We start from the raw sequence: 89,785 nt of genomic DNA on the forward strand, positions 1-89,785 counted from the left end.
GGGGGGGGGGGGGGGGGGGGGGGGGGGGGGGGGGGGGGGTGGGGGGGGGGGGGGCGGGGGGGGGGGGGGGGGGGGGGGGGGCCGTTGGGGGGGGGGGGGGGGGGGGGGAACGCAGGTCAGCCGTCAGCGGATCCGCTGACGGCTGATCGTCTACGGGAACCGGGCCGGGTCCGCCGGTGCCGGGGACGCCGGCCGGCAGCCCTCCATCCCGCCGGTGGCGGTGGCCGGTCCGCCCGGGGGTTACGCCTGGGCGGCGTACTCGGCGAGGAAGAGGGCCTCGGCCACGGACATCCGCTCCAGCTCCTCGGGCGACACGCTCTCGTTCACCGCGTGGATCTGCGCCTCCGGTTCGCTCAGCCCGATGAGCAGGATCTCCGCCTGGGGGTAGAGGGCGGCGAGGGTGTTGCAGAGCGGGATGGAGCCGCCCATGCCGGCCACCTGCATCTCCTGGCCGGGGTAGGCCTGGGCGAGGGCCGCGGCCATCGAGGTGTACGCGGGGCTGGTGGTGTCCGCCTGGAAGGGCTGGCCCTGCCCGACCGGCTCCACGGACACCCGCGCGCCCCAGGGGGTGTGCGCCTCCAGGTGCGCGGTCAGCAGCCTGGTCGCCTCGGCGGTGTCCTGGCCGGGCGGCACCCGCAGGCTGACCTGGGCCCGGGCCGAGGACTGCACCGAGGGGGTCGCCCCGACCACCGGCGGGCAGTCGATGCCGACCACCGTGACGGCCGGGCGGGCCCACAGCCGGTCGCCGACCACCCCGTCACCGATCAGGCCGACCCCGTCCAGCACCCGGGCGTCCTTGCGGAAGTCGTCCTCCGGGTAGCGCAGACCGGTCCACTCGCCGTCCGCCGCCAGCCCGTCCACCCGGGTCGAGCCGTCCTCGGCCCGCAGCGAGTCCAGTACGCGGATCAGCGCGGCCAGCGCGTCCGGCGCGGCCCCGCCGAACAGCCCGGAGTGCAGGTTGCCCTCCAGGGTGTCCACCCGCACCCGTACGGTGGTCATCCCGCGCAGGCAGGAGGTGACCGTGGGCAGGCCCACCCGGAAGTTCCCGGCGTCGCCGATCACGATGGTGTCCGCCGCCAGCAGTTCGGGGTGCGCCTCCGCGTACCGCTCCAGACCGCCGGTGCCCTGCTCCTCGGAGCCCTCCACGATCACCTTCACGCCCACCGGCACGCCGCCGTTGGCCTTGAGGGCGCGCAGCGCGAGCAGGTGCATGATGAACCCGCCCTTGCAGTCGGCGGCGCCGCGCCCGTACCAGCGGCCGTCCCGCTCGGTCAGCTCGAACGGCGGAGTGTGCCACCCGGCCGGGTCCAACGGCGGCTGCACGTCGTAGTGCGCGTACAGCAGCACCGTCGGCGCGCCCTCGGGGCCGGGCAGGTAGCCGTACACCGACTGGCTTCCGTCGGGAGTGTCGAGCACGGCGACGTCCTGGAAGTCCTCCGCGCGCAGCGCGTCCGCGACCCAGGCCGCCGCCGCCTCGCAGGCGCTGGGCGGGTACTGAGCCGGATCGGCCACGGACGGGAACGCCACCAGCTCGGCCAGCTCCGCCTTGGCGCGGGGCATCAGGGAGGCGACGGTCTCGGCGATCGGCCGGGTGGCACGGGCGGTCATGGGCACGCTCCTGGTGGGTGCGACGTTGAGACGGGTGCCACCGTGATCGGTACGGCGAACACGAGTCCGATACTCCCACAGGGGGTGGAGCGGGCCCGCGCCGTAGGATGCGGTCCAGAGCAAGGGCCAAAGGTCGGGATCAGGAGCGGAAACAGATCGTGAGCAGCGAGAACGCAGACGCCGGTAACACCCACCCGGATGACGCCCCCTCCGGTGACGGTCCCTCCGCGCCGGTCTGGGACGTCGTGGTGGTGGGCGCCGGGCCCGCCGGAGCGTCCGCGGCCTATGCCGCGGCCGTCACCGGGCGCCGGGTGCTGCTGCTGGAGAAGGCGGAGCTGCCCCGGTACAAGACCTGCGGCGGCGGCATCATCGGCCCGTCCCGGGACGCCCTGCCGCCCGGTTTCGAACTGCCGCTCCAGGACCGGGTGCACGCCGTGACGTTCTCGCTGAACGGCCGCTTCGCCCGCACCCGCCGCGCCAAGCGCATGATGTTCGGCCTGGTCAACCGGCCCGAGTTCGACGCGGGCCTGGTGGAGCAGGCGCAGAAGGCGGGCGCCGAGCTGCGCACCGGGGTCACCGTGTCCCGGGTGGAGCAGCACGGGACGACGGTGCCGGACCGGCGCACCGCGGCGGTGGTGCTGGCCGACGGCGAGGTGGTGCTCGCCCGCGCGGTCGTCGGCGCCGACGGCAGCGCCGGGCGGATAGGGGCGCATGTCGGCGTCAAGCTCGACCAGGTCGATCTGGGCCTGGAGGCGGAGATCCCGGTGCCGGAGACGGTCGCCGAGGACTGGGCGGGCCGGGTGCTCATCGACTGGGGCCCGATGCCGGGCAGTTACGGCTGGGTCTTCCCCAAGGGCGACACCCTCACCGTGGGCGTGATCTCGGCGCGCGGCGAGGGCGCCGCCACCAAGCGCTATCTGGAGGACTTCATCGCCCGGCTGGGTCTGGCCGGCTTCGAACCCGCCGTCTCCTCCGGCCACCTGACCCGCTGCCGCACCGACGACTCCCCGCTGTCCCGGGGGCGGGTGCTGGTCTGCGGCGACGCGGCCGGGCTGCTGGAACCCTGGACCCGGGAGGGCATCTCCTTCGCGCTGCGCTCGGGCCGGCTGGCGGGGGAGTGGGCGGTGCGGATCGCCGAGGCGGGCGACGCGGTGGACGCCCGCCGCCAGGCGCTGAACTACGCCTTCGCCATCAAGGCGGGCCTCGGGGTGGAGATGGCGGTCGGCAAGCGGATGCTGACGTTGTTCGCCAAGCGCCCCGGGCTGCTGCACGCCACCCTGACCGGCTTCCGTCCGGCGTGGCAGGCGTTCGTGGACATCACCCGGGGCAAGACCACCCTGGGCGGCCTGGTACGCGGCTCCTCGGTCGCCCGGCGCGCCCTGGACGCCCTGGACCGGCGCGGCCGGTAGGCCGACGGGGGCGGGAGGGGCGGCGGAGTCCGGGCCCGGGGGCGCGCTGGGTCAGTGCTCCGGGCCGCCGGGGTCCGGACGGCCCGGGGTGGCGGCGTCGAACCGCCACAGCACCCGGGCGGTCCGGAAGGCGAAGCCGAGGCCCGCGACCGCGCCGGCCGCGATGAGCGTCCCGCGTGCCGCCGAGCCCTCCAGGTCGAAGACCGGCACCGGGGCGGCGGCCAGGCAGAACAGCACCCCGGCGAGGAAGACGGCGGTGACCAGCGCGTAGCCGATCTCCACGGTGATCGCGTCCCGCCGCGCCTGGCTCCTGGTCCCCATGACGGACAGTCTGGCCCGGTGCGCGGCCGGGAGACAAGGTGATCGTCTCCGGCCGCGCCCCGGGCCTTCCCGGTCGTGGCGCGGGGCCGCGGGGCAGGGCGCCGCACCCCCGTGGCGGTGCCCTGCCCGCGGCCGGTGCCGGCCGCGACCCGTCCCGGCTGGGACGGATTCCCGCGGCGATGCGTATGAGTGGCGGCCCGGATCAGTCGCGGGCGGCGACCGGTGCCGCCGCGCCCACCGGCTCCGCGCCCACCGGCTCGGCGGTCTCCGGCCGGGCGGTCTCCGGCAGAGCGGAGGCCGGGGACGCGGAGGGCGGGAAGGGGACGGGGGCGGTGGTCTCGGTGGTCAGCGGGGTGCTCTCGGAGGAGGCCACCACCAGGGACGGGGCGGAGCGGCGGGCGCGGACGCCGGTGAGGGTGATCAGCAGTCCGACGACGGCTATCGCGGTCACCACCGCGAGACCCGGGCGGAAGCTGTCCAGCACCGCCTGCGGCGACCCGCCCTCGCCGCCGGCGGTGATGACCGCGGTGACCACCGCGAGGAAGACGGCGCCGCCGACCTGCACCGAGGTGTTGAGCAGCCCGGAGACCATGCCCTGCTCGTCGTCGTCCACGCCGTTGGTGGCCTGGATGTTGAGCGAGGGGAAGGTCAGCGCGCAGGCCGCGCCCAGCAGCAGCATCGCCGGCAGGATCACGGCGGCGTACCGGGGCGTCAGGTCGACCTGGAGGAAGATCGCGTACGAGGCCACCAGCAGGGTGAAGCCCAGGGCGATCACCCGCGGGGTGCCGAAGCGGTCGACCACATCGCCGATCTTGGTGGAGGAGACGGCCACCAGCGCGCCGGCCGGCAGGAAGGCGAGGGCGGTCTGCAGCGCGGACCAGCCCAGCAGGGACTGCATGTACTGGGTGGCGATGAACTGGAAGGCCACATAGGAACCGAAGAAGGCGGCCGCGCCGAGCTGGGCCCGGACCTGCGAACCGGAGCGGAGCACGCCCAGCCGGAGCAGCGGGCCGGCGCTGCGGCGCTCGATCGCCACGAAGAGGGCGAGCAGCGCGGCCGCCGCGGCGAAGGAGAGCAGCGTACGGGCGGAGGCCCAGCCGGCCTCGGGGGCCTGCACCACGGTGAAGACCAGCAGCAGCATGGCGGCGGTGCCGGTGACGGCGCCGGGCACGTCGTAACCGCCGCGGGTGTTCTCCCGGGGGCTGTGCGGGATCAGCCGGGCGCCGACCACCAGGGCGATCAGGGCGATGGGCGCGGGCAGCAGCATGGTCAGCCGCCAGCTCACCTCGGTGAGCAGCCCGGACAGCACCAGGCCCATGGAGAAGCCGGTGGCCGCGCAGGTGGTGTAGATCGACAGGGCGCGGTTGCGCTGCGGGCCCTCCCTGAAGGTGGTGGTGATGATGGACAGCCCGGCGGGCGCGGTGAACGCGGCGCTCAGCCCCTTGATGAAGCGGCTGGCGATCAGCAGCGGCCCGGAGTCCACCAGCCCGCCGAGCAGCGAGGCGAGGGCGAAGACGGCGAGCGCCACCAGGAACACCCGGCGCCGGCCCAGCAGGTCGGCGGCCCGGCCGCCGAGCAGCAGCAGTCCGCCGTAACCGAGGATGTAGCCGCTCACGATCCACTGGAGCGTGGCGGTGGACAGGCCGAGGTCGCCGGCGATCGACGGGAGGGCGACACCGACCATCGACACGTCGAGCGCGTCGAGGAACATCGCGGCGCAGAGCACGAGCAGGGTGCCCCACAACCGGGGGCTCCAGCGGTCCCCCGCCGGTGGGGCCCCGGCGGGGGAGAGGACATTGAGCGCAGAAGTCATGGTCAGCACAGTACATGCACGTACATCGAATGCAAGCGCATTTAATTCCGGTGCAACGAACGGCCGGAGTGGGGTAATGTGACTCCATGGCAGTGACGAAGATCGAACGTGCGCTCGTGGAGCAGTGGCGTGACGTCCTCTCGCTGCATGCGCGCACCACCTGCGAGCTCGACCGCGCCCTCCATCCGTACGGGATCGGCGCCAGCGACTTCGAGGTGCTGGACGTCCTCGTCGAGGCGGCCGCGCACGACCCCTGCGACACCTACCGGGTGCAGGAGCTGTCCTCCCGGGTGCACCTCAGCCAGAGCGCGCTGTCCCGGCTGGTCGCCCGGCTGGAGAAGGACGGACTGGTCACGCGCGGGATGTGCAGCGAGGACCGGCGCGGAGTGCGCGTGGTGCTCACCGAGAAGGGGCGCGCCCGGCATGCCGAGGCGCAGCCCGTCCAGCGCTCCGTGCTCGGCCGGATGCTCAACGGGGAGGCGGCGCCGGAGCGGCCGAAGACCGCCGGCGAGCCGGGCGCGGCACAGAAGTAGGCGGCGGCCGGCGGTCAGTCGGTACGAGGGGCGGCGGAGGCGTTCCGTACCGCGTAGCCGGTGAGCGCGGCCGCACCCGCCAGCAGGGCCACCGTGGTCAGGGCCAGCGGCAGCGAGAGCCACTCGGCCAGGAAGCCGATGGCGGGCGGCCCGAGCAGCATCCCGCCGTAGCCCAGGGTGGAGGCGGCCGCCACCCCGTCGGGTCCGGCCAGCGCCCCGGCCCGGTCGATGGCGACGGGGAAGAGGTTGGCCAGTCCCAGGCCGGTGACCGCGAAGCCCAGCAGCGCGAGGCCGACCGACGGGGCCAGTGCGCCGAGCAGCATCCCGGCCGCCGCGGTGGCGCCGCCGGCCACCAGGGTCCGGGTCTGGCCCAGCCGTTCGAGCATGGCGGTACCGCTGAGCCGCCCCACGGTCATCGCCAGGGCGAACGCCGAGTATCCGGCCGCCGCGATCCCCGGATGGGCGTGCAGGTCCTGCTCCAGGTGGAGCGCTCCCCAGTCCGCCAGCGCCCCCTCCCCGTACGCGGTGCACAGGGCGATCAGCCCGAAGACGGTGACCAGCCGCCGGGACCGCCGGTCCATCCGCCCGGGCTTCCGGGACGGCGGGGACTCCGGGGCGGGGGAGGGGTCCGGGGGTACGGGGGCGGGGTGGCGCAGCAGGGTGGGGGCGGCCGCCGCGGTGAGCAGCAGGCCCACCCCGGTCAGCGCCGCCAGATGGGCCATCGGGGAGAGCCCGCCCGCGACCAGCCCGCCGAGCCCGGCCCCGAGCATCCCGCCCAGGCTGAACGCGGCGTGGAAACCGGGCATCACCGGGCGGCGCAGGGCCGCGACCAGGTCGACCGCGGCGCTGTTCATCGCCACGTTGATCCCGCCGTAGCCGACGCCGAAGACCAGCAGCACCAGGCCGAGCGCCGAGGCGGAGTGGGTGAGCGGGGGCAGGGCGATGCTCAGGCTGAGCAGTACGGCGGCGGCGACCGTCACCCGGTGGCTGCCGTACCGCCGGCACAGCCTGCCGGTCAGGGTCATGGTCACCACCGCCCCGGCCGAGACCCCGAGCAGGGCCAGCCCCAAGCTGCCGGCCGAGGCTCCGGTCTGCGCCTTGATGGCGGGGATGCGGACGACCCAGCCGGCGAAGAGGAAGCCGTCCAGGGCGAAGAACACGGTCAGGGCGGTACGGAGGCGGGACAGGGAGGAGAGCGCGGCGGGGTGCCGTCCGGTGCTCCCCCGGGTGGCGCTCCGGAGTTTGTTCAAGTTCGGCACAAAAGGAGGATAGGGGTGACGGGGGAGAGTCTTCAAGCTCGGGAGGGGCGGGGTGGCGCGGGCGCCGGGGCCGACGGACCGCCGGTGCGGAATGCGAGGGAGCCGCCGGGTGTTCGAGCACTGCGGACAGGTCCGGCGGGCCCCGCCCGGCCAGGGCGGCGGTCGCACGCTGAGGAGCGCCGCCGGACCCCACCACCCGACGAACCCGGCACGACCCTGGAGTGATCAGCAACATGCGTGTGGAGATCTGGAGCGATGTGGCCTGCCCCTGGTGCTACATCGGCAAGGCCCGCTTCGAACAGGGCCTCGCCGCCTTCGCCCACGCCGACGAGGTGGAGGTCGTACACCGCTCCTTCGAGCTCGACCCGGACCGGGCGCCCGGGGACACCCTCCCCGTGCTCGACCTGCTGGCCCGGCGGTACGGCCGCACCCAGGACGAGGCCAGGGGCATGGAGGAGCACGTCGCGGCCAACGCCCGCGCCGAAGGGCTCGGCTACCGCACCGAGGGCCGCGACCACGGCAGCACCTTCGACATCCACCGGGTGCTGCACCTCGCCAGGGCGCGGGGCCGCCAGTCCGAACTGCTCGACCTCGCCTACCGGGCCAACTTCGCCGAGGAGCGCTCGGTGTTCGACGCGGAGGTGCTGGCCGCCCTCGGTGTCGAGGCCGGGCTGGACGAGGGGGAGGTGCGCGAGGTGATCGCGGACCGTACGCGCTACGCGGAGGAGGTCCGGGCCGACGAGGCGGAGGCCGCCGCGCTGGGCGCGACCGGGGTGCCCTTCTTCGTACTGGACCGGCGCTACGGGGTCTCCGGCGGCCAGCCCGCCGAGGTCTTCACCCAGGCCCTCGAACAGGCCTGGCAGGGCCGGGCCGCGACCACCCCCACCACCGGCGAGGCCGCCGCCTGCGGTCCGGAGGGCGCCTGCGAGGTCGGGGCGTAAGCCCGGGCCGGGTACTGAGGGGGCGCGGACCACGACGGGTCCGCGCCCCCTCCAGACGTCCGGGACTCCTCGGGAGAGCGGGGCGGCGCCGGGTGTCAGCCGCCCTCCTCGTCGATCTGGTGCTTCCGGGCGGCGAGGACCTGCACGACCATCGCGCGGTCCCCGTGGGTGTGCTCGTAGTGCAGCAGCTTCTCGACGTCGGCGGCGCCGAGCCCCCGGATACGGTGCTCCAGCGTGCCGACGGTCAGCTCGTCGTAGTCGGGCAGCGGAAGCCCGGCACGGTCTGCGGTGGTCATCGGGAACCTCCTTGAGGCTCGTCGGCTGTCTCCTCGTGGTCGTGCACCGCGTCGGCGACATCGCGGTCGAGCGCCGCCCTGACCAGGGCGGCGGCGAGGGCCGGCAGCTCCTCCGCGCGGACCAGCCCGACCAGCTCGCCGGGGTCCGTGGGCAGTCCCAGCCGCTCGGCCCCGTCCAGCGCCTTGCGGTCCAGACAGGGGGCGAACTCCGGCCACACCCCCTGGGCCTCCCGCAGGAAGATGTCCGACCCGGCGGGCCCGATGCCCGGCATCTCCTGGAGCAGGGAACGCGCCTGGTCCACGTCGCCCCCGGCCTTCTCGCGCAGCTTGCGCAGATCGCCGCCGTAGCGCTCCAGAACCAGTCCGGCGGCGTCGCCCAGCTGGGTGGCGGTCCGCTCGTCGTAGCGCCGGTAGCCGCCCTCGCCCAGCGCGTCCACCCGCTGCTGCCAGTCCGCGTCCCGCATCCGGCGGGCGTCCCGCAGCCCCGCGTCGAACAGGGCGCGCGCCGCCGCGACCGCCACCCCGGCCCTGATCCGGGCGCTCAGCAGATGGGCCAGGACCAGCAGCTCGTACAGGGGCTGCGGAGTGTCCTTCAGCCGGATGCCCGCCTCCTCGGCGTAGGTGCGGCCCTGCTCGTCCAGCAGCGCCCGCACCGTCGCCCCGTCTCCGTGGTGTGCCATGGAAACCGCACCTCCGGTTGGCTTGTGCGTCCGTCCTCCGCCGTCCCGCCTCCCTCCGCGGCCCGCACCGGGCCCGCGTACCGCCGTGCCGCCCGCAGTACCCGTCCACGGGCGGACGAAACGGCGCCGGACGGGCGCGGGGCGGGCACCGCGGTTCCCTGGAGGGCGGGCCGGGGTACGGCCGCCACGAGGAAAGGGCGAGGAGCGGATCATGGGAGACTCGCGGTCATGAACGGCAAGGCGACGACGACCCGATCACGGCTGGACCGAGGGCGCGGCGCGCTCGGGCCCGCGCTGGAGCTGGTGCACACCGGCCGCGCCCCGACCCGGGCCGTCCTCACCGCCGAGCTGGGCGTCACCCGGGCCACCGCGGGCGCGGTCGCCGCCGAACTGGAGGCGCTCGGGCTGATCCGGGTGGACTCACGCCCCGCCGCCGCGGCCGGCTCCCAGGGCCGCCCCTCGCACCGCCTGCTCGTCGCCGAGGACGGTCCGGTGGCCCTCGCCGCCCAGGTGCACGCCGACGGGTTTAGGGCCGCCCTGGTCGGCCTCGGCGGGCGCATCGTGGCGACCGCGCCCGGCTGTGTGACGGTGGACGAGGACCCGGCCCAGGTGCTGGCCGCCGTCGTGGACGCCGGTGCGGCGCTGCTGGCGGCCGGCGGACGGCGCTGTGTCGGCGCCGGGCTCGCGGTGCCGTCCGCCGTCGCCGAACCCGAGGGCACCGCGCTCAACCCGCTGCACCTCGCCTGGCCCGCCGGCGCGCCGGTACGGGACATCTTCGCCGCCCTGGTCCGGCAGGCCGGCATCGACGGCCCCGCCTTCACCGGCAACGACGTCAACCTGGCCGCCCTCGCCGAGCACCGCCACGGCGCGGGCCGGGGGGCGCGGGACCTGCTCTGCGTCGCCACCGGCCACCGCGGCGTGGGCGGGGCCCTGGTGCTCGACGGCCGGCTGCACACCGGCAGTTCGGGCCTGGCCCTGGAGGTCGGCCATCTCACCGTCAACCCGGCCGGCCGCCCCTGCTACTGCGGCAGCCGGGGCTGCCTGGACGTCGAGGCCGACCCGCTGGCCTTCCTCACCGCGGCGGGCCGCGAACCCGGGCCCGAGGTCTCCCTGCTCCAGCAGTGCCGCGACCTGCTGCGCACCGAGGCCGACGACCCCGGGGTACGGGCCGCGACCGCCGAGCTGATCGACCGGCTGGGGCTCGGGCTCGCCGGGCTGGTGAACATCCTCAACCCGGACCGGATCATCCTCGGCGGCCTCCACGGCGAACTCCTGGCCGCCGACCCCGAGCGGCTGCGTGCGGTGGTGGCCGACCGCAGCCTCTGGGGCCGCAGCGGCTCCATGCCCATCGTCGGCTGCGCCCTGAGCCACAACAGCCTCGCGGGCGCGGCCGAGTTGGCCTGGCAGCCGGTCCTGGACGACCCGCTGGCCGCGCTGGGCCACCTGGTCGGCTGACCGGTCGGTCTCGGTCCCGGGGCGGCACCGGTCGGCGGGGTTCGGCCGCCCGGCGGGGGCGCGCGCTCGTGCGGCCCGTGCGATCCCTGCGGTGCGTGCGGTGCGCTGCCGGGGCCGTGCCGCCGCTCAGCGCAGCCGCCCCTGGGGCAGCCGGGACCGTTCGGGCTCCGACAGATGGAGCACTCGGTACACCTCGCCCTCGTCCTCGGGCGCCTCGCCCGCCCAGAGCGCGAGACGCAGCACCTCCCAGCGGCTCGCGTCCACGGCCGCGACGGCCGCCACCACGCCCTCCCGCCGGGCCAGCCGCTCGTGCTCCTCCTCCGCGGCCTCGACCGCCCGGGCCGGGGAGGCGTCCTGGTCGATCCGGAGCAGCCGCCGGGTGGCCCACTGCGGGGCCGCCGCGGCCGCCGCCCCCTCCCGGTAGGCCAGCCCCGGCCACTGCCGCACCGGCGGCCGGCCGAAGTCGTCCACGATGCCCTGGAAGCCAGCACCCCAGAGGAAGGCGTTCATCCCCTCGGGCGCCCGCCAGAGATAGAACGGGGCGTACGCGTTGACCGGGGCGCCGTCGGCCCGGTCCCGGATCAGATACGCCTTGAAGCCGAGCCCGGGGAAGTCGTCGAGCAGCCGGCCCCGGGTGGCGACCCGGTGGCGGATGACGTCCATGTCGTAGTCGGCGGGCAGGCCGATCTCGTACTGCATGGCGAGCATGGGTGCTCAGCTCCTTCAGGGGGCGGGACGGGCTGCTTCAGCGCGCGGTCTCCGGGGCGGCGGGGCCGAGCAGGGCCAGGGCGCCCCGTACCGCGGTCTCGAAGGCCGCGGGCGAAGCCGAGGCGCGGGCCAGCACATAGCCGCCCTGCACCACCGCGACCAGTGCCGCCGCGGTGGCCTCCGGGTCCAGCCCCCGGTCGAACTCGCCGTCCGCCACGCCCTGCCCGATCACCCCGGCCAGCCGGTCGCACAGCCAGCCGAGAGTCTCCTCGACCGGGGCGCGCAGGGCGTCGTCCGCGACGATCTCGGGGTCCATGGCCAGCCGCCCGACCGGGCAGCCGCGCAGCACGTCCCGCTCCCGCAGCAGATAGCCCCGCACCTGCTGGTACGCCGTGCCCGGCCCGCCCAGCACCGCCTCCGCGGCCTCCCGCAGCTCCTCGGCGGAGCGCCCGACGGCCGCGAGGGCGAGCCCGTGCTTGCCCGCGAAGTGGTGGTACATGCTGCCCTGGCCTGCCCCGGCGCGGGCTTGGATGGCGCGTGGGCTGGTGCCCACATAGCCGCGCTCCCAGAGCAGTTCGCGGGTGGCGGCGACCAGGCGTTCGGAGGTGTTCACGAGCCGACTGTACATACCAGTAGGTACAGCGGCAACGGTCGGGACCCGCGTGGCAGACACGTCGGCCGCCCCCGCCGCGTGGTAGCGGCGGGGGCGGAGGCGGGGGGCATGGTCGCGCTGACTCGGGGGTCTTCCCGCCGGGGAAGGCCCCCGGGTCAGCGCGTGCCCCGGCTGCGGCTCAGGGCAGCCGTGGGGCGGCCGGTGCCAACGGGGGCGCGGGGGAGGCGGGCACCACCGGAGCGGCCGGTGCCACCGGGGTCACCGATGTGACCGGGAGCGGGCCCGGAGTGGCGGCGGGCCGGACGGGCCGGTCGGGCCGGCCGGTGGGCGGAGCACCCGCCGGGTGCTTCGGCCGCAGACGGGGTACGGACTCCCGCGACCCGGGCGGCACCGGGCCCGGCGTATCCGACCCGGGCGGTACGAGGGCGGGCGGGTCCGACCCGGGCGGTACGAGGGCGGGCGGGTCCGACCCGGGCGGTACGGCGGCGGGTTGGCCCGACCCCACCGGCACCGGAACGGAGGGGTCCGAGCCCACCGGTACCGGAACGGACGGGTCCCACCCCACCGGCACTGGAACGGACGGGTCCGACCCCACCGGCACCGGCACCGACGGGTCCGGCCCCACCGGCGCCGACCCCGACGGGTCCGCGTGTGCGGCGGCGACCACTGCCAGGGCGCCCGCGCCGTCGCCGGCCCGGGCGGCCAGGGTGGTGTCGCCGAACGGTACGGCCGCGGTGAACGGGCCGGTGGTGGCCGCCCCGTAGACCGGGAGCGGCGGGACGGGCGGCGTGGACGGCGGGGGCGCCGGGAGGGTGAACCAGACCACCTTGCCCGACTCGCCGTCCGGTCTGGCCCCCCAGCTCTCGCTGAACGCCTCGATCAGGGCCAGCCCGCGCCCCGAAGTGGACAGCGGGTCGGAGGAGTTGGCCGACGGCAGGCGCGGATCGTGGTCATGGACCGAGACCGTCAGCCGGCCGAGCAGCACCTCCATCCCGACGGTGCACACCTTGTCGGGCCTGGCGTGCTGGTGGACGTTGGTCAGCAACTCGGTGACACCGAGCGCCGCCTTCTCGATGAGGCAATCGAGGTTCCAGTAGCGCAACTGCGCAGAAACGATTCTGCGGACCTGTCCGATCCGCGACGGCAGGGCTTGGAGCTCTACCGTGCACTGCCTGCTTACCTGGCTGATCACGGCTGCGACTCCCCGAAATGAGGTCCGGAAGAAGACGGAGAAGACGGAGATCGGGTCCAGTGGGTGGCCGGCTGCGGGCTCCGGGCGTTCACGGCGGTTCGCGCCGCAGTGTGACCGTCAATGCACCCTGGGTAGTGATGTCCGTCCAGCCTGACCCAGCGGACCGTCCGGCGCAACTCACACGCCCCACGCCCCGCCGGACGGCACCGGTGCCGTACGCGGCACCACCGGCCCCGCCCGCACCGGGCGCCGCGTACGGCGCCCCGCGCGGGTGTACCGGGTGGTGTCCGGGCCCGGGTCTAGTCGGTACCGCCGCCACCGCGGCGGACGGCGTCCCGCAGCCGGCCGGTCAGCGCCCGGGCCGCGGCCGTCCCGCGCGCGGGGTCGCGCTGGCCCAGGGTGAGGCGGTAGCGATGGCCGTTGAGCGTCGCCACCATGGCGTCGCCCCGGTCGGAGAACCAGGGTTTGGCCGTCCGCACCGCCCGCACCGGGGCGCTGTCGATCACCCGCCCGTAACTCGTCAGCAGCGCCAGCCGGCCGTCCTGGACCAGCACCTCGCCGGCCCGGGTCAGCGACCGCGGCCACCGTTCGATCCGTACGCCTGTCGCGCTGAAATCAGCCTCGGCCATGCGTACCCAGCCCCCTTCGTCCAGTTCTGGCGGTCAGTCTGCCCAAGGAGCGGCCTCGGCACCAGGGTGCGGGACGGAAGACTCCACGCGCCCCCCTGTGACCCCGTACGCCCGGTCCTCGCGCCCCTCACTCCTTCGCGCCCCACCGCCACGGCGCCACCGCGGCGCCTTCCACAAGTGTTCCCTATGGAACGTCCAAGTCATCATTTGCGCAGGTGGGGCAGGTATGTTCAAGGCCGCGGACGGCGGCGGGACACCGGCGGAAGACGCAGAGAAGATCAACACGAAGACCAGTAGGCAGATCAGCGCGAAGACCGGCGCGAAGACAGGTACGAGGAGTGGCGCGTGAGCACCGTTGAGCAGCCCGAGGGGCACCAGGGACCCGGGACCGCGCCGACCGCCGCGGCCGGGGCGCCCCTGGCGACCGTGGACGTGGACCGCAGCGACGCGTCCTACCGGACCTGGCTGAAGGAGGCCGTGCGCAAGGTGCAGGCGGACGCCAACCGGTCCGCCGACACCCATCTGCTGCGCTTCCCGCTGCCCGAGTCCTGGGGCATCGACCTCTATCTGAAGGACGAGTCGACCCACCCCACCGGCAGCCTCAAGCACCGGCTGGCCCGCTCGCTCTTCCTCTACGGCCTGTGCAACGGCTGGATCCGCCCCGGCCGCCCGGTCATCGAGGCGTCCAGCGGCTCGACCGCGGTCTCCGAGGCGTACTTCGCGAGCCTGGTCGGCGTCCCCTTCGTGGCCGTGATGCCGCGCACCACCAGCCCGGAGAAGATCCGCCTGATCGAGTTCCAGGGCGGCCGCTGCCACTTCGTGGACGATCCGCGCACCATGTACGACGAGGCCGCCGCGCTCGCCCGGACCACCGGCGGGCACTATCTGGACCAGTTCACCTACGCCGAACGGGCCACCGACTGGCGGGGCAACAACAACATCGCCGAGTCGATCTACCAGCAGCTGAGGCTGGAGCGCTACCCCGAGCCGGCCTGGATCGTCGCCACCGCCGGCACCGGCGGCACCTCGGCCACCATCGCGCGCTATGTGCACTACATGCAGTACGACACCATGATCTGCGTCCCCGACCCGGAGAACTCCTGCTTCTTCGAGGGCTGGACCACCGGCGACCCGGGGGCCTCCAGCGACTGCGGCTCCCGGATCGAGGGCATCGGCCGCCCCCGGATGGAGCCGAGCTTCGTGCCCGGTGCCGTCGACCGGATGATGAAGGTGCCCGACGCGGCGAGCATCGCGGCGGTCCGCGCGCTGGAGGACGCCATCGGGCGCAAGGCGGGCGGCTCCACCGGCACGGGGCTGTGGAGCGCGCTGCGGATCGTCGCCGAGATGGTGGCCGCCGGGCGGACCGGCAGCGTGGTCACCCTGCTCTGCGACCCGGGCGACCGCTATCTGGACCGCTACTACTCCGACGCCTGGCTGGCGGAGCAGGGCCTGGACATCGCCCCGTACCGCGCGACCATCGACACCTTCCTCGGCGGGGGCGGCTGGCCGCACTGAGGCCGGGGCCGGGTCACCGGGGACGGTGCGCCAGCAGCTTGTCCAGGGCCCGCCCGAAGACCAGCTTCCCCGCCCCGCCGAGCAGCGGGCCGGCCACCCGGGGCACTCCCCGTACGCCGATCCGCTCGGTCCACCACACCCGGGTGGAGCCGTCCGGCTCGGCGCGGAGCTCGAACTCCGCCCAGCCGGTGACCACCCGGCCGCGCTTCTCCAGCCGGCAGATCCCGGACGCCCCGGGCCCCTCGCCGGGCGGCTCCCAGCGCACCACCTCCATCGGATCGTCGATGCCCACCGGGCCGATACCGGTACGGGCGGTGAAGCGGGTGCCCGGGCCGGACGGCCCCGGCGTCAGCACTCGGGTCCGGGTCAGCGGCACCTGCGCCCCGTGCGCGGGCCAGTCGGTCAGCCGCCGCCAGACCTCGGCGGGCGGCAGCGGGGTCGTACGGGAGATACGGAAGAGGCTCACCCGGCGATCGTAGGCAGGCGACCGGGCCCGTGCCGGAGGACCGGATCCGTCAGAGCGGCTCCGGGCCGCCCGCCACCACCAGGCCCGGCAGGTGCTCGGCCATCTGGGCGCGGGCCGCCGCCGAGAGGCCGCCGTCGGTCACCAGGGTGTCCACCTCGTCCAGCCGGGCGAAGGAACTCAGGCCCACCGTGCCCCACTTGGTGTGGTCGGCGACCACCACCACCCGGCGGGCGGCGCTCACCAGCCGGCGGTTGGTCTCCGCCTCGGCGAGGTTCGGCGTGGACAGCCCCGCCTCCACCGAGACCCCGTGCACCCCGAGGAACAGCACGTCGAAGTGGAGCGAGCGGATCGCCTGGTCGGCGACCGGGCCGACCAGCGAGTCCGACGGGGTGCGCACCCCGCCGGTCAGGACGACGGTCGCCGCGCCCGGGCGGGCCGGTCCGCCGCCACCGGCGCGCTGGGCGGTGTGGAACACCTCCGCCACCCGCACCGAGTTGGTCACCACCGTCAGCTCCGGCACCTCCAGCAGCCGGTGGGCCAGCGCGTAGGTGGTGGTCCCGCCGGACAGGGCGACGGCACTGCCCGGCACCGCCAGCTCCGCGGCCGCCCGGGCGATGTCCTCCTTGGCGTCCCGCTCCAGCGAGGACTTGGCCTCGAACCCCGGCTCGTGGCTGCTCGCCTCGGCGGCCGGCACCGCCCCGCCGTGCACCTTCTCCACCGCGCCCTGCCGGGCCAGCGCGTCCAGATCGCGGCGGACCGTCATGTCCGAGACGCCCAGCCGGCGGGTGAGCTCGTTCACCCGCACCCCGCCGCGCCGCCGCACCTCCTCCAGGATCAGGGCGCGCCGCTGCTCCGCCAGCAGGTTCTGGTTGTCGCTCACCGCCGGGGCCGGTCCTTCCACGTCGTCCGCCTCGCCCGCCACGGGTCCCACCCGTGCCCCGCCACCACGGTGACGGGGCCCTCATCCTGCCACGGGCCCGCGGGGCACCGACCTCGCGCCGACCGGACACCGACCGGTCACCGGCAGGGGTGAAGTTGGGTAAGACCCCTACGGGCGGACCCGTGACCGGTGATGCTGGGGTCCCCGCCGCCCCCATCTCCCCGCCCCACCCCCCGGGTTCCGACCGCCGCCGCGTCCCGCGTCGGGTCCCGCCCCCTCGAAAGCGAGGCCCGCAGTGCCCCCTGCCCCCTCGGAGCCCGCCCGCCGCGGCGCCGCCCTGGAACTGCTCGTCCACGGCGTCGGCGGCACCACCCCGGAAGCCATGCTGGACGACCCGCGGACCGTGCGGGTCACCGGGGACGAGACCGCCGCGATCTACCGCCGGGCCGCGGACCGCGACGCCGAGCGCGAGCCCGAGCGGTTCGCCGACGGCCCCGTCCCGGAGGCGTACTGCTGGTCCGGCCTCACCTCCGGCAACGGCTCGCGCGCCCTGTGGCTGCTGCTGCTCCCCTTCATGGTGGTCAACCTCGCCCACTGGATGCGCCCGCCCACCCAGCGGCAGGCCACCGCCGTCCGGCTGTACGGCGTGCTGGTGCGGCTGGTGGCGCTCAGCCTCACCGTGCTGCTCACCGCCGCCGCCTGCGAGGTCGCCCTGGACCTGGTCGCCTGGCAGTGCGCCGGGTCGGCCGCCTGCGCCGGGAGCCGGGCCTGGCTGGGCTTCCTGGCGGCCGACGGCGGTGGCTGGTGGTCCCAGCCGGGGCGCCGGCTGGCGCTCGCCGCCGTACCGCCCGCCGCGCTGGTGGTGCTGCTCTGGTACCTGTCGAACCGCACCTGGAGCGCCTACGAGGCCCAGCGCCCGCCGCGCGGCGGCCCGGAGGCGCACGGCATGCGGCCGGACGGCACCGGCGCGGTGCCCGGGGAGATCCGGCCGCCGCTGGGGCGCCCCGGGTTCTGGTACGGGCGCCGGCTGGTCGCCCGGCTGCGCGCCGCGCACACCGCGGCCGGGCTGCTCACCGTGGCCGCCGCGCTCACCGGCGCCGCCGCCCGGGAGGACCGCGCCGAAGGCGGCGGACTCGCCACCGCGCTCGGCTGGGCGCTGGAGGCGGGCATCGGGCTGACCGGGGCGCTCGCCGTGTGGGCGGTCTGCCGCCGGGGCCGCAGCGAACGCCGCCTGGACCACCGGCTCGACCGCGCCCAGGTGACCTGGCTGCCGACCGCCGCCGGCACCCTGCTGCTGCTCTCCGCCGGCTACGCGGCCTGGTCCCGCCCCGGCTGGCGCTCCTTCGGCACCCTGCCCGGAGACGTCACCTTCAGTGTGCTCACCACCGCCCAGGGCGCCCTGGTGCTGGCGATGGCCGCCGTGGCGCTGCGGCTGCACCGCCGCAGCCCCGGGGGCCGCACGGTGCTGTACGGGCTGGGCGGCCCCGCCGTCGCCATGCTGGCCTGCGCCCTGGGCGGCGTGATGACCGGCGGGGTGTCCCAGCGGGTCGCCGACTGGCTCGACGGACCCGCCACCCCCGGTACCGGCCAGGGCCCCATCGCCGGTCCGCCGGTGCTGCTCAGCTGGCAGGCCTCCGTCATCCCGGTGCTGCTGGTCCTCCTCCTGGTGCCGACGCTGTGGCTGGCGGCCCGTACCGCCGTCCGGGCCCGCCGGCTCGGCCCGGTGGTGGAGGCCGAGTACGAGGGCGAGCGGCCCGACCCGGTCCGTACCCGCAGGATCGCCGCCACCCGCGCCCGGGCCCGGCTCACCGACGCCGCGCCCGCCCTGCTCGGCACCGTCTCCGGCGCCACCCTGCTGCTGGGCACCGGGGCGGTCGCCGGGGCGTGGGCCGAAGGAGCCGTACCGGGGCAGGCGTTCGCCGGGGCGCACCCCTTCGTCCGGGCCGCCGCCGAGACCGCGCAGGCGCTCGGCTCCTGGCTGGTCGGCCTCGGCTTCCTCGTGCTGGTCACCTGGGGCCGCCGCGCCTACAAGGACGCCTCCGCCCGGCGCACCATCGGCATCCTGTGGGACGTCGGCACCTTCTGGCCGCGCGCCGCGCATCCGTTCGCCCCGCCGTGCTACGCCGAGCGGGCCGTCCCCGACCTGGCCTGGCGGATGTCCTCGTGGACCGGGCGCACCGGCGGCCGGCTGGTCATCTCCGGCCACTCCCAGGGCAGTGTGCTGGCCGCCGCCGCGGTCTGGCAGCTGCCGGCCGGCACCCGCCGCCGGGTCGCCCTGCTCACCTACGGCTCACCGCTGGAGCGGCTGTACGGGCGGTGGTTCCCGGCCTACTTCGGGCCGGCGCCGCTGGGCGCGCTCCACCGGGAGCTGCACTGCTGGCGCAATCTGTGGCGGCGCACCGACCCGATCGGCGGCCCGGTGAACCTGCCGGCCGAGGGCGGCAAGCCGGAGGTGGACCACCGGGCGCTGCGCGACCCCGTGGTCTACGGCCGCACCCCCGAGCACCCGCTGCCGGAGCCGATCCTGGGCCACGGCGACTACCAGGCGGACCCGGTCTTCGCCAAGGAGCGCACCGTCCTGCTCGACCGGCTGCCGCCCGCCCTGCCGCTGCCCGCCCCGCGCACTCCGGAGGGCTACGAGGACGAGGCTCCGGACAGCGGAGAGGGCGGCGGCTCCGGGACGGCGCCGGGGAGCGCGGGCAGGTCCTCCGGGTAGAGCAGCGTCAGGTCGTCGGTGCTCATCTCGGTGAGCCCGGCGACCCGGCCCGCGTGCCGCTCCACCATCGACTCGAAGGTCTGGCGGGCGGTGCGGCCGTTGCCGAAGGCCGGGCCCTTGGGCAGCTCGGTGAAATACTTGGCCAGTGCCTCGCCCGCGCCGTCGGCGAGCGCGTACTCGTGCTCCTCGGCCTGCTGCTCCACGATCCGCACCAGCTCCTCCGGGAGGTAGTCGGTGAAGGTGATGGTGCGGGAGAAGCGGGACGCCACCCCGGGGTTGACGGTGAGGAACCGCTCCATCTCGGCGGTGTACCCGGCGACGATCACCACCACCGCCTCCCGGTGGTCCTCCATCAGCTTCACCAGGGTGTCGATGGCCTCCCGGCCGAAGTCCCGGCCCGAGTCCTCCGGGGAGAGCGCGTAGGCCTCGTCGATGAACAGCACCCCGCCGCGCGCCTGGTCGAAGGCCTGCTGGGTGCGGATCGCGGTGGAGCCGATGTGCTCGCCGACCAGGTCGACCCGGGACACCTCCACCAGATGGCCCCGCTCCAGCACCCCGAGCGCGGCCAGGATCTCCCCGTACAGCCGGGCCACCGTGGTCTTGCCGGTGCCGGGGGAGCCGGTGAAGACCAGATGGCGGCGGACCGAGGCGGCCTTCAGCCCGGCCTCCTGCCGCAGCCGGCCCACCTCGATCATGTTGGTGAGGGTGCGCACCTCGCGCTTGACGCTGTCCAGGCCCACCAGGGCGTCCAGTTCGGCCAGCACGTCCTGGGCGGCGCGGACCTCGGCCGGGTCCGGCTCCGGCTCCGCGGCCGTGGTGGAGGCCGCGCTGGCGGCCGGCTGGGCGGGGACGCGGGCCGGGGCCACCTCGCCGAGCACTCCGCCCTGGGACGGTACGGCGGAGGGGACCGGCTGCGGGGCGCGGGCGGCGCGGGTGCCGCTCTCGTCCCCGGTGCACTCCTCGGCCATCGGCCCGTCCGCCCCCAGCTCGTAGCCGCCGCGTGCGCAGCGCTCGGTGCGGCAGCGGCGCAGCACCGTGCGGCAGCCGTCCATCACATGGAAGCCGTAGCCGCCGCTGCCGGTGACCCGGCAGCCGGTGAAGGTGCCGCGCCCCTCGGCCGAGACGTAGAAACCGGCCTCGGCGGGGGAGCTGACGGTGCACCGCTCGATCGACGGGTCGGCGCCCTTGGTGACGATCACCCCGGTCTGCACCCCGTCGAAGGAGCAGCCGGCCAGGGTGCCGCCGCTGCCGTGGTCGCGGAACCAGGCCCCGGTGGAGGCCTCCCGCACCCGGCAGTCGTCCAGCTCGGCGGTGGCCCCGTCGCTGACCGACACGGCCGTGTTGCGGACCTGGAAGAGGTCGCTGTCCACCACGTCCACGCGGGAGCCTCGGTCCAGCACGAACAGCGCGTCCGGCACGTCGTGCACCCGGCAGGACTCCAGCACCGCGGTCGCCCCGTCGCTCACCCAGACCGCCGGGTAGTCGCCGGAACTGTCGTGGATCTCGCACCGGTTGGCGTCCACCCGGGTCCCCGGGTCCCAGACCGACAGCCCGTTGCGGCCGAAGCGGCGGACCGTGGAGCGGGTCAGCGTCAGCACCGAGCGGGAGCGCAGGTCCACCGCGTTCTCCGGCACGTCGTGGATGTCGCAGTCGGAGAGGGTGAGCACCGCGTCGGTGTCCAGCACCACCCCGTCGCCGGTGGTGCGGTGCACCTGGCAGTCGGTCAGATGGGCGGTGGCCCGGGCGGCGATCCGCACCCCGCCGCCCTGGATCTCGTAGATCTCGCAGCCGACCGCCTCCAGCCCGCTGCCCTCACCGGTCACCGCCAGACCGGCGCCGGAGGCGTGGTGGATCCGGCAGCGCTCCAGCCGGGGATGCGCCCCGCCGCCCACCACCACCCCGGACTGCCCGGCCGCGACCACCTCGCACTCCTCGAACACCCCGCCCGCACCGTCCAGTACGCCGATGCCGACGCCCGCCGGGTTGTCCACGGTGCACCGCCGCAGGGTGGGCCGGGCGGCGCCGCGCACCTCCACCCCGGCCGCCGAGCGGGTGGTGATCCGCAGGCCCGTCAGCTCCGGGGTGCCGTCCTCCACCAGCACCGCGGGCGCCGAGCTGTCCTGCCCCTCCACCTGGAGGTCCAGTACGGCGGCGGAGGCGCGGACGGTCAGCGGCACCCCGTCGGCCGGGGCGAGCCGCACCGAGCCGGCCGAGCCGTCGGCGCCCCGCACGGTGACCGCCCGGTCCAGGACCAGGTTCTCCCGGTAGGTGCCGGGGGAGAGGGTGAGCACATCGCCGTCGCCGGCCGCCTCCAGGGCCGCGGCGAGGGAGGCGTACTCGCCCGTGCGGCGCCGCCACCGCGATGCTCCGGTGTGCGTCACCTGGACCGTGCCCTGTGCCATGGTGCTGCTCTGCCCCCACCTCGTCGTGCGTGCGGCCGAAGGGCCGCCTGTGGAACGGTCGCCCCACCGTAGCGTGCGGGGCGGTCCGGGCGGGCCCGGTCAGCCGTGCGGGCCCCCGCACCGGGGACGGACGGGACCGGGGACGGGCGGGACCGGCGGGCGGGGGCCGGTCAACTGCCCGCGCCGGCCCGGCCCCAGTCCGGGCCGGTACCGGCCCACTCGCGGTCCAGCCAGGCGTACCGCCGCCGGACCATCCGCCGGACGACCAGCCGGCGCGCGCCCTCGACCAGTCCGGCCGCCACCAGGGCGGTGCCGATCCCGGCCAGCACGGCATGCTCCCGTACCCCGTCGGGGCCCAGGGCCCGCGCCACCGGGCGCCCCTGGCGGTCGGTCCACAGCGGGAAGGTGTCGCCCTCGTCGCGGGCGTCCGGGCGCGGGACGGGCAGGGTGCCGGTGATCCGGTCCCCGTCCGGGGCCTTCCAGTACGCCTTCACCGACGGCCGCGGCTGCGTGGAGAGCGGTGCGTCGGGGTCTCCGGCCCAGGCCTCGCCCGGGTCGGGGCCCAGGACATGGGCGGTGGTGAGGTGGTGGCGCTGGTGCTGGAGCCGCGCCGCCTCGGTGAGCGAGGCGCCGGTGAGCCTCCCGGCCGCCCACCCGGCGGCGGGAGCGGCGAAGACGATCAGCAGCAGGGCGGCCAGCGCCACCCAGGCCTCGGCGAGATCCGTTGGCCGGCGCAGGGGGTTGTGCCGCCAGCGCCGTAGTCCGACCATCGCACGCACAGGCCCGCACCCCCTTCCCTGGTACGACGCGCCCGCGGGCTGGGCCCGGGTTCCCGGGAGGGGCCGGACCATGCGGCCGTCCCGGCGGCCGGGCCGCCGAAGCGATGATCGTATCCCGGAGCGGCCGGAGCCGTCGGGCCGGTACGGGACCGGGGAGCCGAGACGGTGAGGGGGACGGGGCCGGGACGCACGGCGGCGGCGCGGTGCGGACCCGCTGCCGGGCCGTACCGCGCCGCCGGTGCCTCGCGCTCCGTGTCCGGTCAGTACCCGCCGGCCTGCTGCGGCCGCTGGTACGGGTCGTAGTAGCCGCCCTGCGCCGGTGCCGCCATCGGGCGGGCGGTCGCCGCCGGGCGCATCGCCTCGTACCCGGTCGGCGCCGGCCGGGACTGCTGGGGCGCCTGCGGATGGCCGTAGCCGCGCGGGGCGGTGTGCTGCTGCGGGATGTACGGCGCCGGCATCTGGCTCAGCGGCGCGGGCTGCGGGGCGGACATCGGCTGGGGGTAGCCGTACGCACCGCCGTAGGAGCCCTGCCCGGAGTAGCCGGCCGCCGAGGGGAGGGCGGGCAGCGCGGAGGGCAGTACCGGCAGAGGGGACGCCGCGGTGTCATAGGCGGCGGGCACTCGGATCGGGGCGATCTGAGGCGTGCCCCGCTCCGCGACCAGGGAGTCGTAGATCGGGGTGTCCGGGAACGGCGGCGCGCTGTAGTACGCGCCACCGTAGGAGGCACGGGGGGAGGTCATGGCTCATAAGGTAAGCCCACCGCGCGCCGGTTGGGGAGGCCGGTTTGCGGGTTCTTTTCGGCGGATCCGGTGAGGGCGGTCCGCCAATGCGAGCGAACACGGGAAAAACGGTCACCGTCCGTGTAAAGACCAGGCAGCGCGGGGGTTACCGGCGGGTCCTCCGCGCGGAACGGGCCCGTACCGGATCCTTCGGTGGAGCACCGGAAACGGAAATGCCGGCCCGTCCGTGCACGTCGGCGAGCGACGTAAGCGCACGATAAGGAACCGGCGCGGAACCGCGAAGATCGGAAACAGCGCCGATGATCTTCTCGGGTTCGGGTCGGGAAGTCATGGCGGGAATTGGCGTGTACTCAGCGCACCGCCGTCCGCCCCGGTCGGGTGGCGGCGCGGAATTGGTCGCGCGTTGGTGCCGACTTCCCTTTTCCGCCGCCGGGATGACCATCCGTCAGGTCGGCGGCGGGTGTCCGGAACGACGCCCTCCGCCTCTTATCGTACCGCCGCGGCGGTGCCCCCCTGCCGGCGGTGGTCGTCAGGCGGCGCGGGTGGGATCCGGCCGGGGGTAGGTGCGGCCCTTCCACTGCGCGCCCCGGCCCCGGTAGTGGCGCACCGCCGAGTCCACCGTCATGGCGAGGTAGAGCGCCGCGGTGAGCGGCAGCGCCGGGGCCTGCCAGAGCGACTGCCGGTAGTAGCGCAGCATCGGTACGTACGAGCCCGCCATCGCCGCCCAGGCCGCCGCGCCCAGCGCCCCGGCCGCCGCATCCCCGGTGAGCAGCCCCGCGCAGACCGCGGCCGGCGGCGCCAGGAACACCACCCCCAGGCCCGCCACCGCCACGGCCAGCACCAGCGGGTTGTGCCACAGCTGGGCGTACGCGCAGCGCGCCACCATCAGCCAGAGCTCCGCCGGCCCCGGGTACGGCCGGACGCTGTCCACCCGGTCCGCCAGTCCCAGCCAGAGCCGCCCCCCGCTCCGGCGCACCGCCCGGGCCAGCGACACGTCGTCGATCACCGCCTGCCGGTAGGAGTCCGGCACCCCGGCCCGCACCGCCGTCTCGGTCCGCAGCAGTACGCAGCCGCCGGCCGCCGCGGCCGTCCGCGCCCCGGGCCGGTTGACCCGGCGGAACGGGTAGAGCATCGCGAAGAAGTAGACGAACGCCGGCACGATGTGCCGCTCCCAGCCGTTCGCCGTCCGCAGCCGGGCCATCTGCGAGACCAGGTCCAGCCGACCGCCGACCGCGGCCGCCACCAGGTGCCGCACCCCGTCCGGCTCATGGGCGATGTCCGCGTCCGTCAGCAGCAGGAACTCCGCCGGGCCCGCGCCGCCCTCGTGGTCGCCGCCGTGCCCGGCGCGGGCCAGCGCGATGCCGTGCCGCACCGCCCACAGCTTGCCGGTCCAGCCCGGCGCGGGCGGGCCGGGGGAGGAGACGGTGACCGGCCGACCGCCGTGCCGGGCGGCCAGCTCCCGGGCCAGCTCGCCGGTGCCGTCCGTGCTGCCGTCGTCCACCAGGAACACCTCCAGCGGACCGGAGTAGTCCTGGGTCAGCAGCGAGGGCAGGCTGCGCGGCAGCACGTCCGCCTCGTCCCGGGCCGGCACCACCACCGCCACCGACGGCCAGCGGTCCGGCTCGACCGGCTTCTCCGCGGGGGCCGGCAGCCGCTGGTCGGTGCGCCAGAAGAAGCCGTGCCCCAGCAGCAGGTAGGCCCAGGCCGCCGCCGAAGCCAGGGCGATCCACGCAATGGTGCTCATTCGCCGCAGTCTGCCCCACAACGGAGGGAACACCAGGCCTGTCGGCTAGGGTGACCGGGTGAAGATCGCGCTCATCGACTCCGGACTCGGCCTGCTCCCGGCGGCGGCCGCGGTACGCCGGCTGCGGCCGGACGCCGAGCTGGTCCTCTCCTCCGACCCCGACGGGGTGCCCTGGGGGCCGCGTACGCCCGAGGACATCACCGCGCACGCCCTCGCCACCGCCCGAGCCGCCGCGGCCCACCGCCCCGACGCCCTGGTGGTCGCCTGCAACACCGCCTCGGTGCACGCCCTGACCGCGCTGCGCGCCGGACTGGAGCCCGCGCTCCCGGTGATCGGCACCGTCCCCGCCATCAAGCCGGCCGCTGCGGCCGGCGGCGCGGTCGCCATCTGGGCCACCCCGGCCACCACCGGCAGCCCCTACCAGCGCCGGCTGATCGCCGACTTCGCCGGCACCGCCCGGGTCACCGAGGTGCCCTGCCCCGGTCTCGCCGACGCCGTCCAGTGGGCCAACGAGGATGCCATCGACCGGGCGATCGCCGCGGCCGCCGCGCTCACCCCGGACGACGTCTCGGCGGTCGTCCTCGGCTGCACCCACTACGAGCTGGTCGCCGAGCGCATCCGGGCCGCCGTCCAGACCCCGGCCCGCCCCGCCGGGCTGCCGCCGGTCCGGCTGCACGGCTCCGCCGGGGCCGTCGCCGCCCAGACCCTGCGCCGCCTCGGCGCCGACCCGGCCCCCTCCGCCGCGCCGGCCGGCGCCCTCGCGGTACTCCTCAGCGGCCGCCCCGGCACGCTGCCCCCGGCCGCCCTGGCCTACGCCGAGGGCCGCCTGCTCGCCGCCACCGCGCCGGCGGCCTGACCCCGGGCTCGCACAGGGCCCCTGTCGCCGTCACTCCCGTCCGCCCGTGGCCGCCCCGCCCACCTGGCACGACGGCCGCGCAGGGCGCCGCCGTACACTCCGGACCGTGAGCGCCACCATGACCGTCCCCGACGCCCAGCCCCCCGCCCCCGCCTCCGGCGGTGAACGGCGGGTTCGGCTGCTGCGGCGGCTGGGCAGGCCCGCGGCGGCCGTCCTCGCCGGGGTCCTGCTCTTCCTCAGCTTCCCGCCGCGGCCGCTGTGGTGGCTCGCGATCCCCGCCTTCGCGCTGCTCGGCTGGGTGCTGCGCGGCCGTCGGCTGCGCGCAGGGTTCGGGCTCGGGTATCTGGCCGGGCTGGGGTTCCTGGCGCCGCTGCTGGTGTGGACCGGCGAGGAGGTCGGGCCGGTGCCGTGGCTGGCGCTGGTCGCCGCCGAGGCGGTGTTCGTCGGCGCCACCGGGCTGCTCACCGCCGCCGTCTCCCGGCTGCCCGCCTGGCCGGTGTTCGCCGCGGCGGTCTGGGTTGCGGGCGAGGCGGCCCGCGCCCGGGTGCCGTTCGGCGGCTTCCCCTGGGGAAAGATCGCCTTCGGCCAGGCCGACGGCTTCCTGCTTCCCCTCGCCGCGGTGGGGGGCACGCCGGTGCTGGGCTTCGCGGTCGCGCTGTGCGGCTACGGGCTGTACGAGGCGGTCCGCCTGGGGCTGACCGCCCGCCGTACCGGCACCCTGCCGCGCGGACCGCTCGCCGCCGCGGCCCTCGCGCTGCTCGCCCCGTTCGCCGGCGCGGCGGCCGCGCTGCCGCTGGTCTCGGACGCCCCCGAGGAGGGCACCGCCACCGTCGCCGCCATCCAGGGCAACGTGCCCCGGCTCGGCCTGGACTTCAACGCGCAGCGCCGCGCGGTGCTGGACAACCACGCCGACCGCACCCGGCAGCTCGCCGCCGACGTGGCCGCCGGCAAGGAGAAGAAGCCCGACTTCGTGCTGTGGCCGGAGAACTCCTCCGACCTCGACCCCTACCGCAACCCCGACGCCCGCGAGGTCATCGACGGCGCGGTCCGGGCGATCGGGGTGCCCACGGTGATCGGCGCCGTCCTCACCCCGGACACCGGCAGGCTGCGCAACACCCTCATCCAGTGGGACCCCGGGCGCGGCCCGGTCGCCACCTACGACAAGCGCCATGTGCAGCCGTTCGGCGAGTACATCCCGATGCGCTCCCTGGTGCGGGTCTTCAACAAGGACGTGGACCGGGTCAGCCGGGACTTCGGGCCGGGCAGCGCGGTCGGCGTCTTCGACCTGGCCGGCACCCGGGTCGGGCTGGTCACCTGCTACGAGGCGGCCTTCGACTGGGCCGCCCGGGACACCGTCACCGACGGCGCCCGGCTGATCTCGGTGCCCAGCAACAACGCCACCTTCGGGCGCAGCGAGATGACCTACCAGCAGCTCGCCATGTCCCGGGTGCGGGCGGTCGAGCACAGCCGCGCCGTGGTCGTCCCGGTGACCAGCGGGGTCAGCGCGATCATCCGCCCGGACGGCACCGTGGTGGAGCAGACCCGGATGTTCACCCCCGACGCCCTGGTGGACGAGGTCCCGCTGCGCTCCTCGCTCACCCCGGCCACCCGGCTGGGCGTGCTGCCGGAGTGCCTGCTGCTGGGCGGAGGCGCGGCGGGGATCGTCTGGGCCGGGGTGCTCGGCGCCCGGCGCCGGCGGGGCCGCACGGCAGCCCCGTAGACCGCCCGCCGCCGTTTCCGTCGCCCGACGCCGGGCCCCTAGGGTGGCCGGTATGGCGATTCCCGACTTCCTCCGCGAGATCCGGGCCACCCTCGGCCACCAGCTGCTCTTCCTGCCCGGTGTCTCGGCCGTCGTGCTGGACGACGGGGGCCGGGTGCTGCTGGGGCGGCGGTCGGACACCGGCCGCTGGTCGATCATCGGCGGCATCCCGGAGCCGGGGGAGCAGCCCGCCGAGGCGATCGTGCGCGAGGTGCACGAGGAGACCGCCGTCGACTGCGTGGCCGAGCGGGTCGTGCTGGTGCAGACCCTGGACCCGGTCACCTACCCGGGCGGCGACCGGTGCCAGTACCTGGACATCTGCTTCCGCTGCCGGGCCACCGGGGGCGAGGCCCGGGTCAACGACGACGAGTCGCTGGAGGTCGGCTGGTTCCGGCCGGACGCCCTGCCGCCGATGCGGGAGTACGAGACCTTCCGGATCAAGCAGGCGCTCGCCGACGCCCCGACCTGGTTCGAGGCTCCTTCCTGAGTCCGGCTCGCCGCCTACTCGGCGGTGCCGGCCCGGGGGCGGGCCCGCAGATGGGCGCGCTCGCCCTGGCGGCCGAACAGGCTGAGGAACTCCACCGGTCTGGCGTCCGCCGAGCCGAACCAGTGCGGCACCCGGCAGTCGAACTCGGCGGCCTCACCCGGGGCCAGCACCAGGTCGTGCTCGCCGAGGATCACCCGCAGCCGCCCGTCGAGCACGTACATCCACTCGTAGCCGTCATGGGTCTTCGGCTCGCGCTCCTCCTCCGCCGTCCGGCCGGGCAGGATCAGCTTGTACGCCTGGATCCCGCCGGGGCGCCGGGTCAGCGGGACCATGGTGCGGCCGTGCTGGGTCACCGGGCGCATATGGATCCGCGGGTCCCCGGTCGGCGGAGCGCCGACCAGCTCGTCCAGCGTCACCCCATGGGCGCGGGCCAGCGGCAGCAGCAGCTCCAGGGTGGGCCGGCGGTCCCCGGACTCCAACCGGGACAGGGTGCTCACCGAGATGCCGGTCGCCTCCGACAGGGCGGCCAGGGTGCTCTCCCGCCGCTTGCGCAGCGCGCGGAGCCGGGGCCCCACCGACTCCAGGGTCTGATCCGGTTCGACGTCCATGCCCACCAGCTTGCCACTTCGGCAAGGTGCTTTGCCAGGGGCCGGGTGGGCGCGGCACGGTCGGACCCGGAGGTGGTCATGGTGACCGGTGAGACGAACGGTGTGAGCGGCGCGTACGACGTGGTGGTGGTCGGTGGCGGTGCCGCCGGACTGAGCGGGGCGCTGACCCTGGCCCGGGCCCGGCGCTCCGTCCTGGTGGTCGACGCGGGCGAGCCGCGCAACGCCCCGGCGACCGGGGTGCACGGGCTGCTGGCGCTGGACGGGGTACCCCCGGCCGAGCTGCTGGCCCGCGGCCGCGAGGAGGTGCGCGGCTACGGCGGCCGGGTGGTGCGTGCGGAGGTGAGCGGCGCGGTACGGGACGGGGACGGGTTCGCCGTGTCGCTGGCCGGCGGCGGGAGCGTCCGGGCCCGCCGGCTGCTGGTGACCGCGGGGCTGGTGGACCGGCTGCCCCCGGTGCCGGGGCTGGGGGAGCGGTGGGGGCGGGATGTGCTGCACTGCCCGTACTGCCACGGCTGGGAGATCCGGGACCGGGCCGTCGGGGTGCTCGCCACCGGGCCGAACTCCCCGCACCAGGCGCTGCTGTTCCGGCAGTGGACCGCGGACGTGGTGTACCTCGCCCATGACACCGTGCCGCCCGCCGGCGAGGAGGCCGAGCGGCTGGCCGCCCGCGGGATCACCGTGGTCACCGGCGAGGTGGCGGCCGTGGAGAGCGCCGGGGACCGGCTGACCGGGGTGCGGCTCGCCGACGGCACGGTGGTGGCCCGCCAGGCGCTCGCGGTGGCCACCCGGATGGAGGCCCGGGCCGGGTTCCTCGCCGGTCTCGGGCTGCGGACGGTGGAGCACCCGGCCGGGTTCGGCGAGCACCTGGTGACCGATCCGACCGGCCGCACCGAGGTGCCCGGGGTGTGGGCGGCCGGCAATGTGACGGACCTGTCCGCCCAGGTCGGCGCCGCCGCCTCGGCCGCCGCCTTCGCGGCCGCCCGGATCAACGCCGACCTGGTGACCGAGGAGACGGACCGGGCCCTCGCCGCGCACCGCTCCGCGGCGCCGGTGTGAGCGGCGGGGCCGCGCCCGGCCCGAGCCGCGCCGCCGCCCCGGGCGGCTGCCCGGGGGCTTCCGGTGCTCGGGGACGACGGTCTGCGGTGGCCGGGCGAGGGGCGCCGCCCACCAGAAGCCGTCGACCCCGGCCTGGGCCATAGGGCCCCATCGGGCCTGAGCCGCGCCGCCGCGTGCGCGCTGTCCCGTACGGCCGGGTCCGGCCCTGACGCGTACGGCCGGGTGCGGCCGCTCCCCGGTGGCCCGGGTGGCCGGGTCAGGGGAGGCGGGTGCGGACCAGGCGGTGCAGGGCCCAGCGGGCCGGGAGGGCGTAGGCGGCGAGGGCCGGGGGCGGGCCGGTCAGCCGCAGCACCGTCCGCGTACCGCCGTCCGGACCCGGCCGGACCTCGTGGTGAAGGCGCAGGCGGACCGGGCCCAGCCGCACCCGCCAGCTCCAGGAGCGGTCCGCCTCGTCCACCGACTCCACGGTGAAGGCGGCCCGGATCCCGAGCCAGGACACCACCTCGCCGCGCAGCCCGGGCCGGATCCGCTCCGCGTCCGTGCGCACCGCCCTGATCTGCGGCGACCAGGAGGACCACAGCCCGGGTGCGGTGTAGCGCCGCCACACCTCGCCGGGCGGGGCCGGGCCGGTCGCGTGCAGCGTCAGCGACGCCACCGGCCGGCTCCGCACCGCCGGGCGCTCATCCGGTGCTGCCCCGGAGGAACTCGACCAGCGCCTTCCCGGGCCGGAGCGCCGCCGCGCCGTCCTCCGCGTGGAAGTCGCCGAACCCCAGCAGGGCCACCGTCTGGCCCGCCCGGATGGCCTCGGCGATCGACCCGGAGTGCTCCACGGTGCCGAACAGCGCGTCGACCACCCGCCCCACGTCCTCCGGCCCGAGGCCGCCACCGTCCTGTGCGGCCTTGCGGACCGTGGCCTCGATCAGCCCGGACCTGTCCATGGCTCACCCGTCCCTCACTGCGTCGTGCCGCCCGTCCCGTTCCCGGCCATCGTGGCACCCGGCGCCCGCGCGCGCCCGCAGCCGTACGCCGCCCGGTGGACGCCGGGCCCTCGCGGGGCGGCCGCCCGAGTTGCGGCGGCCGGGCGGCGCCTCAGGATGGGCGGCGGCGCGGTCGGGCCGGGTGAGGAAGGCCCGGGCGGCGCCCGACGGGAAGGACGGACGCTGTGCCGATCTGTACGACACGTGACGGGGTGGACCTCTTCTACCAGGACTGGGGGCAGGGGCGGCCGGTGGTCTTCATCCACGGCTGGCCGCTCAACGGCGACGCCTGGCAGGACCAGATGAAAGCGGTCGCGGACGCCGGCTACCGCGCGGTCGCCCACGACCGGCGGGGCCACGGCCGCTCCGCCCCGGTGTTCGACGGCTATGACTTCGACACCTTCGCCGACGACCTCGACGACCTGCTCACCACGCTCGACCTGCGGGACGCCACCCTGGTGGGCCACTCGATGGGCGGCGGCGAACTGGCCCGCTACATCGGCCGGCACGGCACCGGACGGGTCCGCTCCGCCGTCCTGCTGTCGGCGATCCCCCCGCTGATGCTCCAGGGCCCGGACAACCCGGAGGGCGTACCGGAGGAGGTCTTCGACGGGCTGCGCAAGGGCATCCTCGACGAGCGCTCGCAGTTCTGGCGGGAGACCGCGGTCGGCTTCCTGAGCGCGAACCGCGAGGGCACCAGGGCGACCCAGGGCAACCAGGACGCGTTCTGGTACATGGCCATGGCGCAGCGGATCGAGGGCGGGGTGCGCTGTGTGGACGCCTTCGCCTACACCGACTTCCACGCCGACCTGGCCGCGTTCGACGTGCCCACCCTGGTGGTGCACGGCGACGACGACCAGATCGTGCCGATCGACGCCACCGGCCGCAAGGCGGCCCAGCTGATCGCGGACGCGACCCTGAAGGTCTACGAGGGCGGCTCGCACGGCATCGCGATGGTGCCGGGCGACAAGGCGCGGTTCAACGCCGATCTGCTGGAGTTCCTCGGCCGGTGATCCCGCCGATCGGCGCCTGCCGGAGGCGGTCGCGGTGCGGTCCGGCGCGTCCCCCGCGCGGGTCGGACCGCACCGCGACCGGGTCAGCCGGCCGTCCCCGTACCCACCGGCCCGTCGAGCGGGGCGGCGAGGACGTCGGTGATCCGGATGAACCCGTCCGCGCCGTGGCCGAGTCCGACGGCCCGGCGCGCCATCCCCTCCGCCGCGCGCATCACCCCGCTGTCGATGCCGTGCGCCTCGGCGGCGTGGACGATGTGCGCCATGGAGGACACCGCGGAGGTCAGCGGGTTGCCCTCGCCGGCGAACCGGCCCTCGTCCAGCTCCGACGCGGTCTCCTCGAACAGCGGCGGCAGGATGGCGGCGATGCCCTGGGCGAAGGGCGCGAGTTCACGGGCGCTCACCCCCTCCGCCCGGGCCAGCGCCAGGGCGTGGGTCCACCCGGCCATGGCGGTCCAGAAGACGTCCAGCAGCGCCAGGTCGTACGCCGCCGCCCGGCCGGTGTCCTCGCCGAGGTGGGTGTGGGCGCCGCCCAGCGCCGCCAGGACCGGCCGGTGCTCCTCGTAGAGGTCCTTGGGCCCGCTGTGCAGGAAGACGGCGTGCCCGGTGCCGATGGTGGTGGTCGGCGTCATGATGGCCCCGTCCAGGTAGCGGACGCCGTGCGCGGCCGCCCAGTCGGCGGTCTCGCGCGCCCGGTCCGGGGTGTCGGCGGTGAGGTTGACCACGGTGCGCCCCTTGAGCGCCGCCGCGACCCCCTCGGGCCGCAGCACCGCGTCGGCCGCGTCGTAGTCGACCACGCAGACCACGGTGAGCGGGCTCGCGGCGACCGCCTCGGCGGCGGTCGCCGCCCCGGTGGCGCCGCGCTCCAGCAGCTCCCGGTCCCGGCCGGGCGTACGGTTCCAGACCGTGGTGCGCACCCCGGCCGCCAGGAAGGCGCCCGCCAGCGCCCGGCCCATCGGGCCGAGCCCGAGCACGGTGACGGAGGGGGAGGAGCGGGGGGTGCCGGACAGTGACATGCTGAGAGGCTCCTGACTGGACGAGAGGGCGAACGGGCGCGTGGACGCGCGTGTTCGGGGACGACGAAGGGGGCGCGTGATGACACGGAGCCGTGCCGAGGATCCGGACGTCTGCGGAGTAACGGCGGCGATCGCCGTGATCGACGGCAAGTGGAAGACGGCCCTGCTGTGGCTGCTGGAATCCGGTCCGCGCCGGCCGGGGCAACTGCGCCGGGAGCTGCCCGGGCTCAGTGAGAAGGTGCTGACCGCCACCCTCCGCGAGATGGCGGGGGACGGTCTGGTCGAGCGGGAGGTGCACGATGTGCTGCCGCTGAAGACGGTCTACTCGCTCACGCCGTTCGGCCGTGAGCTGAGCGAGGCGCTGGCTCCGCTCTCCGACTGGGGCCACCGCCGGCTGGAGGTCCTCGCCGAGGCCCGCCGGTCCTCCTGAACCCCATTCCCCGCCGCCCCCTCTCCGGTGCTCGATCCCTTGCGGGTTCCAGTCTCATACGGGCGGCGCGGGCCGCCAAGTACCCACAAAAAGGTGGGTACCCGGGCGGCCCGCGCCAAGGGAAGAGGGGGACGGCGGCGGCTCAGTGCGCGGGGGTGTGGCTGGAGACCACGCGGAACAGCCGGGGCTGCACATCGGTGGCGATCTTCGCCGCCTGGTCCATGTGGACCCGCGCCTCGGGGTTCTCCAGCATGGCGCGGTAGTGCTCCTCGGACTCCCACTGCGCGTAGTTGACGACCCGTTCGCCGTCCAGGCTGACGTGGAAGTTGGCGCGGAGGAAGCCGGGCTGGTGCCTCATGGTCTCCTCGGTGGCCCGGCCGAGGAGGTCGAGCAGTTCCTGCCGCCGGTCGGCCGGCACGGTGAAGACGTTGATCAGCGTCGCCACCGGGCGGTCGCCGACGATGTTCGCGGTAGCGGTCATGGGGAGTGAGTTCCCCTTACCGGGGGCGGGGGAGCGGTACGCGGCGGTAGTCCCCCGCGCGGCGCAACCCGGTGCGGGGGACCCTTCGGCGTACGAAGCGGTGTACCCGGTCGGCGGCCGGCGACCGGCCCCGTCAGCCGGGACCCTCGGCGTACCGCCGCTCCACCCGGTCAGCCTCCCGCGACCAGCCCCGGCAGCCGGTCCAGTGCCGCGCGCAGCTCCCCGGCCGGCAGTCCGCCGCCCTGGGCCAGCACCGGCGAACCGCCGCCGCGCCCGTGCAGCAGCTCCTTGACCAGCGCCCCGGCGTCGAGCCCGGACGCCCGCCCCGCCTCGTTCAGCGCCACCACCACCGTGCCGGAGGGGGCGCCCACGGCCGCCACCCCCGGGTGGGCGGCGGGCAGCCGGTCCCGTACCGCCTGCGCCAGGGCGCGCGGCTCCTCGCCGTCCTCGGCCACGGCGGTCACCACCCGCGTACCGGCGGCCCGCACCGCCTGACCGGCGAGTGCCGCCGCGCGCTCCAGCACGGCCCGCTGCCGCAGCCGGGCGTTCTCCCGGTCGGCCGCCTTCAGCCGGTCCAGCAGCCCCGCGATCCGCTCCGGCAACTCCGCCCGGGGCGCGCCCAGTTGCTCGGCGATCCGGGAGACCAGGTCCCGCTCCCGGGCCAGATAGCCGAACCCCTCCACCCCGACGGCCGCCTCGATCCGGCGCATCCCGGCGCCCACCGAGCCCTCCGAGGCCAGCGCCACCGTGCCGATCTGCGAGGCATGGCCGACATGCGTGCCGCCGCACAGCTCCCGCGACCAGGCCCCACCGATCTCGACCACCCGCACCCGCTCCCCGTAGGTCTCGTCGAACAGGGCCAGCGCGCCCAGCTCCTTGGCCTCCGGCAGCGTCATCCACCGCACGTCCACCGGCAGATCGCGGCGCAGCGCCCGGTTGGCGGCCTCCTCCACCGCACCGCGCACGCCCGCGGAGAGGCCGCCGCGCCAGGGGAAGTCCAGCCGCAGATAACCGGGGCGGTTGTACGAGCCGGCCTGCAGCGCCGTCGGGCCCAGCACCTCCCGCAGCGCGGCGTGCAGCACATGGGTGCCCGAGTGCGCCTGCCGGGCGCCCAGCCGCCACTCGGGGTCCACCGCCGCGTGCACGGTGTCGCCGGGCGCCAGCTCACCGCCGGTGACCCGCACCTGATGGGCGACCAGCCCGGGCAGCGGCCGCTGGACGTCCAGCACCTCCGCCTCGGCGGAGGCCGAGGAGAGCCGGCCCGCGTCGCTCTCCTGGCCGCCGGACTCCGCGTAGAACGGCGAGCGGTCCAGCACCACGGTGGCGATCCGCCCGGCCGCCGCCACCGGCAGCGGCCCCTCGGCGCCCAGCACCGCCAGCACCCGGGACTCGGTGGCCAGCGCCTCCCAGGCCACCCAGTCGGTGGGGCCGTGCGCGTCCAGCACCGCACGCAGCGCCGACGTGTCCGCCGAGCCGCCGGACTTGCGGGCCCGGGCGTCCGCCCTGGCCCGCTCACGCTGCTCCGCCATCAGCGCGGTGAAGCCCTCGCGGTCCACCTCCACGCCCTGCTCGGCCGCCATCTCCAGGGTCAGGTCCACCGGGAAGCCGTAGGTGTCGTGCAGCAGGAAGGCCTGCGCCCCGGGCAGCGAACGCCCGCCCTCCGCCTTGACCTTGGCCACCGCGGTGTCCAGTACGGCGGTGCCCTGGCGCAGGGTGGCCCGGAAGGCCTCCTCCTCGGCGTACGCCTGGTCGGAGATCCGCGCGAACTGCTCGGCCACCTCCGGGTAGCTCGGCGCCATGCGGTCCCGGGAGACCGGCAGCAGCTCGGGCAGCGCCGGGTCCTGGTAGCCCAGTTGGCGCATCGAGCGCACCGCCCGGCGCAGGATGCGGCGCAGGACGTAGCCGCGGCCCTCGTTGCCCGGGGCCGTCCCGTCGGCCAGCAGCATCAGCGCCGTGCGGACATGGTCGGCGACCACCCGCAGCCGTACGTCGGCGGCCGGGTCCGCCCCGTACCGTACGGCCGCGAGCGCGGCGGCCCGGTCCAGCACCGGCCGGGTCTCGTCGGTCTCGTAGAGGTTGTCCACGCCCTGGAGCAGGGTCGCCATCCGCTCCAGGCCCATCCCGGTGTCGATGTTGCGGCGCGGCAGCTCGCCCAGGATCGGATAACCGGACTTGCCGGGCCCCTCACCCCGCTCGAACTGCATGAAGACCAAATTCCAGAACTCCATGAACCGGTCCTCGTCCACCGCCGGGCCGCCCTCCCGGCCGAACGCCGGGCCCCGGTCGTAGTACAGCTCGGAGCACGGACCGCACGGCCCGGGCACCCCCATCGACCAGAAGTTGTCCTCATCGCCCCGGGCCACGATCCGGGCGTCCGGCAGCCCGGAGATCCGCCGCCACAGCGCCCGCGACTCCTCGTCCGCGTGGTGCACGGTCACCCAGATCCGCTCCGGGTCCAGCCCGTAGCCGCCGTCCGCCGGGGCGGCCGTCGACAGCTCCCAGGCGAAGGCGATCGCCTCCTCCTTGAAGTAGTCGCCGAGCGAGAAGTTCCCGTTCATCTGGAAGAAGGAGCCGTGCCGGGTGGTCTTGCCGACCTCCTCGATGTCCAGGGTGCGCACGCACTTCTGCACACTGGCCGCCCGCGGCCAGGGCGCGGCACTCTCCCCGGTCAGATACGGCTTGAACGGCACCATTCCGGCGTTGACGAACAGCAGCGTCGGGTCGGGTGTCGGCAGCGGCGCGCTGGGCACCACGGTGTGGCCGCGGGTGGCGAAGAAGTCCAGGAAGCGGGTGCGGATCTCGGCGGTGCGCAAGAGGTGCTCCGAAGGGTCGGAAGGGGGTGGGGGAGGGGTGGCCTCGGCAGCCGTCAGGCGGCTCCGGCGCCCGTCGTCTGACGGCTCCGGTGGCCGTCATCAGGCGGCTCCGGCGCCCGTCGTGAGGCGGTTCAGCGCCGTCGTTCAGGCGGCTCCGGCCAGGGCGGGCGGGCTCCCGGCGGCCACCGGCCGCAGCGCGGCGTACTCCAGCGGCGCGGAGGGGTCGATCGACACCTCCAGCGGCGCGGGCTCGGCGCCGGAGCGGACCAGCAGGTCGCCGACCGCCGCGATCATGGCGCCGTTGTCGGTGCACAGCCCCATCCGCGGCACCCGCAGGGTGATCCCGGCCGCCGCGCAGCGCTCCTCGGCCAGCGCCCGCACCCGGGAGTTGGCGGCCACCCCGCCGACCACCACCAGCGTCGAGACGCCGTACGCCGCACAGGCCGCCAGCGCCTTGCGGGTCAGCACATCGGCCACCGCCTCCTGGAGTGAGGCGGCGCCGTCGGCGACCGGCAGCGGGGTGTCCCCGTGCCGCTCGGCCCAGCGGGCGGCGGCCGTCTTCAGCCCGGAGAAGGAGAAGGCGTACGGGTCGTCCCGGGGCCCGGTCAGCGGCCGGGGGAACGCCACCGCCGCCGGGTCGCCGCCCCGGGCCGCCCGGTCGATGGCCGGCCCGCCCGGATAGGGCAGCCCGAAGACCCGCGCCACCTTGTCGAAGCACTCCCCGGCCGCGTCGTCCACGGTGTCCCCGAGGTGCAGGATCGGGTCCCGGACCAGGTCGCGCACCAGCAGCAGCGAGGTGTGGCCGCCCGACACGATCAGCACCACACAGGGGTCGGGCAGCGGGCCGTGCTCCAGGGTGTCCGCCGCCACATGCCCGGCCAGGTGGTGCACCCCGTACAGCGGCACCCCGAGCGCGTACGCCAGGGTCTTCGCCCCGGCCAGCCCGACCTGGAGCGCCCCGGAGAGCCCCGGGCCGGTGGTGACGGCGACCGCGTCGATGTCCGCGAGCCGCAGCCCGGCCTGGTCCAGCGCCTCACGGACCACCGGGTTCAGCGCGTGCAGATGGGCGCGGGCGGCGATCTCCGGCACCACCCCGCCGAACCGGGCGTGCTCGTCCATGCTCGACGCCACCGCGTGGGCGAGCAGCCGCCCCTCGCTGACGATCCCGGCACCGGTCTCGTCGCACGACGACTCGATGCCCAGCACGATGCGTCCCGCCGCCACGCGCCCACCCTCTTCCGCCTCTTCCGTTCGCTCTTCTGCCTGTCCATCGTAGGTGCAAGTAATGTGCAACAAGCCGCGCGGTGGTGCGGCCGCTCCGGGGGTACCCGGCGCCCGTACAGGGAAGGGAGGCCCGCCCATGAGCCGTCGGCCCGACGCGCCCGAGCGGCTGGAGGAGACCGTGCTGCGCCTGCTCGACCAGCGCGCCGAGAACGCCACGATCTGCCCCTCAGAGGCCGCCCGCGCCGCCCACTCCGGCTCCGGAGACGGCTGGCGGGCCCTGATGGACCCGGTCCGCGAGGCCGTCCGCCGTCTGGTCGCCGCCGGCCGGGTCGAGGTGGTCCAGCACGGCGAGGTGGTGGACATGGACACCGCCCGCGGGCCGATCCGGGTGCGCAAGGCGCCCGGGAAGCGGGACTAGCAGGGCTTGCGCCAGGGGTCCAGGTCCAGGCGCTTGCGCATGGAGGACAGGCCCAGCGCCCGGGCCTCGCCGCAGAAGTCGTCGTTCTTCAGGGCGTACTCGACATGGAAGACGGCCTTCCCGGCCCGGATGAACGGGGTGAGCGCGGTGCACTCGTCGTACTGGGCACACTCCTCGTTGACGGCGAAGTCGTAGAGCCCCACCAGCTGGGGGATCTGCGGCAGGTCGTTCTTGAGGCCGATGGCCAGTCCGCGGGCATGGGCGGCGTCGGCCAGCATGCGGTTGTAGGCGAGCTGGTGCCCGGCGGTCAGCGGAAAGCCGGTGTCATGCAGGTAGCCGTCCACCAGATCCGGCTCCACCGCGTCGAACCCCTTGTCGCGGCACAGGTCCAGGCGCCGTTCCATCAGGGGCTTCAGCACGTCCAGCCGGCGGATGTCCAGCCAGCGCTCGCCGGGCCAGCCGTTGCCCTCGCCGCGCAGCGACTCGGGGAAGTCCCCGGCGTCCGGGCGGAACTCCTCCCAGGCACCGGCATTGACGTAGCAGATGACCCGCCGTCCGTCGCGGTGCAGCCGGGCCACGTCCTCGGCGGTGTTGGCGAAGGCGTCGATGTCGTACACCGGCACGTCCACACTCGGGTCCACCCGCCCGTCCAGCTGCCACTGCCAGGGCGTCCCCGGCTTCGGCTGCCAGCGCGCCCGGGCCGGCTTCGACGGACCGGAGGAGGAGCGGGAGGGGGAGGGGGACGAGGCGGAGGAGGAGGGAGAAGGAGAACGGGAGGGGGACGGGCTGGCGGGCGCGGAAGTTGACGGGGAGGAGGCGGATGGGGAGGAGGCGGACGCTGAGGGGGAAGGGGACGGGGCCGGGGCGGGGGAGGAGCAGCCGGGCAGGGCGAGCAGCGCCAGTACGGTGAGCAGGGCGGCGAGCGGTGCCAGGGCCCCGGAGGTGCGGTTCACCGCACCCCGCCGGGGCCGGCGGCCAGCGGCTCGGCGGCGATCGAGGCCCAGAGGGCGGCCACCGAGTCGGCCAGGGTGTGGCGGGGCGCCCAGCCGAGGGCGGCGCGGGCGGCCGAGACGTCGGAGCACTGCCAGCCGACGGCGGCCGAGCGGGCGGAGCCGCCCGCGCTCTCCTCGACGCGCCCGGTGAAGCCGGAGGCCCGGACCAGGGCGTGCACCAACTCCCGTACCTCCACGGCCTGTCCGCCGCTGATGTTGAGCACGGCAGGGAGCGGCCCCGGGCGGGTGGCGGCCAGCGCCGCGGCCTCGGCGAGGTCGCGGACGTCCACGAAGTCCCGGTACGGGGAGAGGTCGCCGACCCGCAGCACCGCCTCCGGCCCGGGGCCCGAGCGCAGCAGGGCGCGGGCCACCGAGCCGGGCAGCCCGGCGGCCGGGGCGCCCGGGCCGACCGGGTTGCCGACCCGCAGCACCACCGCGTCCAGCCCGGAGGCGGCCACCGCCACGGTGCCGGCCAGCTTGGTGGCACCGTAGGGGGCGGCCGGGCGGGTGGGTCCGTCCTCGTGGACCCGCTCACCCGGCCGGCCCGGCCCGTACTCGGCCGCCGAGCCGAGGTGGACCAGCCGGGCGGCCGGTGCCGCCTCCCGCAGCGCGGCGCAGAGCACCGCCGGGCCGCGGGCGTTGACCTCGGCCAGCACCACCGGGTCCCCGCCGACCGCGCCGGCGCAGTTGACCACCGCGTCCGGGGCGAGCGCGGCGAGCGCCTCGGCGAGCGGGCCGGGGCGGGCCGTGGCGAGGTCCACCGGCAGGTCGGCGCCGGGTGAGCGGCCGCCGTACAGCGGCCGGACGCCCGGCAGGGCGCTCAGCCGCTCGGCGACATGACCGCCCAGATAGCCGGTGGCGCCCAGGACCAGGATGCGCATGACGTGCTCAGGCTCCCCTCAACAGCAGCGACTGGTGGGTGGTGAACTCCGCGTTGGCGCGGTCGTAGTCGTCGGGCCGCCCGATGTCGAGCCAGTAGCCGTCGAACTCGTAGGCCGCGGGCGGGTTCCCGACGCCCAGCAGATCGAGGATCAGTTCGTCGAAACCGAGCGGCAGGCCCGGTGTGTAGCGGTCCAGGGTGGCGCGGGACACCGCGTACACCCCCATGGACACCCGGCAGTCCATGCTCGGCTTCTCCCGGAAGCCGACGACCTTTCCGGCCTCGGTGGTGAGCACCCCGAAGTCGATGTGGACCTTGCGCTGGTAGGTGGCGATGGTCAGCGGCGCGCTCCCGGCGGCGTGCCGGCGCACCAGGTCGGCGTAGTCCAGGTCGGTGAGGATGTCGCCGTTCATCACCAGGAAGTTCTCCGGCAGCCGCTCCCGGATGGTCAGCAGCGGGCCGATGGTGCCGAGCGGGCTCTCCTCGGTGGAGTAGTCGATGTCCAGCCCCCACCGGGCACCGCTGCCGACATAGGCCCGGATGATCTGGCCGAGGTGGCCGATGGCCAGGGTGCAGCTGGTGAACCCGGCCGCCGCCAGCTGGCGCAGCACGATCTCCAGGATCGCGTGCTGGTCCCCGATGGGCACCAGGGGCTTGGGCAGCGCGGTGGTGTACGGACGCAGCCGGACGCCCTTGCCCCCGGCGAGTATCACTGCGTGCATGGGAAGCCTCCTTGGTCGCGAACGGGTCGTGCGGGGTTAAGTGGTACGAGGGTGGGGTGGGTGTGCGCGGGACGTCAGATGTTGTAGATGTCGGTCTTGTAGCGGGCCAGGTTGGCCGGGTCGCGGAAGAACTCCACGGTCCGGGCGAGCCCCTCCTCCAGGTCGTGCGCCGGGGCCCAGCCGGTGGCCTCGCGCAGCCGGGTGGCGTCGGCGACCAGCCGCATCACCTCGGAGGCCGCCGGCCGCAGCCGCTGCTCGTCCTCCCGGACGTCGAGGTCGGCGGACATCACCTTGCCGATCAGCCGGACCAGGTCGCCGACCGATATCTCGCCCCCGGTACCGGCGTTGAAGGTCCGGCCCACCACCTGCCCGGCGGGCGCGGTGCCCACCGCGAGGAAGGCGGCGGCGGTGTCGGCGACGAAGCAGAAGTCCCGGGTCGGCCGCAGGTCGCCCAGGGTGATGGTGCGCGAGCCGGCCGCCACCTGGCCGATCACGGTGGGGATCACCGCCCGCATGGACTGGCGCGGGCCGTAGGTGTTGAAGGGGCGCAGGGTCACCACGGGGGTGTCGAAGCTGGCGTGGTAGCTGTCCGCGAGGCGGTCCCCGCCGGCCTTGGAAGCGGCGTACGGGGACTGGGTGTTGATCGGGTGGTCCTCGGTGATCGGCACGGTCTGCGCGGTCCCGTAGGTCTCGCTGGTGGAGGTGTGCACCAGCCGCGGGGTGCCCAGCGCCCGTACCGCCTCCAGCACGTTGAGGGTGCCGGTGACATTGGTGTCCACATAGCTGTGCGGCGCCTGGTAGGAGTACGGGATCGCGATCAGCGCGGCCAGGTGGTAGACGGCGTCCGCGCCCTCGGCGAGCGCCCGCACCGAGCCGGGGTCGCGGACGTCGCCGAGCACGATCTCCACCTGGTCCAGCACGTCCTTGGGCAGCACCTCCAGCCAGCCGTAGGAGGAGAAGGAGTTGTACTGCGCCATGGCGCGCACCCGGTGCCCGGAGGCCACCAGGGCCTGGGTGAGGTGGGAGCCGATGAAGCCGTCGGCGCCGGTGACCGCGGCGAGCGGGCTGGAGGTCATGAGCGGGATCCTCTATTCCGTAAGGGAGTTCGTGGCAGGGAGCGGTCGGGCTGGTACGGCTCAGACGTGTGCGGAGGGGCGGCCCAGCAGGCGTACGGCGACGGCCGCCAGCAGCGCCGCCGCGCCGGTACACACCAGCCAGGCCCAGGGCCAGGGGGAGCCGCCCAGGGTGATGCCCTCGCCGCTGGACCAGGCCGGGCCCGCGGTGGCCGCGGCGATGGCCGCCGCGGCCGGCAGGCAGATCGCCGCCGTCGGCCAGGCGGTGCCGAACGCCTGGAGCAGCAGCGCGATCCACAGCACCGCGGCGAGCGCGACCAGCCCCACCGGGTCCGCCCCGGTGAGCAGCGCGGCCGGGATCAGCGGCACCAGGTAGAGGCCCAGGCAGAGGGCGAGCGTGCGTACGGTGCGCAGCACGAAGCCGCGCACGGTGGTGGAGGCCCGCAGCGCCGCCACCGACAGGCCCCGGAAGCGGTAGAGCAGCCATTCGGCCGGGCCCATGCTGACGGTCAGCGCCACCACGGCCAGCGGGTGCCCGGCGCCCGCGGTGAGCACCAGCACCCCGGCCGCCAGCCCGAACAGCCCGTACGGGAGGGAGGGCAGGTACGGGACGCGGGGGCCGTCCCCGGCCGGGTCGGCCCGCAGGGCGCCGGCCACCACGAAGGCCGCCACCGCCGCGGCCGCCGCCACGGTGGCCAGCACCAGCGCGATCCGCAGCAGCGGGCCCGGCTCCCACCAGGGCAGCGCCGCCGCCCCGCCGGCCAGCGGGGCCAGCACCGCCAGCAGCGATCGCTCGCGGCCCAGCACCAGCAGCACCCCGGCGGCCGCCAGGTACACCGACTGGGCCAGCGCCGCCCACAGCACCACCGGGTGGGCGCCGGCCACCGCCAGCGCCGACCCGGTGGCCAGCGCCGCGCCGAGCGGCGCCCCGGTGAGCAGCACCAGACCGGCCTCCCGGCGCCCCGCGTTCAGCCGGACGTAGGTGCGGTGGCCCAGCCCCTGCCCCCAGGCCCAGGACACCAGCCCGGCGACCACCAGGCCCGGTACCGCCCCGGTGCCCCGCAGCAGCGGCGCCACCAGCAGATACGCCAGCCCGGGCAGGGCGAACAGCACCCCGCGCAGCATGCAGCGCACATGGTCCGGCGCCCAGGCGTCGGCCCCCGCCGGCGGGTCCGGGAAGGAGCGAGGCACCCGCCGGTAGAGGTCCTCGGCCAGCGAGAACAGGTCGGGGTGGCCGTAGCGCTCGCGTATCTGCTCGCCGGTCAGCCCCTCGGACTCCAGCAGCGCCGCCACCTCGTAGGGGTGCACCGCGCTGCCCGCCCGGTCGGCCAGCTCCGCCGCCAGCTCGTCCACCGGTCCGGCGACCCGCAGGGTCACCGTGTCGCTGTCCAGGGTGTGCCCGGCGGTCCGGCGGCTCATCCGGCCACGCTCCTCGGCCCGGCCGCCGCGCCGGCGGCGGGTGTCCCGGCGTCCGGCTTCCGGTACGTCCCGGCGGCCAGCTCCAGGTAGATGGCGCGGAAGGTGTCCACGGTCTGCCGCAGGGTGAACTGCTCGATCACCCGCAGCCGGGCCGCCTCGCCCATCGCCGCCCGGCGCGGCGGGTCGGCCAGCAGGGTGAGGACGGCCTCCGCCATCGCCCGCGGATCGCGCGGCGGGACCACCAGACCGGTGTCCCCGACCGCCTCCCGGACCCCGCCCACATCGGTGGAGACCGTGGCCCGGCCGCAGGACATCGCCTCGATCAGGGTGAACGGGAAGCCCTCGCTGATGCTGGAGAGCATCACCACACTGCCCGCCGCGTAGGCGTCCCGGATGTCGTCCACCCGGCCCTCGAACGCCACCGCCTCGCCGAGCCCCAGCGAGCGGGCCAGCTCCTCGCAGTGCTCCCGGTACGCCTCGCCGCCCCGCGGGGTGCCGCCGAACATCCGCAGCCGCGCCGCCGGCACCCGCTCGCGGACCAGGGCGAACGCCCGGATCAGGGTCTGAAGGTCCTTGATCGGGTCCACCCGGCCCGCCCAGCTGAGCACCGGCCCGGCCGGCTCCGGTCCGGCGGCCGGGAAGGCCGCCGGGTCCACCCCGTTGTAGACGGTGCGGATCAGCGCCGGGTCGGCGCCGCCCTGCTCCTCCCACAGCCGGTTGTAGCGGTTGCCCGGGGTGATCAGCGCGGCCCGCCGGTAGGTCTCCCCGGCCAGCAGCCGGAAGAAGCCCAGCAGCACCGCCCTCACCGGCCAGCGGTAGGGCGAGCTGCGGTAACTCAGGTACCGCTCCCGCAGGTAGACCCCGTGCTCGGTCAGCAGCAGCGGCACCCCGTGCTCGTGCAGTCCGGTGAGGCCCGGCAGCACGGCTATCCCGCCGCTGACCGCGTGGGAGACCCCGGTGCGCGGCGGCTCGGCGGCCAGCGGGCGCAGCGCGTGCTCCAGCAGACTGGTCGCGGTCACCGCGTCGTGCAGGGTCGGCCGGGCCTCGCGTACCTCCAGGCCCGGGCGGTTCCACACCCCGGCCAGCACCCGCACCGCCCGGTCCGAGCGGAGCGCCGGGCTGAGCAGTCCGTCCCGGGCGGCCGCCGCCAGCACGTAGAGCGCGGGCCCGAACCCCTCCTCCTCGGCCGGGTCGAGCAGCGCGGCGAGGAAGTGCTCGTACGCGGTCATCAGGAGGCGCTCGCGGCGGCCGCGCGGCGGTGAACCGGGCGGCGCCGGGCCCCACATGGGTACCGAGACCACCTCGGCGACCTGCGGGGGCAGCTCCCAGGCGAGCGGTTCGCGGCCGTTGCCGGTGACCGCCATGACCTGGAAGGCCAGATCGGGCATGCCCTGGACGAGCTGGTCGCACCAGACGCTGACCCCGCCGTGGCTGTGCGGGTAGGTGCCTTCGGTGAGCAGGGTGACGTGCGCCGCGCCAGGGTGGGGCGCGCCGGACTGAACGTGCATGGTGGTGCTCCGCGGCAGCAGGGGCCGGCCTGTGGTGCCCCCGCCGGTGTGCGGCCGGCGGGGGTGGGACGGGGCCGGGCAGGGGAGGTGGGGTCAGCGCTCGGCGCCGTACGGGACGGGGCGGGCGACCCCAGCCGGCACCGGGGTCCGCGGCGGCGGACCGTGGCGCTCGGCCACCCCCGGGGCGTGGGCGGCGGGCGCCGCGGGCGGGGCCGGCAGGTCCAGGACCAGGGTGCCGTCCGCCCCGGCCGCGACCCGGCCGGAGAGAGTCCCGGCGTACGGCTCGCCGAAGGCGCCGCCCTCGCCGTCCGTGCCGATCCGGGTGCCCGCGGGCAGGGTGGCGGCCACCGGGACGCCTTCGGGCGCGCTCACCGTCACCGTGTCGCCGATCCGGTACGCGGTGACCCGGTCCGCGGCCAGCGCCGCGTCCCAGGCCGCGCGGTCGCGCAGCTCGGCGCCGATGGCGCTCATCGGCAGGTTGACCAGCGGGGTGCTGTCGGCGAACAGCCCCTGGTAGGCGTCGAGGACGCCGTCGAGGACCGGGTAGCCGATGCGGTCCTCGGCCAGGTTCGACTGGTGGACGAAGTGCGGCTTGGGGTCGCCGGAGAGCACATGGCCCAGCGCGGTCCGGGTCTCCAGCGGCACGATGTGGCCGGTGTAGCCGGTGGCGGGGTCCAGCGGGGCGTCCAGGCAGGTGGTGCCGGGGAGGTTCTCGCACAGTCCGCTGCCGCCCTGGGCGCGGCTGGTGTAGATCCAGTTGTACTCGTCGACCTGCTCGGCCACCCGGCCCGCGTTGTAGAAGATGTTGATCGGGTGGCGTGCCACGGTGAGCGCCGAGCCGACCGGACGCTGGCCCGGGTCGCGGGAGTTGTCCGCCCCCAGCCAGGAGACCACGTGGGCGGTGAGCGAGGGCGCCAGCTGCGGGTTGTCCTCCGGCTGCTGCGGCAGCAGCCTCAGCCCGGAGTGCTCGCCGGTCACCAACTCGCCCGCGCGCACGGTCAGTCCGGCCTGCTCGGCCCAGCGCTGGTTGTCGGCGATCTGGTGGTCCAGCTCGGCCCGGCTCACCCACTTGGTCGTGCCGTCCGGGCCCACCGCGCATGTCCACGGCACGGTCGACACGTCCTGCTCGCAGCCCAGGTACGGGTGGTCGTAGGTGTGGTTGATCCAGCGGTACGTCTCGCGGTCGGCTACCAGCCGGTCGGCGGTGGGGTCGGCGCCGCCGTTCTCCTCGCGGTGCTCGACGCTGCCGCCGCCGTTGAACGCCATGTCCAGGGTGAAGCCGCGGCGCCGCGACCAGTCGGTGGCGTACGCCACGTCGTCCGGGGTCATCCGGATCGGGTTCGGCGTGCCGGTGCCCGGGGCGCAGTCCACGTCCCCCGGGGTGCAGTTGAGCGTGCTGTCCCAGCGGTCGTCGGCCGCGAAGACGTCGTCCACATGGACCGCGAAGTGGTTCCGGGAGGTGCCCAGTCGCACCGACTGGGTCATCCAGTCCACGATGCCCCGGGCCAGCAGCCGGAACTGCTGCTGGTGCTGGTTGTAGGCGAAGGTCACCACCAGCTCGCGCCGCCCGTCGTGGCGGTACTCGCCGACCAGCACCCCGCGGCCGGTGCGGCCGGGGATCGGCGCCTCCACATAGGTGGTGAAGTCGGCCCCGGTGGCGGGCTTGGAGAGGAAGGCGTAACTCTCGCTGACGGTGGGTGAGTTGTCCTCGAAGGGCACGGCGCCGTCCAGATAGCCGAACGGGCCGGAGCGGCCGGCCGCGGTGACCTCGGCGCGCACCCCGTCCACGGAGCCCAGATAGCCCCCGTACACCGGGTAGTCGAGCCCGTTCTGCGGCCGGGCGTAGGTGTAGGCGTCCACCTGCGGCACGCCGTACGCCTTCTCGTAGGCGACCAGCGCCGCCATCTCGGCCGAACCGGCCGGGAACGGCTCGTCGTTGGGCAGCACCACGGCCTGGTACTTCGCCCGTGGCCGCCCGTCCACCGTGTCTGCCAGGAACGCCGCGTCGATCACCGGCCGGTTCGGCCGGGTCAGGTCCACGAGTGTGTACGGCGTGCCGGCACCGGCCAGTTCGGCGGCGATCGCCGCGGTGGCCGGTCCGCCGTCCGAGACCACCAGGACGCGCAGGTCGACCCGTACCGCCTCGGCGGCGGCCGCCGAGGCGAGCGGCGCGGCCGGCACGCCTGATCCGAGCAGCAGCACACCGGCGGTCAGCATGGCCGTGCGCAGACTCCGCTTCATGCGGTGACATCCCTCCCCATGGAGCGGTCCCGGTTTCCCCCTCCGGGCACGCCCCCATCCCCCCGGCCCGACCGGCGCCCGCTTCCGGGGCCGTCGCGCCGCTCCGACGCGTCACATAGTGCGGCCTGTGTGGATGCTTCGTGTGCATGACGTGGAACATGGCGCAAAAACGCGGCCGTAATCCGGCCGTCGCGGGGCAGGTGAACGGCCCCTCCGCCATCCTTCCGTGCTTCTCCCCGGACCACCGCCCGACCCGTGTCCTGGGCGTTCGGGACACGGGCCGAGCGGTGTCCGGCGCGGTGGCGGGGCATGGGCCCGGGGCATGTGCGCCAGGCGTCGGCGCCGCCACCGCCGAACCATCCACCCCACCGATGGTTTTCAGCCACGTGCGGACAGGTCGGGGGAGCCTGTCGCGACGCGCCCGGGCCACCGGCGGGTGCGGATGGGGCGCAGGGGGCGGGTGGTGCGGTCAGGAACCGGCCGGTGCGCAGACGATCCGGGTCTCCGGCGTGGAGACGACGCCGTCCTTGGAGGACTGGCCGCCGTTGTACTCGTAGTAGAGGTACGAGTAGAAGCCGATGTACCCGTTGCAGCCGGAGTCCGGGGCGATCGTCAGGGCGATGTCCACGCTCCGCTGCGCGCCGGGCGGCACCGGGACCGCGTAGTTGACACTTAGGCTGGTGCCGCCGGTCCCCGAACAGGTCACGCCCTGGGCGGTGCAGGAATCGAAGCTGTACTTCAGGTCCGGGCGCTGGGTGGTCGGCCAGGTCGGCTGGATGGACTGGTAGACGAACCAGACGTCGGTGTCCTGGTTGTTGGTGAACGTCATGGTGACGTTCACGGTGGAGCCCGGGGTGGCGGTGGCCTGGCTGGTGGTGAAGACCAGGTCCGGCCCGGCCGCCGCGGCCCGGGGCGCGGCCGCGGCCGGCAGGGCCGTCCCGAGCAGCAGGGCGGCGAGGGCGAGCAGCGCGGTGAGGGACGCTCTGGTGAGGTGTGTGATCCGCATGGCGCGGCACGCTAGGACACCCCGCGCCGCCCCGTCTGCCCCCGTCCCCGGCGCCCGGCGCACACCCGGCTCGAACCGCACCGGCCCGCCCGCCGCCCCGCGCGCCGCGCGGAACGGGCCCGGGCCAGGGCGTGACCCTGTGTCAATCCGCGCTCACTGCGGGGCAGGTCGGCGGCGGCCCGCACAAGAGGAATGGCGGATTTCGGGCGGCTGCGGTCCGTACCGCGGGGCGCCCGGGTCAGCGGGCACCGGTCTGCCGCTTCCCCGCCGGGCGCAGCGCGGTGTACAGGCCGGCCCCGGCCGCCAGCAGGATGACGCAGCCCGCGAACACCAGCCCCGCCGTGCGCAGCCCCAGCCGTACGGCCAGCGCGCCCACGCCCACCACCGGCAGCGAGATGCCCAGATAGGCGACGGTGAAGAACGCCGAGATGGTGCCGCCGCGGTGCTCCGCCGGGGCCGCGCCGCTGACCAGGGTGAGCGCCGCGCGGAAGGCGAGCCCCTGGCCCACCCCGCCGCAGACCGCGCCGAGCACCAGCAGCGCCAGCGACTCGGCGAGCAGCGAGGAGCCCACCAGGGCCAGGCCCACCACCAGCACCCCGCATCCGGCGGGCAGCGCCCGGGACGCCCCGAGCCGCTGGGTCAGCGACTGCCCGGCCGTCGAGGCGGCGAAGACGGAGAAGACCACCGCCCCGGCGACGGCGTGGTCGGTGACGCCCAGGGTCTTGGCCGCGAAGCTCGGTGCGACCGCGGTGAACAGCCCCAGCAGGGAGAAGCCGGCGAACGCGGCCAGCGCGGCGGTACCGAAGACGCCCTTCACCTCGGGCGGGACCCGCAGCCCCTGGGGCCGCAACGGCGCCCGCCGGCGCGGGTGTTCCACCGTCTCCGGCAGCGACCAGGCCACCGAGGCCGCCACCGCGACCAGCCCGAGGTGGATCCAGAACGGCCAGGCCAGCGGGTGGGAGGTGTACTGGGCGAGCACCCCGGAGAGCAGCGGACCGCAGCCGAGGCCGCCCATGTTGGCGGCGGTGGCCGCGAAGCTCGCGCGCCCCTTCTGCTCCGGCCCGGCCAGCTCCAGCACGGCCGCGGTGGCCGCGCCGCTCAGCAGCCCGGCCGCCCCGCCCGAGAGCACCCGCCCCGCGAAGAGCAGCGGCAGCCCGGCCTCCAGCAGGAAGCACCCGGCACTCGCCGCCGAGAGCCCCATCGCCACCAGCAGCACCGGCCGGCGCCCCACCGCGTCGGAGTAGTTGCCGGCCAGCACCAGCACGGCGATGACCGCGACCGCGTACACCGCGAAGACCACGGTCACCATCAGCTCGGAGAAGCCGATCTGCTCCTGGTACAGCCCGTACAGCGGGGTGGGCAGGGTCGTCCCCGCCATCCCGACGGCGAACACCAGCGCGGCGGCCAGGTACCCGGGATGCGACCCCGTGCGGCGAGCCCCCGCCGCGTCCTTGCGAGCGATCATCCCCGCACCCTACGGCCGCGAACCCGGTCACCGAGGATCCGGCACGGGGCCACCGGGGCGGTGGCGCGGGCGGTGTGGGGCGAGGGCCGGACCTGGGGAGGGCCGGGGCCCGGGCCGGGGCGGGGCGGTGTAGGGCCCGGGCCGGGCCTGGGGAGGGGCGGGGCCCGGGTCTGGGGTGGTGTGGGGCCCGGGCCGGGCCTGGGGAGGGGCGGGGCCCGGGTCTGGGGTGGTGTGGGGCGTGGCCGGGCCCGGGGAGGGGCGGGGCCCGGGTCTGGGGTGGGGAGGGCGCGATGTCGACCGGGGTCGGGTCGTGCGGGGCGCCACGTCGGGGGGTACGGGCGCGGGGCGCCGCCGTACGTGGAGGCTGGGCCTGGGCCTGGGCCGGGGGCGGCCTGTGTGTCGGCGCGGGCGCGTCGTGCGGCTGCCGCGCCGGGGGTGCGGGGGCAGGCGTACGCGAGGGCCAGTACGGGCACGGCCCGTACTGCCCTGGAACGGGGCGGGGCCCGGCCTCTTGGCTCCGGTCCCGGTGGGCCCTGCGGGCATGGCCCGTACCGCCTCCGGCAGGGCGCGGGTCCCCGGACCCGGCGCGGCACGGGCTCGGGCGCGTTGCCCCCTCGAAGGGCGCGGGCTCCTGGGGCTCCTGGGCCCTGGGGCCCGAAACGCAAGGCCGGGCCCTGGTGTGGCCCCTGGGCCGGGCCGCGGGAGCCGAAGCGCGAGGCGGGCGGGGACCCACCCGCCACCCACTCGGTGCACCGCGCACCACGCCTGACGCCCCGGGGGCAGATGCCGGGCCTCGGCCCGTACAGGCGCGGGCGGCGTCTGCGGGCGTGGCCCGTACCGCCCCCGGCGGAGCCCGGGGCCCGTCCTGGCGCGGCACGGGCTCGGGCGCGTCACCCCGTCCCGCCCGGGCGCGGGCCCCGGGGCCCCGGGCCTCCGGGGCCCGGGCCCTGCGCGGGTCCGCGACGCGAGGCCGGGCGGGGCTCACCCGTACCCGCTCGGCACGCCGCGTACCGCGTGCACACACCTGACGCCCGGGGGCGGATGCCGTGCCCGGGCGTCAGGCTCGTACTGGGCCGTCGGGCCCGTGCGTACCGCGGCTCCTGAGCCGCCGCGGCTCCTGAGCCGCCCCTCAGCCCGGGAGGCGGTAGGTGACCCGCGCGGCCTGGTCGGGGCTGGCCTCGGGGTAGCTGAGGGTCAGCTCGGTGAAGCGCCGCAGGTCGGGCTGGGCCTTCCAGACCTCGGCGCGGTCCAGGCGGACGGTCACCGGGTACGAGCGGAGGGTGCCGGCCGCGCAGTAGGGGCGGCAGTCGTTGACCACGTTGACGCCGGTGCCCACGGCGCCGTCCGGGCCCCAGGAGGTCCACCGCAGTCGCGTCAGGCGGTTGTTGCCGTCTCCGCAGGCGATGATGTAGTCGCCCGGCCGGTCCTGGCCCCGCGCGGCGCAGTCCACTGCCACCACCTCGGGGGCGGGCGGGGCCTGCGGTGCGGCCGCGGACGCGGGCACCACCGCGGCCGCCAGTCCCGCGGCGGCGCAGAGGGTGAGCGTCGTCCGGAAGGTGTGTCGTCGCATGTCGGCTCCCAGCGGCTCGTGCCCGAGCTCTTCCGAAATCCGACGGTAAGGCCGCCCGGCCGGGCCCACCACTCGAACGGGCGAAAGCCCTGGTGGGGGGCGGTCAGCGCAGCAGGGCGCAGACGTAGTCCTCCTGCACCGCCCGCACCTTCGCCAGCAGCTCCGGCTTGAGGGTCCTGTTGGTCTGCGTGCTGATGGTGAAGGTCAGCGAGCGCCGGCCGTCCCTGGTCGCCGCCGCGAACTGGGTGTAGCCCGGGAAGTTGCCGGTGTGGCCGTACACCGCCCCGCACCGGGTGGTGTAGCGGAACAGGGCGAGCCCGGCCGCGTTGGTGCCCGGCCCGGCCGGCTCCGACGCGCCGCCGGCCCGGAAGGTGAACTGGGCCTCGCGGACCGTGCCGGAGACCAGCCGCCCGCCCACGTAGCCGCGGACGAACCGGTTGAAGTCCCGGGGGGTGGCGACGATGCCGCCGGACGCCCACACCCCGGACGCGCTCAGCACCTCGCTGACGTCCTCCGGCGCGGCCGGCGGATCGACGTCGTAGCCGTGCAGGTAGGGCTCCGGCAGCCGGTAGCCGCCCGGCAGACCGGTCTCCCGCAGGTCGAGCGGCCGGTACACCAGCTCGGCCAGCAGCTTCTCGTACGGCCGGCCGGTCACCGCCTCGGCGATCAGCGCCACCACGATGTTGTCCGAGTTGGAGTAGCGGTAGCGGGTGCCGGGCCGGAAGCCCAGCGGCTCGTCGGCGACGAAGTCCAGCAGCCGGCGCGGGTCGAACCGGCGGCGCGGGTCCTCCACCACCAGCCGCACGAACCCGGCGTCGGAGGTGTAGTCCGGAAGTCCGCTGGTGTGGTCGAGGAGTTGGCGCAGGGTCACCGCGGACCAGGCCTTCGGCAGCCGGGGCAGCAGCCGGCCCAGGGTGTCGTCCAGACGCAGCCGGCCCTCCTCGACCAGCTGGAGCGACACCGCGCCGGTGTACATCTTCGAGGCGCTCGCCAGCCGGGTGCGGTCGCCGGGCCGGGGCGGCCGCCCGGTGCCCAGCTCGGCGGTGCCCGCGGTGAGGACCTGGCGCTCGCCGTCCCGTTGGAGCACCGCGATCACTCCGGGCGGCCCGCCGGGCGTCCGCACCAGCTGCTCCAGCTTCCCGCGCAGGCCCGCGTCCCGACCGGGGTCACCGGCCCGGTCCGCGGCCGCGGTGCCCGGGGCGGCGGCGAGCGCGGCGGCGACCGCCGCGGCGGCGGTCAGCAGCGCCAGCGGCCGGGCGGACCGGCCCCGTACGGCACCGCGCCGGCGGAAGCGGCCCGCCACGGCGGGATCGGACGGCGAGGGGAGGGACCCGGACGGGGGACGGAAGCGGGTGGGCGGCAGCATGGCTGATTCCTTACGAAGGGGGGCGGTGGGGGAGGGCGCGGCACCGCGCCGGTGGGGCGCTGTGCGCACCAGACTGACCGGGCCGCCCCTCGGCCGTCCTGGCGCGCTGCGCCAACCGGTCCAACCTCCGGCAGCCCCTGACCACCACCCCGGCGCCCGGGCCTCCCGCCGCGCGGAAGCACCCCCGCCGCCCGCGCGAAAGCCGCCGCGGCGCCCGGCGCCGTAGTGGCCGGATCACACGCGTCGACGGCCCCGGAGGCGACCGGATCGGGGCCGGAGTGTGTCCGGGGCCCGGCGCGAGCTGGGAGGATGGCGCCGCCCAGGCGATGGAGCCGGGCCCGCCGCACCGAGAGGGACACCCTGGCTGTGAGCACCACCGGCCTTGAGCAGACCGACGTCGAGGCGCTCGTCCGCGCCGGACGCGGCGGACGCGGCGGCGCCCTGTGGCGACTCGGCCGCCGCAACCGCCAGCTCGACGCCAACGTGGTGCGCGTCCCGCCCGGCGCCCCGGTCGGCGAGCATGTCGAGTCCCAGGTGGACGTGCTGCTCGTGGTGGTCTCCGGGACGGGCGCCCTGGTGGTCGACGGGGTGCGCCGGGAGGCGGGCCGGGGCGCCGTGGTCTATCTGCCGCGCGGCGCCCGGCGGGCCATGGAGCCGGGCCCCGAGGGCATCGTCTTCATCACCGCGCACCGGCGCCGCGCCGGACTGCGCATCGGCCGCACCCGGCCGGCCGGCACGGGCGAGGCGGCGCACTGCGCCGTGCACCGGGTCTGCCGGGAGTGCCATCGGCACGCCATCGAGGTGGACGCCCGCTACTGCAGCCGCTGCGGCACCCCGCTCCCGGCCCGCCCGCCTGGCTGAGACCGCGGCGCGTCGGGAGGGCTCAGCGGCCCGCGCCCGCCGGGGGCTCGGTGGCCGCGGACGACACCGCGTCCTCGGTGCGCCGCTCGTCCTCGGCGGAGGCCGCCGCCCTGCCGCCGGGGTGGGTCAGCGCCCAGAGGTAGCCGATGCCCAGCGCGATGGCCATCCCGTAGAACACCCACTGGTTGGCCTCGGCGAAGTCCAGCCGGATCGCGTCCATCGCATCCCGCATGGCCGTCGCCACCGGCCCGTCGCCGGCCGGGACATGGCCGTCGGGATGGCCGCTGACCGCCTCGGCGACGTCCTGGGCCACCGACCGCGAGGCGCCCGCGGACAGCCCCCGGGACTCCAGCGAGGCCACCACCCGCTCGGTCATCACATGGTTGAGCACGGTGCCGAAGACCGCCATCCCCACCGCGGCGGCGAAGTTGCGGATGGTCTGGGTGATCCCGGTGACCTCGCCGTAGGAGGCGCCGATCGCCCGGTTCACCGCGTCCGTGGAGGCCGGTGACAGCACGAGGCCGATGCCCGCGCCGGCCATCGCCGCGTACGGCCACTGGTCGTGCGTCGACAGGTCGGTCAGCTTCCCCGCCCACAGGGCGAACCCGGCCGCGCCGAGCGCACAGCCCAGCTTCAGCGCCGGCCGCGCCCCGCTCCGGTCCACGATCCGGCCGCCCCACTGGGAGGCGATGCCGAAGCCCGCGAAGAAGTACAGCAGGAACAGCGCCGCCTGGTGGGGCGAGGCGCTCAGCGACACCTGCGCGTACACCGAGGCGAAGAAGAACACCGGGACGAACGCCGGCATCGCGAAGAACAGCACCAGGGAGTCCGCGCGGAACGCCCGGTCCCGGAACGCCCCGAGCCGGATCAGCGGATCGGCCACCGTCAGCTCGTACCGGCAGAAGAGGACCAGCACCGCAAGGCCGCCCGCGATACACAGCCAGGTCAGCGGGGAGGCCCAGCCCCAGGCCGAGGCCTGCTGGAGCCCGAGCACGCTCAGCCCCATGCCGGCCACCACCAGCGCGGCACCCACCACGTCCAGCCGCTCGGGGCGGCGTACGTCCCGGATCCGGGCCAGCGCGGTGAGCACCAGCGCGGCCACCGCCACCGGCACGTTGACCCAGAAGACCGCCCGCCAGGTCCAGTCGGTGAGCCAGCCGCCCAGCAGCGGGCCGATCGCGGTGAGCGCCCCGGACAGCCCGAAGAACAGCGCCAGCGCCCGGCCCCGCCGCTCCACCGGGAACACCGCCACCACCACGGCGAGCGCGGCCGGGAACATCAGCGCCGCGCCCATGCCCTGGGTCACCCGGAAGAGCACCAGCCACGGCTGGGCGAACGAGCCGGACGGCACACAGCCGCACAGCACCGAGGAGAGGACGAACAGCAGCGTCCCGGCCACCGCCGTCCGGCGCGGCCCCAGGATGTCCGCCAGCCGCCCGCCGAGCGCGAAGAACGCGGCCAGCGACAGCAGATAGGCGTTCACCACCCACTGCATGCCGGAGGAGGACAGCCCCAGCTCGTCCACGATGTCCGGCGCCGCGATGCTGACGATCGTCTGGTCGATGAAGGTCATCGACACCGCGAACAGCATCGCCGTCAGTGCCAGCGGCCGCCGCTCGGCCCGCGCCCCGCCCGTCGCGGAGGCGGCGTCCGGTGAGTCCGGTGGAACGGCCGCGGTCCTGCCCCGTCGGTCCTTCATACCCTCCGATGGTGCGCGCCCGGCGGGCGTCCCGCAGCTCGGAACGGCGGGCCGCCGGGAATTCGGTTGCGGGGGCCGCGGTGATCACCGGACAGTGGCCCGATGCACACGGCACCCCTCATCGACATCCGCCCCGCGACCCTGGCGGACGCCTCCCTCGTCTGCGATCTGCTCAACGCCGTCGACACCATCGAGATCGGCCGCCCCGACACCGATCTGCACGCGGTCGAGACCGACCTCGGGCACCCGGAGGTCGACCTGGCCCGGGACTCCTGGCTCGCCTTCCAAGGCGGCCGGCTGGTGGCGTACGCCATCGTCTGGGACGACTCCGGGGCCGAGCGCATCGACCTCGACCACTATGTGCTGCCCGACCACCAGGAGGCGGGCGAGCGGCTGCTCGCGCTGGCCGAGGAACGGGCCGTCCAGCGCGCCGGGGGCAACGGGGTCGCCAGGGCCGTGCTCCACCTCCAGCTCAACTCCCGCCCCACCACCGACCTCGCCGTCCTGAAGCGGCGCGGCTGGAGTCCGGTGCGCCGCTACCAGGTGCTGACCCGCGCCCTCGACGGCACCGACCACCGCGTCCCCGAGCCGCCCGCCGGGCTCGTCCTGCGCGACTGCGCCGAGGAGGCCGACCGCCGGCTCGCCCACGCCCTGCTCCAGGAGACCTTCCGCGAGCACTTCGACCACCAGCAGCGCGGCTACGAGCAGTGGCTGGACGACATCGGGGCCCGGCACATCGACTGGTCCCTGGTGTGGATAGCCGCCCTGGACGGCACCGACGCCGCGGTGATGCTCACCCGCGACGACCGCGCCGCCATGGGCTGGATCGGCAACCTCGGGGTGCGCCGGGACGCGCGCGGGCGGGGGATCGCCGGGCATCTGCTCCGCCACGCCTTCGCGGTGTACGCCGCCCGCGGCCGCGGCACCCTCGGCCTCGGCGTGGACACCCTCAACGCGACGGGCGCGCTGCGGCTGTACGAGGCCCACGGCATGGCCCCGGACTTCTCGGTGGACACCTGGGAGGCGGTGCTGCCGGTCACCTGAGCGGCACGTACGGGGATCCGGTGCCGCGCTCAGAGGCCCAGGGCGGTCAGCAGGCCGTCCACCGCGGCCGACCAGGGCCGGCGCCGGGCCGGCTCGACGCGGAGCGCCTCGGCGGCGGCGAACCGGTCCTCCCGTTCCCGCGGCATGCCGTCGATCGCCCGGGCCCAGGTCTGGACGTCCCGGTCGGTGTCCCCCGACATGGGCACCACCCAGGACGCGGCCCGGACGGCCGGTGAGGTCTTGCCCGCTCCGGGACATGCGCCGGATACCGCAGCCGTAAGCCACCCGCGGAGGTGTCCGCGCGGCGTATCACCACGCTCGCCACACCGCCGGTTCCCCCGGCGGCCGGATCCGCGGCCACCGGGTCAGTGCCCCCCGGGCGCCCGCCCGGCCCCGCCCTCGGCGCGGTCACGCAGCGTCTGGAGCACCGCCCAGACCACCGACACCAGCGGCACCGCCACGATCGCGCCCAGCACGCCCGCCGCGATGGCGCCGCCGATGACGGAGAACGCCACCACCACGGGGTGCAGCCGGACCGCCCAGCTCATCACCAGCGGGTGCAGCACATGCCCTTCGAGCTGGCCGATCAGCACGATCAGCGCCACCACGACCACCGCCGCCACCACCCCCTTGGCCGCCAGCGCCACCACCGCCGCCACCGCGAGGGCGATGGGCGAGCCGATCAGCGGGACGAACGCGGCGAAGAACTCCAGCAGGGCGAGGGGCAGCGCGAGCGGCACGCCGAGCAGGAAGAGCGCCAGACCGACCAGGACGGCGTTGGTCGCGGCGACCAGCACGATGCCATGGGTGTACCCGGTGAAGGTGCGCCAGGCGGTGCGGCCGGCCAGTGCCGTGCGGGGCCGCACCGATTCCGGCAACTGGCCGCAGAACCAGGCCCACTGGCGGTCACCCGAGTACAGGAAGAACACCGAGCTGAACAGCGCGAGCGCGAACACCGTCACCACCTCCACCAGCCGGCCCGCCCCGCTGATCGCGGTGGAGATCAGGGTGGAGCGGTGGCTGGCGAGGAACTGCCCGATCCGGGCCTGGAGATCGGTGAGCGCGTGCGGGTCCAGCCGGAACGGCGGCCCCTCCAGCCAGCGTTCGATCCGGTCCACCCCGGTGACGAACTCCCGCACCAGGACCCGCCGTTCGCCCGCCACCGCGTCGCCGACCAGGGCCAGCACCCCGAGCACCAGCACGATCCCGGCGAGCAGCGAGACGGCGACGGCCAGTGCGCGGGGGAGCGGACGGGCGAGCAGGTCGACCAGCGGGCGCAGCAGTGCCGTCACCACCAGGCCGAGGAACACCGCGACGCCCAGCTCATGGAACCGGCCCAGCAGCGCGAACACCCCGTACACCGCGGCGGCCACCACCAGCAGCCGCCAGGCGTGCGCGGCGGCCGTGCGCAGCGGCGGATACACCCGCGTCCCCGCCTCCGGCCCGTCGGCCCCGGGCGCCCCGGCCGGCTCCGGTGCGCGGCCCCGGGACGCCGGGTGGGCCGCCGCCCGGGCGTAGGGGCGGACGGCGGGACGGAGGGGACCGCGGGACGGGCGCCGCGGGGAGGAGTCGCCTGGGGGCTGTACGGGGGTGGGCATGCCTCCACCTGCTACCACCCGCGCGCCGGGCGGCCGGTGAGCGGCGCGCCCGTCCGCCGCCGGGCACCCGTCCGCCGCATGGCCGAGGGGGCGGTGAGGGGCATCGCCCACCGCGCACCGCCGGGCACCCGTCCGCCGTACGGGCGGCGGGCACGGAGCAGGGTGGCACCTGTCCGCCGCATGAGGCGTGCCAGAGAGCGCTCTCCCACTGTCTTGACAGGGTCACGCCAGCGGCGCTTCACTTCCCGAAGGCTCACAGGTACGGACCAACGGCCGCCGCGGACGAGCCGCCCGCGGGTGCGCCGCCGCCCCTCCCAGCCAGGACGACCCCCATCCCCCGCCCCCACCCCCGAGGGACGCCCATGTCCACAGGACTACGCCGCCTGACCCTCCGTTCGACTCTTGTGGTGGCCGCGCTGCTGGCCACCGTGCTCGCCGCACCCTCCGCCGCCCCCGCCGCGCCCGCTCCCCGACCCTCCGCGGCCCCGGCCGCCGTCCAGGCGGTGACCTTCGAGGACACCTTCGACGGCCCGGCCGGCTCCGCCGTGAACGGCGCCAAGTGGCAGACCGAGACCGGCGACAACGTTGCCAACCACGAGCGGCAGTTCTACACCGCCGGCAACGCCAACGCCGCCCTCAACGGCCAGGGCCAGCTGGTGATCACCGCCCGCCGGGAGAACCCGGGCAACCACCAGTGCTGGTACGGCCGGTGCGAGTACACCTCGGCCCGTCTGAACACCGCGGGCCGCTTCACCACCACCTACGGCCGGGTCGAGGCCCGGATGAAGGTGCCGCGCGGCCAGGGCATGTGGCCCGCCTTCTGGATGCTGGGCAACGACATCGGCCAGGTCGGCTGGCCGAACAGCGGCGAGATCGACATCATGGAGAACGTCGGCTTCGAGCCGCGCACCGTGCACGGCACCCTGCACGGCCCCGGCTACTCCGGCAGCGGCGGCATCGGCGCCGGCTACACCCTCCCGAACGGCCAGGCCTTCGCCGACGCCTTCCACACCTTCGCGGTGGACTGGTCGCCCGGGGCGATCACCTGGTCCGTGGACGACACCGTCTACCAGCGCCGCACCCCCGCCGACCTCGGCGGCCGGCAGTGGGTGTTCGACAAGCCGTTCTTCCTCATCCTCAACCTCGCCGTGGGCGGCTACTGGCCCGGCGACCCCGACGGCTCCACGGCCTTCCCCCAGCAGCTCCTGGTCGACCACGTCCGGGTCACCACCTCCGACGGCCCGGCGCCCGGCGGCGCCCTGCGCGGACTGGCCGGCAAGTGCCTGGACGTCGCCGGGGCGAACAGCGCCAACGGCACCCCCGTCCAGCTCTACGGCTGCAACGGCTCGGCCGCCCAGCGCTGGACCGTGGGCGGCGACGGCACCGTACGGGCGCTGGGCAAGTGCCTGGACGCGGCGGCGGCCGGCACCGCCGACGGCACCCGGGTCCAGCTGTGGGACTGCAACGGCACCGGTGCGCAGCGCTGGTCGTACAACGCCGCCACCCGCGACCTGGTGAACATCCCGGCCGACCGGTGCCTGGACGTCCGGGACGGCAACCCGGCCGACGGCACCCCCACCCAGCTGTGGACCTGCACCGGAGCCGCCAACCAGAAGTGGACCCTCGGCGGCTGACCCACCGCCCGCCCCACCGCCCGCCCCACCGCCCGGCCCGGGCGGCCGCCGCCCTCTCCGGCGGCGGCCGCCCCCGCCCCGTACACACCACCCCAACGGCTGTATGGCGAGCCGCGGCCCCCGGCGCGTCGGCGCATATCGTCCCCTTCGCGGAGGCCGCCGGGCCCCGCACCCGGAAAGGGCGGCCCCCGGTCGCCGCGACCCGACGCCAGGCCAGGGGGCCCATGCTCGCCTACACCGTCATCGCCGGGATCCTGTTCACCTGGGCCCTGCTGTCCCACCGCCTCGCGCGCTGGAGCATCACCGCCCCGATCGCCCTGATGGCCGCCGGGATCGCCCTCACCCACGGCGACCACCCGCCGCTGACCTTCGAGTTCGACAACACCGCCTTCGAGCACGCGGTGGAGGTCGTCCTCGCCCTGCTGCTGTTCGTGGACGCCACCGAGGTGCCCGGCGCGGTGATCCGCCGCGAACGCGACCTCACCGCCCGGCTGCTCGCGGTGGCGCTGCCGCTCACCCTGTGCGCCGCCTTCCTCGCCGGTCTCGCCTGCTTCCCCGGCCAGCCGGCCTGGCTGCTGGCGGCGCTGGCCACCGTGGTCGTCCCGCTGGACCTCGCCCCGACCACCGCCGTGGTCCGCGACCGGCGCATCCCGGCCCGGCTCCGCGAGGTGCTCAACGTCGAGGGCGGCCTCAACGACGGTGTCGTCTCACCGGTGTTCCTGCTCTGCGTCGCCATCGGGGTGGAGTCGCACTCCGGCGGCTCCACCGATTACGCGGAAGCCCTGCTGGAGGCGGTCACCGCGGCCGGCTGGGCGCTCGCCGCCGGCGCCGCCACCGGGCTCACCGCCGGCTGGACCCTGCGCCGGTCCTGGGCGCGGGGCTGGACCCAGGCCTCGGCGACCAGACTCGCCGTACTCGCCGTCCCCGTCGCCGCCTACACCCTGTCGGTGGCGCTCGGCGGCAACGGCTTCGTCGCCTCCTTCGTCGCCGGGGTCTGCTTCGCCCCCACCCTGGCCCGGATCGGGCACTCCGCCGTGGAGATGGCCGACGACGTGGTCACCCTGCTGACGCTCGCGCTGTGGTTCGTCTTCGGGCAGATCGTCAACGACGAGTTCTGGGACGGCTTCGAGGCGCCGGTCCTGCTCTTCGCGCTGCTCGCCGTCACCCTGGTGCGGATCGGGCCCGTGCTGCTCGCGCTGATCGGCACCCCGCTCACCCTCGGCGACCGGCTCTTCCTCGGCTGGATGGGTCCCCGGGGCGTCACCTCGATCGTCTTCGGACTGCTGGCGGTGGTCGAACTGCCCGACGAACGCGGCGGGTTCATCGCCCAGGTGATGGTGATGACGGTGATGCTCAGCATCGTCCTGCACGGGCTGAGCGCCGAGCCGCTCGGCCGCCACTACGCCCGCCGCACCCTCGCCCGCGACGCTGACCCCTCCTGAGGTCAGCCGCGCGGGGCCCGCCCGCCCCGCAGACAGGCCCAGGCCAGCACCGCCAGGAAGGCGGCGGTGACCAGGGAGCCGACCGTGACCGGGCCGGAGCCCTCCAGCGCCCGGCCCAGGCTGCCCGCCGCCAGCGCGGCGAACAGCAGGGCGAGCAGTATGCGCATCCGTCGCATCGCCGGAGACCTCCCTCGTGGCCGGGACCACCACGGTAGCCCCGGCCGGTCCCCGGCGACGCGGTACGGCGGTGGCGGAGCGCGGTGCGCCGTCCGCGCCGCGCTCCACCACCGCGTCCTTCGACCGCCCCCGCCGCCCGGCGTGCGGCGCCCCGCCCCGCCCCCGTGTCCGCGGCGGGGCGCCACACCCGCCCCGTGGAGGTGCGGTCGCGATGACGACGCTACGGGCGGGGGCGCCGGACCGGCGTCCGGCCAGGGGCGGATTCCCGGCCACCACCCGCGCGGCAGTACGGCGGTTCCTGCGACGTCCGCGGTACCGCGGAAGGTGGACGTGCGCCCGCGCGCCCGGGGCTACGCTGCGCTGATGCGGAAAGGTCCCCTCCGCCCCCTCGCCGCCGACGCGCTGGTCGCCACGGCGCTGACCGGCGTCGCCGTACTCCTCGCCCAGGAGTCGACCGCCCAGCGCTGGCCGCCGCTCGACGCCGCCGGCTATCTGCTGCTCGCCCTCGCCAACCTCCCGGCGGTGGCCCGCAGCCGGGCCCCGGTCGCCGTCTGCCTCGTCGTCCACGCCGTCTGGGCCTGCTATGTCACCCTCGGCTACTGGCCCGTCGTCAACGCCTCCGCCTCGATGCTCGCCATCTACACCGTGGCCGCCCTGCGGCCGCTGCGCACCGCCGCGCTCTGCGCCGTCCTGATGAGCGGGGTGTGGATCTACGCCGGGGCCATCGACGGGCGGTCCGGGATGGCCGCCGTCCTCGCCCAGGCCGCCGGATTCCCGCTGGTCCTCATCCACTTCGGCCATCTCACCCGGCGCTCCGCCGAGCTGGCCCGCCGGCTGGCCGAGGAGCAGCGCGAACGGGCCCTGCGCGCGGTCGCCGAGGAACGCGGCCGGATCGCCCGGGAACTGCACGACGTGGTCGCCCACCACATGTCGGTGATCTCCGTCCAGGCCGGGCTGGCCCGCTTCGTCTTCGACTCCGACCCGGGCACCGCCCGGGGCGCGCTCGCCCATGTCGCCGGCACCAGCCAGGAGGCCCTGGAGGAGATGCGGCGGGTGCTGAAGGTGCTGCGCGCCGACGAGGAGAGCGCCCCCGCCGGGCCCATGCCCGGACTGCACCGACTCGGCGACATGGTCGACCGGGTACGGGCCGGCGGCCAGCCCGTCACCCTGGAAGTCGACGGCGAGGAGCGCCCGCTGCCGCCGGGCGTCGACCTGTGCGCCTACCGCGTGGTGCAGGAAGCCCTCACCAACGCCGTCAAGCACGCCCCCGGCGCGGCCACCCGCGTCCACCTCCGCTACGGCCGGGACCATGTCGCCGTGGCGGTCCTCGACGACGGGCGGAGGGTGCTTTCGGACAAGCCGGCCGACAGCGGCGGCCACGGCTTGATAGGCATGCGCGAGCGCGCCAAGCTGTACGGCGGGACCATCAGCACCGGCCCGCGCGGCGAAGGGGGTTGGGCCGTCAGGCTCACCCTGCCGACCTCCGCGAGGACCGCACCGACGGGGGACGGCACGACGGAATGACCACCGAATGACCAGGGTGCTCGTCGTGGACGACCAGTTCCTCATCCGCGCGGGCCTGGCGGGCCTGCTCACCGCCGCCCCGGGCATCGAGGTGGTGGGCGAGGCCGCCGACGGCGAGGAGGCCGTCGCCCTCGCCGCCCGGACCCGCCCCGACGTGGTCCTGATGGACATCCGGATGCCCGGCATGGGCGGGATCGAGGCCACCGAGCGCATCCTCGCCGAGGCCGCCGCCCCGCCGCCCCGGATCCTCGTCCTCACCACCTTCGACCTGGACGAGTACGTGTACGGGGCCCTGCGCGCCGGAGCCTCCGGCTTCCTGCTGAAGGACTCCGGCCCCGAGCGGCTGCTCGCCGCGGTGGCCGCGGTCGGCGGCGGCGACGCGCTCTTCGCCCCCAGCGTCACCCGGCGCCTGGTCGAGGCCTACGCCCGCCAGAGCGCCGGCGAGGCGGCCCGCCGCCCGCCGGACCTGGACGCGCTGACCGACCGCGAAACCGAGGTGCTGAGGCTGACCGCCCGCGGCCTGAGCAACCTGGAGATCGCCGGCGAGCTGTTCATCAGCGAGGCCACCGTGAAGACCCACCTCAACCGCGCCATGGGCAAACTCAGCCTGGACAGCCGCGCCCAGGCCGTCGTCGTCGCCTACGAGTCCGGGCTGGTCACCCCCGGCCGCTGAGGGACCCGCCACCGGCGGCGCCTACAGGGTGCCCCCCACCCGATATGGGTGCCGGCACCGATGGTCCGGGGGCGGGGTGCGGGCGATCATGGAGGCACGCCGGTCCCGGCACCCGCGAAGGCGCGGCGCCGCCCGAAGACGCGGCGCCGCCCACGGAGCGGCCCGCCCACCGCGGCGGCTGAGCCGGACCGGCGCGCGGTTCCCCCCGGGGCCCGGGAGCCCCGGGCGCGGGAGCCGCACACCGTACGCCATGACCGTCCGTGTCCCGCGGGCCGGCCGCCCGGCCGCCGCGGGGACGCGCCGACCCGCCCGGGAGGACGCATCCGCCCCCGCTCGACCGCACAGCCCGACCCCCGCTCGTCCGCAGGCGCCCCGGCGGCGGCGTGGAGAACCCCGGCCGAGGCCCCGTCGGCCGCGACGAAGGCGGTGACCCGTGGGACACGCTGAGACCCTGCTCGCCATGGGCGGCGCCTTCCTGGCGGCCGCCTTCCTCGCCCGGCTCGGCAGCCGCATCGGGCTGCCCACCATTCCGCTCTTCATGCTGGCCGGCATCCTGCTCGGCCCGCACACCCCCGGCCTCGTCCTGGTGCGGGACCCGCACGACCTGGACATGCTCTCCGCACTCGGGCTCGTCCTGCTGCTGTTCTACCTGGGCCTGGAGTTCCACCTCGACGACCTCAGGAGCGGCGGGCGGCGGCTGCTCGCCGCGGGCTCGGCCTATCTGGTGCTCAACGTCGGCGCCGGACTCGGCTTCGGCTTCGCCCTCGGCTGGGGCGCGCGGGAGGCCCTGGTGCTGGCCGGGGTCATCGGCATCTCCTCGTCCGCGATCGTGACCAAGATCCTCATCGACCTCGGGCGGCTCAAACGCCCCGAGACCCGGCTGATCCTGGGCGTCATCGTGGTCGAGGACATCTTCCTCGCCCTGTATCTGGCCGCGCTGCAACCCGTCATCGGCGGCGCCCAGGGCCCGGCCGAGATGATCCTCCAGACCGCCAAGGCCTTCGGCTTCCTGCTGCTGCTGGCCGCCGTCGCCCGCTACGGCGTCCGGCTGGTCGGCAGGCTGATCGCGGTCCGCGACAACGAACTGCTGGTCATCAGCTTCCTCGGCGCCGCCGTGCTGGTGGCCGGGGTCTCCGAACTCCTCGGTGTCGCCGACGCGATCGGCGCCTTCATGGTCGGCCTGATCTTCGGCGCCACCTCCTCCGGGCCCCGTATCCGGGAGCTGGTCCATCCGCTGCGGGACGCCTTCGGCGCCCTCTTCTTCTTCGGCTTCGGCCTCGCCATCGACCCCGGGGACGTGCTCTCCGTCGCCGGTCCGGTGCTGATCGCCGCCACGCTGACCGTGGCCATGAACGTGGCGGCCGGCCTGTTCGCCGCCCGGCTGCACGGGTTCGGGCCGGAACCGGCCGCCGGGATCGCCACCACCCTGCTGGCCCGCGGCGAGTTCGCGCTGATCCTGGCCGCGATGGCGGCCTCGGCCGGACTGGACGAACGGCTCGCCCCGTTCATCGCCGGCTATGTGCTGGTGCTGGCCGTGCTCGGCCCCATCGCGGCCGGCCGCTCACACCGGCTCGCCCGCGCGCTGCGCTCCACCCGCGGTCCGACCCGCGCGGGGGGCGGGGAGCGCGGGGAGGAGGAGGGCGGACGGCGGGAGGTGGTGAAGGAGGATGCCACCGCCCGCGGCTGAGGATTCCCGAGGGGGTGGGGCCCCGTCAGGGGGACGGGGCGTGTCCGGAAGGGGGCGGGGGCGTTGACCGGGGTATGACCAAGACCCATCGTGTACTCGCCGCCCTCGCGGTCGCCGCCGGCGCCTCCGCGCTCTCCGCCCCCTCCGCCTCGGCCGTCGCCGGGGTCCCCCTCCCGGTGGGCCCGGGCGCCCCGTCCGTCGTCAGCCGGGTGGACGAGGTCTCCTCGCTGGGGCTGCCGGCCGAGCGGGCCGCGCAGGTGCCCCGGGTGACCCAGCAGCTCGGCGGCCTCGCCGGGCTCCAGCAGATCGGGCAGGCCCGCCAGCTGATCGAGCCGGTGGCACCGGTGATGGGGCTGCTGCCGGTCACCGCCTGACGGCACGGCGGTACGGCGGTACGGCCGTACGGAGAGGGCGGCGCGGGCCCGGGGAGCTTCGGCACCCGGGCCCGCGCCCGTTCCGGCGGGTGGCCGGGCGGGTCAGGCCGCGCTGCCGGAGTGGGCGGCGCGATGGGCCCGGATGATGCCGGCGTACCGGTGGCCGCTGCCCTTGACGGTGCGCCGCTGGGTGGCGTAGTCCACGTGCACCAGGCCGAACCGCTTGCCGTAGCCGTAGGCCCACTCGAAGTTGTCCAGCAGCGACCAGGCGAAGTAGCCGGCCAGCGGTACGCCCTTGCGTACCGCCCGCGCGCAGGCCGCCAGATGCCGCTCCAGGTAGGCGGTGCGCTCCGGGTCGTCGACGCTCCCGTCCGCCCGTACGGCGTCGGGGTACGCGGAGCCGTTCTCCGTGACGTACAGCCGCCGGGCCCCGTACTCCTCGGTGAGCCGCAGCAGCAGCGTCTCGATGCCGCCCGCGTCGACCTCCCAGCCCATCCCGGTCACCGGCACCCCGGGCCGCTCGACCTGGCGGGCGAAGGGCGCGGGGCCGTCCGGGTCGTCGGCGACCACGGCCGGGAAGTAGTAGTTGAGGCCCAGCCAGTCCAGCGGGGCCGCGATGACGGCCGCGTCGCCGGGGCGTTCGGGCAGCTGGACCCCGTACACCTCCACCATGTCCGCCGGGAAGCCGCGGCCGTGCACCGGGTCCAGCCACCAGCGGTTGGTGTGGCCGTCCATCCGCCGGGCGGCGGCCAGGTCCTCGGGCCGGTCACTGGCCGGGGCGACGGTGGAGAGGTTGTTGACGATGCCCACCTCGGCGTCCGGCGCGGCGGCCCGTACCGCCTGGGCGGCCAGGCCGTGGCCGAGCAGCAGATGGTAGGAGGCGCGTACGGCGGCGGTGAGGTCCCGCGTACCGGGGGCCATCCGGCCCTCCAGATGCCCGATCCACGCCGAGCAGAGCGGTTCGTTGAGGGTGGCCCAGTGGCGCACCCGGTCGCCGAGCCGTCCGGCGACGGCGGAGGCGTAGCCCGCCAGATGGTGGGCGGTGTCCCGGACCGTCCAGCCGCCGCGGTCCTGGAGCGCCTGCGGCAGGTCCCAGTGGTAGAGCGTGGCGGAGGGGGTGATGCCGGCCTCCAGCAGGCCGTCCACCAGCCGGTCGTAGAAGTCGAGCCCCCGCCCGTTGACCGGGCCGTCGCCGCCGGGCACGATCCTCGGCCAGGCGATCGAGAAGCGGTAGGCGCCGGTCCCCAGCCGGCGCATCAGCGCGATGTCCTCGGGCCAGCGGTGGTAGTGGTCGCAGGCGGTGTCGCCGTGGTCGCCGCCGTCGATGGTGCCCGGGGTGTGGGAGAAGGTGTCCCAGATGGAGGGCGCCCGTCCGTCCTCGGCGACGGCCCCCTCGATCTGGTAGGCCGACGTGGCCGTGCCCCAGGCGAAGTCGGGCGGCAGGGCGGCGTGGTCGGTGAACTCGGTCACGGATGTCCTCTCACGATCCTTGCGAAGGGGGCGCGTCACTTGACGGCGCCGGCGGTCAGCCCGGCCACCAGATAGCGCTGGAGCAGCAGGAAGCCGGCCACCACCGGCACGCTGACCACCAGCGAGGCGGCCATGATCTGGTTCCAGTAGACGTCGTTCTGGGTGGAGTAGCCCTGGAGCCCGACCGCCAGCGTCCGGGTGGTCTCGTCGGTCATCACCGAGGCGAACAGCACCTCGCCCCAGGCGGTCATGAACGCGTACACCGCCACCGCCACGATCCCCGGCACCGCCGCCGGCACCACCACCCGCAGCAGCGCCCTCAGCGGTCCGCAGCCGTCCACCAGCGCGGCCTCGTCCAACTCCCGGGGCACCGACTCGAAGTAGCCGATCAGCATCCAGACCGAGAACGGCAGCGAGAAGGTGAGATAGGTGAGGATCAGCCCGCCGCGCGAGCCGAACAGCGCCACCCCGGTCGCGTTGCCGATGTTGACGAAGAGCAGGAACAGCGGCAGCAGGAACAGGATGCCGGGGAACATCTGGGTGGACAGCACCGTCACCGTGAACAGCCGCTTGCCGCGGAACCGGTAGCGGCTCACCGCGTACGCGGCGAAGACGGCGATCACCACCGAGCAGACGGTGGCCGCGCCCGCCACGATCAGCGAGTTGACGAAGTAGTGCGCCAGCGGCACGGTCTCCCAGATGTCGAGGTACGGCCGGACGGTGAGCCCGCTCGGCAGCCAGCGGAACTTCCCCGAGACGTCCTGAAGCGGCTTCAGCGAGCTGGAGGCCATCACGTACACCGGCAGCAGCACGAAGGCGGAGAGCAGGGTGAGGAAGATCCGCCGCGACCAGAGGAAGGAGCGCGGGGGCGCCATCGGCGAGCGGACCGAGCGGACCGAGCGGACCGCTCGGGACGGGGGCGGATACCGGGAGGGGTCAGCCACGGGAGACTCTCCGCTCGCGCGAGGTGAGGAACAGGTAGACGCCCGTCACCAGCAGCAGGAACAGCAGCAGCAGGACCGACATCGCGGAGCCGGCGCCGAAGTTCCAGGTGGCGAAGGAGGACTGGTAGATATGGATGGAGACCAGGTCCGCCGCCTCCGGTGCCGCCTTGCCGAACAGCACGAACGGCGTGTTGAAGTCGTTGAACGTCCACAGGAACAGCACCAGGACCAGCACCTGGCTGACCGGCCGCAGCGAGGGCAGGGTGATCCGGCGCAGCTGCTGCCACCGCCCCGCCCCGTCCAGGGCGGCCGCCTCGTACATCTCCCGGTCCACGTTCTGCAGCCCGGCCATGACCACCAGGAAGGCGAACGGCCAGCCCTTCCACACCGAGACGGTCAGCAGCGCCCAGAAGCTGTTGTCGCCGATCAGCCAGAAGGACGGGGAGTCCAGCAGCCCCAGCTGGTCGTGGAGCACGTAGTTCACCAGCCCGTTGTCCCGCTGGAACATGAACGACCAGGTGATCACCGCCGTGTACACCGGCAGCGCGTACGGGACGAGGAACAGCGCCCGCAGCAGGCCCCGGCCGCGGAAGGTGTCCTGGAGGCAGACGGCGGCCGCCGTGCCCAGCAGCCAGCAGAGCCCGACCGAGGCCACCGTGAACAGGCAGGTGGTGACGAAGGACCGCAGCAGTGCCTGCCCGGCGGGGGCGTCCAGGTCCACCACCAGCCGGAAGTTGTCCAGCCCCCGCCAGGGGGCCGCGCCCCAGTCCCGGAGGGAGAACTGGGTCAGCTCGCGGAAGCTCATCGCCACGCCGATGACGATCGGCAGCAGATGGACCAGGATCTCCAGCAGCAGGGCCGGCAGGAGCAGGAGGTAGGGCAGGGCCCGTCCCGGACGGCGCCCCTTCCGCGGGGAAGGCGGCGTGGCGGGGGCCGGCTCCCGGTCGTCGCGGGGGCCGGCGCTCGCGGTGGTGGTGACGGTCATCGCGGTCCGCTCAGCCCTGCGCCATCTGCGCCTGAGCCTTGGTGAGTTCGGCGCGCACCGACTCCTCGCTCACGGCCCGCCCGCCCGCGGCCGCGGCGAAGAGGTTCTTCACCGCGGTGCCCACCACCGTCTCGAACTGCGACTCGTTCGGCACCTGCGGCAGCGCCTGCGCGCTGGTGGCCAGGGTGCTGCGCAGCACCTTCAACTCCGGCCGGTCGAACGCCGGATCGGTCTGCGCGGCCTTCACCGGGGGGATCGAGCCGTAGGTGGAGCACAGCAGGCGCTGCTCCTCGTCGCTGGTCATGAACTTCACGAACTTCAGCGCCCCGTCGACGTTCCTGGTGTTCTTGAAGACCGCCAGGTTGATCCCGGCCACCATGGAGTTGGTGCTGGTGCCCTGGCCGGGCGCGCCGGAGGCGACCGGGACCGGGGCGACGCCCCACTCGTCGTCCGCCATGCCCTGGGAGGCGAAGGTGGAGGCGGCAGCCTGCCAGAGCACCATGGCCGTGCGGCCCTTGGCGAAGTCGCTCAGCGACTGGTTCTGCGCGTACTCGGCGTTGCCCGGCGCGATGATCTTGTCCTCGGCCATGAAGTCGACATACTGCTTCACGGCCTTCACGGCACCGTCCGAGGTGAAGTCGGGCCTGCCCTGGGCGTCGAAGAAGTCCGCCCCGTGCTGCTTGCCGAGCACGAACACCTGGTGGATGTTGTTGGAGAGGTTGGCGCCCTCCGCGCCCAGCGCCCACGTGCCGTCCCTGGACAGCTTCTTCCCGGTGGCGACCAGCTCGTCCCAGGTCGCCGGGGGACCCGCTATCCCGGCCTCGGCGAACATCTTCTTGTGGTAGTACAGCGCGTACGACATGGAGTACAGCGGCACCGCGGCCGGGTCCTGGCCCTGGGCGCCGGTGGAGCCGAGCGCCGACTCCACGAACCGGTCCCGCCCGCCGATCTTCTCCAGGCTCGCCTCGTCCCAGGGCCGCAGCGCCCCGGTGGCCTGGAGCGAGGCCGACCAGGTGTTGCCGATGTTCAGCACGTCCGGCCCCTGACCGGAGGTGGCCGCGGTCATGATCCGGTTGAGCAGGTCGGACCAGGGCACCACCTCCAGCTTGACCTTGATACCCGTCCGCTTCTCGAACTTCCTCAGCTCCGGTTCCAGGATCTTCTTGTCGGCCTCGATGTTCGGGCCCTGGTTGGACGCCCAGTAGGTGAGGGTCTTCGACGACTCGCCGGAGCCGCCCGAGGCGGAGGTGCCGCCCCCGCACGCCGTGGCGGCGGCGAGCAGGGAGAGGACGGCGGCACCGCCGGCCGCGGCTCGGACGGCTCGTGCACGGATTCTGCGCATGGCTCCGGGGGTCCCTTCCGGTGGAGCGAGCGGGGCCGAAGGACGGCGGACCGACGGCATCGGGGGAGAGGGCCGGGCTGCACCCTCCAAGCGCCCTCACGGCTTAATTTAGGACGTGAGTTAAGCTCTCGTCAGCGGTACCGTCAAGGGGCCCGGCAGGAGGAAGTTCCGCGCCGCACACGGCCGATGGGCGGTATACAAGGCCGGTGGGCACGGACAGGGCCGAAGGGGGCCGGATGGCAGCGGGAACCGGGCGGACGGTCAACGACCTGCGGAGCGGCAACCGCGCCGCCGTACTGCGGCGGCTGTACTTCGGCGGCCCGCTGAGCCGCCAGGAGCTCGGCCCCGCCACCGGACTGAGCTCCGGCACCATCAGCAACGTGGTCGGCGACCTGGTCGGTGACGGACTGCTCGAAGAGGCCGGCACGGTGGACTCCGACGGCGGCCGCCCCCGCACCCTGCTGCGGATCGCCCCGGCCGCCGGACGGCTCATCGGCGTGGACGTCGGCGAGACCCGCGTCCGGGTCGAGCTGTTCGACCTCGCCCTCACCGAACTCGCCCGCGCGGAGCGCCCGATGAGCGGCGCCGCCGCCTATGACGTGGACGCGGTGGTGGCGCACATCCGCGACGGCGTCGCCGAGGTGCTGCGGGCAGCGGGGGAGCCCGGCGGTGACGGCCGGCTGGTGGGGATCGGGGTCGGGGTGCCCGGGATCGTGGCCGCCGCCGGGGAGCAGGGGGCCGTGGTGCACGGCCAGACCAACGGCTGGGACGCCGTCCCGCTGGAGCGGCTGCTGCGCACCGCCTGCCGGCTGCCCGCCGGACTGCCGGTGCTGATCGAGAACGGCGCCCGCACCCTCGGCCAGGCCGAGATGTGGTTCGGCGCCGGGCGGGGCGCGCAGAGCGCCGCGGTGGTCCTGTTCGGCTCCGGAGTGGGCGCCTGCCTGGTCACCGACCGGGCCGAGCAGGGGCGGGCGCTGGAGTGGGGGCATGTCACCGTACGGGTCGGCGGGCGGCGCTGCCGCTGCGGCGCCCCGGGCTGCCTGGAGGCCTACGCGGGTGCCGCGGCCCTGCTGGAGCGGTGGCGCGAGGCGGGCGGGCGGCCCCCGGAGGGTGCCGACGAGGAGACCGCGCTCGCCGCGCTGGTGGCCGCCGCCCATCCGGCGGAGGGCGAGGGCCGGGCCGACCCGGTGGCCTCGGCGGTGCTGGCGGACACGGCCGAGTATCTGGGGGCCGGGCTCTCCGGGCTGATCAACCTGTTCCAGCCGGAGCGCGTGCTGGTCGGCGGCTGGGCCGGGCTGCTGCTCGGCCCGCGCTTCCTGGAGGCGGTGCGCGGCCACGCCGCCGCCTACGCGCTGGCGTATCCGGCGGGCCGGGCCGCCATCGCCCTCGGCGCGCTCGGCCCGGACGCGGTCACCGTGGGGGCGGCCACCCTGCCGCTCGCGGTCTTCCTGGACGCGGGCGGACGCCGGGAGGAGAAGCCGCGGCAGCGGGAGGTGGTCCTGCCGGCCTGGCAGACGGCGATGCAGGGGCGGGTCCGGGGCTGACCCGCCGGTCGTACGGGCACGGGTGGGGCGCCTCCCCCGTGTGAGGCGCCCCGCCCGCGTTCAGGGGGTCCGGGGCCAAGGGCGGCTCACTTCACCGAGCCGGCCATCACGCCCTGGACGAAGTGCCGCTGGAAAGCGAAGAAGACGACCACCGGCACGATCAGGGAGAGGAACGCACCCGGCGCCAGGACGTCGATGTTGCTGCCGAACTGCCGGACCTGGGACTGGAGTTCCACCGTCAGCGGCTGCGAGGAGCCGTCGGCGAAGAGCAGCGCCACCAGCATGTCGTTCCACACCCAGAGGAACTGGAAGATCGCCAGGCTGGCGATGGCCGGACGGCCCACCGGCAGCACCAGCCGGGTGAAGATCATCCACTCGCCGCCGCCGTCCATCCGCGCCGCCTCCAGCATCTCGCGCGGGATGTCGGCGAAGTAGTTGCGCAGCAGGAAGACGGCGAACGGCAGTCCGTAGGCGACATGGAACAGCACCACGCCCGGGATCGTGCCGAACAGCCCCAGCTGCCCGAACAGCTTCGCCACCGGCAGCAGCCCCACCTGGACCGGGACCACCAGCAGCGCCACCACCAGCAGGAAGATCCAGTCCCGCCCGGGGAACTCCAGCCAGGCGAAGGCGTATCCGGCCAGTGCCGCGAGCACCACCACCAGCACGGTGGTGGGCACCGAGATCAGCACGGTGTTCCAGAACGCCCGGGTGATCCCCGCGTTGCCCAGCAGGCTCGTGTAGTTGTCGAACGAGAGCTGAGCGGGGCTGGTGAGCGCGGTCCACCAGCCGCTCGCGGCGTTGTCGTGCGCCGAGCGCAGCGAGGAGAGCAGCAGCCCGGCGACCGGGGTGATCCACACCAGGCCGACCACCGCCAGGAACGCCTGCACCAGCGAGCTGCCCAGCAGGCGGCGCAGCCGGCCGCCGGCCGGTGGCCGGGGAGGCGCGGGCCGGGCGCCCGGCGGCGGGGCGGACGGCGGCGAGGGAGCCGGGGGAGGGGCGGTGGCGGTCGCGCTCATGACTGACTCCTGCGGAAGCGGCGGACGTTGAAGACCATGGCGGGGATCACCAGCAGCAGGAGCAGCACCCCGAGCGCGCTGCCGAGCCCCTGGTCGTTGCCGCCGCCGAAGGAGACCAGCCACATCCGGGTGGCCAGCACCGTGGCGTCCTCCTGCACCGGGCCCGGGGCGATGATGTAGATCAGGTCGAAGACCTTCATCACATTGATCACCAGGGTGACGAAGACGACCGTCAGCACCGGCGCCAGCAGCGGCACGGTGATCCGCCGGAACACCTGCCACTCGTTCGCCCCGTCCATCCGGGCCGCCTCCAGCGCGTCACGCGGCAGCGAGGAGAGCCCGGCGCCGATCAGCACCATGGCGAAGCCGGTCCAGATCCAGAGATAGGCGCCGATGATCGCCGGGGTGACCAGGGCCGGGCCGAGCCAGGAGACGCCCTCGAAGGGCGGGGCGAAGTTCGCCGCGGGCAGCCGCACCGTGTACGAGCCGTCCGCCAGGCCCTCGAAGCGGTACGAGCCGTCCGGCGCGGTGGTCGTCGTGGCGGCGGACGCCCCGCCGTCCCGTACGGCCTCCACCGTCAGCCCGGGCAGCCCGCGTTCGGCCGGGTCGACCACCCCGGGGCGGCCCCCGCCGCCGGGGGTGAAGTCCAGGTAGACGGCGCCGCGCAGCTCCCCGGCGCCCGCCTTCGCCGCGGCCGGCGCGGGCCGGGCCTCGGCCGGCATCTCCTTGGGCGCTACGCCGACCAGCCCGAGGTTCACCGTGCTGCCCGGCGCCACGGCCTCGGCCGTACCGTAGGAGCCGTCTCGGGCCTCGGTGACGCCCTGGTCCTCCCGGGGCCGGGCGGTCGGGTAGGAGGAGGTGCCCGCGAAGGCGTCGTGCACCCCGACCACCGCCGCGTTGAGCACGCCCTTGTCGGGGTCCTCCTCGTAGGCGAGCCGGAAGATGATCCCCGCCGCCAGGAAGGAGACGGCCATCGGCATGAACAGCAGCAGCTTGAAGGCCGTGGCCCAGCGGACCTTCTCCACCAGCACGGCGAGGATCAACCCCAGCCCGGTGAGCAGGGTCGGGGCGACGACCACCCAGATCGCGCTGTTGCGGAGGGCGGTCAGGGTGGCCGGGTCGCGGAACATCTCCGCGTAGTTGTCCCCGCCGACGAAGGCGGTTCCGGCCGCGTCGAAGAAGCTGCGGCCCACGGAGAACAGCACGGGGTAGACGACCAGCGCGCCGAGCAGCAGCAGCGCCGGCAGGACGAAGGCGACGGCGGTGGTCCGCCGGCGGCGCCGGGCGCGCCGCCGGGGCCCCGCGGCCCCCGCGGTGAGGGTGGTGGTCATCGCCGTCAGCCCTGGTACGCCTTGGCGGCGGCGGCCTCCAGCGCGGCCGCGGTCGCCGCCGGGTCCGAGGGGTCGCGCAGGAAGTCCTGGAGCAGCTTCCACTCGCCGACGCCCTTGGTGCCGCCGAAGGCGGCCGGAGCCTGGTCCGACATGTCGAAGCGCACCGCGTCACCGGCCGCTATCAGCGACTCGGCGGTGGCCCGCAGGGTGTCGTCGCCGTACGAGGCCACGTCCAGCTTCTTGTTGGGGGAGAGGAACCCGCCCGCCTCCGCCCACACGGCGGCCGCCTCCGGGGTGGCCAGGTACTCGGTGAAGGCCTCGGCGGCCTTCTGGTTCCCGCCGTCCTTCAGCATGACGGCCGCGTCACCGCCGCTGACGACCGGGGCCTTGCCGCCGGCGACCGCGGGGAACGGGAAGAAGGCGGCGTCCTGGCCGATCTTCCTGCCGAACTGGTCCTTGGCGATGCCCGCGACGAAGTCGCCCTCGTAGACCATGCCGGCCTCCGGGTCGGGGCCGAAGACCTTCTCCACCGAGCCGGGGAAGTCGGTGCCCAGTGCCCCCTTCTGCCCGCCCGCGATCAGCTTCCGGTCGGAGAACAGCTCGCCGAGGGTGGTCAGGGCCTTCACCACGCTGGGGTCGGTCCAGGGGATCTCGTGCCGGGCGAGCCGGTCGTACTTCACGGGTCCGGCCTGGGAGAGGTAGATGTTCTCGAACCAGTCGGTGAGCGTCCAGCCGTCCTCGCCGGCCACCGCGAAGGCCGGCAGACCGGAGTCGGAGACGGCCCGACCGCTCTTCAGCATCTCCTCGTAGCCGGTCGGCGGCTTCACCCCGGCCTGCGCGAAGGCCTCTGGGCTGTACCAGACGGTCGACTTGTGGGCGGCCTTGAAGTACAGCCCGTAGAGCGTGCCGTCGACGGAGCCGTACTCCTTCCACACCGGCGCGTAGCCGGCGTCGACGGCCTTGCCGGTGGCCGGGGTCAGCGGCTTGAGCCAGCCCTTCTTCGCGAACTGCTGCAACACGCCGACCTGGGGGACCATCACCACGTCGGGGGCGTTGCCGCCCTCGATCTTGCTGCCGACGACCGTGGAGACGTTGTCCCCGGTGGAGGTGAACTGCGTCGTGGCGCCGGTCTTCTCGGTGAAGGCGTCCAGCACCTTCTGGAAGTTCTTCTGCTCGGCGCCGGACCACACCGCGGCCACGCTGAGGGTCTGGCCGCTGAGCTCCTTCTCCCCGCCGCCCGCGCTCACCGGGCCGCCGCCGCAGGCGGTCGCCCCGAGGGAGAGGGTGATCGCCGAGCAGCACGCCGTCGCCATCCGTCGTCGCATGGTCATCGTGGTACCTCCGAGGTGGTGTGGTCCCCGGTCCACCAGGCGGCGGTGGATCCGGGCAGGACGCCGGCCGGGCAGGGGCCGCTGGACAGCAGAGGGGCGCCGGGCGCCGGTGCGGGCACCGGGCCGGCGGTGAAGTTGACGGCGCAGACCAGGCCCTCGCCGCGCTCGAAGACCAGCACGCCGGGCGGGGAGGGCAGCCAGCGCAGCGTGCCCTCGCCCAACTGCGGCAGTCCGTGCCGCAGTTGCAGACCGTCCCGGTACAGGTGCCAGAACGAGCGGGTGTCGGCGAGCGCCCGGTCGGTGGCGTGCTCGGCGAACCAGCCGGGCTGCGGCAGCCAGGGCTTGGCGCTCTCCGCGCCGGCGCTGAAGCCGAACGGGGAGGCGTGGCCCGACCAGGGCAGCGGCACCCGGCAGCCGTCGCGGATCCGGGCCCGGTTGCCGGTGCGCCGGAAGATCGGGTCGGTGAGCACCTCGTCCGGCAGGTCCACCACCTCCGGCAGGCCCAGCTCCTCGCCCTGGTAGAGGTACGCCGCGCCCGGCAGCGCCAGCATCAGCAGCGCCGCGGCCCGCGCCCGGGCGGCGCCCAGACCGCTGCCCCCGGTGCCGCACTCGCCGTACCGGGTGACCGTGCGCACCTGGTCGTGGTTGTTGAGCACCCAGGTGATGGTGGAGCCGGTCCCGGCGATGTCCCGGACCGCCTCCTCGATCACCGTGCGGAAGGCCCCGGCGTCCCAGGGGGCGCTCAGCAGGTCGAAGAAGAAGGCCTGGTGCAGCTCGTCGGGGCGGACGTACTTGGCGTGCTCGCGGGCACTGGGGACGGAGACCTCGCCGACCAGCAGCCGTTCGCGGCCGTCCCGGGCGGTGTACTCCTCGCACACCGCCCGCCACTGGCGCCACACCTCGTGCACCTCGGGCTGGTTCCAGGCGAGCGGGTTGACCGAGTCGCGGGTGCGGGCGTCGGCCTCGGGGTCGGGGGAGTCCGGCAGCCCGGGATGCTTGAAGAGCCCGGCGGCCACGTCGATCCGGAAGCCGTCCACGCCCCGGTCCAGCCAGAACCGCAGCACCTGGTCGAAGTGGGCGGGCACCTCGGGGTTGCGCCAGTTCAGGTCGGGCTGCTCGGGCGTGAACATGTGCAGGTACCACTGGCCGGGGCTGCCGTCCGGCTCGGTCACCCGGCTCCAGGCCGGGCCGCCGAACATGGCGTGCCAGTTGTTGGGCGGGACGTCCCCGCCCGGGCCGCGGCCCTCGGCGAAGTGGAAGCGGGCGCGGGCCTCGCTGTCCCGGCCGGAGGCGAGCGCCTCGTGGAACCAGGCGTGCTCGGCCGAGCAGTGGTTGGGGACGATGTCCAGCAGCACCCGGATGCCGAGCCGGTGGGCGTCGGCCACCAGCCGGCCGAACTCCTCCAGGTCCCCGAAGACGGGGTCCACCTCGCGGTAGTCGGCGACGTCGTACCCGTGGTCGGCCTGCGGGGACGGGTAGAACGGGCTCAGCCAGACGCCGTCCACACCGAGCTTCTTCAGATACGGCAGACCGGCGCGGACGCCGGCCAGGTCGCCGATGCCGTCCCCGGTGCTGTCCAGGAAGCTGCGGACGTACACCTGGTAGATCACCGCGTCGCGCCACCAGGGCGGGGCGGACCGGTGTGTGCGGTGCTGCGAGAGGCCGTCATGGGCCGGAGCGGTGAGCATCACCCGTTGACCTGTTCCTCGAAGGGGTGCGCGCCATCCGGAGCGGGTAGCGGTTATGCATGCATGTTAGGTAGGCATGTCGAGAGGGTGTCAACGATGGTGCGGAAATCCGCGAAACTCTGCGGCTTATGTCCGGCTATGACAGGCGTGATGGTCGCCTGCGGCTACCTAACAGGTAAGTACGATCCGGCGAAGAGGTGAGGCGGGGGTCAGCGGCGGCGGGCGATGGCCGCGAGCTCGCCGGCCAGCCGCCGCACGGCGGCCGCGGGTGTCTGGTGCTGCGCCATCGCGTCCTGCGCCACGGCCTGCACGGCCAGGCTGACCTGCTCGTAGTGCGGGCTCTTGGGGCGCGGGGCCGCCGTCAGCAGGCTCTCCCGCAGCGCCGGCAGATAGGGGAACCGCCGCACCAGCGCCGGGTCCTCGTAGAGCGCCGCCCGCACCGGCGGCAGGGCGCCCTCGCTCAGCACCCGGCGCTGCACCGGCTCGCTGGTGAGGTACGCCAGGAGGTCGCGCGCCGACTCGGGATGGCGCGCGTGGCGGCTCACCGCCAGGTTGGAGCCGCCCAGCACGCTGGTGCCCGGCCCCGTGGTCCCGGGCAGCGGTACCGCGCCGAACTTCCCGGCCACCGCCGAGTCCTCGCCGGACGCCCCGGCGTAGGCGTAGGGCCAGTTGCGCAGGAACAGCAGCCTGCCCTCCTGGAACGCCCGCCGCGACTCCTCCTCGGTGTACCCGAGCGCCTCCCGGGGGATCCAGCCGTCCCGCACGCCCCGGGCCAGGAAGCCGATTCCGGTGCGGGCCGCCGCCGAGTCCACGGTCACCCGCTCGCCCTCGTCGCCGAGGATGGAGCCGCCCGCCGAGTACACCGCCTCCGCGGCGTTCACCGTCAGCCCCTCGTACGGCAGGAACTGGCCCGCGTACCCGTCGAGTCCGTACTCCGGCGCGAGGGTGCGCGCCTGGCGCTCCAGCTCCGCCCAGGTGCGCGGCGGCCGTTCGCCCGCCCGGGCCAGGATGTCCTTGCGGTAGTAGAGCATTCCGGCGTTGGTGACATACGGGACCGCGTAGAGCCGGTCGCCGTAGGTGGCGGTGCCCACCACCGGCGGCAGGAAGGTCCTCAGCGGGAAGCGGGCGCGGTCCAGCGGGGCGATCCACCCCGCGGCGGCGAACTCCGAGGTCCAGGCGACATCGATGTTGAGGACGTCGAACCGCCCCGCGCCCGAGCGCAGATCGGTGACCATCTGGGACCGGGTCTCGTCCGCCGAGTCCGGCAGCTCGACCAGGGTGACCCGCTCGCCCGGGTGCGCGCGGTTCCATCCGTCCAGCACCCGGCCCAGATAGCCGGTGAGATCGCCGGCCGTGGCCAGCGTCATGGGACCGCGTCCGCCGCCGGGCGCCCGGCTCCCCGGGGCCGTACCGGAGGCCGCGTACCCGGTCAGGACGATCATGGCGACCAGGAGGCCCCTCCCCGCGGCACGTATCCACCGCACAGGTTCCTCCCCGAGCACCCGGCGCAGGACCCCGGCGTCCTCCGTCCCGGGCATGTATACCCGTTAGGTATGGGCGATACTAGAGCCCACATCACCTCGGGAGCAGGCCAAGGAGGACAGCACGGGTGCGCCTTCCCCTCCTCGCCCTGCTGGCAAGGGGCCCCGCCCACGGCTACGAGCTCAAGCAGGACCTTGAGCAACTGCTGGGCGCCGCGTACCCTCCCACCAACGTCGGCCAGATCTACGTCACCCTCGGCCGGCTGGAGAAGTCCGGGCTCATCGAGGGCGAGGAGATCGCCCAGGAGAGCCGGCCCAACAAGAAGATCTACCGCCTCACCGAGGCCGGGCAGGAGGCACTGAGCGCCTGGTTCGAGGAGACGGCCGACGAACCCAGGGTCCGGGACGAGTTCTTCATGAAGCTCGCCCTCGCCCCGCGCACCGGGCTCGCCGACCAGATCGCCCTCATCAACAAGCAGCGACGCGAGTACCTCACCACCATGCGCAACCTCTCCAAGCTGGCCGCGGCCGAAGACCGGGACAACCGCATCGCGCATCTGCTCATCGAGGGCGCCATGCTCCACCTCCAGGCCGACCTCGACTGGCTGGAGCGCTGCCAGGAGGAACTGGAGGACCTGCGGTGACCACGGACGCCTCCCCGCCCCTGCTGCGCGCCGAAGGGCTGGTCAAGACCCACCACGGCGAGGGCGCGCCCGCCCACGCCGTGCGCGGCGTCGACCTCGACGTCCGCCACGGGGAGTTCGTCGCGATCACCGGCCCCTCCGGCGCGGGCAAGTCCACCCTGCTGCATCTGCTCGGCGGGCTCCAGCGCCCCGACGGCGGCTCGCTCCGGCTCGACGGCGAGCGCACCGACGGCTACAGCGAGGCGCGTTGGGCGGTCGAACGGCGCCGGCGCATCGGCATCGTCTTCCAGTTCTTCAACCTGGTCTCCAACCTCACCGTCGCCGACAACGTCGAACTCCCCGCCCTGCTCGCCGGCACCCCCGTCCGGCAGGCCCGCGCCGAACGCGTCAGGCTCCTCGCCGAACTGGGCCTGGAGGGCAAGGAGCGCGGTATGCCCGGCGAGCTGTCCGGCGGTGAGCAGCAGCGCGTCGCCCTGGCCCGCGCCCTGGTCAACCAGCCCCGGCTGCTGCTGGCCGACGAACCGGCCGGCAGCCTCGACAGCAAGGGCACCCGCGAGGTCATGCGGCTGCTCAGCCGCTTCCACCAGCGCGGGCAGACCATCGTGCTGGTCACCCATGACGCCCGGCTCGCCAGCGCCGCCGACCGGGTCATCAGCTTCTACGACGGCCGGATAGCCGACGACGCCGCACTCGGCGCGGTCCCCGCCCGCCGCACCGGCCCGGCGGCCGTCATCGACCTGAACGACCCCGAGGACTGACCGGCGTGCGGGCCATGCTGCGCTGGGCGCACGCCGATCTGCGCACCCATCGGGGCGAGGCGCTGTTCCTGGTCGCCGCCACCGCCGGGATCGTCGCCTCCCTGCTGCTGGCCACCGCTCTGTTCGGCTATGCCACCAACCCCTGGCAGCGGGTCTTCACCCAGTCCTCGGGCGCCCACTTCTGGATCCGCACCGCCCCCGCCGCCGACACCGGCCGGCTCGCCTCCCTCGACGGCGTCGCCGCCGTCTCCGGCCCGTACCGCACCGCCACCACCACCGCCGCCTCCCGGGGCGCCCGCGCGAACGTCGAACTGCGCGCCACCGGCCCCGCCCCGCCCACCACCGGCCGCCCGCTGATGGTCTCCGGCCGCTGGCTCGACCCGGCCGCCCCCGACGGCGTCGTGCTGGAAGCGGGCCTCGCCCGCGCCCTGTGGGCCGAACCCGGCGACCGGCTCACCGTCGCGGGCCGCAGCCGCACCGTCCTCGGCACCGCCGAGACCGCCGAGCGCCGCTACCGCCCCGGCGAACGGCCCGGCACCGTCTGGGCCCTGCCGTCCGCCGTGACCTCGGGCAGCGGCGCGGGCCAGGTGGTCGGACTGCGGCTCGCCGACCCGGACGACACCGACTACACGGTCCAGCGCGCCGTCACCGCCCTCGGCGCCGGGGCCGTCAGCGAGGTCTCCACCTGGCAGCAGGCCCGCTCCGACGCCCAGGGCGACACCCGGCTGCTCGGCCAGGTCCTCGGGCTCTTCGGCCTCGGCGCCCTGCTCGCCGCCGCGCTCGCCGTGTTCGGCGCCATCAGCACCCGGGTGCGCGGGCACCTGCGCGACATCTCCGTCCTCAAGGCCGTCGGCTTCACCCCCGGCCAGGTCGTCCGGGTCTTCCTGGTCCAGCATCTGGCGTTCGCCGTGCTCGGCGCGGCCCTCGCCGTCCTGCTCGTCCGGGCCGCGGGCGGCCGGCTGCCCGGGCGGCTCGGCGACGCGGTCCAGGTGTGGCAGGGCCTGCCCGGACACCTGGCCGCCCTCCTCCTCGTCCCGGCCGCCGCGGTGCTGTTCATCGGGGCGGCCACCTGCCTGGCCGCCTGGCGGGCGGGCCGCGTCCCGCCCGTACCCGTACTGCCCGCGACCGCGGCCCCCGGCGGGGGAGGGCTCTCCGGCGCGGCCCGCACGGCCCTCGGGCTGCGGATGCCGCCCGCGCTGGTCCTCGGCTGGCACCGGGCCTTCGGGCGGGGCCGCCGCGCGCCGTCCACCGTCGCCCGCCTCGCCCTTCCCCTGCTGCTGATCACCATGGCGCTCGGCGGCTGGACGACCATCGAACGCTTCGACAGCCGCCCCGAGCAGGTCGGCCTCGCCGCCGCGCTCACCGCCCGCCCCGACGCCACCCTCACCGACCGGGAGGCGGCCGCGCTGCTGCGGGCCCATCCGGACGTCACCGCCGCCCACCCCGGCCTGGAGGTCGCCGCCCTGGTGCCCGGCCAGACCGGCACCATCGCCCTGCGCGGCCTCGGCACCCGCGCCCACCCCTACCCGTACGCCCTCGCCGAGGGCCGCGCCGCGCACGGACCCGACGAGGCCGTCGCCGGTCAGGGTCTGCTCGACCTGCTGGACGCCCGGGTCGGCGACTGGATACGGCTGACCGTCGGCGGCCACCCCCAGGTGCTGCACCTGGTCGGCCGCAGCATCGAACCGGAGAACGGCGGCCGGGTGGTCTCCACCTCCCTCGACACCCTCCGCGAGAACCACCCCGGTCTGCGCCCCACCCTCTACCAGCTGCGACTGCGCCCCGGGGCCGACCCGCGCGCGGTGGGCGCGGACCTCGCCGAGGCCTCCTCCTCCCGGCTGGACATCCAGTCGGCCACCGGCCCCGCCGACCGCCTGACCGCCCTGCGCGGGGTCGTCGTCTCGCTGATCGCCGTCCTCGCCCTGATCGGCCTCACCGAACTGTCCACCGCCATCGGCGGCACCGTGCGCGACGGCGGGCGGGACCTGCTCGCCCTCAAGGCCATCGGCCTGACCCCGCGCCAGATCACCGCCGTCACGGTCACCGCGACCGGCTGCACCGCCCTGGCCGCCGCCCTCCTCGGCACCGCCCTGGGCGTCCCGCTGGCCCACTGGCTGATCGACCACGAGGCCCGGGCCACCGGCATCGGCGCGGGCATCGCCCACGCCCCGCCGATGCCGCACCTCCTGGCCCTCGTCGCCGCCGCCGTCGCCGGGGCGGTCGCCCTCGCCGTCCTCCCCGCCGCCCGCGCCACCCGCCACCGCCTCGCCGACACCCTCAGCGCGGTGGCCTGAGGCTCGCACCAGGGTTCCCGCCAAGGCGGTCGACACGGGCGAGGAGGAGAGCGGGAGCCGGCAGCGCAGGCTCGGCGGCTTCACCTCGGTCGAGGAGGACGCCGCCACCGCCCGCGGCGGTCCGGCGGCCGACGGGCTCACCGCCTGGCGCCGCGCCCGCCGCGCCGACGCCCTCGCGGTGCTCGCCCGCACCGGCCCCGCCACCCGGGCCCGGACCCCGCCCGCGGTCACGTGGCGGGCACCACGGTGGCGGTGCGGGCGCGTCGTCCTCGCGCCGGGCCTGTGCCGCCAAGGGGTGGTTTGAAGGGGTTTCCCGGTTCCGGGGAGGGCTCGGCGGCCAGGGTGTCCGGTGGCCCGGTCCGTTCGGGTCCGCCGCCGGGGACGGCGGTGTCCTGCGTAGGAAGCGAGTCCCATGACCGCCGTGTTCACCGCCGCGCTGATCGCCCGGCACAGCGACAAGGCCGTGTCCGTCCACGGGGAGAAGACGGACGACGGCACGGCCGTGGTCCAGTGGCCCTACCAGGGCGGCGACCACCAGAAATGGAACCTGGAGGCCACCAGCGGCGGCTACTACGTGGTGCGCGCCGTGCACAGCGGCAAGGCGCTCTCGGTGGACGGGGAGAGCACCGCGGACGGAGCGAAGACCATCCAGTGGGGCGATGTGACCGGCCCGCACCAGGAATGGCGCCTGGTGCAGAAGGACAACGGCTACTTCGCCCTTCAGAACCGCCACAGCGGCCAGTACCTCTCCGTCCACGGTGAGAGCCCGGACAACGGCACCGCGCTGGTCCAGTGGCCCGGTGGGGACGCCCCGCACCAGCAGTTCCGGCTCGGATAGCCCTTCCCCCCCGCCCGGTCGGCGGCTCCGGTGGCCCACGCGGTCACCGGAGCCGCCGGGGCCACCGGGCGGCTGAGGCGCCTCCTTTGCCGGAACGGCAAGGTCCCGTGCCGGAGCGCCGGGGGGCCGGGAAGACTCGGACGCGTGCACCCGCAGCAGGCCTTCCCCGGCCCCTCACCCCTTATGGAGTCCCGATGAGTACCACCCCACCGGTCCGCTACTGGGACGGCGTCTACGCGGCCCGGCGGCCGGCCGCCGATCCACGGCCGAACGCACGGCTCACCGAGGCGGTGAGCGGCTCGCCGCCCGGGGACGCCCTGGACCTCGGCTGCGGCGAGGGCGGCGACGCGCTGTGGCTCGCCCGCCGGGGGTGGCAGGTCACCGCCGTGGACGTCTCGGCGGTGGCGGTGGAGCGGCTCACCGGACTCGCCCGCTCCCACGGCCTGGGCGACGCCATCGCCGCCGAACGCCACGACCTGGGCGAGTCCTTCCCGTACGGTGCGTTCGACCTGGTCTGCGCCCACTATCTGCACACCCCGCTGGACCTGGACCGGACGACCGTCCTGCGGACCGCCGCGTACGCCCTGCGCCCGGGCGGGCGGCTGCTCGTCGTCGACCACGGCTCGACCGCCCCGTGGTCCTGGAACCAGGACCCCGAGGTCCGGTACCCGAGCCCGCGGGAGGTCGCCGCGGGCCTCGGTCTCGACCCGGCGGTGTGGACGGTCGAGCGGGCCGAGGCGCTCCGCCGTACCGCGACCGGGCCGGACGGCCGCACCGCCGAGGTCACCGACCACGTCCTGCTCATCGGCCGCACCCGCTGACCGGCACGTCCCATGAACCCGCCACCGCACCGCCGGACCGGTGACCGGCGACCGCAAGGAGGCACCATGTCCGCCGCCCCGCACCGCACCCGCCGCGACACCCCGCCGCCCCGTACCGGGAACAGCGAGGCCGAGGTACTGCGCGGCTTCCTCGGCTATCTGCGGACCTCCGTCGCCGCGAAGGTCGAGGGCGCCCCCGAACCGGCGGTCCGCACCTCCCCGGTGGCGTCCGGCACCAACCTGCTCGGCCTGCTCCACCACCTCACCCAGGTGGAGCGGGTGACGTTCCTCGGCGAGCGGGTCGGCGACTGGCAGGCGACCTTCCACGCCGCGCCGGAGGACAGCGTGGCCGAGGTCGTGGCCCGGTACCGGAAGGCGGTCGCCGAGGCCGACGCGGTACTCGACGACGTACTCGACGGGTGCGGCGACCTCGGCGCACCGCTGCCGCGCCCCCGGCCCGGCAGCCCCGCACCGAGCATCCGCTGGGCCCTCACCCATCTGATCGAGGAGACCGGCCGCCATGCCGGCCACGCGGACATCGTCCGCGAGCTGATCGACGGCTCGACCGGCCGCTGAACGCCCCCGGCACAGCCGGCCGTGCGCCGATCTCCCCCCATGACGACTGTGTGTCCGTCATGTGACCGGCATCACCCTCGTGTCGGCATGAAATTGCGTTTTCCCGATGCGTGAGGGTGGGGAAGCGGGGTAACCGCGCCGTCGTGACCGCAACCGCGGCACCGTGCCGGACCCTGTGCTGCGGAAGGCGATGTACATGCCCCTGACGACGGATGGGACCACGGAGCGGCGATCGCCGGTCGACATGGTCTCGGCCAGCGTCGCCTTCGACGGTGACCCGGCCTGTATCGCCGAGGCCCGCGACTTCGCCGCCGGGTTCCTGGACCGGCTGACCGCGGACCACGGCCAGGAGGTCTCGGGCCGCGCGTTCGCGGTGACCCAGCTGGTGGTCAGCGAACTGGTCACCAACGTCTGCAAGTACGCCCCCGGCCCCTGTGTGCTGGACCTGCGGCTGGCGGACCGGATGGTCGAGGTGGCCGTCTGGGACTCCGACCCGGTGCTCCCGCTGCCGCGCACCCCGGAGGCCGGACGGGTGGGGCAGCACGGCCTGGAGATCGTGCTCGCCGTGAGCCAGGGGTACGAGGTGCGCCGGGAGCCGGTCGGCAAGCGCACCCGCGCCCTGATCGCCCTCCAGGACGACCCGGGCGGCGCCCCCTCCGGAATGACACCGGGCGTCGCCTGACCCGCCACCCGCCCACCGCCCCCGCAGCCTCCCGGTGCCCGTCGGAGAACCCTCCGGCGGGCACCGCCCGTGTCCGGCCCCGGGGCGGGCGGATCACCGGACGGGTACGGGGCCGTTGGGCCGTACGAGGTATGGGATGCCGCCATCCGGGTATCCGAGCGGAGCCCGTTCGGGGGCATCGACGTGAAGGAGACCGCAGTGCTGATGGCACACCCCGCGATTCTGAGCGACCTCGTCAAGGAGTACGAGAGCCTGCGCACCCTCAACGCGCAGAAGGCCGTCAGCACGGACGTGCGCCGTCGGATGGAGGACGTGACCTACACCCTCTGCGTCTCCACCGGCACCCGGGACGCCGAGAGCGCCCTCGCGGTGGCCCGCCGGCAGCTCGCCGCGCACCGCCGCGACGACGCGGTGCTGGAGGCCTGAGCGGCCGTTCGCCGGACCGGGCCGGTGCCCTTCCCGGGCCCGAGGTGCGGTCCGGTGCGAGCCCTGCTTCCCTGGTGGGTGCCAGTTCATCCGTTTCCGAGCCCGATGCCGAGCCCGATGTCGAGCCCGTTCTTCGAGGAGGCCGTGATGAGTACCGCAGACGAGGCCCGTGGCCGGGTCCGCCAGATGCGCGACAAGGCGCAGCAGCTGGACCGGGCGGCGGAGGGCGTCGACGACCAGCAGGAGCAGCAGCGGCTCAGGGACAAGGCCCGCCGCCTGAGGGACCAGAGCGATCAGGAGTCCGCCATGGCGAGCGGCGACATCGATCCGATCATCTGATGCGGCCCCGGGGGTCACCGACCTGCTGATCCCCCTGCCTGCCGACACGGCGGCCGGTCCGTCCGGACCGGCCGCCGTTCGCCGTCCCGGGACTGATCCCGGCGGTCGGCCCGGTGCCGCGCGCCGGTGCGGTGCGTGGGGGACGGCCCAAGGGGTACGCGGAGGCGGACTGTTGCCCTGGTGTGCGACGTACGAACTGTGAGAGGCGGTCCCATGTCCGCGACCCTGACCCGGGTGCTCGGAACGGCCACGGCCGCGTACAGCCTGGCCCTCGTCGCCCGGCCCGAGGTGCTCGCCCGGCCCTGCGGGCTGGTGGACAAGGAGGGCCGGGTGCCGGGGCCGACGGCCCTGCTGATCCGCTCGCTGGGCGCCCGGGACGCGGCGATCGGCACCGCCATGGTCCTGGCCGGCGACCGCGCCTCGCGCCGGCTGGCCACCGTCTGCCGGATCGCCGCGGACGCCTCCGACGCGGTGGTCTTCGGCACGTTCCTCAAGGAGCCGGACAAGCGCCGCAAGGCCGTGGGGGTGGCGGCGGCCTGGGGTGTGCTGTGCGCCGCCGCCCTCTACGCCTCCGAACGCGACTGAGCCCCAGTCGCCGGACTGTCGCCGCCTAAAGCTATCGCCGCCGGGCGGTCGTCACCAGCGGTCGCGGTGGACGACCTCGGCCACCGGACGGCGCCGCACCGGGCCGAAGTTGCCGAGCGGCCGGCCCACCGGGACGGCGGCGAAGGTGTTCATGTCGGCGGGGATGCCGAGCACCTGCTTCCACTCGTCCTCCAGCATCAGGTGCCAGATGGTGATGTTGGCGGCCAGGCCCAGAGCGCGCGCCGCCAGCAGCAGGTTCTGCACGCCCGGGTAGACGCAGGAGCCCTCCGCCAGCGCCTGGAAGCGGGTCTGCCCGGTGGCCATCCGCTCCGCGGCCTGAGGGCCCAGTGCCTCGGCGGACGCCCGCAGTCCCTCCTCCTCGATACGCGGCGGCGGGAACCGGTAGCAGGGCACGATCAGCGCCGGGGTGTCGGCGAAGTGGTCGCGCTGGTACTCGATGGCGGCGACCATCCGCCGGTAGGCGGCCTCGTCCATGCCCGACGGCGCGTACCTGCCGGTGGTCGCGAGATAGGCGTCCACACACCGCCGCCACAGCGGTGCCAGCTCCGCCATGACCGCGCGGTCGGTCACCACCACGTACTCGAACCGCTGCATGTTGCCGCCGCTGGGGCCCCAGACGGCCGCCTGGACGAGCCGGTCGAGCAGCTCCTCCGGGACCGGGTCGGCCTTGAGGCGCCGCATGGCCCGCATGGTGGACATGGTGGCGAAGAGCTCGGGGCCCGCGGCCGGGCCGCCGGTCGCCACCGCTGCGGTGTCCGCCGGTGCGGTGTGCGCCGGTGCCGTCTGCGCTTCGGAAGCTTCGGAAGTCATGATCGCGAAGTGTAGGCCGGACGGCTGAGGTGGGGGAGGGGGCGTACGGCGGGGTTCACGGCCGCCCGCCGCCCCGGCGGGTGCCGTAGGTCCGGACCCGGAGGTACGGGGCGGCGTCCGGCAGCCGGTCCGGCTCGGCCGCGCCGATCCTCGCCAGCGCGAGCGCGCCGTCCAGTGAGGAGCCCGCGGGCGGCACCACTCGGACGCCTGGACGGGCGGCGGCCACCGCCTCCTGGAACGGCGTCCCCAGCAGGTCGCCGGCGGCGAACAGGCTGCCGCACCAGGACACCACCGGCCCCTGGCCCCCCGATGTCTCCATGCCCTCCGGGCCCCCGGGCAGGGCGGACACCACGGTGTCGGCCAGGTGCCGCGCGGCCCGCCGCCAGATGCCGAGCGCGACCGGGTCGCCGCGCCGGGCCGCGGCGGCCGTGTCCGGGGCGAAGGCGGCCATCCGCCCGGCGACGTCCCCGTACGGGTAGAGCAGGGCGGGCCAGCCCTCCGGCGGGCCGAAGCGCTCGACGGCCGCCGCCAGCAAGGCCGCCGAGCCACCCGGCCGTCCGTCGTGGGCGCGGGCCGCGGCCCGCAGCCCCCGCTGCCCGATCCAGGCGCCGGCGCCCTCGTCACCGAGCAGATGCCCCCAGCCGTCCCGGTGCGTCCACCGTCCGGCGAGGTCCGTGCCGAGGGCCACCGCACCGGTGCCCGCGGCCACCACGGCGCCGGGCCGGAAGCCGAGGGCGCCGACGTAGGAGGTCACCACATCGGCGGCGAGCACCACCCGCTCGGCACCGAAGAGACCGGCCAGGCCCCGGCAGACCTCCTCCGGTGCGGCGGTGAGATGGAGCAGCCCGCTCAGCCCCACCCCGACCGCCGCCACCGGGGGCCGCGGGGACGGCAGGGCGGCCCCCGCCTCCTCCAGTGCCCCGGCCAGACCGTCCAGCAGGGCCCCGGTGTCGATGCCCGCCGCCCCGACGGTCCGCCCCGGTGCGCGGAGCTCCACGGTCCGGGGGCCCGCCCCCTCACCCGGCTCCCAGAGCAGACGGATCCGGCTGCCGGTGCCGCCCACGTCCACCGCCGCCAGACAGGTCCCGGCCGGCGGCCGTACCCGGGCGCGTCCGCCCGGCGCCGTCGGCTCCTCCTGGCCTGCCACCGCCGGGCCCACGGTCCGCGCTCCCGCTGTCCGTTCCATGCGCCGGAACCTACCGGGGCCCGAGGCACGCTTCAACGGAGTGCCCCCGGGGCCCTCTCCCCGCACCCGCGCCCATCCGGACGGCCGTGCGCTCCGAAAACAAGGTGTGACCACCTCGACCGCACCTCCGTCCCACCCGCCCCGACCGCCTCGCCCGCCGCGTTCCTGGGGCGCCCGGGTGGTGCGTCCGCTGCTCGCCGGAGTGAGCGGGCTGCTGGCCGGGTACGCCGCGCTGGCCGTCGCCGAACTGGTGGCCGGACTCGTCCGGCCCGGCGCGGGCCCGGTGACCGCGGTGGGCGGCGCCGCCATCGACCGCACTCCGGCGCCCGTCAAGGACTGGGCGATCCGCAACTTCGGCGAGAACGACAAGGCGGTCCTGCTCTGGGGCATGCTCGCCGTCATCGCGCTGCTGGCCGCCGGTCTGGGACTGCTCGCCGGGCGCCACCGGCGGGCCGGAGCGGCCGGCATCCTGCTGTTCGGGGTGGTCGGCGCGCTCGCGGCGATCGGCCGCCCGGACTCCGGCTCATACGCCGACGCCCTGCCGTCGCTCACCGGGGCGGTGGCGGGCGCGGCCCTGCTGTATCTGCTGAGCGGCCGGCTCCCGGCCCCGCCCCGGGAGGCCGCCTCCGACGACGAGGCGGAGACGGGCTGGGACCGCCGCCGGTTCCTGGTCGCGGCGGGCGCCGCGGCCGCCGCGTCCACCGGGGCGGGGGTGGCCGGGCGGCTGCTCGGCGGGGCCAGGGCCGAGGACGCGGCCGCCTCCCGCGCGGCCGTGGTGCTGCCCGCGCCCCGGGAGCCCGCCGCCCCGCTGCCCCGGGGCGCCCAGCTCCGTATCCCCGGCATCTCCTCCTTCACCACGCCGAACCGCGACTTCTACCGGGTGGACACGGCCCTGGTCGTGCCCAAGGTGGACGCCGGGGCCTGGCGGTTGCGCATCCACGGCGAGGGCGTGCGCCGGCCGCTCAGCCTGTCCTTCCAGGACCTGCTGGGGCGGGAGCTGATCGAACGGGACATCACCCTGACCTGCGTGTCCAACGAGGTCGGCGGGCCGTACGCCGGCCACGCCCGCTGGATCGGGGTACGGCTGAAGGAGCTGCTGGCGGAGGCGGGGGTGCGCCCGCCGTCCCGGGGCGGCCCGGCCGATCAGCTGGTCTCCCGCTCGGTGGACGGGATGACGATCGGCACGCCCGTGGAGGACGTCATGGACGGGCGGGACGCGCTGCTGGCGGTCGGGATGAACGGCGAACCGCTCCCCTTCGACCACGGCTTCCCGGTCCGCATGGTGGTGCCCGGGCTGTACGGGTACGTCTCGGCCTGCAAGTGGATCCAGGACATCGAGCTGACCACCTTCGACGCCTATGACGCCTACTGGGTCAAGCGGGACTGGGCCGCGAAGGCGCCCATCAAGACGCAGGCCCGGATCGACACCCCCAAGCCGTTCGCCCGCCCGGGCGCCGGCACCGTGATGGTCGGCGGTGTGGCCTGGGCCCAGCACCGGGGAATCGAGAAGGTGGAGGTACGGGTGGACGACGGGCCCTGGGAGCGCGCCGATCTGGCCCCGGTGCCCTCCACGGACACCTGGCGGCAGTGGTCCTACCCCTGGCGGGCCGCGCCCGGATCGCACACCCTCACCGTCCGCGCCACCGACGGGACCGGCACCACGCAGACCGAGCGGCGCACCCGCACCGTCCCGGACGGGGCCAGCGGCTGGCACTCGGTGGTCGTCTCGGTGGAGTGAGCCCCCGCGCCCGTCCGGTGCCCGGCCCCGAGTACGCGGGGGCCGGGCATCCGGCCGTACGGGCGGGGGCCGCCGCGGGACCACAACGGCGGCGGGGGCCGGAATGTCGATCTACGACGCGGACAGTCGCCAGCAGTCCTTCG

At 75.4% G+C, this 89,785-nt stretch carries 80 protein-coding genes and 2 pseudogenes; 33 read left to right on the forward strand and 49 right to left on the reverse strand.

The genetic code is table 11. The annotated features are described in order from the left end of the window. Positions 1 to 240: 240 nt before the first annotated feature. On the reverse strand, positions 241 to 1,608 hold the full coding sequence (locus tag M1O15_RS25920) for a dipeptidase (protein ID WP_248636599.1): 1,368 nt from the start codon (positions 1,606 to 1,608) through the stop codon (positions 241 to 243). Positions 1,609 to 1,766: 158 nt separating this feature from the next. Between M1O15_RS25920 and M1O15_RS25925 the strand changes: the two genes are divergently transcribed. Next, the gene (locus tag M1O15_RS25925; RefSeq protein ID WP_505017681.1) at positions 1,767 to 3,017 is read left to right on the forward strand and encodes a geranylgeranyl reductase family protein; all 1,251 of its coding nucleotides are present in this window, start codon (positions 1,767 to 1,769) and stop codon (positions 3,015 to 3,017) included. A 51-nt stretch (positions 3,018 to 3,068) separates the two neighbouring features. On the opposite strand, the gene M1O15_RS25930 is transcribed toward M1O15_RS25925, so the two are convergent. Further along, the gene (locus M1O15_RS25930) at positions 3,069 to 3,338 is read right to left on the reverse strand and encodes a DUF6332 family protein (protein ID WP_248636601.1); all 270 of its coding nucleotides are present in this window, start codon (positions 3,336 to 3,338) and stop codon (positions 3,069 to 3,071) included. A 202-nt stretch (positions 3,339 to 3,540) separates the two neighbouring features. Then, positions 3,541 to 5,151: an MFS transporter gene (locus M1O15_RS25935; protein ID WP_248636602.1), complete on the reverse strand. Its 1,611-nt coding sequence runs from the start codon at positions 5,149 to 5,151 to the stop codon at positions 3,541 to 3,543. 86 nt (positions 5,152 to 5,237) lie between these two features. Between M1O15_RS25935 and M1O15_RS25940 the strand changes: the two genes are divergently transcribed. Next, positions 5,238 to 5,684, forward strand: coding sequence for a MarR family winged helix-turn-helix transcriptional regulator (locus tag M1O15_RS25940; RefSeq protein ID WP_248636603.1), 447 nt, complete (start codon positions 5,238 to 5,240; stop codon positions 5,682 to 5,684). A 14-nt stretch (positions 5,685 to 5,698) separates the two neighbouring features. On the opposite strand, the gene M1O15_RS25945 is transcribed toward M1O15_RS25940, so the two are convergent. Beyond that, positions 5,699 to 6,943 carry an MFS transporter gene (locus M1O15_RS25945; protein WP_248636604.1) on the reverse strand — a complete coding sequence of 415 codons (1,245 nt, stop codon included), beginning with the start codon at positions 6,941 to 6,943 and terminating at the stop codon, positions 5,699 to 5,701. 233 nt (positions 6,944 to 7,176) lie between these two features. Here M1O15_RS25945 and M1O15_RS25950 point away from each other — a divergent pair, with 233 nt between their 5' ends. After that, positions 7,177 to 7,884, forward strand: a complete 708-nt coding sequence (locus M1O15_RS25950; protein ID WP_248636605.1) for a DsbA family oxidoreductase — start codon at positions 7,177 to 7,179, stop codon at positions 7,882 to 7,884. A gap of 95 nt (positions 7,885 to 7,979) precedes the next feature. On the opposite strand, the gene M1O15_RS25955 is transcribed toward M1O15_RS25950, so the two are convergent. After that, positions 7,980 to 8,180, reverse strand: coding sequence for a DUF8129 domain-containing protein (locus M1O15_RS25955; RefSeq protein ID WP_248636606.1), 201 nt, complete (start codon positions 8,178 to 8,180; stop codon positions 7,980 to 7,982). Further along, positions 8,177 to 8,860, reverse strand: coding sequence for an HhH-GDP family DNA glycosylase (locus M1O15_RS25960; protein WP_248636607.1), 684 nt, complete (start codon positions 8,858 to 8,860; stop codon positions 8,177 to 8,179). Before M1O15_RS25960 ends, M1O15_RS25955 begins: the two co-directional genes overlap by 4 nt. A gap of 228 nt (positions 8,861 to 9,088) precedes the next feature. On the opposite strand from M1O15_RS25960, the gene M1O15_RS25965 reads away from it, so the two are divergent. Next, positions 9,089 to 10,315 carry an ROK family protein gene (locus tag M1O15_RS25965; RefSeq protein WP_248636608.1) on the forward strand — a complete coding sequence of 409 codons (1,227 nt, stop codon included), beginning with the start codon at positions 9,089 to 9,091 and terminating at the stop codon, positions 10,313 to 10,315. 126 nt (positions 10,316 to 10,441) lie between these two features. On the opposite strand, the gene M1O15_RS25970 is transcribed toward M1O15_RS25965, so the two are convergent. The 4 genes and pseudogenes from M1O15_RS25970 to M1O15_RS25985 form a co-directional block, all read right to left on the reverse strand. Continuing rightward, positions 10,442 to 11,023 carry a DUF4865 family protein gene (locus M1O15_RS25970; RefSeq protein WP_248636609.1) on the reverse strand — a complete coding sequence of 194 codons (582 nt, stop codon included), beginning with the start codon at positions 11,021 to 11,023 and terminating at the stop codon, positions 10,442 to 10,444. A gap of 37 nt (positions 11,024 to 11,060) precedes the next feature. Then, complete coding sequence (locus M1O15_RS25975) at positions 11,061 to 11,651, reverse strand: TetR/AcrR family transcriptional regulator (protein ID WP_248636610.1); 591 nt, start codon at positions 11,649 to 11,651, stop codon at positions 11,061 to 11,063. 676 nt (positions 11,652 to 12,327) lie between these two features. Then, positions 12,328 to 12,828 (reverse strand): annotated as a pseudogene (locus tag M1O15_RS25980) (ATP-binding protein); the annotation flags it as partial. 299 nt (positions 12,829 to 13,127) lie between these two features. Next, complete coding sequence (locus tag M1O15_RS25985; RefSeq protein WP_248636611.1) at positions 13,128 to 13,457, reverse strand: hypothetical protein; 330 nt, start codon at positions 13,455 to 13,457, stop codon at positions 13,128 to 13,130. A 417-nt stretch (positions 13,458 to 13,874) separates the two neighbouring features. Here M1O15_RS25985 and M1O15_RS25990 point away from each other — a divergent pair, with 417 nt between their 5' ends. Continuing rightward, positions 13,875 to 14,972, forward strand: coding sequence for a PLP-dependent cysteine synthase family protein (locus M1O15_RS25990; RefSeq protein ID WP_248636672.1), 1,098 nt, complete (start codon positions 13,875 to 13,877; stop codon positions 14,970 to 14,972). Positions 14,973 to 14,985: 13 nt separating this feature from the next. Here the strand turns inward: M1O15_RS25990 and M1O15_RS25995 are convergent, their stop codons facing one another. Together M1O15_RS25995 and M1O15_RS26000 are read right to left on the reverse strand one after the other, a co-directional pair. Then, positions 14,986 to 15,438 (reverse strand): SRPBCC family protein, encoded by a 453-nt coding sequence (locus M1O15_RS25995; RefSeq protein WP_248636612.1) that lies wholly within the window; start codon positions 15,436 to 15,438, stop codon positions 14,986 to 14,988. A 49-nt stretch (positions 15,439 to 15,487) separates the two neighbouring features. Beyond that, positions 15,488 to 16,318: a DeoR/GlpR family DNA-binding transcription regulator gene (locus tag M1O15_RS26000; RefSeq protein WP_248636613.1), complete on the reverse strand. Its 831-nt coding sequence runs from the start codon at positions 16,316 to 16,318 to the stop codon at positions 15,488 to 15,490. A 295-nt stretch (positions 16,319 to 16,613) separates the two neighbouring features. Between M1O15_RS26000 and M1O15_RS26005 the strand changes: the two genes are divergently transcribed. Further along, the gene (locus tag M1O15_RS26005) at positions 16,614 to 19,034 is read left to right on the forward strand and encodes a hypothetical protein (RefSeq protein ID WP_248636614.1); all 2,421 of its coding nucleotides are present in this window, start codon (positions 16,614 to 16,616) and stop codon (positions 19,032 to 19,034) included. Here the strand turns inward: M1O15_RS26005 and M1O15_RS26010 are convergent. The 4 genes from M1O15_RS26010 to M1O15_RS26025 all read right to left on the reverse strand — a co-directional run bounded on the left by M1O15_RS26010 (position 18,953) and on the right by M1O15_RS26025 (position 24,699). Continuing rightward, on the reverse strand, positions 18,953 to 21,436 hold the full coding sequence (locus tag M1O15_RS26010; protein WP_248636615.1) for a right-handed parallel beta-helix repeat-containing protein: 2,484 nt from the start codon (positions 21,434 to 21,436) through the stop codon (positions 18,953 to 18,955). The two genes, M1O15_RS26005 and M1O15_RS26010, sit on opposite strands and share 82 nt — an antisense overlap. A gap of 170 nt (positions 21,437 to 21,606) precedes the next feature. Next, positions 21,607 to 22,206 carry an Rv1733c family protein gene (locus tag M1O15_RS26015; RefSeq protein WP_248636673.1) on the reverse strand — a complete coding sequence of 200 codons (600 nt, stop codon included), beginning with the start codon at positions 22,204 to 22,206 and terminating at the stop codon, positions 21,607 to 21,609. A 269-nt stretch (positions 22,207 to 22,475) separates the two neighbouring features. Continuing rightward, positions 22,476 to 22,955, reverse strand: coding sequence for a DUF6643 family protein (locus M1O15_RS26020; RefSeq protein ID WP_248636616.1), 480 nt, complete (start codon positions 22,953 to 22,955; stop codon positions 22,476 to 22,478). Between the two features lie 529 nt (positions 22,956 to 23,484). Continuing rightward, positions 23,485 to 24,699, reverse strand: coding sequence for a glycosyltransferase (locus M1O15_RS26025; RefSeq protein WP_248636617.1), 1,215 nt, complete (start codon positions 24,697 to 24,699; stop codon positions 23,485 to 23,487). A 58-nt stretch (positions 24,700 to 24,757) separates the two neighbouring features. Between M1O15_RS26025 and M1O15_RS26030 the strand changes: the two genes are divergently transcribed. The 3 genes from M1O15_RS26030 (at position 24,758) to M1O15_RS26040 (ending at position 27,801) form a co-directional block, all read left to right on the forward strand. Beyond that, complete coding sequence (locus M1O15_RS26030) at positions 24,758 to 25,555, forward strand: glutamate racemase (protein WP_248636618.1); 798 nt, start codon at positions 24,758 to 24,760, stop codon at positions 25,553 to 25,555. Between the two features lie 106 nt (positions 25,556 to 25,661). Then, positions 25,662 to 27,275: an apolipoprotein N-acyltransferase gene (lnt, locus tag M1O15_RS26035; protein ID WP_248636619.1), complete on the forward strand. Its 1,614-nt coding sequence runs from the start codon at positions 25,662 to 25,664 to the stop codon at positions 27,273 to 27,275. 52 nt (positions 27,276 to 27,327) lie between these two features. Beyond that, the gene (locus M1O15_RS26040; protein WP_248636620.1) at positions 27,328 to 27,801 is read left to right on the forward strand and encodes an NUDIX hydrolase; all 474 of its coding nucleotides are present in this window, start codon (positions 27,328 to 27,330) and stop codon (positions 27,799 to 27,801) included. Positions 27,802 to 27,815: 14 nt separating this feature from the next. Here the strand turns inward: M1O15_RS26040 and M1O15_RS26045 are convergent, their stop codons facing one another. Then, positions 27,816 to 28,409: a helix-turn-helix domain-containing protein gene (locus M1O15_RS26045; RefSeq protein ID WP_248636621.1), complete on the reverse strand. Its 594-nt coding sequence runs from the start codon at positions 28,407 to 28,409 to the stop codon at positions 27,816 to 27,818. A gap of 78 nt (positions 28,410 to 28,487) precedes the next feature. On the opposite strand from M1O15_RS26045, the gene M1O15_RS26050 reads away from it, so the two are divergent. Beyond that, entirely contained in the window at positions 28,488 to 29,465 is a 978-nt protein-coding gene (locus tag M1O15_RS26050) for an NAD(P)/FAD-dependent oxidoreductase (protein ID WP_248636622.1), read from the forward strand. Positions 29,466 to 29,721: 256 nt separating this feature from the next. Here the strand turns inward: M1O15_RS26050 and M1O15_RS26055 are convergent, their stop codons facing one another. Further along, the gene (locus tag M1O15_RS26055; RefSeq protein WP_282577282.1) at positions 29,722 to 30,111 is read right to left on the reverse strand and encodes an SRPBCC family protein; all 390 of its coding nucleotides are present in this window, start codon (positions 30,109 to 30,111) and stop codon (positions 29,722 to 29,724) included. Positions 30,112 to 30,145: 34 nt separating this feature from the next. Further along, positions 30,146 to 30,403 carry an HU family DNA-binding protein gene (locus M1O15_RS26060; protein WP_248636624.1) on the reverse strand — a complete coding sequence of 86 codons (258 nt, stop codon included), beginning with the start codon at positions 30,401 to 30,403 and terminating at the stop codon, positions 30,146 to 30,148. A gap of 224 nt (positions 30,404 to 30,627) precedes the next feature. Here M1O15_RS26060 and M1O15_RS26065 point away from each other — a divergent pair, with 224 nt between their 5' ends. After that, positions 30,628 to 31,455, forward strand: coding sequence for an alpha/beta fold hydrolase (locus tag M1O15_RS26065; RefSeq protein WP_248636625.1), 828 nt, complete (start codon positions 30,628 to 30,630; stop codon positions 31,453 to 31,455). 83 nt (positions 31,456 to 31,538) lie between these two features. Here M1O15_RS26065 and M1O15_RS26070 read toward each other — a convergent pair whose 3' ends face one another. Next, positions 31,539 to 32,468 carry an NAD(P)-dependent oxidoreductase gene (locus M1O15_RS26070; protein WP_248636626.1) on the reverse strand — a complete coding sequence of 310 codons (930 nt, stop codon included), beginning with the start codon at positions 32,466 to 32,468 and terminating at the stop codon, positions 31,539 to 31,541. Positions 32,469 to 32,547: 79 nt separating this feature from the next. Here M1O15_RS26070 and M1O15_RS26075 point away from each other — a divergent pair, with 79 nt between their 5' ends. Next, the gene (locus tag M1O15_RS26075; protein ID WP_248636627.1) at positions 32,548 to 32,898 is read left to right on the forward strand and encodes a winged helix-turn-helix transcriptional regulator; all 351 of its coding nucleotides are present in this window, start codon (positions 32,548 to 32,550) and stop codon (positions 32,896 to 32,898) included. 142 nt (positions 32,899 to 33,040) lie between these two features. Here the strand turns inward: M1O15_RS26075 and M1O15_RS26080 are convergent, their stop codons facing one another. The 3 genes from M1O15_RS26080 to tsaD all read right to left on the reverse strand — a co-directional run bounded on the left by M1O15_RS26080 (position 33,041) and on the right by tsaD (position 37,416). Then, the gene (locus tag M1O15_RS26080) at positions 33,041 to 33,379 is read right to left on the reverse strand and encodes an antibiotic biosynthesis monooxygenase family protein (protein ID WP_248636628.1); all 339 of its coding nucleotides are present in this window, start codon (positions 33,377 to 33,379) and stop codon (positions 33,041 to 33,043) included. A 170-nt stretch (positions 33,380 to 33,549) separates the two neighbouring features. Continuing rightward, entirely contained in the window at positions 33,550 to 36,192 is a 2,643-nt protein-coding gene (gene alaS, locus M1O15_RS26085; protein WP_248636629.1) for an alanine--tRNA ligase, read from the reverse strand. Between the two features lie 144 nt (positions 36,193 to 36,336). Further along, complete coding sequence (tsaD, locus tag M1O15_RS26090) at positions 36,337 to 37,416, reverse strand: tRNA (adenosine(37)-N6)-threonylcarbamoyltransferase complex transferase subunit TsaD (protein WP_248636630.1); 1,080 nt, start codon at positions 37,414 to 37,416, stop codon at positions 36,337 to 36,339. Positions 37,417 to 37,552: 136 nt separating this feature from the next. Here tsaD and M1O15_RS26095 point away from each other — a divergent pair, with 136 nt between their 5' ends. Next, positions 37,553 to 37,834, forward strand: coding sequence for a DUF3253 domain-containing protein (locus M1O15_RS26095; protein ID WP_248636631.1), 282 nt, complete (start codon positions 37,553 to 37,555; stop codon positions 37,832 to 37,834). Here M1O15_RS26095 and M1O15_RS26100 read toward each other — a convergent pair. The 11 genes from M1O15_RS26100 to M1O15_RS26150 form a co-directional block, all read right to left on the reverse strand. Further along, a complete protein-coding gene (locus M1O15_RS26100) occupies positions 37,831 to 38,787 on the reverse strand; it encodes an endo alpha-1,4 polygalactosaminidase (protein ID WP_248636632.1) in 957 nt (318 codons plus the stop codon). The genes M1O15_RS26095 and M1O15_RS26100 overlap by 4 nt on opposite strands. Further along, entirely contained in the window at positions 38,784 to 39,707 is a 924-nt protein-coding gene (locus tag M1O15_RS26105) for an NAD-dependent epimerase/dehydratase family protein (RefSeq protein WP_248636633.1), read from the reverse strand. The genes M1O15_RS26100 and M1O15_RS26105 overlap by 4 nt, the downstream gene beginning before the upstream one ends. A gap of 7 nt (positions 39,708 to 39,714) precedes the next feature. Further along, on the reverse strand, positions 39,715 to 40,428 hold the full coding sequence (locus tag M1O15_RS26110; protein WP_248636634.1) for a nucleotidyltransferase family protein: 714 nt from the start codon (positions 40,426 to 40,428) through the stop codon (positions 39,715 to 39,717). Between the two features lie 74 nt (positions 40,429 to 40,502). Next, the gene (locus M1O15_RS26115) at positions 40,503 to 41,504 is read right to left on the reverse strand and encodes an SDR family NAD(P)-dependent oxidoreductase (protein ID WP_248636635.1); all 1,002 of its coding nucleotides are present in this window, start codon (positions 41,502 to 41,504) and stop codon (positions 40,503 to 40,505) included. A 60-nt stretch (positions 41,505 to 41,564) separates the two neighbouring features. Then, on the reverse strand, positions 41,565 to 42,920 hold the full coding sequence (locus tag M1O15_RS26120) for a hypothetical protein (protein ID WP_248636636.1): 1,356 nt from the start codon (positions 42,918 to 42,920) through the stop codon (positions 41,565 to 41,567). Continuing rightward, positions 42,917 to 44,428: a GT4 family glycosyltransferase PelF gene (pelF, locus tag M1O15_RS26125; RefSeq protein ID WP_248636637.1), complete on the reverse strand. Its 1,512-nt coding sequence runs from the start codon at positions 44,426 to 44,428 to the stop codon at positions 42,917 to 42,919. The genes M1O15_RS26120 and pelF overlap by 4 nt, the downstream gene beginning before the upstream one ends. Positions 44,429 to 44,521: 93 nt before the next feature. After that, on the reverse strand, positions 44,522 to 46,669 hold the full coding sequence (locus tag M1O15_RS26130; RefSeq protein ID WP_248636638.1) for a hypothetical protein: 2,148 nt from the start codon (positions 46,667 to 46,669) through the stop codon (positions 44,522 to 44,524). Positions 46,670 to 47,138: 469 nt separating this feature from the next. Beyond that, positions 47,139 to 47,675, reverse strand: a complete 537-nt coding sequence (locus tag M1O15_RS26135) for a hypothetical protein (protein ID WP_248636639.1) — start codon at positions 47,673 to 47,675, stop codon at positions 47,139 to 47,141. Positions 47,676 to 47,913: 238 nt separating this feature from the next. Next, positions 47,914 to 49,140, reverse strand: coding sequence for an MFS transporter (locus M1O15_RS26140; RefSeq protein ID WP_248636640.1), 1,227 nt, complete (start codon positions 49,138 to 49,140; stop codon positions 47,914 to 47,916). Between the two features lie 1,129 nt (positions 49,141 to 50,269). Continuing rightward, positions 50,270 to 50,710, reverse strand: coding sequence for a hypothetical protein (locus M1O15_RS26145; protein WP_248636641.1), 441 nt, complete (start codon positions 50,708 to 50,710; stop codon positions 50,270 to 50,272). Positions 50,711 to 50,813: 103 nt separating this feature from the next. Continuing rightward, positions 50,814 to 52,076 (reverse strand): serine hydrolase domain-containing protein, encoded by a 1,263-nt coding sequence (locus M1O15_RS26150; protein WP_248636642.1) that lies wholly within the window; start codon positions 52,074 to 52,076, stop codon positions 50,814 to 50,816. 366 nt (positions 52,077 to 52,442) lie between these two features. Between M1O15_RS26150 and M1O15_RS26155 the strand changes: the two genes are divergently transcribed. Continuing rightward, the gene (locus M1O15_RS26155; RefSeq protein WP_248636643.1) at positions 52,443 to 52,937 is read left to right on the forward strand and encodes a cupin domain-containing protein; all 495 of its coding nucleotides are present in this window, start codon (positions 52,443 to 52,445) and stop codon (positions 52,935 to 52,937) included. Positions 52,938 to 52,959: 22 nt separating this feature from the next. Here the strand turns inward: M1O15_RS26155 and M1O15_RS26160 are convergent, their stop codons facing one another. Then, the gene (locus M1O15_RS26160) at positions 52,960 to 54,528 is read right to left on the reverse strand and encodes an MFS transporter (protein WP_248636674.1); all 1,569 of its coding nucleotides are present in this window, start codon (positions 54,526 to 54,528) and stop codon (positions 52,960 to 52,962) included. 210 nt (positions 54,529 to 54,738) lie between these two features. Between M1O15_RS26160 and M1O15_RS26165 the strand changes: the two genes are divergently transcribed. Then, a complete protein-coding gene (locus M1O15_RS26165) occupies positions 54,739 to 55,680 on the forward strand; it encodes a GNAT family N-acetyltransferase (RefSeq protein WP_248636644.1) in 942 nt (313 codons plus the stop codon). Positions 55,681 to 55,709: 29 nt separating this feature from the next. Here the strand turns inward: M1O15_RS26165 and M1O15_RS26170 are convergent. After that, positions 55,710 to 55,904 (reverse strand): annotated as a pseudogene (locus M1O15_RS26170) (hypothetical protein); the annotation flags it as partial. 141 nt (positions 55,905 to 56,045) lie between these two features. Further along, positions 56,046 to 57,278 (reverse strand): AI-2E family transporter, encoded by a 1,233-nt coding sequence (locus tag M1O15_RS26175; RefSeq protein ID WP_248636646.1) that lies wholly within the window; start codon positions 57,276 to 57,278, stop codon positions 56,046 to 56,048. 362 nt (positions 57,279 to 57,640) lie between these two features. Here M1O15_RS26175 and M1O15_RS26180 point away from each other — a divergent pair, with 362 nt between their 5' ends. Together M1O15_RS26180 and M1O15_RS26185 are read left to right on the forward strand one after the other, a co-directional pair. Continuing rightward, the gene (locus tag M1O15_RS26180; protein ID WP_248636647.1) at positions 57,641 to 58,912 is read left to right on the forward strand and encodes a glycoside hydrolase family 16 protein; all 1,272 of its coding nucleotides are present in this window, start codon (positions 57,641 to 57,643) and stop codon (positions 58,910 to 58,912) included. 224 nt (positions 58,913 to 59,136) lie between these two features. Then, positions 59,137 to 60,354 (forward strand): cation:proton antiporter domain-containing protein, encoded by a 1,218-nt coding sequence (locus tag M1O15_RS26185; protein WP_248636648.1) that lies wholly within the window; start codon positions 59,137 to 59,139, stop codon positions 60,352 to 60,354. Between the two features lie 2 nt (positions 60,355 to 60,356). On the opposite strand, the gene M1O15_RS26190 is transcribed toward M1O15_RS26185, so the two are convergent. After that, complete coding sequence (locus M1O15_RS26190; RefSeq protein WP_248636649.1) at positions 60,357 to 60,530, reverse strand: hypothetical protein; 174 nt, start codon at positions 60,528 to 60,530, stop codon at positions 60,357 to 60,359. Positions 60,531 to 60,894: 364 nt separating this feature from the next. Between M1O15_RS26190 and M1O15_RS26195 the strand changes: the two genes are divergently transcribed. The 4 genes from M1O15_RS26195 to M1O15_RS26210 all read left to right on the forward strand — a co-directional run bounded on the left by M1O15_RS26195 (position 60,895) and on the right by M1O15_RS26210 (position 64,789). Continuing rightward, positions 60,895 to 62,055, forward strand: a complete 1,161-nt coding sequence (locus M1O15_RS26195) for a sensor histidine kinase (protein WP_248636650.1) — start codon at positions 60,895 to 60,897, stop codon at positions 62,053 to 62,055. 7 nt (positions 62,056 to 62,062) lie between these two features. After that, on the forward strand, positions 62,063 to 62,728 hold the full coding sequence (locus M1O15_RS26200; protein WP_248636651.1) for a response regulator: 666 nt from the start codon (positions 62,063 to 62,065) through the stop codon (positions 62,726 to 62,728). Positions 62,729 to 63,188: 460 nt separating this feature from the next. Further along, positions 63,189 to 64,415 carry a cation:proton antiporter gene (locus tag M1O15_RS26205; RefSeq protein ID WP_248636675.1) on the forward strand — a complete coding sequence of 409 codons (1,227 nt, stop codon included), beginning with the start codon at positions 63,189 to 63,191 and terminating at the stop codon, positions 64,413 to 64,415. A 74-nt stretch (positions 64,416 to 64,489) separates the two neighbouring features. Then, complete coding sequence (locus tag M1O15_RS26210; RefSeq protein WP_248636652.1) at positions 64,490 to 64,789, forward strand: hypothetical protein; 300 nt, start codon at positions 64,490 to 64,492, stop codon at positions 64,787 to 64,789. A gap of 102 nt (positions 64,790 to 64,891) precedes the next feature. On the opposite strand, the gene M1O15_RS26215 is transcribed toward M1O15_RS26210, so the two are convergent. The 4 genes from M1O15_RS26215 to M1O15_RS26230 form a co-directional block, all read right to left on the reverse strand. Then, positions 64,892 to 66,259 (reverse strand): GH1 family beta-glucosidase, encoded by a 1,368-nt coding sequence (locus M1O15_RS26215; protein ID WP_248636653.1) that lies wholly within the window; start codon positions 66,257 to 66,259, stop codon positions 64,892 to 64,894. A gap of 35 nt (positions 66,260 to 66,294) precedes the next feature. Beyond that, positions 66,295 to 67,134, reverse strand: coding sequence for a carbohydrate ABC transporter permease (locus M1O15_RS26220; RefSeq protein WP_248636676.1), 840 nt, complete (start codon positions 67,132 to 67,134; stop codon positions 66,295 to 66,297). Positions 67,135 to 67,195: 61 nt separating this feature from the next. After that, positions 67,196 to 68,188: a carbohydrate ABC transporter permease gene (locus M1O15_RS26225; protein WP_248636654.1), complete on the reverse strand. Its 993-nt coding sequence runs from the start codon at positions 68,186 to 68,188 to the stop codon at positions 67,196 to 67,198. Between the two features lie 10 nt (positions 68,189 to 68,198). Next, positions 68,199 to 69,530: an ABC transporter substrate-binding protein gene (locus tag M1O15_RS26230; protein WP_248636655.1), complete on the reverse strand. Its 1,332-nt coding sequence runs from the start codon at positions 69,528 to 69,530 to the stop codon at positions 68,199 to 68,201. A gap of 236 nt (positions 69,531 to 69,766) precedes the next feature. Between M1O15_RS26230 and M1O15_RS26235 the strand changes: the two genes are divergently transcribed. Then, the gene (locus M1O15_RS26235) at positions 69,767 to 71,074 is read left to right on the forward strand and encodes an ROK family transcriptional regulator (RefSeq protein WP_248636656.1); all 1,308 of its coding nucleotides are present in this window, start codon (positions 69,767 to 69,769) and stop codon (positions 71,072 to 71,074) included. Positions 71,075 to 71,160: 86 nt separating this feature from the next. On the opposite strand, the gene M1O15_RS26240 is transcribed toward M1O15_RS26235, so the two are convergent. The 5 genes from M1O15_RS26240 to M1O15_RS26260 all read right to left on the reverse strand — a co-directional run bounded on the left by M1O15_RS26240 (position 71,161) and on the right by M1O15_RS26260 (position 77,927). Further along, positions 71,161 to 72,093, reverse strand: a complete 933-nt coding sequence (locus tag M1O15_RS26240) for a carbohydrate ABC transporter permease (RefSeq protein WP_248636657.1) — start codon at positions 72,091 to 72,093, stop codon at positions 71,161 to 71,163. Beyond that, positions 72,090 to 73,424, reverse strand: coding sequence for an ABC transporter permease (locus M1O15_RS26245; RefSeq protein WP_248636658.1), 1,335 nt, complete (start codon positions 73,422 to 73,424; stop codon positions 72,090 to 72,092). Before M1O15_RS26245 ends, M1O15_RS26240 begins: the two co-directional genes overlap by 4 nt. A gap of 5 nt (positions 73,425 to 73,429) precedes the next feature. Then, on the reverse strand, positions 73,430 to 74,755 hold the full coding sequence (locus M1O15_RS26250) for an ABC transporter substrate-binding protein (RefSeq protein WP_372499591.1): 1,326 nt from the start codon (positions 74,753 to 74,755) through the stop codon (positions 73,430 to 73,432). Further along, positions 74,752 to 76,443 carry a glycoside hydrolase family 13 protein gene (locus tag M1O15_RS26255; protein WP_248636659.1) on the reverse strand — a complete coding sequence of 564 codons (1,692 nt, stop codon included), beginning with the start codon at positions 76,441 to 76,443 and terminating at the stop codon, positions 74,752 to 74,754. Before M1O15_RS26255 ends, M1O15_RS26250 begins: the two co-directional genes overlap by 4 nt. Before the next feature lie 209 nt (positions 76,444 to 76,652). Further along, positions 76,653 to 77,927, reverse strand: a complete 1,275-nt coding sequence (locus tag M1O15_RS26260) for an ABC transporter substrate-binding protein (RefSeq protein ID WP_248636678.1) — start codon at positions 77,925 to 77,927, stop codon at positions 76,653 to 76,655. A gap of 125 nt (positions 77,928 to 78,052) precedes the next feature. Here M1O15_RS26260 and M1O15_RS26265 point away from each other — a divergent pair, with 125 nt between their 5' ends. The 10 genes from M1O15_RS26265 to M1O15_RS26310 all read left to right on the forward strand — a co-directional run bounded on the left by M1O15_RS26265 (position 78,053) and on the right by M1O15_RS26310 (position 85,887). Next, entirely contained in the window at positions 78,053 to 78,568 is a 516-nt protein-coding gene (locus M1O15_RS26265) for a PadR family transcriptional regulator (RefSeq protein WP_248636660.1), read from the forward strand. Further along, positions 78,565 to 79,326: an ABC transporter ATP-binding protein gene (locus M1O15_RS26270; protein WP_248636661.1), complete on the forward strand. Its 762-nt coding sequence runs from the start codon at positions 78,565 to 78,567 to the stop codon at positions 79,324 to 79,326. The genes M1O15_RS26265 and M1O15_RS26270 overlap by 4 nt, the downstream gene beginning before the upstream one ends. A gap of 5 nt (positions 79,327 to 79,331) precedes the next feature. After that, the gene (locus tag M1O15_RS26275) at positions 79,332 to 81,620 is read left to right on the forward strand and encodes an FtsX-like permease family protein (RefSeq protein WP_248636662.1); all 2,289 of its coding nucleotides are present in this window, start codon (positions 79,332 to 79,334) and stop codon (positions 81,618 to 81,620) included. Between the two features lie 412 nt (positions 81,621 to 82,032). Then, a complete protein-coding gene (locus tag M1O15_RS26280; RefSeq protein ID WP_248636663.1) occupies positions 82,033 to 82,458 on the forward strand; it encodes an RICIN domain-containing protein in 426 nt (141 codons plus the stop codon). A gap of 194 nt (positions 82,459 to 82,652) precedes the next feature. After that, entirely contained in the window at positions 82,653 to 83,279 is a 627-nt protein-coding gene (locus M1O15_RS26285; protein ID WP_248636664.1) for a class I SAM-dependent methyltransferase, read from the forward strand. A gap of 66 nt (positions 83,280 to 83,345) precedes the next feature. Beyond that, positions 83,346 to 83,855, forward strand: coding sequence for a DinB family protein (locus M1O15_RS26290; protein ID WP_248636665.1), 510 nt, complete (start codon positions 83,346 to 83,348; stop codon positions 83,853 to 83,855). A gap of 196 nt (positions 83,856 to 84,051) precedes the next feature. After that, positions 84,052 to 84,537 (forward strand): ATP-binding protein, encoded by a 486-nt coding sequence (locus tag M1O15_RS26295; protein ID WP_248636666.1) that lies wholly within the window; start codon positions 84,052 to 84,054, stop codon positions 84,535 to 84,537. Between the two features lie 198 nt (positions 84,538 to 84,735). Continuing rightward, complete coding sequence (locus M1O15_RS26300) at positions 84,736 to 84,963, forward strand: DUF5133 domain-containing protein (protein ID WP_248636667.1); 228 nt, start codon at positions 84,736 to 84,738, stop codon at positions 84,961 to 84,963. Between the two features lie 147 nt (positions 84,964 to 85,110). After that, entirely contained in the window at positions 85,111 to 85,302 is a 192-nt protein-coding gene (locus M1O15_RS26305; RefSeq protein WP_248636668.1) for a DUF6381 family protein, read from the forward strand. A gap of 213 nt (positions 85,303 to 85,515) precedes the next feature. Next, on the forward strand, positions 85,516 to 85,887 hold the full coding sequence (locus tag M1O15_RS26310; protein WP_248636669.1) for a hypothetical protein: 372 nt from the start codon (positions 85,516 to 85,518) through the stop codon (positions 85,885 to 85,887). A gap of 51 nt (positions 85,888 to 85,938) precedes the next feature. Here the strand turns inward: M1O15_RS26310 and M1O15_RS26315 are convergent, their stop codons facing one another. Continuing rightward, the gene (locus M1O15_RS26315) at positions 85,939 to 86,718 is read right to left on the reverse strand and encodes a nitroreductase family protein (RefSeq protein ID WP_372499592.1); all 780 of its coding nucleotides are present in this window, start codon (positions 86,716 to 86,718) and stop codon (positions 85,939 to 85,941) included. Between the two features lie 55 nt (positions 86,719 to 86,773). Beyond that, positions 86,774 to 87,904 (reverse strand): N-acetylglucosamine kinase, encoded by a 1,131-nt coding sequence (locus tag M1O15_RS26320; protein WP_248636670.1) that lies wholly within the window; start codon positions 87,902 to 87,904, stop codon positions 86,774 to 86,776. A 178-nt stretch (positions 87,905 to 88,082) separates the two neighbouring features. Between M1O15_RS26320 and M1O15_RS26325 the strand changes: the two genes are divergently transcribed. Further along, positions 88,083 to 89,642 (forward strand): molybdopterin-dependent oxidoreductase, encoded by a 1,560-nt coding sequence (locus tag M1O15_RS26325; protein ID WP_248636671.1) that lies wholly within the window; start codon positions 88,083 to 88,085, stop codon positions 89,640 to 89,642. Positions 89,643 to 89,785: the final 143 nt, after the last annotated feature.

Source organism: Streptomyces lichenis (assembly GCF_023218175.1).
Taxonomy (GTDB): Bacteria; Actinomycetota; Actinomycetes; order Streptomycetales; family Streptomycetaceae; genus Streptomyces; species Streptomyces lichenis.

Bases quoted from the DNA above. Each gene is read 5' to 3' on its own strand.
- M1O15_RS25920 (WP_248636599.1), bottom strand. From the start codon at position 1,608: ATGACCGCCCGTGCCACCCGGCCGATCGCCGAGACCGTCGCCTCCCTG.
- M1O15_RS25930 (WP_248636601.1), bottom strand. From the start codon at position 3,338: ATGGGGACCAGGAGCCAGGCGCGGCGGGACGCGATCACCGTGGAGATC.
- M1O15_RS25935 (WP_248636602.1), bottom strand. From the start codon at position 5,151: ATGACTTCTGCGCTCAATGTCCTCTCCCCCGCCGGGGCCCCACCGGCG.
- M1O15_RS25940 (WP_248636603.1), top strand. From the start codon at position 5,238: ATGGCAGTGACGAAGATCGAACGTGCGCTCGTGGAGCAGTGGCGTGAC.
- M1O15_RS25950 (WP_248636605.1), top strand. From the start codon at position 7,177: ATGCGTGTGGAGATCTGGAGCGATGTGGCCTGCCCCTGGTGCTACATC.
- M1O15_RS25955 (WP_248636606.1), bottom strand. From the start codon at position 8,180: ATGACCACCGCAGACCGTGCCGGGCTTCCGCTGCCCGACTACGACGAG.
- M1O15_RS25960 (WP_248636607.1), bottom strand. From the start codon at position 8,860: ATGGCACACCACGGAGACGGGGCGACGGTGCGGGCGCTGCTGGACGAG.
- M1O15_RS25965 (WP_248636608.1), top strand. From the start codon at position 9,089: ATGAACGGCAAGGCGACGACGACCCGATCACGGCTGGACCGAGGGCGC.
- M1O15_RS25970 (WP_248636609.1), bottom strand. From the start codon at position 11,023: ATGCTCGCCATGCAGTACGAGATCGGCCTGCCCGCCGACTACGACATG.
- M1O15_RS25975 (WP_248636610.1), bottom strand. From the start codon at position 11,651: ATGTACAGTCGGCTCGTGAACACCTCCGAACGCCTGGTCGCCGCCACC.
- M1O15_RS25985 (WP_248636611.1), bottom strand. From the start codon at position 13,457: ATGGCCGAGGCTGATTTCAGCGCGACAGGCGTACGGATCGAACGGTGG.
- M1O15_RS26010 (WP_248636615.1), bottom strand. From the start codon at position 21,436: ATGGCACAGGGCACGGTCCAGGTGACGCACACCGGAGCATCGCGGTGG.
- M1O15_RS26015 (WP_248636673.1), bottom strand. From the start codon at position 22,206: ATGGTCGGACTACGGCGCTGGCGGCACAACCCCCTGCGCCGGCCAACG.
- M1O15_RS26020 (WP_248636616.1), bottom strand. From the start codon at position 22,955: ATGACCTCCCCCCGTGCCTCCTACGGTGGCGCGTACTACAGCGCGCCG.
- M1O15_RS26025 (WP_248636617.1), bottom strand. From the start codon at position 24,699: ATGAGCACCATTGCGTGGATCGCCCTGGCTTCGGCGGCGGCCTGGGCC.
- M1O15_RS26040 (WP_248636620.1), top strand. From the start codon at position 27,328: ATGGCGATTCCCGACTTCCTCCGCGAGATCCGGGCCACCCTCGGCCAC.
- M1O15_RS26045 (WP_248636621.1), bottom strand. From the start codon at position 28,409: ATGGACGTCGAACCGGATCAGACCCTGGAGTCGGTGGGGCCCCGGCTC.
- M1O15_RS26050 (WP_248636622.1), top strand. From the start codon at position 28,488: ATGGTGACCGGTGAGACGAACGGTGTGAGCGGCGCGTACGACGTGGTG.
- M1O15_RS26060 (WP_248636624.1), bottom strand. From the start codon at position 30,403: ATGGACAGGTCCGGGCTGATCGAGGCCACGGTCCGCAAGGCCGCACAG.
- M1O15_RS26070 (WP_248636626.1), bottom strand. From the start codon at position 32,468: ATGTCACTGTCCGGCACCCCCCGCTCCTCCCCCTCCGTCACCGTGCTC.
- M1O15_RS26075 (WP_248636627.1), top strand. From the start codon at position 32,548: ATGACACGGAGCCGTGCCGAGGATCCGGACGTCTGCGGAGTAACGGCG.
- M1O15_RS26080 (WP_248636628.1), bottom strand. From the start codon at position 33,379: ATGACCGCTACCGCGAACATCGTCGGCGACCGCCCGGTGGCGACGCTG.
- M1O15_RS26095 (WP_248636631.1), top strand. From the start codon at position 37,553: ATGAGCCGTCGGCCCGACGCGCCCGAGCGGCTGGAGGAGACCGTGCTG.
- M1O15_RS26105 (WP_248636633.1), bottom strand. From the start codon at position 39,707: ATGCGCATCCTGGTCCTGGGCGCCACCGGCTATCTGGGCGGTCATGTC.
- M1O15_RS26110 (WP_248636634.1), bottom strand. From the start codon at position 40,428: ATGCACGCAGTGATACTCGCCGGGGGCAAGGGCGTCCGGCTGCGTCCG.
- M1O15_RS26115 (WP_248636635.1), bottom strand. From the start codon at position 41,504: ATGACCTCCAGCCCGCTCGCCGCGGTCACCGGCGCCGACGGCTTCATC.
- M1O15_RS26120 (WP_248636636.1), bottom strand. From the start codon at position 42,920: ATGAGCCGCCGGACCGCCGGGCACACCCTGGACAGCGACACGGTGACC.
- pelF (WP_248636637.1), bottom strand. From the start codon at position 44,428: ATGCACGTTCAGTCCGGCGCGCCCCACCCTGGCGCGGCGCACGTCACC.
- M1O15_RS26130 (WP_248636638.1), bottom strand. From the start codon at position 46,669: ATGAAGCGGAGTCTGCGCACGGCCATGCTGACCGCCGGTGTGCTGCTG.
- M1O15_RS26135 (WP_248636639.1), bottom strand. From the start codon at position 47,675: ATGCGGATCACACACCTCACCAGAGCGTCCCTCACCGCGCTGCTCGCC.
- M1O15_RS26140 (WP_248636640.1), bottom strand. From the start codon at position 49,140: ATGATCGCTCGCAAGGACGCGGCGGGGGCTCGCCGCACGGGGTCGCAT.
- M1O15_RS26145 (WP_248636641.1), bottom strand. From the start codon at position 50,710: ATGCGACGACACACCTTCCGGACGACGCTCACCCTCTGCGCCGCCGCG.
- M1O15_RS26150 (WP_248636642.1), bottom strand. From the start codon at position 52,076: ATGCTGCCGCCCACCCGCTTCCGTCCCCCGTCCGGGTCCCTCCCCTCG.
- M1O15_RS26160 (WP_248636674.1), bottom strand. From the start codon at position 54,528: ATGCTGTTCGCGGTGTCGATGACCTTCATCGACCAGACGATCGTCAGC.
- M1O15_RS26165 (WP_248636644.1), top strand. From the start codon at position 54,739: ATGCACACGGCACCCCTCATCGACATCCGCCCCGCGACCCTGGCGGAC.
- M1O15_RS26175 (WP_248636646.1), bottom strand. From the start codon at position 57,278: ATGCCCACCCCCGTACAGCCCCCAGGCGACTCCTCCCCGCGGCGCCCG.
- M1O15_RS26180 (WP_248636647.1), top strand. From the start codon at position 57,641: ATGTCCACAGGACTACGCCGCCTGACCCTCCGTTCGACTCTTGTGGTG.
- M1O15_RS26185 (WP_248636648.1), top strand. From the start codon at position 59,137: ATGCTCGCCTACACCGTCATCGCCGGGATCCTGTTCACCTGGGCCCTG.
- M1O15_RS26190 (WP_248636649.1), bottom strand. From the start codon at position 60,530: ATGCGACGGATGCGCATACTGCTCGCCCTGCTGTTCGCCGCGCTGGCG.
- M1O15_RS26195 (WP_248636650.1), top strand. From the start codon at position 60,895: ATGCGGAAAGGTCCCCTCCGCCCCCTCGCCGCCGACGCGCTGGTCGCC.
- M1O15_RS26200 (WP_248636651.1), top strand. From the start codon at position 62,063: ATGACCAGGGTGCTCGTCGTGGACGACCAGTTCCTCATCCGCGCGGGC.
- M1O15_RS26205 (WP_248636675.1), top strand. From the start codon at position 63,189: ATGGGCGGCGCCTTCCTGGCGGCCGCCTTCCTCGCCCGGCTCGGCAGC.
- M1O15_RS26210 (WP_248636652.1), top strand. From the start codon at position 64,490: ATGACCAAGACCCATCGTGTACTCGCCGCCCTCGCGGTCGCCGCCGGC.
- M1O15_RS26220 (WP_248636676.1), bottom strand. From the start codon at position 67,134: ATGGCGCCCCCGCGCTCCTTCCTCTGGTCGCGGCGGATCTTCCTCACC.
- M1O15_RS26225 (WP_248636654.1), bottom strand. From the start codon at position 68,188: ATGACCGTCACCACCACCGCGAGCGCCGGCCCCCGCGACGACCGGGAG.
- M1O15_RS26230 (WP_248636655.1), bottom strand. From the start codon at position 69,530: ATGCGCAGAATCCGTGCACGAGCCGTCCGAGCCGCGGCCGGCGGTGCC.
- M1O15_RS26235 (WP_248636656.1), top strand. From the start codon at position 69,767: ATGGCAGCGGGAACCGGGCGGACGGTCAACGACCTGCGGAGCGGCAAC.
- M1O15_RS26240 (WP_248636657.1), bottom strand. From the start codon at position 72,093: ATGAGCGCGACCGCCACCGCCCCTCCCCCGGCTCCCTCGCCGCCGTCC.
- M1O15_RS26245 (WP_248636658.1), bottom strand. From the start codon at position 73,424: ATGACCACCACCCTCACCGCGGGGGCCGCGGGGCCCCGGCGGCGCGCC.
- M1O15_RS26250 (WP_372499591.1), bottom strand. From the start codon at position 74,755: ATGACCATGCGACGACGGATGGCGACGGCGTGCTGCTCGGCGATCACC.
- M1O15_RS26255 (WP_248636659.1), bottom strand. From the start codon at position 76,443: ATGCTCACCGCTCCGGCCCATGACGGCCTCTCGCAGCACCGCACACAC.
- M1O15_RS26280 (WP_248636663.1), top strand. From the start codon at position 82,033: ATGACCGCCGTGTTCACCGCCGCGCTGATCGCCCGGCACAGCGACAAG.
- M1O15_RS26285 (WP_248636664.1), top strand. From the start codon at position 82,653: ATGAGTACCACCCCACCGGTCCGCTACTGGGACGGCGTCTACGCGGCC.
- M1O15_RS26290 (WP_248636665.1), top strand. From the start codon at position 83,346: ATGTCCGCCGCCCCGCACCGCACCCGCCGCGACACCCCGCCGCCCCGT.
- M1O15_RS26295 (WP_248636666.1), top strand. From the start codon at position 84,052: ATGCCCCTGACGACGGATGGGACCACGGAGCGGCGATCGCCGGTCGAC.
- M1O15_RS26305 (WP_248636668.1), top strand. From the start codon at position 85,111: ATGAGTACCGCAGACGAGGCCCGTGGCCGGGTCCGCCAGATGCGCGAC.
- M1O15_RS26310 (WP_248636669.1), top strand. From the start codon at position 85,516: ATGTCCGCGACCCTGACCCGGGTGCTCGGAACGGCCACGGCCGCGTAC.
- M1O15_RS26315 (WP_372499592.1), bottom strand. From the start codon at position 86,718: ATGACTTCCGAAGCTTCCGAAGCGCAGACGGCACCGGCGCACACCGCA.
- M1O15_RS26320 (WP_248636670.1), bottom strand. From the start codon at position 87,904: ATGGAACGGACAGCGGGAGCGCGGACCGTGGGCCCGGCGGTGGCAGGC.